Source organism: Modestobacter versicolor, from assembly GCF_041028285.1.
GTDB classification, from domain to species: domain Bacteria; phylum Actinomycetota; class Actinomycetes; order Mycobacteriales; family Geodermatophilaceae; genus Modestobacter; species Modestobacter versicolor_A.
Genome location: NZ_JABGDB010000004.1, coordinates 171,963 through 285,817 on the forward strand (window position 1 = coordinate 171,963; position 113,855 = coordinate 285,817).

The 113,855-nt window shown below is 75.9% G+C and carries 110 protein-coding genes and 3 tRNA genes (2 of these 113 cut by a window edge); 49 read left to right on the plus strand and 64 right to left on the minus strand.

Features of this window, described 5'->3' with window-relative positions:
• Window positions 1-907 carry the 5' portion of a diaminopimelate decarboxylase gene (gene lysA, locus HL054_RS15235; RefSeq protein ID WP_369139859.1) on the minus strand. Its footprint begins 587 nt before the window's first position, so 907 of the gene's 1,494 nt are visible here — the first part of the coding sequence; the start codon lies at window positions 905-907; the stop codon falls past the left edge of the window.
• Complete coding sequence (gene argS / locus HL054_RS15240; RefSeq protein WP_369139860.1) at window positions 904-2,565, minus strand: arginine--tRNA ligase; 1,662 nt, start codon at window positions 2,563-2,565, stop codon at window positions 904-906. The genes lysA and argS overlap by 4 nt, the downstream gene beginning before the upstream one ends.
• 206 nt (window positions 2,566-2,771) lie before the next feature.
• Here argS and HL054_RS15245 point away from each other — a divergent pair, with 206 nt between their 5' ends.
• From HL054_RS15245 to HL054_RS15255, 3 genes are all read left to right on the plus strand, one after another.
• Complete coding sequence (locus HL054_RS15245) at window positions 2,772-3,638, plus strand: DUF3105 domain-containing protein (protein ID WP_369139861.1); 867 nt, start codon at window positions 2,772-2,774, stop codon at window positions 3,636-3,638.
• Window positions 3,635-4,351, plus strand: coding sequence for a DUF305 domain-containing protein (locus HL054_RS15250; protein WP_369139862.1), 717 nt, complete (start codon window positions 3,635-3,637; stop codon window positions 4,349-4,351). The genes HL054_RS15245 and HL054_RS15250 overlap by 4 nt, the downstream gene beginning before the upstream one ends.
• A gap of 90 nt (window positions 4,352-4,441) precedes the next feature.
• Window positions 4,442-4,513: transfer RNA gene (locus HL054_RS15255), tRNA-Arg, on the plus strand.
• Window positions 4,514-4,578: 65 nt separating this feature from the next.
• On the opposite strand, the gene HL054_RS15260 is transcribed toward HL054_RS15255, so the two are convergent.
• Together HL054_RS15260 and HL054_RS15265 are read right to left on the minus strand one after the other, a co-directional pair.
• On the minus strand, window positions 4,579-6,216 hold the full coding sequence (locus HL054_RS15260) for an ABC-F family ATP-binding cassette domain-containing protein (protein ID WP_369139863.1): 1,638 nt from the start codon (window positions 6,214-6,216) through the stop codon (window positions 4,579-4,581).
• Between the two features lie 46 nt (window positions 6,217-6,262).
• On the minus strand, window positions 6,263-7,366 hold the full coding sequence (locus HL054_RS15265) for an adenylate/guanylate cyclase domain-containing protein (protein WP_369139864.1): 1,104 nt from the start codon (window positions 7,364-7,366) through the stop codon (window positions 6,263-6,265).
• A gap of 163 nt (window positions 7,367-7,529) precedes the next feature.
• On the opposite strand from HL054_RS15265, the gene HL054_RS15270 reads away from it, so the two are divergent.
• The 5 genes from HL054_RS15270 (at window position 7,530) to HL054_RS15290 (ending at window position 14,457) form a co-directional block, all read left to right on the plus strand.
• Complete coding sequence (locus HL054_RS15270) at window positions 7,530-8,510, plus strand: ABC transporter ATP-binding protein (protein WP_369140038.1); 981 nt, start codon at window positions 7,530-7,532, stop codon at window positions 8,508-8,510.
• Window positions 8,510-9,277, plus strand: coding sequence for an ABC transporter permease (locus HL054_RS15275; RefSeq protein WP_369139865.1), 768 nt, complete (start codon window positions 8,510-8,512; stop codon window positions 9,275-9,277). Before HL054_RS15270 ends, HL054_RS15275 begins: the two co-directional genes overlap by 1 nt.
• Before the next feature lie 144 nt (window positions 9,278-9,421).
• Window positions 9,422-13,336, plus strand: a complete 3,915-nt coding sequence (locus HL054_RS15280) for a multifunctional oxoglutarate decarboxylase/oxoglutarate dehydrogenase thiamine pyrophosphate-binding subunit/dihydrolipoyllysine-residue succinyltransferase subunit (RefSeq protein WP_369139866.1) — start codon at window positions 9,422-9,424, stop codon at window positions 13,334-13,336.
• A gap of 39 nt (window positions 13,337-13,375) precedes the next feature.
• A complete protein-coding gene (locus tag HL054_RS15285; protein ID WP_369139867.1) occupies window positions 13,376-13,558 on the plus strand; it encodes a DUF6104 family protein in 183 nt (60 codons plus the stop codon).
• 194 nt (window positions 13,559-13,752) lie between these two features.
• A complete protein-coding gene (locus tag HL054_RS15290) occupies window positions 13,753-14,457 on the plus strand; it encodes a metal-dependent hydrolase (RefSeq protein ID WP_369139868.1) in 705 nt (234 codons plus the stop codon).
• Between the two features lie 80 nt (window positions 14,458-14,537).
• On the opposite strand, the gene sodX is transcribed toward HL054_RS15290, so the two are convergent.
• Window positions 14,538-14,912 carry a nickel-type superoxide dismutase maturation protease gene (gene sodX / locus HL054_RS15295; RefSeq protein WP_369139869.1) on the minus strand — a complete coding sequence of 125 codons (375 nt, stop codon included), beginning with the start codon at window positions 14,910-14,912 and terminating at the stop codon, window positions 14,538-14,540.
• 50 nt (window positions 14,913-14,962) lie between these two features.
• Between sodX and sodN the strand changes: the two genes are divergently transcribed.
• From sodN to HL054_RS15325, 6 genes are all read left to right on the plus strand, one after another.
• Window positions 14,963-15,367 carry a superoxide dismutase, Ni gene (gene sodN / locus HL054_RS15300; protein WP_369139870.1) on the plus strand — a complete coding sequence of 135 codons (405 nt, stop codon included), beginning with the start codon at window positions 14,963-14,965 and terminating at the stop codon, window positions 15,365-15,367.
• 103 nt (window positions 15,368-15,470) lie between these two features.
• Entirely contained in the window at window positions 15,471-16,763 is a 1,293-nt protein-coding gene (locus HL054_RS15305; protein ID WP_369139871.1) for a PP2C family protein-serine/threonine phosphatase, read from the plus strand.
• Window positions 16,764-16,810: 47 nt separating this feature from the next.
• The gene (locus HL054_RS15310) at window positions 16,811-17,476 is read left to right on the plus strand and encodes a phosphatidylserine decarboxylase (protein WP_369139872.1); all 666 of its coding nucleotides are present in this window, start codon (window positions 16,811-16,813) and stop codon (window positions 17,474-17,476) included.
• An 11-nt stretch (window positions 17,477-17,487) separates the two neighbouring features.
• A complete protein-coding gene (gene pssA / locus HL054_RS15315) occupies window positions 17,488-18,285 on the plus strand; it encodes a CDP-diacylglycerol--serine O-phosphatidyltransferase (protein WP_369139873.1) in 798 nt (265 codons plus the stop codon).
• Window positions 18,282-18,761 carry a GNAT family N-acetyltransferase gene (locus tag HL054_RS15320; RefSeq protein WP_369139874.1) on the plus strand — a complete coding sequence of 160 codons (480 nt, stop codon included), beginning with the start codon at window positions 18,282-18,284 and terminating at the stop codon, window positions 18,759-18,761. Before pssA ends, HL054_RS15320 begins: the two co-directional genes overlap by 4 nt.
• Window positions 18,762-18,833: 72 nt before the next feature.
• Window positions 18,834-19,616 (plus strand): HAD-IIA family hydrolase, encoded by a 783-nt coding sequence (locus tag HL054_RS15325; protein ID WP_369139875.1) that lies wholly within the window; start codon window positions 18,834-18,836, stop codon window positions 19,614-19,616.
• Window positions 19,617-19,677: 61 nt separating this feature from the next.
• Here the strand turns inward: HL054_RS15325 and HL054_RS15330 are convergent, their stop codons facing one another.
• Window positions 19,678-20,184 (minus strand): hypothetical protein, encoded by a 507-nt coding sequence (locus HL054_RS15330; protein WP_369139876.1) that lies wholly within the window; start codon window positions 20,182-20,184, stop codon window positions 19,678-19,680.
• Window positions 20,185-20,241: 57 nt separating this feature from the next.
• On the opposite strand from HL054_RS15330, the gene HL054_RS15335 reads away from it, so the two are divergent.
• The gene (locus HL054_RS15335; RefSeq protein WP_369139877.1) at window positions 20,242-21,231 is read left to right on the plus strand and encodes a diacylglycerol/lipid kinase family protein; all 990 of its coding nucleotides are present in this window, start codon (window positions 20,242-20,244) and stop codon (window positions 21,229-21,231) included.
• 354 nt (window positions 21,232-21,585) lie between these two features.
• Window positions 21,586-21,837 (plus strand): WhiB family transcriptional regulator, encoded by a 252-nt coding sequence (locus HL054_RS15340; protein WP_014742526.1) that lies wholly within the window; start codon window positions 21,586-21,588, stop codon window positions 21,835-21,837.
• Between the two features lie 102 nt (window positions 21,838-21,939).
• Here HL054_RS15340 and HL054_RS15345 read toward each other — a convergent pair whose 3' ends face one another.
• A complete protein-coding gene (locus tag HL054_RS15345) occupies window positions 21,940-23,421 on the minus strand; it encodes a sensor histidine kinase (RefSeq protein WP_369139878.1) in 1,482 nt (493 codons plus the stop codon).
• 86 nt (window positions 23,422-23,507) lie between these two features.
• On the opposite strand from HL054_RS15345, the gene HL054_RS15350 reads away from it, so the two are divergent.
• The gene (locus tag HL054_RS15350) at window positions 23,508-24,005 is read left to right on the plus strand and encodes a GNAT family N-acetyltransferase (protein ID WP_369139879.1); all 498 of its coding nucleotides are present in this window, start codon (window positions 23,508-23,510) and stop codon (window positions 24,003-24,005) included.
• Between the two features lie 58 nt (window positions 24,006-24,063).
• Here the strand turns inward: HL054_RS15350 and HL054_RS15355 are convergent, their stop codons facing one another.
• Together HL054_RS15355 and HL054_RS15360 are read right to left on the minus strand one after the other, a co-directional pair.
• Window positions 24,064-24,288 (minus strand): biotin/lipoyl-binding carrier protein, encoded by a 225-nt coding sequence (locus HL054_RS15355; protein ID WP_369139880.1) that lies wholly within the window; start codon window positions 24,286-24,288, stop codon window positions 24,064-24,066.
• Between the two features lie 90 nt (window positions 24,289-24,378).
• Window positions 24,379-25,431, minus strand: a complete 1,053-nt coding sequence (locus HL054_RS15360) for a biotin carboxylase N-terminal domain-containing protein (RefSeq protein WP_369139881.1) — start codon at window positions 25,429-25,431, stop codon at window positions 24,379-24,381.
• Between the two features lie 212 nt (window positions 25,432-25,643).
• Between HL054_RS15360 and HL054_RS22340 the strand changes: the two genes are divergently transcribed.
• Window positions 25,644-25,718: a 50S ribosomal protein bL37 gene (locus tag HL054_RS22340; RefSeq protein ID WP_014742531.1), complete on the plus strand. Its 75-nt coding sequence runs from the start codon at window positions 25,644-25,646 to the stop codon at window positions 25,716-25,718.
• Window positions 25,719-25,790: 72 nt separating this feature from the next.
• Here the strand turns inward: HL054_RS22340 and rsrA are convergent, their stop codons facing one another.
• Complete coding sequence (gene rsrA, locus HL054_RS15365) at window positions 25,791-26,141, minus strand: mycothiol system anti-sigma-R factor (protein ID WP_369139882.1); 351 nt, start codon at window positions 26,139-26,141, stop codon at window positions 25,791-25,793.
• Window positions 26,138-26,833, minus strand: a complete 696-nt coding sequence (locus HL054_RS15370) for a sigma-70 family RNA polymerase sigma factor (RefSeq protein WP_369139883.1) — start codon at window positions 26,831-26,833, stop codon at window positions 26,138-26,140. The genes rsrA and HL054_RS15370 overlap by 4 nt, the downstream gene beginning before the upstream one ends.
• Window positions 26,834-27,080: 247 nt before the next feature.
• On the opposite strand from HL054_RS15370, the gene ybaK reads away from it, so the two are divergent.
• A complete protein-coding gene (ybaK, locus tag HL054_RS15375) occupies window positions 27,081-27,557 on the plus strand; it encodes a Cys-tRNA(Pro) deacylase (protein WP_369139884.1) in 477 nt (158 codons plus the stop codon).
• A 33-nt stretch (window positions 27,558-27,590) separates the two neighbouring features.
• Here ybaK and HL054_RS15380 read toward each other — a convergent pair whose 3' ends face one another.
• Together HL054_RS15380 and HL054_RS15385 are read right to left on the minus strand one after the other, a co-directional pair.
• Window positions 27,591-29,102, minus strand: coding sequence for a fused MFS/spermidine synthase (locus tag HL054_RS15380; RefSeq protein ID WP_369139885.1), 1,512 nt, complete (start codon window positions 29,100-29,102; stop codon window positions 27,591-27,593).
• 2 nt (window positions 29,103-29,104) lie between these two features.
• Window positions 29,105-29,851 (minus strand): SOS response-associated peptidase, encoded by a 747-nt coding sequence (locus HL054_RS15385; RefSeq protein ID WP_369139886.1) that lies wholly within the window; start codon window positions 29,849-29,851, stop codon window positions 29,105-29,107.
• A 200-nt stretch (window positions 29,852-30,051) separates the two neighbouring features.
• Between HL054_RS15385 and HL054_RS15390 the strand changes: the two genes are divergently transcribed.
• From HL054_RS15390 to rsgA, 4 genes are all read left to right on the plus strand, one after another.
• Complete coding sequence (locus tag HL054_RS15390; RefSeq protein ID WP_369139887.1) at window positions 30,052-31,518, plus strand: NAD-dependent succinate-semialdehyde dehydrogenase; 1,467 nt, start codon at window positions 30,052-30,054, stop codon at window positions 31,516-31,518.
• 297 nt (window positions 31,519-31,815) lie between these two features.
• Entirely contained in the window at window positions 31,816-32,271 is a 456-nt protein-coding gene (locus HL054_RS15395) for a YdeI/OmpD-associated family protein (protein WP_369139888.1), read from the plus strand.
• Window positions 32,268-33,557, plus strand: a complete 1,290-nt coding sequence (aroA, locus tag HL054_RS15400) for a 3-phosphoshikimate 1-carboxyvinyltransferase (RefSeq protein ID WP_369139889.1) — start codon at window positions 32,268-32,270, stop codon at window positions 33,555-33,557. Before HL054_RS15395 ends, aroA begins: the two co-directional genes overlap by 4 nt.
• Complete coding sequence (gene rsgA, locus HL054_RS15405) at window positions 33,554-34,570, plus strand: ribosome small subunit-dependent GTPase A (protein WP_369139890.1); 1,017 nt, start codon at window positions 33,554-33,556, stop codon at window positions 34,568-34,570. Before aroA ends, rsgA begins: the two co-directional genes overlap by 4 nt.
• A gap of 60 nt (window positions 34,571-34,630) precedes the next feature.
• Here the strand turns inward: rsgA and HL054_RS15410 are convergent, their stop codons facing one another.
• Complete coding sequence (locus HL054_RS15410) at window positions 34,631-35,167, minus strand: DUF2087 domain-containing protein (RefSeq protein WP_369139891.1); 537 nt, start codon at window positions 35,165-35,167, stop codon at window positions 34,631-34,633.
• A gap of 61 nt (window positions 35,168-35,228) precedes the next feature.
• Here HL054_RS15410 and HL054_RS15415 point away from each other — a divergent pair, with 61 nt between their 5' ends.
• On the plus strand, window positions 35,229-35,411 hold the full coding sequence (locus HL054_RS15415; RefSeq protein ID WP_369139892.1) for a DUF2795 domain-containing protein: 183 nt from the start codon (window positions 35,229-35,231) through the stop codon (window positions 35,409-35,411).
• A gap of 32 nt (window positions 35,412-35,443) precedes the next feature.
• Window positions 35,444-36,262, plus strand: a complete 819-nt coding sequence (gene hisN / locus HL054_RS15420; RefSeq protein WP_369139893.1) for a histidinol-phosphatase — start codon at window positions 35,444-35,446, stop codon at window positions 36,260-36,262.
• Window positions 36,263-36,272: 10 nt separating this feature from the next.
• Here hisN and HL054_RS15425 read toward each other — a convergent pair whose 3' ends face one another.
• The 5 genes from HL054_RS15425 to HL054_RS15445 form a co-directional block, all read right to left on the minus strand.
• A complete protein-coding gene (locus HL054_RS15425; protein WP_369139894.1) occupies window positions 36,273-36,485 on the minus strand; it encodes a hypothetical protein in 213 nt (70 codons plus the stop codon).
• A 98-nt stretch (window positions 36,486-36,583) separates the two neighbouring features.
• Window positions 36,584-37,972, minus strand: coding sequence for an FGGY family carbohydrate kinase (locus HL054_RS15430; protein ID WP_369139895.1), 1,389 nt, complete (start codon window positions 37,970-37,972; stop codon window positions 36,584-36,586).
• Entirely contained in the window at window positions 37,969-38,454 is a 486-nt protein-coding gene (locus tag HL054_RS15435; protein WP_369139896.1) for an XdhC family protein, read from the minus strand. Before HL054_RS15435 ends, HL054_RS15430 begins: the two co-directional genes overlap by 4 nt.
• Window positions 38,451-39,452, minus strand: coding sequence for an aldo/keto reductase (locus HL054_RS15440; protein WP_369139897.1), 1,002 nt, complete (start codon window positions 39,450-39,452; stop codon window positions 38,451-38,453). The genes HL054_RS15435 and HL054_RS15440 overlap by 4 nt, the downstream gene beginning before the upstream one ends.
• Window positions 39,453-39,498: 46 nt before the next feature.
• Window positions 39,499-40,200: a GAF and ANTAR domain-containing protein gene (locus HL054_RS15445; protein ID WP_369139898.1), complete on the minus strand. Its 702-nt coding sequence runs from the start codon at window positions 40,198-40,200 to the stop codon at window positions 39,499-39,501.
• A 143-nt stretch (window positions 40,201-40,343) separates the two neighbouring features.
• On the opposite strand from HL054_RS15445, the gene HL054_RS15450 reads away from it, so the two are divergent.
• The 3 genes from HL054_RS15450 to HL054_RS15460 all read left to right on the plus strand — a co-directional run bounded on the left by HL054_RS15450 (window position 40,344) and on the right by HL054_RS15460 (window position 44,194).
• On the plus strand, window positions 40,344-41,564 hold the full coding sequence (locus tag HL054_RS15450) for a GNAT family N-acetyltransferase (RefSeq protein ID WP_369139899.1): 1,221 nt from the start codon (window positions 40,344-40,346) through the stop codon (window positions 41,562-41,564).
• Window positions 41,565-41,657: 93 nt separating this feature from the next.
• The gene (locus tag HL054_RS15455; RefSeq protein WP_369139900.1) at window positions 41,658-43,055 is read left to right on the plus strand and encodes a cystathionine beta-synthase; all 1,398 of its coding nucleotides are present in this window, start codon (window positions 41,658-41,660) and stop codon (window positions 43,053-43,055) included.
• Window positions 43,052-44,194, plus strand: coding sequence for a cystathionine gamma-synthase (locus tag HL054_RS15460; RefSeq protein WP_369139901.1), 1,143 nt, complete (start codon window positions 43,052-43,054; stop codon window positions 44,192-44,194). Before HL054_RS15455 ends, HL054_RS15460 begins: the two co-directional genes overlap by 4 nt.
• Window positions 44,195-44,259: 65 nt before the next feature.
• Here the strand turns inward: HL054_RS15460 and map are convergent, their stop codons facing one another.
• On the minus strand, window positions 44,260-45,033 hold the full coding sequence (gene map / locus HL054_RS15465; protein ID WP_369139902.1) for a type I methionyl aminopeptidase: 774 nt from the start codon (window positions 45,031-45,033) through the stop codon (window positions 44,260-44,262).
• Between the two features lie 48 nt (window positions 45,034-45,081).
• On the opposite strand from map, the gene HL054_RS15470 reads away from it, so the two are divergent.
• Both HL054_RS15470 and HL054_RS15475 read left to right on the plus strand, forming a co-directional pair.
• The gene (locus tag HL054_RS15470; RefSeq protein ID WP_369139903.1) at window positions 45,082-45,351 is read left to right on the plus strand and encodes a helix-turn-helix domain-containing protein; all 270 of its coding nucleotides are present in this window, start codon (window positions 45,082-45,084) and stop codon (window positions 45,349-45,351) included.
• Between the two features lie 4 nt (window positions 45,352-45,355).
• On the plus strand, window positions 45,356-46,225 hold the full coding sequence (locus tag HL054_RS15475; RefSeq protein WP_369139904.1) for a glycosyltransferase family 2 protein: 870 nt from the start codon (window positions 45,356-45,358) through the stop codon (window positions 46,223-46,225).
• 6 nt (window positions 46,226-46,231) lie between these two features.
• Here the strand turns inward: HL054_RS15475 and HL054_RS15480 are convergent, their stop codons facing one another.
• The 10 genes from HL054_RS15480 to HL054_RS15525 form a co-directional block, all read right to left on the minus strand.
• The gene (locus HL054_RS15480; protein ID WP_369139905.1) at window positions 46,232-47,122 is read right to left on the minus strand and encodes a polysaccharide pyruvyl transferase family protein; all 891 of its coding nucleotides are present in this window, start codon (window positions 47,120-47,122) and stop codon (window positions 46,232-46,234) included.
• A gap of 44 nt (window positions 47,123-47,166) precedes the next feature.
• Window positions 47,167-47,454, minus strand: a complete 288-nt coding sequence (locus HL054_RS15485) for a GNAT family N-acetyltransferase (protein WP_369139906.1) — start codon at window positions 47,452-47,454, stop codon at window positions 47,167-47,169.
• A gap of 35 nt (window positions 47,455-47,489) precedes the next feature.
• Window positions 47,490-48,653: a galactokinase gene (gene galK / locus HL054_RS15490; RefSeq protein ID WP_369139907.1), complete on the minus strand. Its 1,164-nt coding sequence runs from the start codon at window positions 48,651-48,653 to the stop codon at window positions 47,490-47,492.
• Complete coding sequence (galT, locus tag HL054_RS15495; protein WP_369139908.1) at window positions 48,650-49,792, minus strand: galactose-1-phosphate uridylyltransferase; 1,143 nt, start codon at window positions 49,790-49,792, stop codon at window positions 48,650-48,652. The genes galK and galT overlap by 4 nt, the downstream gene beginning before the upstream one ends.
• A 98-nt stretch (window positions 49,793-49,890) precedes the next feature.
• Window positions 49,891-49,967: transfer RNA gene (locus tag HL054_RS15500), tRNA-Met, on the minus strand.
• A gap of 14 nt (window positions 49,968-49,981) precedes the next feature.
• A complete protein-coding gene (locus tag HL054_RS15505; protein ID WP_369139909.1) occupies window positions 49,982-50,554 on the minus strand; it encodes an arsinothricin resistance N-acetyltransferase ArsN1 family B in 573 nt (190 codons plus the stop codon).
• Between the two features lie 5 nt (window positions 50,555-50,559).
• Window positions 50,560-52,692 (minus strand): DEAD/DEAH box helicase, encoded by a 2,133-nt coding sequence (locus HL054_RS15510; RefSeq protein WP_369139910.1) that lies wholly within the window; start codon window positions 52,690-52,692, stop codon window positions 50,560-50,562.
• Window positions 52,693-52,934: 242 nt separating this feature from the next.
• Window positions 52,935-53,011, minus strand: a tRNA-Met gene (locus HL054_RS15515).
• Window positions 53,012-53,088: 77 nt separating this feature from the next.
• Window positions 53,089-56,055 carry a UPF0182 family membrane protein gene (locus tag HL054_RS15520; RefSeq protein WP_369140039.1) on the minus strand — a complete coding sequence of 989 codons (2,967 nt, stop codon included), beginning with the start codon at window positions 56,053-56,055 and terminating at the stop codon, window positions 53,089-53,091.
• 199 nt (window positions 56,056-56,254) lie between these two features.
• The gene (locus HL054_RS15525; protein WP_369139911.1) at window positions 56,255-57,277 is read right to left on the minus strand and encodes a YlbL family protein; all 1,023 of its coding nucleotides are present in this window, start codon (window positions 57,275-57,277) and stop codon (window positions 56,255-56,257) included.
• Window positions 57,278-57,497: 220 nt separating this feature from the next.
• On the opposite strand from HL054_RS15525, the gene HL054_RS15530 reads away from it, so the two are divergent.
• Window positions 57,498-58,943, plus strand: a complete 1,446-nt coding sequence (locus tag HL054_RS15530) for a zinc-dependent metalloprotease (protein WP_369139912.1) — start codon at window positions 57,498-57,500, stop codon at window positions 58,941-58,943.
• 135 nt (window positions 58,944-59,078) lie between these two features.
• Here the strand turns inward: HL054_RS15530 and HL054_RS15535 are convergent, their stop codons facing one another.
• The gene (locus HL054_RS15535) at window positions 59,079-59,705 is read right to left on the minus strand and encodes a M48 metallopeptidase family protein (protein ID WP_369139913.1); all 627 of its coding nucleotides are present in this window, start codon (window positions 59,703-59,705) and stop codon (window positions 59,079-59,081) included.
• Window positions 59,706-60,063: 358 nt separating this feature from the next.
• Between HL054_RS15535 and HL054_RS15540 the strand changes: the two genes are divergently transcribed.
• Window positions 60,064-61,152, plus strand: coding sequence for a ThiF family adenylyltransferase (locus tag HL054_RS15540; RefSeq protein ID WP_369139914.1), 1,089 nt, complete (start codon window positions 60,064-60,066; stop codon window positions 61,150-61,152).
• Window positions 61,145-62,473, plus strand: coding sequence for an ABC1 kinase family protein (locus HL054_RS15545; RefSeq protein ID WP_369139915.1), 1,329 nt, complete (start codon window positions 61,145-61,147; stop codon window positions 62,471-62,473). The genes HL054_RS15540 and HL054_RS15545 overlap by 8 nt, the downstream gene beginning before the upstream one ends.
• 113 nt (window positions 62,474-62,586) lie before the next feature.
• On the opposite strand, the gene HL054_RS15550 is transcribed toward HL054_RS15545, so the two are convergent.
• The 4 genes from HL054_RS15550 to HL054_RS15565 all read right to left on the minus strand — a co-directional run bounded on the left by HL054_RS15550 (window position 62,587) and on the right by HL054_RS15565 (window position 65,935).
• Window positions 62,587-62,751, minus strand: coding sequence for a hypothetical protein (locus HL054_RS15550; protein WP_369139916.1), 165 nt, complete (start codon window positions 62,749-62,751; stop codon window positions 62,587-62,589).
• 121 nt (window positions 62,752-62,872) lie between these two features.
• The gene (locus HL054_RS15555) at window positions 62,873-63,220 is read right to left on the minus strand and encodes a WhiB family transcriptional regulator (RefSeq protein WP_440347947.1); all 348 of its coding nucleotides are present in this window, start codon (window positions 63,218-63,220) and stop codon (window positions 62,873-62,875) included.
• Window positions 63,221-63,376: 156 nt separating this feature from the next.
• Entirely contained in the window at window positions 63,377-63,661 is a 285-nt protein-coding gene (locus HL054_RS15560; RefSeq protein WP_369139917.1) for a hypothetical protein, read from the minus strand.
• A 258-nt stretch (window positions 63,662-63,919) separates the two neighbouring features.
• Complete coding sequence (locus HL054_RS15565) at window positions 63,920-65,935, minus strand: ATP-dependent DNA helicase UvrD2 (RefSeq protein WP_369140041.1); 2,016 nt, start codon at window positions 65,933-65,935, stop codon at window positions 63,920-63,922.
• Window positions 65,936-66,082: 147 nt separating this feature from the next.
• On the opposite strand from HL054_RS15565, the gene HL054_RS15570 reads away from it, so the two are divergent.
• The 3 genes from HL054_RS15570 to HL054_RS15580 all read left to right on the plus strand — a co-directional run bounded on the left by HL054_RS15570 (window position 66,083) and on the right by HL054_RS15580 (window position 67,883).
• The gene (locus tag HL054_RS15570; protein WP_369139918.1) at window positions 66,083-66,346 is read left to right on the plus strand and encodes a mycoredoxin; all 264 of its coding nucleotides are present in this window, start codon (window positions 66,083-66,085) and stop codon (window positions 66,344-66,346) included.
• Between the two features lie 95 nt (window positions 66,347-66,441).
• Window positions 66,442-67,218: an ANTAR domain-containing protein gene (locus HL054_RS15575; RefSeq protein ID WP_369139919.1), complete on the plus strand. Its 777-nt coding sequence runs from the start codon at window positions 66,442-66,444 to the stop codon at window positions 67,216-67,218.
• 62 nt (window positions 67,219-67,280) lie between these two features.
• Window positions 67,281-67,883, plus strand: coding sequence for a uridine kinase (locus tag HL054_RS15580; RefSeq protein ID WP_369139920.1), 603 nt, complete (start codon window positions 67,281-67,283; stop codon window positions 67,881-67,883).
• On the opposite strand, the gene nudC is transcribed toward HL054_RS15580, so the two are convergent.
• The 6 genes from nudC to HL054_RS15610 form a co-directional block, all read right to left on the minus strand.
• A complete protein-coding gene (gene nudC / locus HL054_RS15585; RefSeq protein WP_369139921.1) occupies window positions 67,876-68,841 on the minus strand; it encodes an NAD(+) diphosphatase in 966 nt (321 codons plus the stop codon). The genes HL054_RS15580 and nudC overlap by 8 nt on opposite strands.
• Window positions 68,838-70,208, minus strand: a complete 1,371-nt coding sequence (locus tag HL054_RS15590) for a M16 family metallopeptidase (protein ID WP_369139922.1) — start codon at window positions 70,206-70,208, stop codon at window positions 68,838-68,840. Before HL054_RS15590 ends, nudC begins: the two co-directional genes overlap by 4 nt.
• Window positions 70,205-71,518, minus strand: a complete 1,314-nt coding sequence (locus HL054_RS15595) for a M16 family metallopeptidase (protein WP_369139923.1) — start codon at window positions 71,516-71,518, stop codon at window positions 70,205-70,207. Before HL054_RS15595 ends, HL054_RS15590 begins: the two co-directional genes overlap by 4 nt.
• Before the next feature lie 69 nt (window positions 71,519-71,587).
• Entirely contained in the window at window positions 71,588-72,496 is a 909-nt protein-coding gene (locus tag HL054_RS15600) for a DUF2510 domain-containing protein (protein WP_369139924.1), read from the minus strand.
• 19 nt (window positions 72,497-72,515) lie between these two features.
• A complete protein-coding gene (locus HL054_RS15605; RefSeq protein ID WP_369139925.1) occupies window positions 72,516-74,249 on the minus strand; it encodes a serine/threonine-protein kinase in 1,734 nt (577 codons plus the stop codon).
• A 29-nt stretch (window positions 74,250-74,278) separates the two neighbouring features.
• A complete protein-coding gene (locus HL054_RS15610) occupies window positions 74,279-75,700 on the minus strand; it encodes a M20/M25/M40 family metallo-hydrolase (protein ID WP_369139926.1) in 1,422 nt (473 codons plus the stop codon).
• A gap of 88 nt (window positions 75,701-75,788) precedes the next feature.
• Between HL054_RS15610 and HL054_RS15615 the strand changes: the two genes are divergently transcribed.
• Complete coding sequence (locus HL054_RS15615) at window positions 75,789-76,670, plus strand: alpha/beta fold hydrolase (RefSeq protein ID WP_369139927.1); 882 nt, start codon at window positions 75,789-75,791, stop codon at window positions 76,668-76,670.
• Here the strand turns inward: HL054_RS15615 and HL054_RS15620 are convergent.
• From HL054_RS15620 to HL054_RS15660, 9 genes are all read right to left on the minus strand, one after another.
• Window positions 76,555-77,151: a GNAT family N-acetyltransferase gene (locus HL054_RS15620; protein WP_369139928.1), complete on the minus strand. Its 597-nt coding sequence runs from the start codon at window positions 77,149-77,151 to the stop codon at window positions 76,555-76,557. The genes HL054_RS15615 and HL054_RS15620 overlap by 116 nt on opposite strands.
• The gene (locus tag HL054_RS15625) at window positions 77,148-80,468 is read right to left on the minus strand and encodes a UvrD-helicase domain-containing protein (RefSeq protein ID WP_369139929.1); all 3,321 of its coding nucleotides are present in this window, start codon (window positions 80,466-80,468) and stop codon (window positions 77,148-77,150) included. Before HL054_RS15625 ends, HL054_RS15620 begins: the two co-directional genes overlap by 4 nt.
• Window positions 80,465-83,737: an ATP-dependent helicase gene (locus HL054_RS15630; protein ID WP_369139930.1), complete on the minus strand. Its 3,273-nt coding sequence runs from the start codon at window positions 83,735-83,737 to the stop codon at window positions 80,465-80,467. Before HL054_RS15630 ends, HL054_RS15625 begins: the two co-directional genes overlap by 4 nt.
• A gap of 78 nt (window positions 83,738-83,815) precedes the next feature.
• Window positions 83,816-84,139 carry an MGMT family protein gene (locus tag HL054_RS15635; protein WP_369139931.1) on the minus strand — a complete coding sequence of 108 codons (324 nt, stop codon included), beginning with the start codon at window positions 84,137-84,139 and terminating at the stop codon, window positions 83,816-83,818.
• A 20-nt stretch (window positions 84,140-84,159) separates the two neighbouring features.
• Window positions 84,160-85,299, minus strand: coding sequence for a hypothetical protein (locus HL054_RS15640; protein ID WP_369139932.1), 1,140 nt, complete (start codon window positions 85,297-85,299; stop codon window positions 84,160-84,162).
• 94 nt (window positions 85,300-85,393) lie between these two features.
• Window positions 85,394-85,981, minus strand: a complete 588-nt coding sequence (locus HL054_RS15645) for a TIGR03086 family metal-binding protein (protein WP_369139933.1) — start codon at window positions 85,979-85,981, stop codon at window positions 85,394-85,396.
• A gap of 128 nt (window positions 85,982-86,109) precedes the next feature.
• Window positions 86,110-87,270: an adenylyltransferase/sulfurtransferase MoeZ gene (moeZ, locus tag HL054_RS15650; protein WP_369139934.1), complete on the minus strand. Its 1,161-nt coding sequence runs from the start codon at window positions 87,268-87,270 to the stop codon at window positions 86,110-86,112.
• A 128-nt stretch (window positions 87,271-87,398) separates the two neighbouring features.
• The gene (locus HL054_RS15655; protein WP_369139935.1) at window positions 87,399-88,391 is read right to left on the minus strand and encodes a DUF3152 domain-containing protein; all 993 of its coding nucleotides are present in this window, start codon (window positions 88,389-88,391) and stop codon (window positions 87,399-87,401) included.
• A gap of 58 nt (window positions 88,392-88,449) precedes the next feature.
• On the minus strand, window positions 88,450-89,475 hold the full coding sequence (locus tag HL054_RS15660; RefSeq protein ID WP_369139936.1) for an alpha/beta fold hydrolase: 1,026 nt from the start codon (window positions 89,473-89,475) through the stop codon (window positions 88,450-88,452).
• An 81-nt stretch (window positions 89,476-89,556) separates the two neighbouring features.
• On the opposite strand from HL054_RS15660, the gene HL054_RS15665 reads away from it, so the two are divergent.
• Together HL054_RS15665 and HL054_RS15670 are read left to right on the plus strand one after the other, a co-directional pair.
• On the plus strand, window positions 89,557-90,201 hold the full coding sequence (locus HL054_RS15665; RefSeq protein ID WP_369139937.1) for a TetR/AcrR family transcriptional regulator: 645 nt from the start codon (window positions 89,557-89,559) through the stop codon (window positions 90,199-90,201).
• Between the two features lie 122 nt (window positions 90,202-90,323).
• Window positions 90,324-90,554 carry a DUF3107 domain-containing protein gene (locus tag HL054_RS15670; RefSeq protein ID WP_369139938.1) on the plus strand — a complete coding sequence of 77 codons (231 nt, stop codon included), beginning with the start codon at window positions 90,324-90,326 and terminating at the stop codon, window positions 90,552-90,554.
• A 54-nt stretch (window positions 90,555-90,608) separates the two neighbouring features.
• Here HL054_RS15670 and HL054_RS15675 read toward each other — a convergent pair whose 3' ends face one another.
• Window positions 90,609-91,271 carry a ferritin-like fold-containing protein gene (locus HL054_RS15675; RefSeq protein WP_369139939.1) on the minus strand — a complete coding sequence of 221 codons (663 nt, stop codon included), beginning with the start codon at window positions 91,269-91,271 and terminating at the stop codon, window positions 90,609-90,611.
• A 435-nt stretch (window positions 91,272-91,706) separates the two neighbouring features.
• Between HL054_RS15675 and HL054_RS15680 the strand changes: the two genes are divergently transcribed.
• From HL054_RS15680 to HL054_RS15695, 4 genes are all read left to right on the plus strand, one after another.
• Window positions 91,707-93,395, plus strand: coding sequence for a DEAD/DEAH box helicase (locus HL054_RS15680; RefSeq protein ID WP_369139940.1), 1,689 nt, complete (start codon window positions 91,707-91,709; stop codon window positions 93,393-93,395).
• A 61-nt stretch (window positions 93,396-93,456) separates the two neighbouring features.
• Entirely contained in the window at window positions 93,457-94,611 is a 1,155-nt protein-coding gene (locus HL054_RS15685; protein WP_369139942.1) for an outer membrane protein assembly factor BamB family protein, read from the plus strand.
• Window positions 94,612-94,658: 47 nt separating this feature from the next.
• Window positions 94,659-95,591 carry an alpha/beta fold hydrolase gene (locus HL054_RS15690; RefSeq protein WP_369139943.1) on the plus strand — a complete coding sequence of 311 codons (933 nt, stop codon included), beginning with the start codon at window positions 94,659-94,661 and terminating at the stop codon, window positions 95,589-95,591.
• A complete protein-coding gene (locus HL054_RS15695) occupies window positions 95,588-96,460 on the plus strand; it encodes an oxygenase MpaB family protein (protein WP_369139944.1) in 873 nt (290 codons plus the stop codon). The genes HL054_RS15690 and HL054_RS15695 overlap by 4 nt, the downstream gene beginning before the upstream one ends.
• A gap of 15 nt (window positions 96,461-96,475) precedes the next feature.
• On the opposite strand, the gene HL054_RS15700 is transcribed toward HL054_RS15695, so the two are convergent.
• Window positions 96,476-97,354, minus strand: a complete 879-nt coding sequence (locus HL054_RS15700; RefSeq protein ID WP_369139945.1) for a LysR family transcriptional regulator ArgP — start codon at window positions 97,352-97,354, stop codon at window positions 96,476-96,478.
• 77 nt (window positions 97,355-97,431) lie between these two features.
• Here HL054_RS15700 and HL054_RS15705 point away from each other — a divergent pair, with 77 nt between their 5' ends.
• Window positions 97,432-98,058, plus strand: coding sequence for a LysE/ArgO family amino acid transporter (locus tag HL054_RS15705; protein ID WP_369139946.1), 627 nt, complete (start codon window positions 97,432-97,434; stop codon window positions 98,056-98,058).
• A gap of 176 nt (window positions 98,059-98,234) precedes the next feature.
• Entirely contained in the window at window positions 98,235-98,639 is a 405-nt protein-coding gene (locus tag HL054_RS15710; protein WP_369139947.1) for a hypothetical protein, read from the plus strand.
• Between the two features lie 3 nt (window positions 98,640-98,642).
• On the opposite strand, the gene HL054_RS15715 is transcribed toward HL054_RS15710, so the two are convergent.
• From HL054_RS15715 to HL054_RS15745, 7 genes are all read right to left on the minus strand, one after another.
• Window positions 98,643-99,623 carry an aldo/keto reductase gene (locus tag HL054_RS15715; RefSeq protein WP_369139948.1) on the minus strand — a complete coding sequence of 327 codons (981 nt, stop codon included), beginning with the start codon at window positions 99,621-99,623 and terminating at the stop codon, window positions 98,643-98,645.
• Complete coding sequence (locus HL054_RS15720) at window positions 99,601-100,047, minus strand: MerR family transcriptional regulator (RefSeq protein ID WP_369139949.1); 447 nt, start codon at window positions 100,045-100,047, stop codon at window positions 99,601-99,603. The genes HL054_RS15715 and HL054_RS15720 overlap by 23 nt, the downstream gene beginning before the upstream one ends.
• Window positions 100,048-100,097: 50 nt before the next feature.
• On the minus strand, window positions 100,098-100,949 hold the full coding sequence (locus tag HL054_RS15725; protein WP_369139950.1) for a RecB family exonuclease: 852 nt from the start codon (window positions 100,947-100,949) through the stop codon (window positions 100,098-100,100).
• 32 nt (window positions 100,950-100,981) lie between these two features.
• The gene (locus HL054_RS15730) at window positions 100,982-101,839 is read right to left on the minus strand and encodes a PHP domain-containing protein (RefSeq protein WP_369139951.1); all 858 of its coding nucleotides are present in this window, start codon (window positions 101,837-101,839) and stop codon (window positions 100,982-100,984) included.
• 63 nt (window positions 101,840-101,902) lie between these two features.
• A complete protein-coding gene (locus HL054_RS15735; protein WP_369139952.1) occupies window positions 101,903-102,619 on the minus strand; it encodes a PH domain-containing protein in 717 nt (238 codons plus the stop codon).
• Window positions 102,620-102,627: 8 nt separating this feature from the next.
• Window positions 102,628-102,783 carry a hypothetical protein gene (locus HL054_RS15740; protein ID WP_014742606.1) on the minus strand — a complete coding sequence of 52 codons (156 nt, stop codon included), beginning with the start codon at window positions 102,781-102,783 and terminating at the stop codon, window positions 102,628-102,630.
• Window positions 102,784-102,938: 155 nt separating this feature from the next.
• Window positions 102,939-103,562 (minus strand): DUF6758 family protein, encoded by a 624-nt coding sequence (locus HL054_RS15745; protein WP_369139953.1) that lies wholly within the window; start codon window positions 103,560-103,562, stop codon window positions 102,939-102,941.
• A 191-nt stretch (window positions 103,563-103,753) separates the two neighbouring features.
• Here HL054_RS15745 and HL054_RS15750 point away from each other — a divergent pair, with 191 nt between their 5' ends.
• The 3 genes from HL054_RS15750 (at window position 103,754) to HL054_RS15760 (ending at window position 105,752) form a co-directional block, all read left to right on the plus strand.
• Window positions 103,754-104,167, plus strand: a complete 414-nt coding sequence (locus HL054_RS15750; RefSeq protein ID WP_369139954.1) for an NUDIX domain-containing protein — start codon at window positions 103,754-103,756, stop codon at window positions 104,165-104,167.
• Between the two features lie 164 nt (window positions 104,168-104,331).
• Window positions 104,332-104,820, plus strand: coding sequence for a hypothetical protein (locus HL054_RS15755; RefSeq protein WP_369139955.1), 489 nt, complete (start codon window positions 104,332-104,334; stop codon window positions 104,818-104,820).
• Entirely contained in the window at window positions 104,817-105,752 is a 936-nt protein-coding gene (locus tag HL054_RS15760; RefSeq protein WP_369139956.1) for an MFS transporter permease, read from the plus strand. Before HL054_RS15755 ends, HL054_RS15760 begins: the two co-directional genes overlap by 4 nt.
• An 11-nt stretch (window positions 105,753-105,763) precedes the next feature.
• Here HL054_RS15760 and HL054_RS15765 read toward each other — a convergent pair whose 3' ends face one another.
• Complete coding sequence (locus tag HL054_RS15765) at window positions 105,764-106,057, minus strand: WXG100 family type VII secretion target (RefSeq protein WP_369139957.1); 294 nt, start codon at window positions 106,055-106,057, stop codon at window positions 105,764-105,766.
• Window positions 106,058-106,208: 151 nt separating this feature from the next.
• On the opposite strand from HL054_RS15765, the gene HL054_RS15770 reads away from it, so the two are divergent.
• Complete coding sequence (locus HL054_RS15770; protein ID WP_369139958.1) at window positions 106,209-110,378, plus strand: FtsK/SpoIIIE domain-containing protein; 4,170 nt, start codon at window positions 106,209-106,211, stop codon at window positions 110,376-110,378.
• A 32-nt stretch (window positions 110,379-110,410) separates the two neighbouring features.
• On the opposite strand, the gene HL054_RS15775 is transcribed toward HL054_RS15770, so the two are convergent.
• From HL054_RS15775 to HL054_RS15790, 4 genes are all read right to left on the minus strand, one after another.
• On the minus strand, window positions 110,411-110,932 hold the full coding sequence (locus tag HL054_RS15775) for a DUF6912 family protein (protein ID WP_369139959.1): 522 nt from the start codon (window positions 110,930-110,932) through the stop codon (window positions 110,411-110,413).
• A gap of 66 nt (window positions 110,933-110,998) precedes the next feature.
• Complete coding sequence (locus tag HL054_RS15780) at window positions 110,999-112,417, minus strand: WS/DGAT/MGAT family O-acyltransferase (RefSeq protein WP_369139960.1); 1,419 nt, start codon at window positions 112,415-112,417, stop codon at window positions 110,999-111,001.
• Window positions 112,418-112,483: 66 nt separating this feature from the next.
• Window positions 112,484-113,764, minus strand: a complete 1,281-nt coding sequence (locus HL054_RS15785; RefSeq protein WP_369139961.1) for an AAA family ATPase — start codon at window positions 113,762-113,764, stop codon at window positions 112,484-112,486.
• A protein-coding gene (locus tag HL054_RS15790; RefSeq protein WP_369139962.1) for an SAF domain-containing protein crosses the window boundary here: on the minus strand, window positions 113,764-113,855 show its 3' portion. Its footprint extends 694 nt past the window's final position; the window shows 92 of its 786 coding nt (coding positions 695-786); its start codon lies off the right edge, out of view; it ends in the stop codon at window positions 113,764-113,766. The genes HL054_RS15785 and HL054_RS15790 overlap by 1 nt, the downstream gene beginning before the upstream one ends.

Here is a 113,855-nt window from a genome sequence, read left to right on the forward strand (position 1 = left end):
CCACCGCCCGCAGCCGCACCGCGACCTCGGCGGGCGGCACCGGGTCGTCCTCGGCGAGGTAGGCGATGCCGAAGCCGCCACCGAGGTTCAGCTCGCCGAGCAGCTCGCCGGTGGCCTGGTGGACCTGGCCCATCAGGCCGACCACCCGGTGCGCGGCGGCCTCGAACCCGGCGGTGTCGAAGATCTGCGAGCCGATGTGGCTGTGCAGCCCCGCCAGGTGCAGTGCCGGCTCCCGGATCACCCGGACGGCGGCGGTCAGCGCGTCCCCGGTCGCCAGAGAGAAGCCGAACTTCTGGTCCTCGTGGGCGGTGGCGATGAACTCGTGGGTGTGCGCCTCGATGCCGACCGTCGACCGGATGAGCACCGGGACCGGCGCTCCCCCGGCGGCCACCCGGGCCTCGGCCAGCGACACCAGCCGGTCGATCTCGTCGAAGGAGTCCAGCACCACGTGGCCGATGCCGGCGTCCACCGCCAGCTGCAGCTCGACCAGGGACTTGTTGTTGCCGTGCAGCGCGATCCGCTCGGCGGGGAACCCGGCGGCCAGCGCGACGGCGAGCTCGTTGCCGCTGCAGGCGTCCAGGTGCAGGCCGTCCTCGGCGATCCAGCGCGCGACCTGGCCGCAGAGGAACGCCTTGGACGCGTAGTGCACGTCGGCGTCGGTGAAGGCGTCGGCGAAGTCGGCGGCGCGGCTGCGGAAGTCGGCCTCGTCCAGTACGAACAGCGGCGTGCCGTGCTCGCGGGCCAGGTCGGTGACCGGCCGGCCGGCCAACTGCAGCTCGCCGTCGACCCGGCGGGCCGACCGCGGCCAGACCTGCGGGTCCAGCGCGCCGAGGTCCTCCGGTGCGGGACCGGCGGCCGGTGCCGGGGAGATGTTCCCGTGCAGCGGCCCGGCGGGGTGCGCCCTCACATCCGCTCCGGGGCGCTGACGCCGAGCACGGCCAGGCCGTTGCGCAGGACGGTCGCGGTCGCCGCGCACAGCCACAGCCGGGCGGTGGTCACCGGGGAGGCCTCCTCGTCACCGCGGGGGAGCACCCGGCAGGAGTCGTAGAACCGGTGGTAGGTGCCGGCCAGCTCCTCCAGGTACCGCGCGACCCGGTGCGGGGCGCGCAGCTCGGCGGCCGCCGACACCACCTGCGGGAACTCGGCGATGGCCCGGAGCAGGTCGCTCTCCCGCTGGGTCTCCAGCACGGCGGTGTCCACGTCGCCGGCCTCGCCCAGCGGCAGCCCGAGGTCGGCCGCGCCGCGCAGCAGCGAGGAGATCCGGGCGTGGGCGTACTGGACGTAGAAGACCGGGTTGTCGTTGGTCTTCCGCGTCCAGGCGTCGAGGTCCAGGTCGATCTGCTGGTCGACCGAGGCCCGGGCGAGGGCGTACCGCGCCGCGTCGGCGCCGATCGCCTCGACCAGGTCCTCCAGGTTGACCACCGTGCCGGCCCGCTTGCTCATCCGCACCGGCTCGCCGTTGCGCACCAGGTTGACCAGCTGGCCGATCAGGATCTCCAGGTTCGACGCCGGGTCGTCGCCCATGGCCGCGACCAGCGCCTTGTACCGGCCGACGTAGCCGGTGTGGTCGGCGCCGAGCATGATCACGACCCGGTCGAAGCCGCGCTCGCGCTTGTCCAGGTAGTAGGCGCAGTCGGCGGCGAAGTAGGTCGGCTCGCCGTCGCTCTTGACCAGCACCCGGTCCTTGTCGTCGCCGAAGTCCGTCGTCCGCAGCCACACCGCGCCGTCGGTCTCGTACACGTGCCCCTGCTCGCGCAGCCGGGCGACGGCCTTGTCCAGCGCGCCGCTGTCGTGCAGCGTCTTCTCGGAGAAGTAGGTGTCGAAGACGACGCCGAACCCGGCGAGGCTGCGCTTGATCTCGGCGAACATCAGCTCGACGCCGCGCACCCGGAAGCGCTCCTGCTGGTCCTCGGCGGGCAGCTCCAGCAGCCCGGGCTCCGCCTCGACGACCGCCGTGGCGATCTCGCCGATGTAGTCGCCGGCGTAGCCGTCCTCGGGCACCGGGCGGCCGTTCGCGGCCGCCATCAGGCTCGCGGCGAACCGGTCGATCTGCGAGCCGGCGTCGTTGAAGTAGTACTCCCGGGACACCTCCGCGCCGCTGGCGGTGAGCAGCCGGCCCAGCGCGTCGCCGACGGCGGCCCACCGGGTGCCGCCGATGTGCACCGGGCCGGTCGGGTTGGCCGAGACGAACTCCAGGTTCAGCCGCTGGCCGGCCAGCAGGTCGGTGCGCCCGTACGCCTCCCCCGCGGTGACCGCGCGGACGGCGAGCTGGCCCAGCGCGTCCTTGGCCAGGGTGACGTTGAGGAAGCCCGGGCCCGCCACGTCGACGCCGGCGATGCCGTCGGTGGCCCGGAGCTCGCCGGCCAGCAGCTCGGCCACCTCGCGCGGCGGGCGGCCGGCCCCCTTGGCGAGCCGCAGGGCGACGTTCGTGGCGTAGTCGCCGTGCTCGGGGTTCTTCGGGCGGTCGATGACGACGTCGGCGGGGACGGCGACCGTGAGCGCGCCGCGGGCCACGACCGCCGCGACTGCGGACCGGACGACGTCGCTGAGCTGCTCGGGTGTCACCGCACGAGCGTACTGAGGGGTGCAGCTGTGATCTCCGCCTCGTCTGCCCGCCCCGGCCGTCCCCCCTGCCCCACCCGGTCCGGCGGACCGGGTCGAGGGCCGGGGCCGCACAGCTGCTCGACCTACACTCGCTGCCGCCGGCCAGGTGGCCGGCCCGGTCCGCCGGCGTTCGCGCCGCGGTCCCGGCAGCGCAGCGAGGAGCGGCAGTGGCCAAGGACCCCAAGCCCGAGAACGGCCGCGCGTCAGGCGGCACGTCCCGCGGGGGGACCGGCTCCAGCCGGGCGTCCGGGCAGCGGCCGGGCGGCGCGCAGGCCGGCAAGGGCGCATCGGCGGGCAAGGGCACGGCGGGCAAGGGCACGGCCGGCAAGGGCGCGCAGACCGGCCGGGGCCGGACCCGGCCGCCGGTGAACGTGGTCACCCAGCAGAAGCCGTGGGGCCTCATCGCCGCCGCGGTGGCGGTCGTGGTCTTCGCCGCCGCCGTCATCACCTACGCCGTCGTCCAGGTCAACCGGGCCAACGCGGACAAGATCACCTCGGCCGACCAGATCTCCGGCCTGCAGACCTTCGACTACGACGGTGGCGTGCACGTCTACGACACCGTCGCCTACACCGAGACCCCGCCGGTCGGCGGCGAGCACGACTACGAGTGGGCCGACTGCACCGGCACCGTCTACGACGTCGACATCCGGCACGAGAACGCGGTGCACAGCCTCGAGCACGGCGCCGTCTGGATCACCTACGACGCCGACGCGGTCAGCGACGAGGACCTGGGCACGCTGGAGGACCTGGTCGACGGCCGCAACGGCATGATGCTGTCCCCCTACGCCGGGCAGACCGCACCGATCAGCCTGCAGTCGTGGGGCCACCAGCTCACCGTCGACTCCGCCGCGGACGAGCGGGTCGAGCAGTTCGCCGACTTCATGGCCTTCAACGCCGACTTCACCCCCGAGCCCGGGGCCACCTGCGAGAACCCCGCGTTCATCACCGACCCGCTCGTCGTCGGCGACGCGACCCGGGCCGGCACCGGCAGCACCACGGCCACCGACGAGCCGGTCGACTCCGAGGCGCCGTGACCTCCGGCTCCCCCTCCGCCTCCCCGGACATCGACCCCGGCACCTCCCCGGCCCGGCCGCGGCGCTGGCTGACCGGCCTGCTCGCCACCGTCATCGCGCTCGGCCTGCTGGTGGCCGGTGGCGGGCTGGCGGTCGTCCTCGGCGTCGGGGGCGACGAGACCCCGGCGGCGGACTCGGTGGACGCCGGCTTCGCCCGGGACATGTCCAGGCACCACCTGCAGGCCGTCGAGATGGCCAACCTCGCGCTCACCCAGGGCTCGGACGACGAGCTGCGCCGGCTGGCCTTCGACATCTCCGCCACCCAGACCAACCAGGTGGGGCGGATGCAGGGCTGGCTGACCCTCTGGGGGCTGCCGCTGACCAGCAGCGACGTGATGGGCTGGATGGCCGGCGACGCGATGGCCGGCCACGACATGTCCCACGGCGGCCACCGCCCGCCCGCCGGCGGTGCGGTGATGCCCGGGATGGTGACCGAGGACGAGCTCGCGCAGCTGCGGTCGCTGACCGGGACGCCGTTCGACGTGCTGTTCCTGCAGCTGATGATCCGGCACCACCAGGGCGGGCTGGAGATGGCGCAGTACGGCGAGCAGCACTCCGCCGAGGCCGCGGTGCGCAGCCTGGCCCGGTCGATCGAGGTGTCGCAGAGCGCGGAGACCGCGACCATGGAGTCGATGCTGCAGGCCCGCGGCGGCACCCCGCTGCCGGCTCCCTGAGGCCCCCGCCGGAGCACCGGCCCCGGCTGGTAACGTGCTCTCCCGGCGCCAGGAAGTGCGGCGCCGGCACACGCAGGACCGCGATGACGAGCCCCCGTAGCTCAGGGGATAGAGCACTGCCCTCCGGAGGCAGGGGCGCAGGTTCGAATCCTGCCGGGGGCACCCACAGCCCAGGCTCACACCGCCCGCCCGGCCACCAGGCCCGGCGGGCGGCGTCGTCCGCGGGGTCAGCGCTCCCGGACCTGCCCGCCGGCCACCTCGAAGCGCCGGGTGGTGTGCACCGCCTCGAGCATCCGGCGGTCGTGGGTGACCAGCAGCAGCGTGCCGGGGTAGTCGGCCAGCGCCTGCTCCAGCTGCTCGATCGCCGGCAGGTCGAGGTGGTTGGTCGGCTCGTCGAGCACCAGCACGTTCACGCCGCGGGCCTGCAGCAGGGCCAGCGCCGCCCGGGTCCGCTCCCCCGGCGACAGCGTGCCGGCCGGCCGCAGCACGTGGTCGGCCCGCAGCCCGAACTTGGCCAGCAGCGTGCGCACCTCGGCGTCGGGCAGGTCGGGCACCTCCGCGCCGAACGCCGCGGCCAGCGGCTCGTCGCCGAGGAAGAGCCCGCGCACCTGGTCGACCTCGCCCAGCCGGACGCCGGAGCCCAGCGCCGCCGTCCCCTCGTCGACCGGCAGCCGGCCCAGCAGGGCGGCCAGCAGGGTGCTCTTGCCCGAGCCGTTCGCGCCGGTGATCGCCACCCGGTCGCCCCAGTCGACCTGCAGGTCGACCGGGCCGAGGGTGAACCCGCCCCGGCGGACGACCGCGCCCCGCAGCGTGGCCACGACCGCGCCGGACCGGGGCGCGGGGGCGATCTCCATCCGCAGCTCCCACTCCTTGCGCGGCTCCTCGACCACCTCCAGCCGCTCGATCCGCCGCTCGGTCTGCTTGGCCTTGGCCGCCTGCTTCTCCGCCGACGCCCGGTTGTGCGCCTTGATGTGCTTGTCGCCGTCCTTGGACTTCTTGATCGAGTCGCGGACGCCCTTGGCCATCCAGTTGCGCTGCATCCGGGCCCGCGCCTCCAGGCCTGCCTTCGTGTCGGCGAACTCGTCGAACTCCTCGCGGGCGTGCCGGCGGGCCACCTCCCGCTCGGCCAGGTAGGCCTCGTAGCCGCCGTCGTGCACCCGCACCAGCTGCTGGGGCAGGTCGAGCTCGACCACCCGGGTGACGGTGCGGGCGAGGAACTCGCGGTCGTGGCTGACCAGCACCACGCCGGTGCGCAGCCCGGTGACGAACCGCTCCAGCTGCTCCAGCCCGGCCAGGTCCAGGTCGTTGGTGGGCTCGTCGAGCAGCAGGACGTCGTAGCGGGACAGCAGCAGCGAGGCCAGCCCGACCCGCGCGGCCTGGCCACCGGAGAGCGCGACGGTCGGCGCGTCCAGCGCCACCCCCGGGGCGACGGAGGCGACGACCTCCTCGGCCCGCTCGGCCAGGTCGGCGCCGCCCAGGGCCAGCCAGCGCTCCAGTGCGTCGCCGTAGCGCTCGTCGGCGTCCGGGGCGCCCGCGGTGAGCTGCTCGAGGGCGTCGTCCATGGTCGCCTGGGCCGCGGTGACGCCGGTGCGGCGGGCCAGCGCGTCGAGCACGGTCTCCCCGGGACGCCGCTCGTGCTCCTGCGGCAGGTAGCCGACGGTGGCCGAGGGCGGGCTGAGCGCGATCTCGCCGGACTCGGCGGGCAGCACCCCGGCCAGGGTCTGCAGCAGGGTCGACTTGCCCGCCCCGTTCACCCCGACCAGCCCGACGACGTCGCCGGGGGCGACGACCAGGTCGAGGTCGGTGAACAGGACGCGGGCGCCGTGACCGGCGGCCAGACCACGGGCGAGCAGGGTGGCGGACACCCGACCATGGTGCCGACCGCGCCCGCCGCCGGGCGAGCGGGTTCCCTCAGCCGGCGGCGGGGGTGCCCGGGCCGGCGGACCAGCCCTGCTCGTCCGGCCCCTCGGCGAGCACGTCGTCGGTCAGCTCGTCGAGCAGCTCCTCGAACGCCGCGATCGCCGGGACGGCGTCGTCGTCCCGGCGGCGGCGGACCAGCCACGGCCGCAGCTGGTCGTACCCCCGCACCGAGACCCGGTTCAGCGGGCGCACCCGGTAGGCGGCCACCCCGCGCAGCTGCCGGGCGAGCTGCTGGTCGACCAGCACGGTGGAGGGCCGGGCCACCGACGTCAGCCGGCTGGCCAGGTTGACCACCGGCGAGTAGACGTCGCCGAGGCGGGTGAGGACCGTGCCGAAGGCGGCGCCCACCCGCAGCGGCGGGCGGTCCGCCGCCGTCCACTCCTCGGGCAGCCGCAGCGCGATCTCCACCGCGTCGACCGGCTCCGCGCAGGTGAACAGCACTCCGTCGCCCACGGTCTTGACCACCCGGCCGCGGTGCCGGGCGATGACGTCGGCGACCAGCCCCTCGAAGTCCTCCACCATCGCGCCGAGCTCGCGGCCGCCCATCCCCCGGGTGCGCGAGGTGTAGCCGACCAGGTCGGCGAAGCCCACGGCCAGCTCCCGGCGGTCGACGGCACCGGGGCCGGTGAGGAACAGCCGGCCGGCGTTGGCGGCCAGGTGCCGCCGCCAGACGTAGTCCTGCAGCTCGCGCATCAGCGGCAGCAGCTGCTCGGCGGTCGCGACGATGTCCGGCGCGTCCTCAGGGCTGTCCGCCTCGAGCAGCGCGGCCAGCATGTCGGTCTGCCAGTCGGCCAGCCGGGACAGCGACTGCCCCATCGCGCGGGCGATGGAGGCCTCCTCGTCGGCCTGGACGAAGCCGGAGTCGATCAGCGCCGACAGCCGGGACAGCGCCCGGACGTCGGCGTCGGTGAAGGCAGGTTCGCCGTCGGGGACGTCGGCGAACCCGAGCGCGCGCCACAGCCGCCGGGTGCGCTCGGCGGACACCCCGGCGAGCTCGGCGACCTGGGACCGCGTGTAGCGGCGCGGCCCGTCGAGCAGCAGCCGCTCCAGGGCGTCGCGCGGATCGGCACCGCCCGCGTCGCGGTGGGCGCTCACGGCGGCCGAACCTACCCAACGGGCCGCCCCGCGGGTGTGCGCGGGGTCACGTGCCGGTGCGCGGCGGGAGGCGCGCCCGACCGGCGACGTGCTGGCCGTCGAGGGGGCGGGTGCGCTTTGATCATCGCGACGCCGGGCCCGCCGGCCGACCGAGGAGGACGAGATCAGCAGCGGCACACGGACCGCCCAGGACCCCGTCCGGGTCGACGTCAGCGGCCTCACCAAGACCTTCGGCAGCGTCCGCGCCGTCGACGACCTCAGCTTCACCGTCGAACCCGGCCAGGTCACCGGCTTCCTCGGTCCCAACGGCGCAGGGAAGACCACGACGCTGCGGATGGCCCTCGGCCTGATCACCCCCGACCGCGGGACGACGACCTTCAACGGCGCCCCGTACGCCGCCCTCCCGGAGCCGATCCGGAACGTGGGCGCGGTGCTCGAGACGGCGTTCCACCCGGCCCGCAGCGGCCGCAACCACCTGCGCGTCTACTGCCGCGCGGCCGGCCTGCCGGTCTCCCGGGCCGACGAGGTGCTCGACCAGGTCGGCCTCGGCCCCGCCGGCGGCCGCAAGGCCGGCGGCTACTCCCTCGGTATGCGCCAGCGCCTGGGCCTGGCGACGGCGCTGCTCGGCGACCCCGGGGTGCTGGTCCTCGACGAGCCCGCCAACGGCCTGGACCCCGAGGGCATCCAGTGGCTGCGCGGCTTCCTGCGGCACCTGGCCCACGACCAGGGACGCACGGTGCTGGTCTCCAGCCACCTGCTGTCCGAGGTCGAGCAGACCGCCGACCGGGTGGTCATCGTCGGCGCCGGCCGGCTGGTCCGGCAGGGCTCGCTGGCCGAGCTGCGCTCGGGCACGGCCGGCAGCGTGCTGGTCCGCAGCCCGCAGGCGGCCGCGCTCGCCGACCTGCTGCGCACCCCCACGTCGACGGTCGCCGCGACCGACGACCACCCCGACGGGCTCACCGTCACCGGGCTGCCGGTCGAGGAGGTCGGCCGCCGCGCCTTCGCCGGCGGCATCGAGCTGCACGAGCTGCGCGCCCACACCAGCGGCCTGGAAGAGGTCTACTTCCGGCTCACCGCGGGCTCCGAGCAGTACGCCGCCGCCCCGGCGGGCACCCCCACCACGACCGGACAGGGAGCTTCCTGATGGGTGCCGTGCTCTCCCGGCTGGTCCGGGCCGAGTGGACCAAGCTGCTGACCACGCGGGTGTGGATCGGCCTGCTGCTGGGCTCCTGCGTGCTGGTCGGCGCCTTCGCCGCGCTGTTCACCGCCTTCGCCGGCAACGCCGACAGCGGGATCGCCCCGGTGGGCACCACCGCCTACGAGGAGCTGGCGCTGGCCGTCTCGGCCAACGCCACCATCCTGTTCATCGTCCTGGGCATCATCGGGACCACCCAGGAGTACCGGCACCGCACCGCGACGCCCACCTTCCTGGGCAGCCCGCACCGCGGCCGGGTCGTCGTCGCCAAGCTGGTGGCCTACGCCCTCGCCGCGATCCCGATGGCGCTGGTCGTGATCGCGGTCGACGTGCTGGTCGTGTCGGTCTACGCCGGCGCCAAGGGCGCCGCCCCCTCGCTGGCCGGGGACAACCTGCGGGTGCTCGGCGGGGCCTGGGCCGCGCTGGTCATCTACACGGTGATCGGCGTGGGGGTCGGGGCGCTGATGCGCAACCAGGTCGGCGCGATCGTCGGCTCGCTCGTCTACTTCTTCGTCGTCGAGGGGATCATCTCGAGCATCCCGGCGACCCAGGGCGCCTACAAGTGGCTGCCCGGCGGCGCCCTCGAGGCGATGACGGCGACCTTCAACCAGGCCGACCTGCTGAGCCCCTGGCAGGGCGGTCTGCTGCTGCTCGGCTACGGGCTGGCCGCCGCCGTGCTGGGCACGCTGTTCGCGGTGCGGCGCGACGTCGTCTGAGCTGCCGGCCACCGGCGCCGGGGTGAGCCGGGACACGCGCGTCGCCGGATGCGCTCCCGTGTCCGCCCGGTGGCCCCGGCGTAGCATCGGCACCCGGTCCAACGACGTCCACCGACGAAGAAGGCACTCGCCAACGTGTCAAGCGTGAGCTCATCCCAGCCCTCCCCTGCCCACTCCGCCAACCCGGTGGCGGGCTTCGGCACCAACGAGTGGCTGGTCGAGGAGATGTACCAGCAGTACCTGGCCGATCCGCGCAGCGTGGACCAGGCCTGGCACGACTTCTTCGCCGACTACCGCCCGGGCAGCCCGGTCTCCGACGGCCAGGACCGCAACGGCCCCGCCGCCGCGGCCCCGGCCACGGCACCCGCTGCGGCGCCGGCTCCTGCGCAGGCCCCGGCTCCCGCGCAGGCCCCGGCTCCCGCGCAGGCCCCGGCTCCCGCGCAGGCCCCGGCTCCGGCGAAGGCCCCGGCTGCGCAGGAGGCCGCGGCTGCAGCTGAGGCACCGGCTGCGGAGAAGGCGCCGGCCGCGACGACCGCGCCGACCAAGGCCGTGGAGAAGGCGCAGCCCGCCCCGACAGACGCCCGGTCCGAGGGCACCGTGGTCGGCCGTGCCGCCGACCGCGCCGACCAGCAGGTCGCGGCCAAGCCGGCCGCCCCGGCCGCCCGGCCCGCCGCGGCCGCCCCGGCCGCCGGCGACGCCCCGGCCGGTCCCAAGCGCACCCCGCTGCGCGGCGCGGCCGCCAGCGTCGTCAAGAACATGAACGCCTCGCTGACCGTCCCGACGGCCACCAGCGTGCGTGCGGTCCCGGCCAAGCTGCTGGTCGACAACCGGATCGTCATCAACAACCACCTGGCCCGCGCCCGCGGCGGGAAGGTCTCCTTCACGCACCTGATCGGCTACGCGCTGGTCCGCGCGCTCGACGACTTCCCGAACATGAACAGCGCGTTCGCCGAGGTCGACGGCAAGCCGACGCTGGTCAGCCCCGAGCACGTCAACTTCGGGCTGGCCATCGACCTGCCCAAGCCCGACGGCACCCGCTCGCTGGTCGTCGCCTCGATCAAGCAGGCCGAGGAGATGGACTTCGCCGCCTTCTGGGGCGCCTACGAGGACATCATCCGGCGGGCCCGCGCGGGCAAGCTGACGATGGACGACTTCACCGGCACCACGATCAGCCTCACCAACCCCGGCACCATCGGCACCAACCACTCGGTGCCGCGGCTGACCACCGGCCAGGGCACGATCGTCGGCGTCGGTGCGATGGACTACCCGGCCGAGTTCCAGGGGATGAGCCCCGAGGCGCTCGCCGAGATGGCCGTCTCGAAGATCATCACGCTGACCTCGACCTACGACCACCGGGTCATCCAGGGAGCCGAGTCCGGCGACTTCCTGCGCCGCATGCACCAGCTCCTGCTGGGCCAGGACGGCTTCTACGACGACGTCTTCCGTTCGCTGCGGGTGCCCTACGAGCCGGTCCGGTGGGTGGCCGACAAGCGGGTCACGCACGAGGGCCAGATCGACAAGGAAGCCCGGGTCATCGAGGTCATCGAGGCCTACCGGCGCAACGGCCACCTGATGGCCGACACCGACCCGCTGGAGTTCAAGGTCCGCACCCACCCCGACCTGGACATCGTCCAGCACGGGCTGACGCTGTGGGACCTGGACCGGCCCTTCCCGGTCGGCGGGTTCGCCGGCGAGAAGACGATGCCGCTGCGCGACATCCTCGGGGTGCTGCGCCAGTCCTACTGCCGCACGGTCGGCATCGAGTACATGCACATCACCGACCCCGAGGAGCGCACCTGGCTCCAGGAGCGGATCGAGGTCAAGCACGACCAGCCCACCCGGGAGAAGCAGAAGCGGGTGCTCGGCCGGCTCAACGCCGCCGAGGCGTTCGAGACCTTCCTGCAGACCAAGTACGTCGGGCAGAAGCGGTTCAGCCTCGAGGGCGGCGAGTCGGTCATCCCGCTGCTGGACGAGGTGCTGCTGGCCTCCACCGAGTACGGGCTGGAGGAGGTCGCGATCGGCATGGCGCACCGCGGCCGGCTCAACGTGCTGGCCAACGTGCTCGGCAAGAGCTACGCGAAGATCTTCGGTGAGTTCGAGGGCAACATCGACCCGGGCACCGTGCAGGGCTCCGGGGACGTGAAGTACCACCTCGGCGCCGAGGGCACCTTCGAGCACGACGGCCGCTCGATCGCGGTGTCGCTGGCCAGCAACCCCAGCCACCTCGAGACGGTGAACCCGGTGCTCGAGGGGATCGTCCGGGCCAAGCAGGACATGATCGACAAGGGCGAGGGCGGCTTCACCGTGCTGCCCCTGCTGCTGCACGGCGACTCGGCCTTCGCCGGCCAGGGCGTCGTCCAGGAGACGCTCAACCTCTCCCAGCTGCGCGGCTACCGCACCGGCGGCACCGTGCACGTGGTCATCAACAACCAGGTCGGCTTCACCACCAGCCCGGCCGCGGCCCGCTCGAGCCTGTACTCGACCGACGTCGCGCGGATGATCGGCGCCCCGGTCTTCCACGTGAACGGCGACGACCCCGAGGCCTGCGTGCGGGTGGCCAAGCTGGCGGTCGACTACCGGCAGGCGTTCAAGAAGGACGTCGTCATCGACCTGGTCTGCTACCGCCGCCGCGGGCACAACGAGGGCGACGACCCGTCGATGACCCAGCCGCTGATGTACGACATCATCGACCGCAAGCGCTCGGTCCGGAAGCTGTACACCGAGGCGCTCGTCGGCCGCGGGGACATCACGCTGGCCGACGCCGAGGAGGCGCTGAAGGACTACCGCGGGCAGCTCGAGCGGGCCTTCGCCGAGACCCACGACTCGCGGGACTCCTCCACGCCCGAGCCGGTCATGGACCCCCGGTCGCCGCAGCAGGCGACGGTGGACACCGCGATCAGCCGCGAGGTCCTCAAGACCATCGGCGACGCGCACGTCTCCTTCCCGCCGGACTTCACCCCGCACCCGAAGCTGCAGAAGATGCTGGAGCGCCGGGCGGCGATGGCCAGCGAGGGCGGCATCGACTGGGCGATGGGCGAGCTGCTCGCCTTCGGCTCGCTGCTCATGCAGGGCGTGCCGGTGCGGCTGGCCGGCCAGGACTCCCGGCGCGGCACGTTCGTGCAGCGCCACTCGGTGCTCATCGACCGGGAGAACGCCGCCGAGTTCACCCCGCTGGCGAACCTGACCCCCGACCAGGCGAAGTTCTTCGTCTACGACTCGCTGCTGAGCGAGTACGCCGCGCTCGGCTTCGAGTACGGCTACTCGGTGGCCAACCCCAGGGCACTGGTGCTGTGGGAGGCGCAGTTCGGCGACTTCGTCGACGGCGCGCAGATGGTCATCGACGAGTTCATCAGCTCCGGCGAGGCCAAGTGGGGCCAGCGCTCCGGCGTCGTCATGCTGCTGCCGCACGGGCTCGAGGGCCAGGGGCCGGACCACTCCAGCGGCCGGATCGAGCGCTTCCTGCAGCTGTCCGCCGAGAACAACATGACGGTGGCCAACTGCTCGACGCCGGCGAACTACTTCCACCTGCTCCGCCGCCAGGCGCTGTCGGACGTGCACCGGCCGCTGGTGGTCTTCACCCCGAAGTCGCTGCTCCGGGCCAAGGCCGCGGTCAGCCCGGTCGAGGACTTCACCGAGCAGCGGTTCCGCCCGGTGCTGCCCGACCCGGGCGTCGGCGGCGCCCAGCTGGACGGCGGCGCGGTGCGCCGGGTGCTGCTGTGCAGCGGCAAGATCAGCTACGAGCTGCTCGCCCAGCGGGAGAACAGCGGCGCCACGGACACCGCGGTGCTGCGGGTCGAGCAGCTGTACCCGCTGCCCGCCGAGGAGATCGTGGAGGCGCTGGAGCGCTACCCGAACGCCACGGACGTCGTGTGGGTGCAGGAGGAGCCGGCGAACATGGGCGCCGCCCAGTTCATGGCGGTCAACCTGCCCGAGGAGCTGCCCGCCGGGCGGACGCTGCGCCGGGTCTCGCGCAAGGCATCGGCGAGCCCGGCGGTCGGGTCGGCGAAGGTCCACGAGGTCGAGCAGCGCGAGCTGGTCGCCCGGGCCTTCCGCGACTGACGGCGGCCACCGTGGGCTCCACACCGTCCGGGGGCAGCCGTGTACTTCACTGACCGCGGCATCGAGGAGCTGGCCGGCCGGCGGGGCGAGGAGGAGGTCTCCCTCGCCTGGCTGGCCGACCAGCTGCAGGCCTTCGTCGACCAGAACCCGGAGTTCGAGGTGCCCGTCGAGCGGCTGGCCACCTGGCTGGCGCGCGGCGGCACCGACGACGATGTCGACTGAGGTCCTCCGGACCTCATCGCGGCCAGGAGCCGTGCCCCGGCTGCGCTGAGCCGTTGGGCGACGACGCGCGGAGGAGCCTGCGGCCCCGTCCCCGCGTCGCGCACCTCGCCGGGGCGGCTTCCGTCAGCAGGCGGATCGCGGTCGCGTTGGCGCGCCTACCTGGTGATCAGACGGACGCGCAGGACGCTGCGTACGTGCTCGGTCACTCGCATGCCCTGTCCGGACTGGCCGTCGGGGCCGCCACGCTGCCGTGGGCGCCGGTCACCGGCACCGTCGCCCAGGTCGCGTGGGTCTCGGCGGTCGGCGGCTTCGCCATGCTGCCGGACCTGGACCAGAGCGGCTCCACCATCTCCCGGATGTGGGGACCGCTGACCGACGTCCCGTCCGGGCTGGTGAACGCCGTCACCGGCGGCCACCGGTGGGGCACCCACGACGCCGTCCTGGGCCCGCTGGTCTTCGGCGTGCTCGCCACCGCGGCCGCCTGGAACCACTGGTCCAGCCTGCTGCTGCTGGCCCTCGCGATCGGGCTGGCGCTGCGCGCGCTGCACTTCGTGATCCCCGGGCGGGCGGAGAACACCGTCGTCGGCAACCTGCTGCTGTCCTGGGCCGGGGCCTGGCTGCTGCTGGCGCACAGCCCCAGCCCGGTGTGGCTCCCGTGGGCCGTCGCCGTCGGGGTGCTCACCCACATCGCCGGCGACTTCCTGACCAAGGAGGGGGTGCCCGTGCCGGTGTTCTGGCTCGTCCGCCGCAGCCGGCTGTCCCCCATCCACCTGCGCACCGGGGCGTTCGTGGAGAAGGCGGTGCTCGTGCCGCTGTTCGTCGTCGCCACCGTCGCGTTCCTGCTGGCGAACACCGGCGCCCGGCAGTTCGTCGACCCGCTCCTGCAGCAGCTGGGCTGAGCCCAGCCACGGCGGTGGCGACCCGGCGAACCGGTCGGTGGTGCTCCGCCGCACTGCGCTCATGGTCTGCGGGGTGGAGGTCAGCCGTCCCGCGCGGGCGGCCCGGGCAGCCGGTGTGGCGAGGGCCACAGCCGGGCCACCACCCGCCCGACGACGACCGCGGGGCCGAACGCCCGGCTGTCGTCGGTGACTCCCGGGTTGTCCCCCTCCACCCAGTGCCCGCCCTCGACGGCGCGCACCACCCGTTTGACGACGAGCAGCTCGGGACGGCGGGGGAACCGGGCCAGGACGACGTCGCCCGGTCGCACTGCGTCACCGGCCGCCACCCGGCGGACCAGCAGCCGGTCGCCGTGCCGCACCGACGGCGACATCGACGGACCGGCGACCCGGGCCAGCACCCACCGCGTGTCCAGCCGCCCCGGGTGTCCACCGTTGGACGTGTTGTCGCTGATCACCGCGAGTAGGGTCGCAGACGAACGTTCCCCACGAACCCGGAGGCACCCCCATGCGTCTGTTCCGCATGTTCTCCGCCGTGGAGGCCACCGCACACTGCGACCTCCCCTGCGGCGTCTACGACCCGGCCCAGGCCCGTATCGAGGCCGAGTCGGTCAAGGCCATCCAGGAGAAGTACCAGGGCAACGAGGACCCGGTCTTCCGGACCCGCGCCATCCTGATCAAGGAAGCCCGCGCCGACCTGGTCAAGCACCACCTGTGGGTGCTCTGGACCGACTACTTCAAGCCCCCCCACTTCGAGAAGTACCCGCAGCTGCACGAGCTGTTCAACAAGGCGACCAAGCAGGCCGGCGCCGCCGGCGGCAAGGGCAGCATGGACCCCGCCGAGGGCCAGAAGCTGCTCGACTACATCGCCGAGATCGACAAGATCTTCTGGGAGACCAAGGCCGCCGCCTGACGAAGGACCCCGTCCTCCTCACCCCTCGCAGGCTCGGGGCGAGCCTCGGGACGGGCCTGACTGCCGGGTCGCCCTCCGGGGCGGCCCGGCAGCGTGCTGTCATGTGCGCTCACCCGGCGACGTCGCGCCCACGCCCGACGTCGGCCAGAGGCTCGGCTCGGAGGACATCGTGATCGACGTCGGCCAACTGCTGGAGAAGGTCGAGACCGCCGCGCCGATCGACGCGGTGGAGGCGGTCGCCGCTGCCCTCGGCGAGATGCTCGAGGCCACCACGGTGACCTTGCTGATCGCGGACTTCACCGGCCGGGCCGTCGTCCGGCTGACCTCCGCCGAGCTCGTGGACGGCGCGCGAGGACGCGGGATCGAGCAAGCCGAGACGCTCCCGCTGGCCGGCACCGTGTACGACCAGGTGCTGCGGACGCAGGAGGCCGACGTCCGGGCGGACGGCGACGGCGCCGTGATGGTGGTGCCGGTGACCGACCGCGGCGACGCGATCGGCGTGATCGAGCTCGCCCTCCCGCGGTACCCCTCCGCCAAGGAGGTGGCCGACGTCCGCAGCGCCGCGCATGCGCTCGCCTACGTCGTCATCGCCGCCCGCCGGCACACCGACGTCTTCGAGTGGGGGCAACGCTCCGCCCCGTTCGCGTTGGCCGCGGAGATCCAGCGGCGGCTGCTGCCCGCGTCCTACACCTGCGAGGCCGGCCAGTTCACGCTGGCCGGCTGGTTGGAGCCGGCCAGCTCGGTGGGCGGGGACACCTTCGACTACAACCTGGACCGCGACCACCTGCAGCTGTCGATCACCGACGCCGTCGGCCACCAGGTCGATGCAGCCCTGCTGGCCACCCTGCTGGTCGGCAGTCTGCGCAACGGCCGCCGCGGCGGCATGGACCTCGCCGAGCAGGCCGCGTACGCCAACGACGCCCTCGACCAGCACGCGCCCTCCGGGCAGTTCGTCACCGGACAGCTGATGCGGGTCGACCTGCGCGCCGGTACCGCGGCGATCGTCAACGCCGGACACGTCCTCCCGCTGCGGCTCCGGAACGGCCGGGTGGAGGAGGTGCAGCTGCGCATCGAGCCGCCCTTCGGCGTCGTGCCCGGGAAGACCTTCGAGGTCCAGCCCTTCTCGCTGGAGCCAGGCGACCGGATCGTGTTCCTCACCGACGGCATGCAGGAACGCAACGCGGTCCGGCTCGACGTCGCCCGGGCCATGGCCGACACCGCGGACCTGCACCCACGGGAGGTCGTCCACGCCCTCGGCGCCGCGATCCTCGAGGAGACCGGCGGTGATCTCCGCGACGACGCCACGATGATCTGCCTGGACTGGTACGGCGGCCCACCGAGGGGGCGCACCACCGAGCAGGGCGCCGATCCCGGCCGCGCCTCGCCCCCGGCCTGAGCCGGATGTCGGGCTCTGCCCGCCGGTCCCGGTAACCTCGTCCTGCGATGCGCATCGACCGGGCCGGCTGGCCCTTCCTCGTCGTCCCGCTCGGCCCCGCCGCTGTCCTCGCGGCACTGGGGCGGGTGGGCGGCCCCCGCTGGGCACGCCTGGCGGCCTGGCCCTTCCTGGCCCTGTCCGCCTACATGGCGCTGTTCTTCCGCGACCCGCAGCGGCGCTGCGACGTCGTCCCGCCGTCGTCCGACGAGGTGCTCGCCCCCGCCGACGGCGTGGTGATGGTGGCCGGGGAGCCGCAGCCCGGGGTCGCCCCCGAGGGCGACTGGCAGCAGGTGAGCGTCTTCCTCTCCGTGGTCGACGTGCACGTCAACCGCGCGCCCTACCGCGGCCGGATCAGCGAGTACAGCTACCAGCCGGGCAGCTTCCTCGCCGCCTACCGCAAGGAGAGCGCGCACCGGAACGAGCGGAGCGAGCTGTGGGTCCGCGACGGCGACCGGACCGTGGTGTTCCGCCAGATCGTCGGTGTGCTCGCCCGGCGGATCGTGACCCGGGTGGGCGTCGGCGCCCAGGTGGCCACCGGAGAGCGCATCGGCCTGATGAAGTTCGGCTCGCGGATGGACGTCTTCGTCCCCCGCGGGTGCACCGTCACCGTCGCGCAGGGGCAGCGGGTGCGGGGCGGCGAGACCGTCATCGCCCGCTGGTCCGCACCGCACTGAGGGGTCGGCGGATGCCGGGCAGGCGCACGACCACCGTGGAGTTCGTCCGGGGATCGGTCCGGGGCGGACGGCGGCGGGCGCGCTCGTGGCTGCCCAGCCTCTTCACGCTCGCCAACATGATGTGCGGGTTCGCCGCGATCCTGGTGGCCTTCCGCGGCCGGTACGAGCTGGCCTGCCTGCTCATCGCCCTGTCGGTCGTCTTCGACATCGCCGACGGCGCGGTCGCCCGGCTGGTCGGCGCGGTCTCCCCCTTCGGCCTGCAGTTCGACTCGCTGGCCGACCTGGTCTCCTTCGGCCTCGCGCCGGCCCTGCTGGTGTTTGCGCTGTTCTCCGACGGCCGGGACTCCCTCGACGCGCTGGGCTGGATCGCCTGCTTCCTGTGGCTGGCGTGCGCGGCGATCCGGCTGGCCCGGTTCAACACCACGATCGACCCGACCGCCGACAAGCGGTACTTCACCGGGCTGCCGAGCCCGGGGGCCGCCGGGGTGGTGCTGGCCAGCGTCTTCGCCTTCGCCGACCTGATGCAGGGCCGCGACCGGCTGTGGATGCTGCTGGTCGTCGTCGTCCCGGGGCTGCTGATGGTCAGCAACGTCCGGTACCGCTCGTTCCGCTCGCTGGTCAGCCCGAAGAGCGGCAAGCCCTACGGTCTGGTCGGCACGGTGCTGCTGGTCCTCGCCGGCCTGCTCACCGTGCCGGAGGTGACCTGCTGCGTGGTGGCCTACAGCTACCTGGTCTCGCCGCTGGTCATCCCGCTGCTGACCCCGCTGGCGCGGCTGGTCCCGGCGCGGGTCAAGGAGGTGCTGTCGTGACCGTGCGGCGGGTGCGCCCGGACGACGTCCCGACGGTGCTGGGCCTGGTGCGCGAGCTGGCCGCCTACGAGCAGGCCGAGCACGAGGCGCAGATGACGGCGGAGCAGCTGCACGGCGCGCTGTTCGGCCCGACGCCGTCGGTGTTCGGCCACGTCGCGCTGGCCGGGGACGAGATCGCGGGCTTCGCGCTGTGGTTCCTCACCTTCTCGACCTGGCGCGGCACGCACGGCATCCACCTGGAGGACCTCTTCGTCTCCCCCGACCACCGCGGCACGGGCCTGGGCCGGGAGCTGCTGCGCACCCTCGCGCAGGAGTGCACCGACCGGGGCTTCGCCCGGCTGGAGTGGTCGGTGCTGGACTGGAACACCCCGTCGATCGACTTCTACAGAGCCGCCGGCGCGGTGCCGATGGACGGGTGGACGGTCTTCCGGCTGTCCGACGACGCCCTGACCCGGTTCGCCGCCGACCGGCGCTGACCCGAGCACCCTGACCCGAGCACCCTGACCCGAACACCCACCTGAGCACCTGACATCGAGGAGACCGACGGCGTGAGCACCGAGCGCGGCGAGTCGCAGTGCTGGCTGACCGACATGGACGGCGTACTGGTGCACGAGGGCAACGCCCTGCCCGGGGCCGCGGACTTCCTGGCCCGGCTGGTGCAGCGCGAGCGCCGGTTCCTGGTGCTCACCAACAACTCGATCTTCACGCCGCGGGACCTCGCTGCGCGGCTCGCGCGCAGCGGCCTCGACGTGCCCGAGGCCGCCATCTGGACCTCGGCCCTGGCGACGGCGGACTTCCTCGCCTCGCAGCTGCCGGGCGGCTCGGCCTACGTCATCGGCGAGGCCGGCCTGACGACCGCCCTGCACGAGGCGGGCTACACGCTCACCGACACCGACCCGGACTACGTCGTCCTCGGGGAGACCCGCAACTACTCGTTCGAGGCGATCACCCGGGCCATCCGGCTGGTCGGCGCGGGCGCGCGGTTCATCGCCACCAACCCCGACGTCACCGGGCCCTCCCCCGAGGGCCCGCTGCCGGCCACCGGCTCGGTCGCCGCCCTGATCACCAAGGCGACCGGGGCCGAGCCCTACTTCGTCGGCAAGCCCAACCCGATGATGTTCCGCAGCGCGATGAACCGGATCGAGGCGCACTCGGAGTCGACCACCATGATCGGCGACCGGATGGACACCGACGTCGTCGCCGGGATCGAGGCGGGCCTGGACACCATCCTGGTGCTCACCGGCTCGACCCGCGCCGAGGACGTCAGCCGCTTCCCGTTCCGCCCGAGCCGGGTGCTCCCCTCGATCGCCGAGGTCATCGACCTGATCTGACGGCCCCCGTGCAGGGACCCGCCGCGAGCTCGCGAGTGGTGGGGGGCACGGGGGTCCTTCCTCAGCGGTCGAAGAACGCCAGCCGGGCCTCGGGCGTGGCCAGCAGGTAGATCTCCAGTGCGGCGGCCACCAGCAACGGGACGCCGAGCAACGGCCGGTCCGCCTGGGTGACCAGCGACCACCCGAGCACGGCCAGCAGCACCTGCAGCACGATGACCGGTCCGCGGACCCAGCCCGACACCCGCCACAGCCCGATCGCGGCGGCGGTCAGCAGCGCCGCGGCCAGCCCGACGTAGACCACCTCGGCCAGCGCCCGGCCGACGCTGTCCGGCGAGCTGGTGAGCGTCAGGAACAGCAGCACGAGCGCCAGCCCGGTGAGCGCGGCCGCCTCGACCGCGACCACCAGGGCGGCCCGGCGCACGGCCGGCGGCGCCGCCTCCCGGGCGCGCACGGGCCGGGGCGCGGGAGGCTCGGCCGCGCCGCCGAGCAGCCCCTCGGCCCGGGGGCGGCGTCGTGCGGGGACGCCTTCGCCGTTGCCGTCGCCGTTGCTGGGGAGCTGACCTGCCACGGCGCCGAATCTACGCCGGGAGCCGAGCCGAGATCGGCGCTCGCTAGGTTGGCGGCCATGCGTGCGCTGCTCGTGGCGAACCCGGCGGCGACCACCACCACCCGGAAGGTCCGCGACGTCCTCGTCCGGGCGCTGTCCAGCGAGCTGGAGGTCGACCTCGCCGAGACCACCCACCGCGGCCACGCGCGGGAGCTGGCGGCGGGGGCGGCCGCCGACGGCGTCGACGTCCTGGTCACCCTGGGCGGCGACGGCACGGTGAACGAGGCGGCCAACGGGCTGCTCACCGCCGGCCCGGGCCCGCGGGTGCCGACCCTGGCCATCGTCCCCGGCGGCTCGACCAACGTCTTCTCCCGCGCCCTGGGCCACTCCCGGGACCCGGTGGAGGCGACCGGCGAGATCCTCGACTCGATCCGGGCCGGCCGCACCCGGCTGGTGCCGCTGGGCACCGCCTCGGCGCGGATCGGCCCCGGCACCACCGACAGCACCGGCACCGACGGCACCGCCGAGGGCTGGACGACGCCGCGCTGGTTCGTGTTCGCCGCCGGGATGGGCTTCGACGCCGACGTCATCTCGCGGGTGGAGGCGCAGCGGGCGCGCGGACGCCGCTCGACCGGCGGGCTCTACGTCCGGGCCGGGGTGAACGCCTTCGTGCTGGGCCGGGACCGCCGGCGCCCGCCGATGACGCTGGAGCTGCCGGGCGAGCCGCCGGTCGACGGGCTGTTCCTGGCCCTGGTGTCCAACGTCAGCCCGTGGACCTACCTCGGCGCGCGACCCGTCCAGCCCAGCCCCGAGGCCTCGCTGGACGCCGGGCTGGACGTCTTCGCGATGGGCCGGGTCGGCGTCGTCCGGATGCTGCACCACGTGCGCCAGACGATGGCCGACCGACCGGACGCGCGGGGCCGCGGCGTGCACCGCTGGCACGACCTGGCCGGGCTCACGCTGACCTCGACCCGGCCCCAGGGGTGGCAGCTGGACGGCGAGTTCCTGGGCACCACGACCGGGCTGCGGGTCCACTCGGTGCCGGACGCGCTGCGGGTCGTCGTCTGACGAGCAGCCGCCCCCCGGTGCGGTGAGACGACTGTCTCGTGTGTGACCATGGACCGCCCCGGGACGGGACGTCGGGCGCGCTGGGGTGTTGCCAGCGGACGGCCGATCTGATCCGACGAGTGGCGGGGCACGCGCACGCGTGGTGAGCTTCCTCACGAGCCCTCCGGAACGCCGCGACTCTGCTTGACAGTGCGGCGACTCGTGAAAGCATCACAAGCAAGCAACCTGCCGGTAACAAGGCGGGCGATCGCCGCGACACGTGCTGTTCACCGAGCACGTCGACCTGCGGGGGCGGTCCACGGACCGGCGATCACAGCCGACCGCACCACTCACGACCACGAGGAGTACACCGCCATGGACTGGCGCCACCGCGCGCTCTGCCGGGACGAAGACCCAGAGCTCTTCTTCCCGATCGGGACGACAGGCCCTGCGGTCGTGCAGATCGAGCAGGCCAAGGCCGTGTGCCGTCGCTGCCCGGTCATGCAGTCGTGCCTGGAGTGGGCTCTCAGCTCCGGGCAGGACTCCGGCGTCTGGGGCGGCCTGTCCGAGGACGAGCGGCGCGCTCTCAAGCGCCGCACCGCCCGCACCCGGGTCCGCACCGCCTGATCAAGGACCCCGCTGCCCCCCACGCTTCGCACGCTCAGCGCGGGACCCTGCAGCGGGGCCGACAGCGAAGGCCGCCTCGTCCCGAGGCGGCCTTCGCTGTTCTCAGCGTCGGGGGCGGCCGGCGCCGGGGAGGGTGAGGACGGCCTCGGTGCCCTGGCCGCCGCCGGACGGGGGGCCCATCTGCAGCGCACCGTGCAGCTCGCTGGTCACCAGCGTGCGCACGATCTGCAGCCCCAGTCCGGTGCTCGCGGCCGGGTCGAAGTCCGCCGGCAGACCGCGGCCGTCGTCGCGCACCCGGACCACCAGGTCGTCGCCGTCCCGCTCCGCCCCGAGCACGATCGTGCCCGGCTCGCCGTCGGGGAACGCGTGCATGGCCGCGTTCTGCAGCAGTTCGGTCACCGCCATGACCAGCGGCGTCGCCACCGCCGCGGGCAGCTCGCCGAAGGCGCCGTCGCGGGTGAACCGGGCCGGGCGGCCGACCGCGGTCACGTCGCCCAGCATGGGCAGCACCTGGTCGAGCACGTCGTCGACCTCGACGACGTCCTCCCGGCTGCCGGCCAGCGTCTCGTGCACGACCGCGATCGACGCCACCCGGCGGACCGACTCCTCCAGCGCGGCCCGCGCCGCCGGCTCGGTCATCCGGCGGGCCTGCAGCCGGAGCAGCGCCGCGACCGTCTGCAGGTTGTTCTTCACCCGGTGGTGGATCTCCCGGATGGTGGCGTCCTTGGTCATCAGCGCGCGGTCCCGGCGCCGGACGTCGGTCACGTCCCGGACCAGCACCAGCGCGCCCTCCTCGCCCCCGGGGGCCTGCAGCGGCAGCGCGCGCACCAGCATCGTGGCGGCGTCGTTCTCCACGTCCATCGGCTCGGGGAACCGGCCGGCGACCGCGGCGTCGATGCTGGCCGCCACCGCCTCGCCGGCCACCCCGTCGGCGGAGACGCCCCGGGTCACCTCGGCCAGCGCGGAACCGACCACGTCGCCGACCACGCCCATCCGGCGGTAGGCCGACAGCGCGTTGGGGCTGGCGTAGACCGCGCGGCCGGCCGCGTCCAGCCGGACCAGGCCGTCGCCGACCCGCGGGCTCATCTCGGCGTCCTCGAGCATCCTGGGCGGGAACGTGCCGGCGGCGACCATCAGCGACAGGTCCGCGGCGATGTCGAGGTAGGTGAGCTCCAGCGTCGACGGCGAGCGGGTCGCGGCCAGGTTGGTGTCCTTGGCCAGCACGGCCACGACGGTGCCGTCGTGCCGGACCGGCAGGACCTCGCGGCGGCGCGGGGCGGCGCCGGACCAGTCCGGCTCCCCGTCGGTGATCGGCCGCTCCTCCCGGAGGGCCCGGAACAGCGGCTCGGCGGCCTCGCCGGTGGCCTCGGTGCCGATCAGGTCGCCGGGCTGGCTGGTCGGCGCGGTCAGCGGGCGCACCTGCGCTACGCACCACCAGGCGCCGCTCTGCAGCGGCACCCACAGCGTGAGGTCGGCGAAGGCGAGGTCGGCCAGCAGCTGCCAGTCGGCCACCAGGCGCCGCGCGTGGTCGACCTGCGACGGACTCGCCGAGCCCCGGGTGAGACGTTCCGAGAGGCTGCTCATCGTCCCCGGAGCCTAAGGCCTGCCCGGCGGCCCACCCGGGCCTGCTCGGGCGGAGCGGGGCCGGGAGCCGTCACTACGCTGCCCGGGTGACCTCGTGCGCGCTGCGGATCGGGCCGGCCGGGCCGGCGGACTTCGACCGGATCGCCGAGCTGACCGTCGGCGTCTACACCGACGAGGACCTGGTCTCCCCCGGCTACGTGCCGCAGCTGGCCGACGTGGCCGGCCGTGCCGACCGCGCGCAGCTGCTCGTCGCCCGGGACGCCACCGGCCGGGTCGTCGGCAGCGTGGCGCTGGTGCTGTCCGGCGACTTCGGCGAGGTGCTGCGCTCGGCGGACGAGGCGGGGTTCCGGATGCTGGCCGTGGACGTCGCCGCCCGCGGCCGAGGCGTCGGCGAGGCGCTGGTGCGCGACTGCCTGGTCCGGGCCCGGGCCGCCGGCAAGCAGCGGGTGGTGCTCTCCACCGGCGACCGGATGACCGCGGCGCACCGGCTCTACGAGCGGCTGGGCTTCACCCGGCTGCCGGAGCGCGACTGGTCACCGGTGCCCGGCGTCGACCTGCGGGTCTACTCGCTCGACCTCTGCTGAAGCACCCCGCTGCCCCCCACCACCCGCAAGCTCGCGGCGGGCCCCTGCAGCGGGGCCGTCAGGACGCGACGACGGTGGCGATGAGGTCGCCCTCCTGGAGCACCTCGCCCTCCACCACGTGCAGCTCGCCGATGGTGCCGGCGCGCTCGGTGAGCACCGGGATCTCCATCTTCATCGACTCGAGGATCACCAGCGTGTCGCCCGCGGCGACCGCGGCACCGGGCGCCACCAGGACCTTCCACACGCTGGAGACCATCTCGGCGTGGATCTCCTCGACGGCCACCGGTGTCCCCTGTCTGTCGGCTGACCGCCGGAGCCGGCGGTCGGGTCATGATCGCACGCAGTGCCGGGCAGCTCGCATCCCCGCGGTCGCTCAGCTGCCGCCGGGCACCAGCGTCCCGGCGATCCGGCCCAGCACGCCGCACACCACGCTGCCGTCGTGCGGCACGCCGGTCTCCGGCAGGCCGGTGAGCACCTCGGTGGCGGCGCTGGCCGCCCGGGCCGTGCTGGGGGCGCCGGCGCTGACCGTGGCCAGCAGCGCGTCGTACCAGCCGTCCAGCCGGTCACCGGGGTCGTAGCCGCTCACGGCGACCACCTCCGCGCCCAGCAGCGGCCGCCGGCCGCTGCGGGCGGGCACGTCGGGCAGCCGGCCGGTCACCCGCCCGGCGGTGCCGGGGGGCAGCGTGGAGCGCAGCTGCACCGCCACCGCGGCCCGCGGGGTGGGCGGGGTGGCCGGCAGCTCGGCCGGCTGGCCGGAGACGCTGCGCAGGGTCAGCTCGACGGCGTCCACGCTGTGCGCGCGCTCGAGCACCGCCATGTCCAGCGAGAACCCGGCGGAGACCTCGGCGAGCTCGCCGTCCGGGTCGATGCCCACCGTGACCAGCCCCCGCCAGCCCAGCTCGGGGAGCCGGCGGGCGGCGGGCGGCAGCGGCCCCAGCCCGGCCGGCGGGGTCCACGAGACGCGCGGGGTGCCACCGGCGCGGTCGCGCAGCACCGGGGTGACGTGGTGCAGGCCCTCTTCGGTCACCCAGGCCAGGAACCCGCGTTCGCTGGCCGGCTCGACGCCGTCCCCGCCGAGGCGCTCGAGCACGTCCGCGTCCGGGCCCACCCAGAGCAGGCCCGCCTCGACCACCTCGGCGGCCAGCTGGGCGTTGCCGGCCAGCGCCGGCGGCACGGGCAGCACGGCGCTGACCCGGGTGCGGCGGGCGGCCTCGACGATCCGGCGGACGTCCAGGTAGGACTCGGTGGCCGCGGCCGGGCCGAGCAGCACCGACTCGTCGGCCATCCGGACGTGCCGGGCGTCGCGCTCGGACTCCGAGCACACCGCCACCGACTTCACGCCCAGCCGGGCGCACGCCCGGATCACCGCACAGGCCATCGGCCCACGTCCGGCCACCAGCACGCTCTCCACGGCCGTCTGGACCACGTCTCCCCCCGCCCCGGCTGTCGCCGGTCTCGTGCCCGCTGACCCGCGGGAGGCGCCCGCCGGCGTCGTGCACCACCGCACGTACCCGCGCCCGCCCGTGAGACGCTTACCAGGTCAGCTTGGCCGGTGCGCGGGTGCTCCGCATCCTCCACCGGTCCCGATCAGCAGCCGGGTGCGACCCCGGCGGAACCGAGCAGGAGAGGAGGGCAGCGATGTCCAAGCGTGGACGCAAGCGGCGCGCCCGCAAGAAGAGCGGCGCCAACCACGGCAAGCGGCCGAACGCCTGAGGGAGGACCCCCTTGCCCCCCACCGCTCGCAAGCCCGCGGTGGGACCCTGCAAGGGGGCCATCAGGGCCCCTTCAGGCGGTGGGGCGCTCTCCGGGCAGCTCGCTGACCGTCTCGACGCTGGTCCGCTCGACCCACACCTGGGTGCCGTCCTCCTCGAAGGACACGCTGGTCAGCTGGACCTTGATCCGCTCGCGCAGGCCGACCGGCGTGGGGTCACCGCCGCAGCGGCGCCGCACCAGCGCCTTGAACTCCTGCTCGATCCCGAACTGCCGCAGGCACGGCGAGCAGTCCTCGAGGTGCTCGGCGATGACGGCCCGCCGGGCGTCGTCCGTCTCGTGGTCGAGGAACTCGAACACGTGCGAGAGGACGTCGTCGCACGAGCTGATCTCGTCGCCGTGCACCTCGTGAGCGTCGTCGCTCATGAGTGCGCCTCCTCAGCGGTCCCGGCGCGGACGAAGCCGCGCTCGCGGGCGTAGTCGGCCAGCAGCTTCTGCAGACCGCGGCGACCGCGGTGCAGGCGTGACATCACCGTGCCGATGGGCGTGCCCATGATCTCGGCGATCTCCTTGTAGGCGAAGCCCTCGACGTCGGCCAGGTACACCGCGAGCCGGAAGTCCTCCGGCAGCTGCTGCAGGGCCTCCTTGATGTCGGAGTCCGGCAGGTGGTCCAGCGCCTCGATCTCCGCCGAGCGCAGCCCGCTGGAGGTGTGCTCCTCCGCCGCGTAGAGCTGCCAGTCCTGCACCTGCTCGGTGGGGTACTGCTGCGGCTGGCGCTGCTTCTTGCGGTAGCTGTTGATGTAGGTGTTCGTCAGGATCCGGTACAGCCAGGCCTTGAGGTTGGTGCCCTCGGCGAACTGGTGGAACGCGGAGTAGGCCTTGACGAACGTCTCCTGGACGAGGTCCTCGGCGTCGGCGGGGTTGCGGGTCATCCGCAGCGCCGCCGGGTAGAGCTGGTCCAGGTAGGGCAGGGCGTCCCGCTCGAAGCGCGCGTCGCGCTCGGCGCGGCTCTCGGCCTCGGCGGCCCGGCTGCCGTCGGCGCGCGCCTCCGGGGTCTCCTCGGGCGCCGGCACGGCCGTCGCCTCGGCGGGGATGTCGACCACGGGCTCCTCGGGCACCGACCGTCCTCTCTGCGGAGCCCGGGAACGGGGCACCACGACAGTCGATCCTAGCCGGGTGCGGTCCGGCCGGCCGGGGGGACGGTTGCTGGGCGCGGAGCCGCGCGCGGTGCGCGCCGGGGCGCTCGGGACTGTGCTGCTCACACCCCCGTCAACCGCACCCCCCGGGGTCCTGTTCCCCGTGCCGGCAACGCCGTCGCAAGAACCGGTCCGGCGGGCCGGCCGCGGTCTCCTAGGCTGCTGCCCCGTGGCAGCGACCCCGGCGGTGCGGACCCTGGACCAGGCGCGGACGGCGTACTCCCTGCACGAGTACGACCCCGCGGACGGCGGGGACGGGCACGGGTACGGCGAGGTCGCCGTCGCCGCGCTGGGCGCCGACCCGGCCCAGGTGTTCAAGACCCTCGTCGCGCGGGTCGACGGCGCGCTGACCGTGGCCGTCGTCCCGGTGGCCGGGCAGCTGGACCTCAAGGCGCTGGCCGCCGCGGTCGGCGGCCGCAAGGCGGCGATGGCGGACCCGGCCGACGCCGAGCGCAGCAGCGGCTACGTGCGGGGCGGGATCAGCCCGCTGGGCCAGCGCAAGGCGCTGCCGACCGTGGTCGACGAGAGCGCACTGGGCTTCGGCACCGTGATGGTCAGCGCCGGCCGGCGCGGCCTGCAGGTCGAGCTGGCGCCGGCCGACCTGGTCCGGCTCACCCGCGCCCGGACCGCCGACATCGCCCGCTGAGCTCCCGCTGCACCGCCGGCCCGCCGGCTCCGCTCAGCCGTACGGGGTCAGCAGCTGGTCGACCGGCGCGAAGTCGTCGGTGAGCACCTCGGCGTCGCCCACGAAGGCGCGCAGCTCCGCGCCTCCGGCCACCTGCCAGGCGAGGTCCTGGCCGGCCAGCGCCGCCTCGAGGTCGGCGACCGGCAGCGGCCGGTGGGAGGCGACGGCGATGACGTTCCCGCCGTCCTCGCCGGCCAGCACCGGCGCCCGGGCCAGCAGCAGCACCTCGGGGAAGACGTCCTGGAGGGTGGCGAGCTCGGCGCGGACGAAGTCCAGCGGCGGGTGGTCGATGAGGTTCACCGCGTAGACGCCGTCGTCGGTCAGGGCGTCGTCGACCAGCCGCAGCGCCTCGACGGTGGTCAGCTGCCAGGGCACCGACAGCCCGCCGAACGCGTCGCCGACCACGAGGTCCCGCTGCCCGGCCGGCTCGTCCTGCAGGCCGACCCGGGCGTCGCCGACCCGGACCTCGAGGTCCGCGGAGGTCTGCAGACCCAGTTCCTCGCCGTCGATGTCGACCACACCCTGGTCGACCTCGAGCACCCGACCGACCGTGCCCGGCCGGACCTCGGCCAGGTAGCGCGGCAGGGTCAGCCCGCCGCCGCCCAGGTGCAGCGCCGACAGCGGCTCGCCCGCCGGTGCCAGCACCTCGGTGACGGCGGCGACCGCCCGGACGTACTCGAACTCCAGCCGGGTCGGGTCGGCGAGGTCGACGTAGGAGTGCCGCAGGGTGTCGAGCACGAGCACCCGGCCGGTGTCGCCGTCGGCCTCGACCCGGGCGCAGTGGTAGGCGGTCTCGCGCTCGCAGGGCGTCGGCGCGACCGCGGCGAGCACCGGGGTGGCCAGGGCGAGCACGAGCAGCCCGACGGGCAGCCGGCCGGCGACGCCGGGGGCGCGGCGGCGCAGGAGCACGAACAGCACCAGGCCGGCCAGCACGACGACGATCCCGGTGGCGACCAGGATGACGCTGCCCGGCAGCACGGCGACCAGCACGAAGCCGGTGGCGAAGGTCGCGACGATCCCGCCGAGGGTGCCGATGCCGGACAGCCGGCCGACCACCGAGCCGGTCTCGGACAGGCTGCCCAGCTGCAGCGCGACGACCATCGGCGGCACCGCCGACAGCAGCGCCGCCGGCACGACGACGGCGACGGCGGCCAGCAGCAGGACGTTGCCCGAGGCGGCCCCGGTGAGCAGCGACCCGGCGAAGCGGACCAGCGGCAGCACCGCCACCACCAGGGCGCCGCCGGCGACGAGCAGCGGGGCGATCAGCCGCCGCGGGTCGGTGCGGTCGGCCGCCGCTCCCCCGGCCCAGGCACCGATGGCGATCGCGGCGAGCGCGAAGCCGATGACGGCGGTGCTGGTCTGCAGGGTGATCCCGACGTAGGGCGCGATCAGCCGCAGCCCGACGACCTCGAGCACCAGGACGGACCCGGAGGCCAGGAAGGTGACACCGGCGGCGACCCAGTTCGGCAGGGCGCGCGAGGCGGGGACCGCGGCGGTGTCGGCCACGCTCAGAACAGCGCCGGCTGGTCGGCCGGGGCGCTGACGGACTCCTGGCGGGCGGTGAGCTGCGGGCCGTTGTTGGCCACGTTGCCCACGGCGGCGCCGACCGGCCGGATCTCCAGCCGCTCGACGACCTCGGGCGGGGTGGGCTCGGCGAGCCCGGCGACGTCCTCCTGGGCCGGGTCGAGCCAGTCGGTCCAGCGGTCGCGGGGCAGGACGAGCGGCATGCGGGGGTGGACCTCCATCAGTGCGCCGACGGCCGGGGCGGTGACGACGGTGCAGGTGTAGAGCCGGTCGTCGCCGCGGCCCCACACCTCCCAGAGCCCGGCGAAGGCCAGCCCGGAGCCGTCCTCCGGCGTCACGTAGTACGGCTGCTTGCCCGGTGCGTCGTGCTTGGGCGCCCACTCGTACCAGCCGTCGGCGGGGACCAGGCAGCGGCGGGTGGCGGCCGCGGTGCGGAAGGCCGGCTTCTCGGTCAGCGACTCGACCCGGGCGTTGAGCATCCGGTTGCCGATCGAGGCGTCCTTGGCCCAGGACGGCACCAGCCCCCACCGGACCGCCCGCAGCTCACGGTGCCCGCCGCCGGTCAGCGCGCCCTCGGCGTCCCGCTCCTTCTTGTGCCGGACGACGTACACGTCCTTGGTCGGCGCGACGTTGTAGTCGGCCGGCAGCGGCGGCTGGCCCTCGGCGGCCACCGCCTCGAACTCGAGCACCAGGTCCTCCGGACGGCGGCTGGCGGCATAGCGACCACACACGGCGATCTCCTCCCGGACGGACGACGGGTCGAGCTTAGAAGGGCGGTGCGGCCGCCGTTGTGCGCTCATGGCTGCCTCAGCGCCGGGGAGGCAGCAGTTCGCGCACAACGGCGGCGCGGGCGCTGCCCGGGCTGCGGACCGGGTGTGGGCAGGGGTATGACGGGGAGGACCGGAACACGAGCGACGGAGGGCACGACGACGTGACGACCACCCAGGCTCCCCCACCCGAGCAGCCGAAGACCGCGAGCGACACCGGCGAGCGCCGCTACGCGACGGTCAACCCCTACACCGGGCAGACCGAGCAGGAGTTCCCCTTCCTGGAGACCAGCGAGGTCGACGGCGTCGTCGAGCGCGCGCACGAGGCGTTCCTCGACTGGCGCCGGCGGACCGTCGAGGAGCGCGCCGCGGTGGTGAAGCAGGCCGCCGCGCTGATGCGGGAGCGGCAGGACGAGTTCGCCGCGCTGATCACCAAGGAGATGGGCAAGCGCATCCAGGAGGCGGCCGGCGAGGTGCAGCTGGCCGCCGCGATCCTGGACTACTACGGCGACAACGGCCCGCGGTTCCTGGAGCCGAGGCCGATCGACGTCATGGCCGGCGAGGCGGTCGTGGTGAACGAGCCGACCGGCGTCCTGCTGGCCATCGAGCCGTGGAACTACCCGCTCTACCAGGTGGTGCGGGTGGCCGGGCCGAACCTGACGCTGGGCAACACCATCCTGCTCAAGCACGCGGAGAACAACCCGCAGTGCGCGCTCGCGCTGGAGCGGCTGTTCCGTGACGCCGGCGCCCCCGAGGGGGTCTACACGAACCTCTTCCTGCGGATCGCCGACGTCGAGCAGGTCATCGCGCACCGGGCCGTGCAGGGCGTGACGCTCACCGGCAGCGAGCGGGCCGGCAGCAGCGTCGCCACCCTCGCCGGCAAGCACCTCAAGAAGTCGGTGCTCGAGCTCGGCGGCAGCGACCCGTTCATCGTGCTCGACGCCCCCGACGTGGGGCGCACCGTCAAGGCCGCGACCATGGCCCGGATGGCCAACACCGGCCAGGCCTGCATCGCCGCCAAGCGGATCATCGTGCTGGACGACGTCTACGACGAGGTCGTGGACGGCCTGCAGCAGGCCTTCGCCGGCTTCAGCCCGGGCGACCCGGCCGACCCCGCGACGACGCTGGGCCCGCTGTCGACCGAGCGGGCGGCGCAGGACCTGGCCGCGCAGATCCAGGACGCCGTCGACAAGGGCGCGACCGTGCTGGCCGGCGGGGGCCGTCCCGAGCACGACGGCGCCTTCGTCGAGGCGACCCTGCTGGCCGACGTCACCCCGGAGATGCGCGCCTACCACGAGGAGCTGTTCGGGCCGGCGGCCGTCGTCTACCGGGCCAAGGACGCCGACGAGGCCGTGGCGCTCGCCAACGACAGCGACTTCGGGCTCTCCGCGGCCGTCTACAGCGGCGACACCGACCGGGCCCGCGAGGTCGCCGACCGGCTGGAGTCCGGGATGGTGTGGATCAACCAGCCGTCCGGCTCCTCCCCCGAGCTGCCGTTCGGCGGGGTGAAGCGGTCGGGCTACGGTCGCGAGCTCTCCGAGCTGGGCATGTTCGAGTTCGCCAACCGCCGGCTGGTGCGCACGATGCCGGCGAAGAAGCAGGCGGCACCGGCCCAGCACACCGGAGGCTGACGCCCCGGTGAGCATCGCAGGGAGCGCCAGCGACCGAGGAGCGGAGCCGGGGCGGAAGCCGACCCACGGCCCGGAGGCTGACGCCCCGGTGAGCATCGCAGGGAGCGCCAGCGACCGAGGAGCGGAGCCGGGGCGGAAGCCGACCCACGGCCCGGAGGCTGACGCCCCGGTGAGCATCGCAGGGAGCGCCAGCGACCGAGGAGCGGAGCCGGGGCGGGAGCCGACCCCACGGCCCGGAGGCTGACGCAGCGGCTCCGGGCGCTGTGCGGCAGCGCCCGGGGCTGCCATCCTCCGTCCATGAGGTTCGCCACGACCGTCGAGCTGGGCGGTAAGACCGCCACCGGCATGGAGGTCCCCCCGGAGGTCGTCGAGGCGCTGGGCGCGGGGCGCAAGCCCGCCGTCCGGGTGACCGTCGGCGGCCACACCTACCGCAGCACCGTCGCGACGATGGGCGGCCGCTTCCTGCTGCCGCTGAGCGCGGAGAACCGCGCCGCCGCCGGGGTCGCGGCCGGCGACCCGGTGGAGGTCGACGTCGAGCTGGACGACGCCCCGCGGGTGGTCGAGGTCCCGGCCGACCTGGCTGCTGCGCTGGACGCCGACCCCGCCGCCCGCGCCCGCTTCGACGCACTCTCCTACAGCGCGCAGCGCCGGCACGTGCTCGCGGTCGAGGGCGCGAAGGCCGAGGCGACCCGGCAGCGGCGGGTCGCCGCCGCCGTCACGGCACTGGCCGAGGAGGCCGGCAGGGCAGGATGAGCGCCATGGTCGAGGTCTGGCAGGCGCCGTTCTCCCGCACGCCGGTGGACGCCGTCGTCGCCCTGCCCGGCTCCAAGTCGCTCACCGCACGCGCCCTGGTCCTCGCCGCGCTCGCCGACGGCCCGAGCCGGCTGGTGCGGCCGCTGCGCGCCCGGGACACCGACCTGATGGCCGCGGGGCTGCGCGCCCTGGGCGTGCAGGTCGCCGAGGACGGCGCGGACTGGCTGGTGACCCCTGGCGAGCTGCGCGGGCCCGCGGACGTCGACGCCGGGCTGGCCGGCACGGTGCTGCGCTTCCTGCCGCCGGTCGCCGCGCTGGCCACCGGGCCGGTGCGGCTGGACGGCGACCCGCGGCTGCGCGACCGGCCGAACGCCGGCCTGATCGCCGGGCTGCGCGCCGCCGGGGTGGCGGTCGACGACGACGGCCGGGGCCGCGCGCCGTTCACCGTGCACGGCACCGGGTCGGTCCGCGGCGGCGCCGTGACCGTCGACGCCAGCGAGTCCAGCCAGGTCGTCTCCGGGCTGCTGCTGGCCGCCGCCCGCTTCGACGAGGGGCTGGACCTGGCGCTGACCGGCGGCGTCCCGTCGATGCCGCACGTGGAGATGACCGTGCGCACGCTGACCGAGCACGGCGGCACCGTCACCACGACCGACCGCGGCTGGCGGGTGGCCCCCGGCCCGATCACCGCCCTGGACCGGGTGCTCGAGCCCGACCTCTCCAACGCCGCCCCGTTCCTCGCCGCGGCGCTGGTGACCGGCGGCCGGGTGACCGTCCGCGACTGGCCGGCCGACACCACCCAGCCCGGCGCCCAGCTGGACCGGCTGCTGGCCGCCATGGGCGCCGGCGTCGAGCGGACCGCCGACGGCCTGCAGGTGACCGGCGGCGACCGGATCGCACCGCTGGACGCCGACCTCGGCGACGTCGGTGAGCTGACCCCGGTGCTCGCCGCGCTGTGCGCCCTGGCCGACGGCCCGTCCCGGCTGACCGGGATCGCCCACCTGCGCGGCCACGAGACCGACCGGCTGCAGGCGCTCGACGAGGTGCTCACCGCGGTCGGTGCGACGGTGCAGCAGCTCCCCGACGGCCTGGTGGTCACCCCCGGGCCGGGCCGCCCGGCGCGGCTGGACTCCTACGCCGACCACCGGATGGTGCACGCCGCGGCCCTGCTCGGGCTGGCGATCGAGGGCGTCGAGGTCAGCGACCCGGGCGCGGTGTCCAAGACGCTGCCGGACTTCCGCGAACGGTGGGCGGGGTTGCTCGGCGCGCCCGCGGGGGTGGCCCGGTGAGCCGCCGGATGGACAGCCGCTCGGACGAGGACGACGTCCGGGTCCGGGCCTCGCGGCACGGGTCGCGCCCCCGCACCCGCACCCGTCCGGCGCACGAGGAGGCCGTCCCCGGGCTGGTGATCGCCGTCGACCGCGGCCGGATGACGGTGCGCGTCGAGGGGCCGGACGGCGCCCCGGTCGAGGTCACCACGATGCGCGCCCGGGAGCTGGGCAAGCACGGCGTGGTGGTCGGCGACCGGGTGCGGGTGGTCGGCGACACCTCCGGCCGGACCGACAGCCTGGCCCGGATCGTCACCATCGCCGACCGGGTCACCTCGCTGCGCCGCACCGCCGACGACACCGACCCCACCGAGCGGATCGTGGTGGCCAACGCCGACCAGCTCGTGGTGGTCACCTCGATCGCCGACCCCGAGCCGGCGCTCGGCTTCCTCGACCGGTGCCTGGTCGCGGCCTACTCCGGCGGGCTGTCGCCGCTGCTGGTGCTCACCAAGTCCGACCTGGCCAGCCCGCAGCCGCTGCTGGACCGGTACGCCGGCCTGGACGTCGACGCGGTGCCGATGTCCCGCGAGGCGCCGCTCGACGAGCTGGTGGACCGGCTGCGCGACCGGATGAGCGTGCTCGTCGGGCAGTCCGGCGTGGGCAAGTCGACGCTGTTCAACCGGCTGATCCCCGGCGCCTTCCGGGCGACCGGCGACGTGAGCAAGATCGGCAAGGGCCGGCACACGTCGTCCTCGGCGGTGCTGCTGGACCTGCCCGGCGGCGGCACCCTGATCGACACCCCGGGGATCCGCTCCTTCGGGCTCGCGCACGTGACCGCGTCCGACGTGCTCGCCGCCTTCGACGACCTGGCCGAGGCCGCCGCCGACTGCCCGCCCGGCTGCGGGCACGGCGCCGAGGACCCGGGGTGCGCCCTGGACGCCTGGGCCGCCGCGGGCCCGCCGGCCCGCCTGGAGCGGCTGGGCAGCTTCCGCCGGCTCGTCGCCGCGGTCGGCCAGCTCGGCCCCGGGCACTGAAGAAGGACCCCCTCTCCCCCCACCACTCGCACGCTCGTGGCGGGCCCCTGAGAGGGGGCCTCAGACCTCCACGTAGCCGCCGGACCGCCAGTAGACGCCCGCGGCCCGGCTCAGCAGCCCCTCGTCGACCAGGTACCGGCGCAGCGCGGCGACGTCGGGGTGCCAGGCCGCCAGCAGCGCGTTCACCTCGCGCTCCGGGTAGCGCACGCCGGGCTCGAAGACGTGCACCAGGTGCTCGAGCACCACCCGCCGCTTGGCGTGCTGCGCCGGGATCGAGACCAGCCGGCCCCCGCGCAGGAACGTGCGCAGCACGGTGTCCTCGGCCGGGTCGTCCGACATCCGCTCGACCGGCGGCGCCTGCGCGGCGGCCGCGCGCGCGGCCTCCCCGAAGCGCTCGGTGTGCAGCACCAGGGCGTGACCGTCGCGGTGCACCAGCCCGGCGCGGGCCAGCCGCCGGGCGGCCAGGGCGACGTCCTTGAGGGACAGCCCGGTGGCCTCGGCGACCTCCTCGATCGTGCCGGCGTCCAGGGCGAGCGCGGCCACCACCTTCAACCGCACCGGGTCGGCGAGCAGCCCGGCGATCGTCCCCGCCTCCATGCCCCGACGGTATCTGCGCCCGAGTGGGTCGGCGCGGGCCCCTCGGGGTGGGGCGGGGTGCATGGTGAGCCCGATCGACGTCCAGGAGGCCCTCGGCGGCATCGACCACCCGGCGACGAAGGAGGACGTCGTCGAGCACGCGCAGGACAACGGCGGTCCGGACGACGTGGTGCAGGCCCTGCGGGGCATCGAGGACCGCGAGTACGAGGGTCCCAGCGGCGTCAGCGCAGCCGTCTTCGACTGAGCGGCCGGGCCCGGCCGCTAGGTTCCTGACCCATGACGTCGGCGCAGCGGGGCTACAACGAGGACATGCGCCTGGCACACGTGCTGGCCGACCAGGCCGACGCGATCAGCCTGGACCGGTTCCGGGCGCAGGACCTGCAGGTGGACACCAAGCCCGACCTCACCCCGGTGACCGACGCCGACCGCGCGGTCGAGGAGCAGCTGCGCAGCACGCTGGCCCGGGCCCGCACCCGGGACGCCGTCATCGGCGAGGAGTTCGGCAGCACCGGTCGGGGCGACCGGAAGTGGGTGGTCGACCCGATCGACGGGACGAAGAACTTCGTCCGCGGCGTCCCGGTGTGGGCCACGCTGATCGCGCTGCTCGACGGTGACCTGCCGGTGGTCGGGCTGGTGTCCGCTCCGGCGCTCAACCGGCGCTGGTGGGCCGCGGCCGGCACCGGCGCCTGGACCGGCCGGCGGCTGGAGAACGCCACGCGGTGCACGGTCTCCGGGGTGTCCGGCCTGGCCGACGCCAGCCTGTCCTACTCCAGCCTCTCCGGGTGGGAGGAGCGCGGACTGCTCGACGGCTTCCTCGCCCTCACCCGGACGGTCTGGCGGACCCGCGCCTACGGCGACTTCTGGAGCTACATGATGGTCGCCGAGGGCGCGGTCGACGTGGCCTGCGAGCCCGAGGTGTCGCTGTGGGACCTGGCCGCCCTCGACGTCATCGTGCGGGAGGCCGGCGGCACGTTCACCGACCTCACCGGCACCCCCGGCCCCGCGGGCGGCAGCGCGGTGGCGACCAACGGCGTGCTGCACCCGCACGTGCTGACGGCGCTCGACCCGGGTGCGGGTCGAGCGCCGTCGGCCTGAGCGCAGCGGGTCAGCGGAGGCCGCCGGCACCCCCCGTGCCGGTGCCCGTCGTGGGGCCCTCCCCGCCGCGGCCGCCCTGGATGCGGCGGCGCACGTCGTCGATCTTCGCCCGGTTCTTCGGGTCCTTGGCCAGCTGCTGGGCCTTGTCCGTCGCCTGACGGATGACCTGCTTGCCCTTTGGGCTGTTCGCGAACTGCACGACCTTGTTGAACAGCGACGCCATGACGCGTCCACCCCCTCGCCGGTTGCGGGGAGCCCGACCGGGCTCCGCTCGTCCGCTCAACGGTGACAGCAGCCAGGTCGTTCCGCGCGGCGAGCCGGTCAGCCGACGGCGGCCGCCCACCGCTCCCGGACGCCGGCGGCCGCCCCGGACCCGTCCGGCGCCACGACCGGGTCGCCCGCCCGGACCGGCGTGACCGCCCACCCCACCCCGCGGGCGGCGAGCACGGCGGCGCCGACGGCCGAGGCGCTGCGGACCTGCACGTGCTGCACCGGCCGGCCCAGGACGTCGGCGAGCAGCTGCTGCACCCCGGCGTCCCGCGCCCCTCCCCCGGTGAGCACCACCTGCCCGTCCCCGGCCGGGCCGAGCAGGTCCAGCGCCGCCGCGACCGCGCAGACCACGCCCTCCAGCGCGGCGCGGGCGAGGTCGGCGCGGGTCGTGTCGGCCGACAGCCCGGTCCAGCCGCCCCGGGCGTCCGGGCCGGCCACGCCGCCGCGCTCGCCGGTGAGGAACGGGCTGAACACCACCCCGCCGGCGCCGGGCGGCGACTCCGCGAGGCTGCCGGCCAGCCCGGCCCAGTCCAGCCCCAGCACACCGGCGACCCACGACCACGCGGTGCCGGCGTTCTGCAGGGCGGCCATGGCGTACCACCCGTCGCCGGTGTCGGCGTAGCAGTGGACGACGGGGTCGGCGGCCGCGGCCGGGCGCACCCCGGGGCGCAGCAGCTGGGCACCGGACCCCAGGTTGACCTGCACCCCGGTCCCGGTGCCGGCCGCGAGCAGTGCCAGCGGGGTGTCCGCCCCGCCCACGACCACGGGCACCGGGCCGCCGGGCAGCTCCGCCGTCCCGGCCACCGCGTGCCCGGGCAGCACCGTGGGCAGCAGCGCCGGGTCGAGGCCAGCGGCCGCGGTCGCCGGCCCCGACCAGCGGTCCGCCGGCACGTCCCACAGCAGGGTGGCCGAGGCGTCGCTGCGGTCGGTCACCGCCGGGTCGGTGCCCGGCAGCAGGGTGGCCCGGACGGCGTCCTTGGGCAGCAGCACCGCCGCCGCCCGGTCCAGCAGGTCCGGCCGGTGGGTGACCAGCCAGGCCGCCAGCGGGCCGGTCATCCCGGCGGCGAGCGGGTTGGCCAGGGCGGCCCGGTCCGGCCCGGGCAGCTGCCGCCAGCGGTCCAGCTCCGCCGTCGCGCGCCGGTCCGGCCACAGCAGCGCCGGGCCCAGCGCTGAGCCGGCGGCATCGACCAGCACCGCACCGTGCATCTGCCCGGAGAGGCCCAGCGCCGCGACCGGCCGGCCGGCCAGCTGCCCGGTGAGCGCGGCGAGGGCGTCGTCCAGCGCCCGCCGCCAGACCGCCACCTCGGTCTGCGCCCACCCGGGCCGCGGCCGGTCGACCGGGTACCCCGCCTCGGCCTCGGCGACGACCGTCCCGCCGGCGTCCAGCGCGACCGCCTTCAGCCCGCTGGTGCCCAGGTCGGCGCCGAGGACGACGGTCACTGCGGGAAGAACCCGCCGGTCCGGCCGTTGCGGTCGGCCAGCAGCCCGGCCAGCGTCGAGACCGCGATCTCCGGGCCGGTGCGCGAGCCGATGTCCAGCCCGATCGGCCGGTGCACGCGGGCGACGTCGGCCGGGGCCACCCCGAGCGCTGCCAGCGCGGCGACGTGCGGCCCCTCGACCCGCGGGTTGCCCACCACGCCGATCCACCGCACCGGGCGCGCCAGCGCGTCGCGCAGGTGCTCCCCGAGGTCGTCGCGGTGGTGGTCGGTGACCACCACGTCGGCGGCGGCCAGCTCCGGGTCGCCGTCCAGGTCGGCCATCGCCGCGACGGCCTGGCCTGCCCAGGACGCCGCGCCGCGCAGCTCCGGGTCGGGCTCGACCAGCACGGTCCGGTAGCCCAGCTGGGCGCCGATCCCGGCCAGCGCCTCGGCGACGCCCCCGGCGTAGACCGCGACCAGCACCCGCGGCGCGGGACCGCTCACGACCGCGCCGGGCTGTCGCCGTAGGAGTAGCCGGCGTCGGCGTACCGGCTGCCCGCGGCGACCCCCGGTGGGGCGATGTCGGCGAGCCGCCCGAGGTCCTCGGCGCTGAGCTGCACCGCGGCGGCACCCACGTTCTCCTCGAGGTAGCTGCGCCGTTTGGTGCCCGGGATCGGGACGACGTCCTCGCCCTGGGCCAGCACCCAGGCCAGCGCGAGCTGCCCGGCGGTCACGCCCTTCTCGCCGGCCATCGCCCGCACCGCCTCGACCAGCCGCAGGTTGGCGGTGAACGCCTCGCCGGTGAAGCGGGGGTGGGTGCGGCGCCAGTCGTCCTCGGCGAAGTCGGCCGGGCTGGTGATCGCGCCGGCCAGGAACCCGCGGCCCAGCGGGCTGAACGGGACGATGCCGATGCCGTGCTCGCGGGCGACGGCCAGCACCTCCGCCTCCAGGTCGCGGGTCCACAGCGACCACTCGCTCTGCAGCGCGGCGATCGGGTGCACCGCCACGGCCCGCCGGATCGACCCGGCGCTGGCCTCCGAGAGACCCAGGTACCGGACCTTGCCCTGCTGCACCAGCTCGGCCATCGCGCCCACGGTGTCCTCGATCGGCACCGCCGGGTCGACCCGGTGCTGGTAGTACAGGTCGATCACGTCCACCCGCAGCCGCCGCAGGCTGGCCTCCACCCGGGCCCGGACGTTCTCCGGCCGGCCGTCGATGGTCATCCCGCCGCGGTCGTCGTGGGTGAGCGAGAACTTGGTCGCCAGCTGCACCTCGTCGCGCCGACCGGCGATCGCCTCGCCGACGAGCTCCTCGTTGTGGCCGTCGCCGTAGACGTCGGAGGTGTCGAGGAACGTGACGCCGAGGTCGAGCGCCCGGTGCACCGTCGCGATCGACTCGGCGCGGTCGGCGGCGCCGTACATCTGGCTCATGCCCATGCAGCCCAGGCCGAGGGCGGAGACCTGCAGGCCACCCAGGCTGCGGCGGGGGACGGTCGTCGTCATGACCTGATCCTGTCCCGGTCCGGGACCGGCACGCCAGCCCGGCGGCTCAGCTGCCGCGCAGCAGCCCGGTGGCGGTGAGCTCCTCGGCGACGTCCCGCAGCTTGACGTTGCTGCGCTGCGAGGCGTGGGTGAGCAGGGTGAACGCCTGCTCGGCGGTCACCTTGAACCGCTCCATCAGGATGCCCTTGGCCTGCTCGATGACCGAGCGCGACTCCATCGCCTTGCGCATGTTGGTGACGTCGTCGGTGGCCCGGGCCGCGGCCTCGGCGTTGCCGACGGCGATCGCGACGAAGGCCGCCACCTCCTCGCCGAGCCGGACGTCGGTCTCGCCGAAGGCGCCCGGGTGCCGGGCGTAGTTGTTCAGCGCGCCGATGGTGGCGCCCTGGAAGGGCAGCGGCACCGACAGCGAGCTGCCCACGCCCAGGCCCGCGGCGTGCCGGGCGTAGTCGGGCCACCGCTCCTCGGTGCGCATGTCCCCGATCACGAACACCTCGCCGGAACGGCCGGCGTCCAGGCAGGGGCCGTACCCCCGCTGGTACTGCAGCTCGTCGGCGTCCATCGCGATCTGCCCGTCGAAGGCGGCGGTGAAGGCGCGCTCGTCGCGGATGAGGGTGATCGAGGTGGCCTCAGCGCCGGGGATCGCCCGGCGGGAGATCTGGACGATCTCGGTCAGCACGTCAGGCAGCTCCCGGCCCACGAGCACGACCCGGGCCAGCTCGGCGTGCAGCGCGCCCAGGCTCTCGGTCATGGTCTCGGGGTCCCTTCCCAGTCGGCGGTCCGGCCGTTGGTTCGACCGCGCCCTCCGGGTGCAGACCCGGCCGGCAGAGCGTATACGGCGTAAATCGGCGAACTCGGTTGCCCGGCACCGACCTGGCCGAGGAGGGTCCGGGCGTGACCACGACGGGAGACGGGCGGCCGCTGCCGGGTGGCCTGCTGCTGCGCACCTGCCGACCGGCCGACCTGGAGCAGGTCGGCGCCCTGCTGGCGGCGCGGGGAGACCCGCCGGACGCCGAGGACCAGCGGCTGGTGGTCGAGGACCCGGACACCGGCTTCGCGGCCAGCGCCGTCGTGGTGGACGGCGACCGGGTGGTGTCCACGGTCACCCTGCTGGCCGAGACGGTGCGGGTCGAGGACGTCCTCGTCCCCGCCGGCCAGGTCGAGCTGGTCGCCACCGACCCCGGGTACGAGGGCCGCGGGCTGGTCCGCGCGCTGATGGGGTGGGCGCACGAGCGGTCCGCGGCGCGCGGCGACCTGCTGCAGGTGATGATCGGGATCCCGTACTTCTACCGGCTCTTCGGCTACGAGTACGCCGTCGACATCCCGGCCGCCCGGCCCGTGGCCGACCTCCCGCCACCCGCCCCGGGGCTCCGCCGCGCCACCCCGGCCGACCTGCCGGCGCTGGCCCGGCTGCAGGACGCGGCCCAGACCGGCGCCGACGTCGCGATGCCGCACCCGGCGGCGCGGCTGCGCTGGCTGGTGGCCCACCGGGCGACGACGACCTGGGTGCTGGACCGGGACGCCGACGTCGTCGGCTCGGTGCGCGTGCCCGAGCCGGACGACGACCTGCTGGCCGCCGAGCCGGCCGCGGTCGACGCCGCGGCGGCCCGGGCGCTGCTGGCCGGGGTCGCCGACCTCGCGGCGGGCCGGCCGGTGCGGGTGACCGACCGGCCGGCGAGCCTGCCCGGCGCGGTGTGGGCCGGCCGGCTGGGGCCCGGCAGCGACCTCGCCGAGCAGTACTACGTGCGCGTGCCGGACGCCGGCGCCCTGCTCGAGGCGCTGCGGCCGGTGCTGTCCCGCCGGTTCGCCGCCGCCGGCGTGGACCGGGGCGGACGGGACGTCGTCGTCTCCACCTACGGCGCCAGCTGGTCGCTGCCGGTGACCGGCGACGGGCTCGGCCCGGTGCGCGCCGGTGGCCGGCAGCAGGCGCCGGGCGCGGTCGGCGGTGCCGGCGTGGCCCCGGACCAGCTGGGCGCGCTGCTGCTGGGGCCGCACGGGATGCACGGGCTGGCCCGGCGCCGTCCCGACGTGTACCCCGGCCGCGACCCGGAGCTCTACGAGGCGGTGTTCCCGCCGATGACCGCGGACCTGCTCACCTACTACCTGCCGTACTGACCCGGGGGCGTGCCGGGGTGCCGGTCTGATGGGATGACCCCACCACCGGCGCGCGCGGAACCGCCGCCGGTCCCGACGTCCGCAGGAGACCCCGTGCAGTACGCCGAGTCCGTCATCGAGCTCATCGGCAACACCCCGCTGGTGCGGCTCAACTCCGTCACCGCCCACCTCGGCCCGGACGCGCCGCTGGTGCTGGCCAAGGTGGAGTACGTCAACCCGGGCGGCTCGGTGAAGGACCGGATCGCGCTGCGGATGGTCGAGGCCGCCGAGGCCGCGGGCGACCTGCGGCCCGGCGGCACGATCATCGAGCCGACCAGCGGCAACACCGGCATCGGCCTGGCGATCGTGGCCCAGACCCGCGGCTACAAGTGCGTCTTCGTCTGCCCCGACAAGGTGGGCCAGGAGAAGATCAACGTGCTGCGCGCCTACGGCGCCGAGGTGCACGTGTGCCCCACCGCCGTCGACCCGGCCGACCCGCGCTCGTACTACTCGGTCTCCGACCGGCTGGCCCGGGAGACCGTCGGCGGCTGGAAGGCCGACCAGTACTCCAACCCGAACAACCCGCGCTCGCACTACGAGACGACCGGCCCGGAGATCTGGGCGCAGACCGAGGGGCGGGTCACCCACTTCGTCACCGGTGCCGGCACCGGCGGGACGATCTCCGGCGTCGGCCGCTACCTCAAGGAGGCCAGCGGCGGCCGGGTGCAGGTCATCGGCGCCGACCCCGAGGGCTCGGTCTACTCCGGCGGCACCGGACGGCCCTACCTCGTCGAGGGCGTCGGCGAGGACTTCTGGCCCGAGGCCTACGACCGCACCGTGGCCGACGAGATCGTCGCGGTCTCCGACGGCGACTCGTTCGCGATGACCCGGCGGCTGGCCCGCGAGGAGGGGCTGCTGGTCGGCGGCTCCTGCGGGATGGCGGTCGTCGCCGCGCTGCGGGTGGCCGAGCGGCTGGGCAGGGACGACGTCCTGGTGGTGCTGCTGCCCGACGGCGGCCGCGGGTACCTGAACAAGATCTTCAACGACGAGTGGATGGCCGACTACGGCTTCCTGGACGCCGGGGGCGGTGAGACCGTCGGCGAGCTGCTGGACGCGAAGTCCGGGTCGACGCCCACGCTGGTGCACACCCACCCGAACGAGACCGTGCGCGACGCGATCGACATCCTGCGCGAGTACGGCGTCAGCCAGCTGCCGGTGGTCCGCGCCGAGCCGCCGGTGACCGCCGGCGAGGTGGTCGGCTCGGTGGCCGAGAAGACGCTGCTGGACGCGCTGTTCGCCGGCCGGGCGACGCTCGCCGACCCGGTCGAGCGGCACATGTCGGCGCCGCTGCCGATCATCGGCTCCGGGGAGCCGGTGTCGGCCGCGGTGAGCGCGCTGGGCGACGCCGACGCACTGCTGGTGCACGTCGACGGCAAGCCGGCCGGCGTGGTCACCCGGCAGGACGTGCTCGGCCACCTCGTCGGCCTGCCCGCCTCTACCGTGCAGTCATGACGGGTTTCAACACACGGGCCATCCACGCCGGGCAGGAGCCGGACCCGGCCACCGGCGCGGTCATCCCGCCGCTGCACCTGAGCACCACCTACAAGCAGGACGGCGTCGGCGGGCTGCGCGGCGGCTACGAGTACAGCCGCAGCGCCAACCCCACCCGGGACACCCTGCAGACGGCGCTGGCCGCCCTCGAGCAGGGCACCCGGGGGCTCGCCTTCGCCTCCGGCCTGGCCGCCGAGGACACCCTGCTGCGCACCGTCTGCCGGCCGGGCGACTCGATCGTCCTCGGCGGTGACGCCTACGGCGGCACCTACCGGCTGATCTCCAAGGTGCTCGAGCCGTGGGGCGTCACGCACCAGCCGGTGGACCTCAACGACCTGGACGCCGTCCGCGCCGCCGTCGCCCCGGCGGCCACCCGGGTGGTCTGGTGCGAGACCCCCAGCAACCCGCTGCTCAACGTCTCCGACATCGCCGCGCTGGCCGAGATCGCGCACGCCGCCGGCACGCTGCTGGTCGTCGACAACACCTTCGCCAGCCCCTACCTCCAGCAGCCGCTGACCCTGGGCGCGGACGTCGTCGTCCACTCGACGACGAAGTACCTGGGCGGGCACTCCGACGTCGTCGGCGGCGCGCTGGTGGTGGCCGACGACGAGCTCGGCGAGCGGCTGGCCTACCACCAGAACGCGATGGGCGCGGTCGCCGGCCCGTTCGACGCGTGGCTGGTGCTGCGCAGCCTGAAGACCCTCGGCGTCCGGATGGACCGGCACACCGCCAACGCCACCCGGATCGCGGAGTGGCTGCTGGAGCACCCGGCGGTCTCCGCCGTGCTCTACCCGGGGCTGCCGCAGCACCGCAACCACGACGTAGCGGCCCGGCAGATGTCCGGCTTCGGCGGGATGGTGTCGTTCCGGCTGCGCGGGGGCGAGGAGGCGGCGCTGCGGGTCTGCGAGCGGACGACGGTGTTCACCCTGGCCGAGTCGCTGGGCGGGGTGGAGTCGCTGGTCGAGCACCCGCACCGGATGACGCACGCCAGCGCCGCCGGCTCACCGCTGGAGGTGCCGGCCGACCTGGTGCGCCTGTCGGTGGGCATCGAGGACGTCGACGACCTGCTGGCCGACCTCGACCAGGCCCTGTCCGGGTAAGGACCCCCGGCCCCCTCGCAGGGGCCCACTGCGAGCGTGCGAGTGGTGGGGGGCGAGGGGGTCCTTCAGCAGCGGGGGGCGGTGAGGATGCGGGGGCCGTCGTCGGTGACGGCGACCGTGTGCTCGACGTGCGCCGCCCGGCTGCCGTCGGCGCTGCGCAGCGTCCAGCCGTCGGCGTCCACCCGGTAGTCGTCGCTGCCGCCGGCCAGGAACCACGGCTCGATGGCGATGACCAGCCCGGCCCGCAGCTTCACGCCCCGCCCGGCGCGCCCCTCGTTCGGCACGTGCGGGTCGGCGTGCATCGTGCGCCCGACCCCGTGGCCGCCCTGGTCGGTGTTGATGCCGCACCCACCGGCCCGCCCGACGGCGCTGATCGCGGCGGAGATGTCACCCACCCGGTTCCCCGGCACCGCGGCGGCGATCCCGGCCGCCAGCGCCCGCTGCGTGGTGTCGACCAGCGCCAGGTCCGCCGGCCGCGGGGTGCCCACCGGGAAGGTGACCGCCGAGTCCCCGACCCACCCGTCCAGCGTCGCGCCGGCGTCCACGCTCAGCAGGTCGCCGTCCTCGAGCGGCTGCACGGTCGGGATGCCGTGCAGCGCCACGTCGTTGACCGACAGGCACACCACGCCGGGGAACGGCGGGGTGGTGCTCACCGGCGCGTAGCCCAGGAACGGCGAGGTGGCGCCGGCCGCGGCCAGCACGTCGCGGGCGACCGCGTCGAGCTCGGTGAGCCGGACACCGGGCGCCGCGGCAGCCCGCACGGCGGCCAGCATGTCGGCGACCACCGCGCCCGCCGCCCGCATCGCGTCGATCTCGCCGGGGGTGCGCAGTTCGATCATCGGTCCTCGTCCTTCCGGTATGACTATCCCGGTATTAGTATCACGGCCATGGTCCGACCGCCGCTGACCCCTGCCGAGCGCGACCGTGGCCGCCGGCTGGGCGCGCTGCTGCGCTCCGCACGCGCCGACCGCTCCCCCGCCGAGGTCGCCGCCGCGTCCGGGGTCAGCCTCGAGGCGCTGCGCAAGATCGAGTCCGGCCGGGTGCCCACCCCGGCGTTCTTCACCGTCACCGCGCTGGCCCGCACCCTCGACCTGCCGCTCGACGCGCTGGCCCGCGCCCTGGACGACGCGCCGGCGGGCACCGCCCTCTCCGCCTGACGCAGTGACCGGACCCCGCGTCACCGTCGTCGTCGCCACCCGGGACCGGCGGGCGTCGCTGGTGCGGACCCTGGACCGGCTGGCCGGCGGCCCGCCGGTGCTCGTGGTCGACAACGCCTCCACCGACGGCACCGCCACCGCCGTCCGGGCCGCTCACCCCGGCGTCGGGGTGGTCGAGTTGCCGGCCAACACCGGCGCGGTGGCCCGCACCCACGGCGTCTGGCTGGCCGGCACGCCCTACGTGGCCTTCGCCGACGACGACTCCTGGTGGGAGCCCGGCGCGCTGGACCGGGCCGCCGACCTGCTCGACGCGCACCCCGGGGTCGCGGTCGTGGTCGGCCGGGTGCGGCTGGCCGCCGACGGCCGCGACGACGCGGTCACCCGCAAGCACCGGGCCGCGGTGCTCGGCCGCTCCCCCGCCGGCCCCGACGTGCTGAGCTTCCCCGCCTTCGCCGCCGTCGGCCGCCGGGACGCGCACCTGGCCGTCGGCGGCTTCTCCCCGCTGCTGTTCTTCGGTGGCGAGGAGCACCTGCTGGCCCTCGACCTCGCGGCCGCGGGCTGGCAGCTGGTCTTCGCCGACGACGTGGTCGCCTGGCACGACCCGGCCGGACCGGACCGGCCGACGCCGGCTCGGTGGGCGCTGCAGACCCGCAACGACGTGCTCGTCGACTGGCTGCGCCTGCCGCTGCCCGTGGCGCTCGGCTCGACCGGGCGGCTGGCGCGGCGGGCCGTGCGGGACCCGGCCGCCCGGCGGGCGCTGGCCGGCCTGCTCCGCCGGCTCCCGGCCGCGCTCCGCCTGCGCCGGCCGGTCCCGGCCGCGCTGGAGCGCCGGTTCGCCCGAGCCCAGCGGCCCGCGGCCCAGCCGACCGGCTGACGCCGCTCAGCGCTCCGGGCGGCCGTCCCCGAGCTGCTCGACGAACCACGCGCGGGCCGCCGCGTTGCCGGCCGCACCCCGGCGGCGCGCCTCGGCCAGCTCCCCGGTCAGCGTGCCGGACAGCGCGTGCTCCAGCGCGGCGTCCAGGGTGGCCGGGTCGACCTCGCCGGCCTGCAGCACCACCGGCCAGCCCAGCGCGGCCGCCTGTGCGCTCACCTTGGCCCCACCGGCGACGGCGTCGCAGGCGATCACCGGGACGTCGTGGGCGAGGCCGAGGACCAGCGCGTGCAGCCGCATGCTGACCACGACGTCCGCGCGCCGGACCAGCGCCTCGACCTGCGAGGGGAAGCGCTCGTAGGGCTTGTCGAACAGGTCCATGTCCAGCTCGAACCACGGCATGCCGCGGGTCTTCAGCCAACCCTCGATCGTGGCGCGCACCCGGTCGGCCTGGCTGCGGGTGCCGTACTCCTCCTGCGCCGGGGCGAAGGCCACCGCGACCACCGGGACGTCCGGCGTCGTGGTGCCGATCGCGAGGTCCGGGCGGGCGGTGCCGGTGCTGACGTCGTCGCGCTCCCACACGCGGTGGAACAGCGGCCGGGCGTCGTCCGGGACGACCGACACGTTCACCGCCCAGCGCTGGGCGTGGTCGAACGCCGCGGTCAGCTCGCGCAGCAGCGGCATGTCCATCAGCGGGCCGCTGACGAAGACCAGGTGGGTGTAGCCGCTCGCGTCCAGGTCGCGCCAGTGCGGTCCGCGGCCCAGGTAGGGCGCCCAGGCGACGTCGTGGTCGATGCCGAGCTCGCGGAGCCAGCCGACGACGGCGTCGGCCCCCAGCTCGTCGCCGACGGTGGCGATCACCTCGTCGAAGCTGAACCAACCGGTGACCAGGACGCGCATGCCCCCAGCTTCCCAGGCGGCGCGGTGCGCCCTCCCCCGCGGGGTCAGGCCTCGGCGACGACCAGGTCGCGGTACTCGGGGTGCCGCTCGATCCAGCCCCGGACGAACGGGCACATCGGGACGACGGTGCCGCCGGCGCTCCGCACGTCGTCCAGCGCGGCCCGGACCAGCCTGCCGCCCAGGCCGGAGTGCCCCGCCGAGCTGTCCACCTCGGTGTGGGTGAACACCACCTGGGTGCCGCGGCGGCGGTACGCGGCCAGGCCCAGGCGGCGGTCGCCGTCCCGGATCTCGTAGCGGCTGTGCTCGGGCACGTCGACGACGGTCGGCTCCATGCCCCCGCGAACGGCCGGACCGGCCGCGCTGTTCCTCAGGACAGCCGGCGGGCGGCCGGTCCGGAGGTGACGGTGAGGATGCCGGGCTCGGTCAGCGACCGGTCCAGGCAGGCCGCGACGACCGCCGCGCCGACCGCCGCGGCGTCCGACGACCGGATCAGCGCGATGGCCGAGCCGCCGAAGCCGCCACCGACCATCCGGGCGCCCAGCGCACCGGCCTCCCGGGCGGCCTCGACGACCACGTCGAGCTCGACCGCCGACACCTCGTAGTCGTCGCGCAGCGAGGCGTGCGAGCCGTCGAGCAGCGGGCCGATCTCGGCGACCCGGCCGGCGCGGACCAGCTCGACGACGGCGTCCACCCGCTGGTTCTCGGTGACCACGTGCCGGGTGCGGGCCCGCAGCCGCGGGTCGGTGAGGCGCTCGACGTCGGCGGGGGTGGCGTCGCTGAGCCACTCCAGGCCGAGCTCGCGGGCGGCCGCGTCGCAGTCGGCGCGGCGCTTGGCGTACTGGCCGTCCGCGAGGGTGTGCTTGACCCGGGTGTCGATGACCATCAGCTCCAGGCCGGCCTCGGCCAGCCCCAGGTGCACCGGCTCGGTGCGGAAGTCGCGGGTGTGGACCAGCAGTGCCGAGCCCTCCTCGGCCAGCAGGGCGACGGTCTGGTCCATCCCGCCGGTGCCGGCGCCCACGACCTCGTTCTCCGCCCGGATCGCGGCCTGGATGAGCAGGTGCCGCAGGTCCCGGTCGTCGGTCCGGCCGGCGAGCTCGGCGGCGGCGATCGCCACCGCCGCCTCCAGCGAGGCCGAGCTGGACAGCCCGGCGCCCAGCGGCACGTCGCTGCTGACGGCGAGGTCGAGGCCGGGCACGTCCACGCCGGCCTGCTGGACCGCCCACAGGGTGCCCGCCGCGTACGCCGCCCAGCCCGACACCTGGCCCGGGCCGAGGTCGGCGAGCGTGCCCTCGAACGACGGCGCGTCCGGGTCGGTGCTGGCCAGCCGCACGACGCCGTCGTCCCGCCGGCGCACGGCCGCCGCCGTCACCCGGGTCAGCGCCATCGGCAGGCAGCGGCCGCCGTTGTAGTCGACGTGCTCGCCGATCAGGTTGACCCGGCCGGGCGCGGCCCACACGCCGTCCGGCTCGGCGTCCCAGGCCTTCAGCAGCTCCGCGACGGCCAGCTCCGCCTGCTCCTGCGCGCCGCTCACGACGCCACCTCCCGCAGCCGGTCGGCGATCCGCTCCGGCGTCGTGTCGTTGATCCAGGCGCCCATGCCCGACTCCGAGCCGGCCAGGTACTTCAGCTTGCCCGGCGCCCGCAGCAGGGAGAACAGCTGCAGGTGCAGCCGGCCCAGCTCGCGGTCGGCGCCGGTCGGCGCCTGGTGCCAGCCGGAGATGTAGGGCACCCGGTCGACGCCGGGGTGGAAGCGGCCCACCCGGCGCAGCAGCTCCTGGTAGACGACCGCCAGCTCGGCGCGCTCGGCGTCGTCCAGCGCGGCCAGGTCCGGGACGTCGCGGTGCGGGGCCAGGTGCACCTCGACCGGCCACCGTGCGGCGCGGGGCACGTAGGCGGTGAAGTGCTCGCCGCGCAGCACCACCCGGGTGCCCTCGGCGCGCTCGGCGGCCAGCACGTCCGCGAGCAGGTGGCCGCCGGTCGCCGCGCGGTGCCGGCGGGCCTGCTCGAGCAGCTGCTGGGAACGCGGCGGGACGACGGGGTAGGCGTAGACCTGCCCGTGCGGGTGGCTCAGCGTCACCCCGATCTCCTGGCCGCTGTTCTCGAACACGAAGACCTCGGCGACCCGCGGGTCGGCGGAGTGCGCGGCGGTGCGGTGCGCCCACGCCTCGACGATCGTCCGCATCCGGCTGGCCGGGAGGTCGACGACGGCCGCGTCGTGGTCGCTGGAGAACACCACGACGTCGCAGTGCCCGTAGGCCGGCTGGTCGGGCGGGCCGAACGGCGGGGGCACCGCGTCCGCGGCCGGGCCGGCGGTCAGCGGGGCGAAGCTCGGGAACCGGTTGGCGAAGGCGACGACGTCGTAGCTGCTGTCCGGGACCTCGGTGGGCCGGGCCGGGTCGGTCGTCGGGTCCAGCGGGCAGTCGGCGGCGCTGGGCAGGAACGTCCGGTTCATCCGGTGCCCGGCGATGGTCACCCACTCGCCGGTGAGGACGTCGAAGCGCACCTCGCCGGCGTGAGGCGGCTCGGGCAGCGGGCGGGTGTCGGGCGCACCGTGGACCGGCCCGTCGGTGGCCACGTCGTCGAAGTAGAACATCGGCCGGCCGTCGGCCATGGCCCGCTCGGTGACCTGACCGGGCCACCGCCGGTCGCCGGTCGGGGGTACCGCGTCCATGTCCGTCGTCCTCCACGCTGTGTCGCCGGTTCGCAGACCGAGTCTGCACACACGGACGGAGGGCCCGGTCACCGTGGTCGGTGACCGGGCCCTCCGGTTGGTAGCGGGGACAGGATTTGAACCTGTGACCTCTGGGTTATGAGCCCAGCGAGCTACCGAGCTGCTCCACCCCGCGTCGCACGGAGAACGTTACCGCAGCCCCTCCGGCGGTCGTGCAGGGGCCCCGGGTGACCACGCTGCGGGCTCCGCGGGCTCGGCCGGCGGCTCGCGGAGCGGGAGCTGCCACCAGCCCACGTCGTGCCAGCGACCGGCCTTGAACCCGGCCGCGCGGTAGACGCCGACCGGGGTGAAGCCCAGCGCGGTGTGCAGCCCGACGCTCGCCGGGTTGGGCAGCGCGATCCCGGCGAAGGCGGTGACGTGGCCGAGGTCGCGCAGCTCGGGCAGCAGCCGCTCGTACAGCGCCCGGCCGGTGCCCGCGCCGCGCTCCCCCGCGGCCAGGTACACCGAGCAGTCGACCGACCACCGGTAGGCCGCCCGGGTGCGGTGCTGCCCCCCGTAGGCGTAGCCCACCACCGCGCCGTCCCGGCAGGCCACGAACCACGGCAGCCGCGGCTGCGCGGTCATCCGGCGGGCCATCTCGTCGGCGTCGGGTGGGACGGTCTCGAAGGACGCCACCGAGCCGGTGACCCAGGGCCGGTAGACGTCGGCGACGGCGGCGGCGTCGCCGACGTCGGCCGGGCGGATGTCGGCGGGGACGGGCACCGGGATCAGGCCGACAGCGCCTCGGTCAGCAGCCCGACCAGCGCCTCGAGCTGGACGTCGGCCGAGGACGAGACCTCCTCGTCGGAACCGTCCAGCGCCCGGGCGGCCAGCCCCGCCTTGCTGTCGATGAGCTCGGCGATCCGGGCGTCGATCGTCTGCGCGGCGATGATCCGCCACGCGGTGACCGGCTCGGTCTGCCCGATCCGGTGGCTGCGGTCGATCGCCTGGGTCTGCTCCGCGTCGGTCCACGACAGCTCGGCCAGCACGACGTTGGAGGCGACCTGCAGGTTCAGCCCGACCCCGGCCGCGCTCAGCGAGCAGACGGCCACCGCGACCTCGGGGTCGTTGACGAAGGCGTCGACGTTGCGCTGCCGGGCGGTGGAGGTCTGGTCGCCGCGGATCGAGGAGAACCGGATCCCCTGCCGGGTGAAGGTCTCCTCGGCGGCGTCCATCACGTCGACGTGCTTGGCGAAGAAGACGACCTTGCCCGCGCTGCGCGCCAGCTGGCCGGCGTAGTCGGCGGCCAGCGTCGCCTTCGCCTGGCCGATCTTCCGCATCATGCTGAAGACGTTCTCGCCGGTGCTCGCCTCGGCGGCGTCCTTCTGCTCCCAGCGGGCCACCCGGCGGACGAGCTCGGTGTCGATGCCGTCGACGACCGCGCCGGACCGGCGGTTGGCCAGCGCGGTCTCGTACCGCGACACCATCCGGCGGGCGAGGTCCCGCTCGGCTGCCCGGATCGACCGGCCGGCCGCCCCGTCGAGCTCGACCGGGAGGTCGGCGATCCGCCGGGCCGGGATGTCGGCGGCCACGTCGACCTTGCGGCGGCGGACGATGCCCAGGTCGATGACGCACCGGCGGGCGGCCGGGTAGAAGCCCGGGTCGGCCGGGGTCAGCCCGGTCTCGTCGAGCGCGGTCATCAGCTCGGCCAGCGGCTTGGTCTCGTCGATCCAGCCGAGGAACTGCCAGATGGCCCGGAAGTCCTCGATGTCGTTGATCAGCGGGGTGCCGGTGAGGGCCATCAGCAGCGGGCGCACGGTGCGGGTGCGGATCCGCTCGGACAGCTCCAGCACGTGCTGCGAGCGCTGCGAGGTGCGGTTCTTGATGAAGTGGGCCTCGTCGACGACCATCCCGCGGAAGCCGAAGTCACCGAGCCAGCCGACGTGCCGGTCGAGCACCTCGTAGTTGACGACGACGATGTCGGCGAACCCGTCGATGGTCTCGCCGTTGCCGTGGATGACCGTCGCCGGCCGGTGCGGGGTCCACAGCCCGGCCTCGCGGGCCCAGTTGGTCTTGACCACGTTCGGGACGACGACCAGCAGCGGGTACGCGTTCGCCGCCTCGGCGGCCAGCAGCGCCTGCGCCGTCTTGCCCAGGCCCGGCTCGTCGGCGAGCAGGAAGGTCCGGTGGCCGGCCGCGGCCGAGGCGACCAGCTGCGCCTGGTGCGGCATCAGGGCCACCCCGCTGGGCACGTGCCGGGTCGTCGGTGCCGGGAGGGGCATGCACGCCGGCTCGCCGCTGCCGGCCCGCTCGAAGGAGCGCAGCAGCGGGCCGAGCAGCTCCCAGCCGGCCAGGCGGCGCGGGCGCGGCGCGCTGGCCGGGGCGGCCGAGAAGTCGGGGGCCAGGAAGGGGTTGGCCAGCTGCCGCGAGACGACCGACTGCGGCACGACCCGCTCCGGGGCCGGCGCCGCCGCCACCGGCTGGGCGGGCGCCACCTCCTCGATGCCGACCGCCCGGAGCATGTCCTGCTTGAGCGACCGGGCCGCCGAGGAGACCACGGCGTCGTCGGCCAGCAGCGCCAGCAGCGCGGGGTCGCGGACGGCGGTCTTGGCCAGGATGGTCGCGATCCCGTCCAGCCGCTTGAGCTGCTCGGTGCGGTGTGTCTCGCTGGTGGTCACGTCGGCCCGGACCCGGGCGTGCTCCTCGCGGAGCATCAGGGCCACGACCTGGAACTTGGTGCGCGCCGAGGGGGTGACCGGGCCGCGCTGGGCGGCCGCCTCGACCTCCCGCACGGTGCGGGCGAGCACCGCGATGGTGTCGCCGCGGTCCTTGCCGCCGCCGCCACCACCGTTGCCGCCCCGGCGCTTGTCCCGCGGGGCGGTGCGTCGAGCGCCCGCCTGGGGCTGACCTCGTCGGGCCACGTGCTCCTCCTTCGGGCGCGGCACGGGTGCCGCGGCTGGTGCCGCACACGGTCCTGCGGTCGTGCGGCCGGCAGGCCGGCCCCGCTCGTCCCGCGACCCGGCCTGGGCGGCGGAGAGCTGCCAGGCACGACGTCCCGGGGCCGGAGGCCCGCCGCCCGCACGGTCCGCGACCCGGACGGTGCCGGTGCGATGGTCGTACGAACGGGAACGGCCCCCACAGTGACTGTGGGGGCCGTTCCTGGTGGTAGCGGGGGCAGGATTTGAACCTGCGACCTCTGGGTTATGAGCCCAGCGAGCTACCGAGCTGCTCCACCCCGCGTCGGTAGGACCACCATACCCCACCGCGGCAGAGTGCCGTCGAGGGGTCGGTCACGCACCCGTGACCGACCCCTCGGCTCACCCGGTCGGGCTCGCCGCCGCGCCCTGGCCGTTGGCGGCCTGGTAGGCGTTCACCGCGTCCTGGAGCGCGGCCTGTGCCCGGCCGATCCCCTCGAAGTCGCCGGCGCGCTGGGCCTCGGCGAGGTCGTCGATCGCGGTCTGGATGGCCGCTGCGGCCGCATCCCGGGCCGCGGGGTCGACCGCGCCTCCCCCGGTGTCGGCCGGGGGCGCGGTGGTCGGCGCGCTCCCGTCGGTGGGCGCGGGTTCGGTCGGCGCCGCAGCACCGTCGTCGATGCCGTCGCTGTCGGCCGCGGCCTCCCCGGCCCCGGCGCCGAACACCTGGTCCAGCGCCTCGGACAGGGTGTTGGCGTACCCGATCCGGTCGGCGTAGTTGACCAGCACCTTCTGCAGCAGCGGGAAGGCGTTCTCCCCCGTGCCCTCCACGTACAGCGGCTCGACGTAGAGCAGGCCGGCGTTGCCGATCGGCAGGGTCAGCAGGTTGCCGAACACCGCCCGCGAGTTCTCGCTGTTGAACAACGTCAGGTCCGGCCGGACCTGGTTGTTGGTCGTGAACGAGTTCTGCACCTGGCGCGGCCCCCGGTACGGGGTGTTGCCGGGCAGCCGGAGCACCTGGATCTCCCCGTAGGTGTCCGGGTCCGAGGACGCGGAGATGAACGCGGAGAGGTTGTCCCGCTCGAAGGCGTTGAGGGCGCTGGTCAGCTGGAAGCTGGCCTCCTCGTCGTCCGGCCGCTGCGCCAGGATGTAGTACGGCGGCTGCGCGTCGGAGCTGGTGCCCGACTGCGTCGGGTCCGCCGACACCTGCCACCGGTCGTTCTGGTTGTAGAAGTCGATCGGGTCGGACACGTGGTACCGGGTCAGCACGTCGCGCTGGAGCTTGAAGAGGTCCTCCGGGTAGCGGACGTGGCTGATCAGCTCCTCGCTCATCTCGCTGCGCGGCTCGACCGTGCCGGGGAACGCCTTCATGTACGTCGCCAGGACCGGGTCCTCCTCGTCCCAGGCGTACAGCCGCACCGTGCCGTCGTAGGCGTCGACGGTGGCCTTGACCGAGTTGCGGATGTAGTTGAACTGCTGGTCGGGCAGGGCCGTGGTGCCGGTGCCGGTGAGGGCGTCGGTCGCGGCCTCACCGAGCGACTGCTGCTCGGAGTACGGGTAGGCGTCGGAGGTGGTGTAGCCGTCCAGCAGCCACTGCACCCGGCCGTCGATCACCGCGGGGTAGGGGTCGCCGTCCACGGTGAGGAACGGGGCGGCCTTCTCCACCCGGTCCAGCGGGTCGCGGACGTAGAGCACCTTCGACTGGTCGTTGACCGCGCCGGAGAGCAGGAAGTTCCGCTCCCGGTAGTAGATCGCGTAGGTCAGCTGCCGGAAGAAGCTGCCGATCGAGACGCCGCCCTCACCGTCGTAGGTGGAGTTGATCTGCCCCTCGTCCGAACCGCCCTCGGGCCGGTCGAACTCGCGCGGCTCGTCGCCACCGACGACGGAGTACACGTCGGTGCCGCCGTTGTTCAGCAGCTCGCCGTAGTAGATGCCGGCCTGCTCGACCTCGATGTCGCCGCGGGTCGGCAGGTCGCCGGTGGTGAAGTTCGGCTCGCCGCCCTCCTGCCCGGCGACGACCTGGTTGGCCGGTGCGGCGACGAAGCCGTTGCCGTGGGTGTAGACGGTGTGCCGGTTGATCCAGCTGCCCTGGTTCTCGCTCAGCCCGGAGCTGTTGAGCTCGCGCACCGCCACGACGTAGTCGGAGGTGACGCCGTCGACGGTGTACCGGTCGATGTCGAGCTTCTCCGGGAAGCCGTAGACGTTGCGGATCTGCTGGCGGGCGGTGAACGTCGCGGTGAGGACGTTGGGGTCGAGCAGCCGCGCGTTGGGGATCGTCTGGGTGTCGTTGCGCAGCGCGGCCAGCGCGGCGTCGGCGTCGGCGCCCTCGGTCTGGTCCTGGGCGTAGTTCACGTACTCGATGTCGGAGAGCCCGTAGGCGTCCAGCGTCGAGCCGATCGCCCGCTCGGTGTAGACCTGCTCCTTCTGGTCGGCCGAGGGCCGGACCACGAACTGCTGCATGATCGCCGGGAAGGCCACGCCGATCACCAGGCTGGAGAACAGCAGCAGCACCAGCGCGGCGGCCGGCAGCACGGTGTTGCGGAAGAAGATGTTGGCGAAGAACGCGATCGCGCAGATCGCCGCCACGAAGACCAGGATGTTCTTGGCCGGCAGCAGCGCGTTGACGTCGGTGTACGAGGCACCGGTGAAGAAGTCGCCCCGGTTGGAGTAGACGAGGCTGTACCGGTCCAGCCAGTAGGCGACCGCCTTGAGCGCGACGAACACGCCCAGCAGCACCGACAGCTGCACCCGCGCCGCGCCGGTGAGCTTCTGGCCCGGGGTCTGCAGCCGCACCCCGCCGAAGACGTAGTGGGTGAGCAGCGACCCGATCAGCGCCAGCAGCACGATCGCGAAGCCGAAGCCCAGCACCAGCCGGTAGAAGGGGTAGTCGAAGACGAAGAAGGAGATGTCGCGGCCGAACTGCGGGTCGGTCTGCCCGAAGTCGGTGGAGTTGCGGAAGGTCAGCCAGGTCTGCCAGCTGCTCTGCGCGGTGAAGCCGGCGAACAGGCCGAGCACGACGCCGATGGCGGTGATGACCGCCTTGCGCCGCGGCTCGAGGGACTGGCGGTAGCGCTCGAGGTTCTGCTGCTCCAGCGACATCGGCCGGAAGGTGGGCCGGAAGCGGTAGGCCAGGTACACGGCCAGGGCGACGAGCCCGCCGGTGGCCACGCCGGCCACGGCGAACAGCAGCGCGCGGGTCTGCAGCTCGGTCCAGAAGACCTCGGTGTAGTTGGTCTCGTCGAACCAGAGGTAGTCGACGTAGACGTTGGTGAGGGTGCCGATGACGGTGAAGAGCACCAGCAGCACGGCGACGACGCCGATGACCAGCTTGGCGCGCCGCGACAGCGTCGGTACCGGCACGGGGGGCCGCATGGCCACGGTCGGTCTCCTGTCTTTCCTTCGACCTGCGAGGTGGCGGGTACGACGACCCTGCCACGGGAACACGACCGGGAGAGCCCCGGACACCCCCGGAGACGGGAGGGCCGGAGCACGGTCCGCTCCCTCAACTGTCCACGGCGGCGGCAGGTTCCCGGCTGCGCCACAAGCAGACCACGGTCTCCTGGCAGGCAGGTCAGCAGGAGGCGGGGGTCCGTCCGGCACGCAGGTCGGCCAGCGCGGTCAGCGCGTCGTCGAGGGTGGCGACCCGCGCCGTCGGCAGCCCGGGCTGCAGGTTCTGCAGCGCCTCGGTGCAGTTGTCCGCGGGCACCAGGAAGAGCTCGGCGCCGATCTCCCGGGCCGCGACCATCTTCAGCGGGATGCCGCCGATCGGGCCCACCTCGCCGGCGGCGTCGATGGTCCCGGTGCCGGCGACCACGGCGCCCTCGGTGAGGTCGGTGTCGCCGACCAGGTCGATGATCCCGAGGGTCAGCATCAGTCCCGCCGACGGGCCGCCGACGTCGTCCACCTCGATGTCGACGTCGAAGGGCGCGTACGGCGTCTGGAGGACCAGCACCCCGAGGGCTGAGCCCCCGCCCTGCGGTGCGGCCCCGGTGGTGACCGTGCCGGCGCCGGGCTCGCCCAGCCGGGTGTAGGTGACCGGGACCGTCGTCCCGGCCGGGACGGCGGCGAGCGCCGCGGTGAGCGCGTCCTGGTCCGGCGTCGGGACGCCGCCGACCGACTCGATCGCGTCGCCGGCCGCCAGCTGGCCCTCGGACGGCGAGTCGTCGGTGAGGTCCTGGACGACGACCTTCTCCGGGTACCCGAGCTCGGCCAGCGCCGCCCCGCGGGCCGACTGCTCGGAGGTGAGGAAGGCCTGCCGGTTCTGCTGCTGGGTCTCCTCCACCGACTGCCCGGACGGGTAGACCTGCTCGCGCGGGACGACGGTGACCTCGCTGTCGAACCAGCCCTGCACCGCCCCGACCAGGGTGAGCGGCCGCTGCGGGATGCCCACGGTGGTGAGGTTCAGGTTGCCCGAGGTGTCGTTGGGCTCGCGGCCGGTGACCGAGATGATCGGGGTGCCGTCGATGTCGCCGAGGGTGTTGTAGGTGGGGCCGGGCACCTGCGCGACGTAGGGCACCGGCAGCAGCGCACCGAGCACGCCGAACAGCAGCAGCAGCACCGTCCCGGTGACCAGGACGGTGGTCCGACGACTCACGACTCCTCCTCGCGGGGCCGGCCGCCCGCGACCGGCCGCCCGGCGTCGGCGGCTCGAGGTCGGCGGCGGGTGGCCGAGACGGGCGCACCCGTCGAACGGCGAGCGTAGGTGACCGACCTGGCCGGGCCGTGGCAGCCGGTTCGCCGAGGGCGTACCCGTCGCACCCCGGTCGGCCGCTCAGCGGGCGGTCCCGGCGGTCCGGCGCGTCTACGGTGGGCCCATGAGCGATCTTCCCTTCGGCTTCGGGATGCCCGACCGCGACCCCGAGAAGCGGGACGAGCCCGGGCAGGGCGGCGGCCCGGCCAGCAACGGCCCGGCCGGCAACGACCCGTTCGGCTTCGGCGCGCTGTTCGGCCAGATGGGCGGGGCGGGGCCCGGGGGCGGCGACCCGGCGGAGCTGCTGGGCAAGATGCCGCTGTTCGCCGAGCTGCAGAAGCTGATGAGCTGGTCGGGCGGGCCGGTCAACTGGGACCTCGCCCGGCAGGGCGCGATCAGCCAACTCGCCCCCGGCCACCAGCCGACGTCGGGCGCCGAGCAGGCCGCGGTCTCCGAGGCGCTCCGGCTGGCCGACCTGTGGCTGGACCAGGTGACCGACCTGCCCTCCGGCATCGACCGCGGGCTGGCCTGGTCGCGGGTCGACTGGGTCGAGAAGACCCTGCCGGCCTGGACGGCGCTGATCGACCCGCTCGCCGAGCGCGTGGTCGCCGCGATGACCAGCGCGCTGCCGGCCGAGGCCGCCCAGATGGCCGGCCCGCTGGCCGGGATCATGGGCCAGATGGGCGGCGTCATGTTCGGCGCCCAGGTCGGCCAGGCGCTGGGGAAGCTGGCCGACGAGGTCACCACCAGCACCGACGTCGGCCTGCCGCTGGGCCCCACGGGTGCCGGCGTGCTGGTGCCGCAGAACGTCACCGCCTTCGGCGCGGGCCTGGACCGCCCCGAGGACGAGGTCCGGCTCTTCCTGGCGCTGCGGGAGGCCGCCCACCAGCGGCTGTACGCGCACGTCCCGTGGCTGCGCCAGCAGCTCACCGACGCCGTGCACGCCTACGCCCGGGGCATCCACGTCGACCGCGAGGCGATCCAGCGCGGTCTCGACGAGGCGATGAGCGGCATGGAGGGCGGCCTGGACCCCAACGACCCGGAGAGCATCCAGCGGCTGCTGGGCAGCGGCGTCCTGGAGCCGGAGGAGACCCCCGAGCAGCAGATGGCGCTGCGCCGGCTGGAGACCCTGCTCGCCCTGGTGGAGGGCTGGGTGGACAGCGTCGTGTCCGCGGCCGCCGGGGAGCGGCTGCCCGGCCACGACGCGCTGGCCGAGACGATGCGCCGCCGCCGTGCCTCCGGCGGCCCGGCCGAGCAGACCTTCGCCACGCTCGTGGGCCTGGAGCTCCGCCCGCGCCGGCTGCGCGACGCGAGCACGGTGTGGGGCGCGATGGCCCAGCAGCACGGCGCCGCGGAGCGCGACCGGCTCTGGTCGCACCCGGACCTGCTGCCGACCTCCGACGACCTGGACGAGCCGCTGGACTTCGTCACCCGCCAGGGCGCGCCCGACGCGTTCGGCGAGCTGACCGACGGCCTCGACTCCTCTGGCGATGCCGCCGGGACCGACCCCGCGGACAGCGGGTCCCCCGAGGACGGCACCGACGGTCGGGGGCAGACGCCCCCGGCCTGACGGTCCCCCGCTGCCAGGGCAGCGAGCACGACCCCGCTGCAGGGGCCCGCCGCGCGCGGTGGGGGCAGCGGGTACGGCCCCGCTGCAGGGGCCCGCCGCGAGCGGAGCGAGGGGTGGGGGCAGCGGGGTCCTTGATCAGTCGAGCGTGCCGGGCTCCAGCTCGTCGTCGTCGTCAGCCGGGGCGAGGTCGCCTCGGCCGTGCTCGACGCCCTCCAGGAAGCCGAGCGCCCGCTCCGCCCGCGGGTAGGCGTGCACCAGCGACCAGAAGTGCGCGTCGTGGCTCGGCTCCAGCAGGTGGGCCAGCTCGTGCACCAGCACGTAGTCGACGACGAACTCGGGCATGCCGCGCAGCCGGCCGGAGAGCCGGATGGTGCGGTCGGCCGGGGTGCAGGAGCCCCAGCGGCGGTTCTGGTTGTCCACCCACCGGACGCTGGCCGGCACCGCACGGCCGTCGAGGTGGGCGGCGGAGAGCTGCTCGGCGCGGGCCATCAGGTCGTCGTCCGAGGCGAGGGTGCGCCGGCGGCGCTCCTCGCGGACCTGGAGCTTGGCGACCATCTGGTCGACCCAGCGGCGCTCCTCCGCGGCGGTGAACGCAGCCGGGATGAGCACGACGGTGCGGCCGTGCTCGCGGTAGGCGGTCACGGTGCGGCGGCGCCGGGCGCTCCGCCGGACCTCGATCTCACCGGCGCCACCGGTGACCGGGTGCCCGGTGGGGACGGCGGTCGACGCGGCCGGCGTCCGGCGGTCAGGTCGCAGTTCCACGCACGCACCGTAACCGGCCGGACCGGTTGCGCCCAGGCTGAGGACCCCCGGACGGGCGCAGGTCACACGGACAGTGGACATCCGCCCCGGCGACGTCCCCCGAACGGTGGAACCGGCCCGCCGGTCCACAGGCCCGCGACCACGTCCGTGCAGGTGAGGGGGGTGAACGCGGCTCGCCGGCGGCGTTGCCCACCGGCCGTCCCCGGGTGGTGCACAGCGACACCCCGAGCGGTCCCCACCGTGTCCACAGCGCCGTCCACAGGCTGTGGGGCGCCGCGACCGGCGGCTCGGCCCGCACCGGCCCACCGCCTGTGGACGACGGCCGCCCGGCCCGCCGCGCGCTGGCACCCTCCCGACGGTGACCGAGAGCCCGCACCCGCTGCTGCCCGCCGCCACGCCCGTGCTCCGGCTCGACCCCGGGGTGCTGCAGGTGGGCGGGGTCGACGGCCGGGCGGGCCTGCGGGTCTCCCCCGCCGGCGCCGAGGTCGCCGCCCTGCTGCACGGCCTGGACGGCCGGCGCAGCCAGCGGGCGGTGCGCAGCGACGCGGTCGCCGGCGGCCTCCCGGCCGAGGTCGTCGACGACCTGCTGGGCGGGCTCCGCGGGGCGGGGCTGCTGCACGACCTGGCCGCCGCCGACCTGCTGGCCACCGCGCCCGGTCCGGCCGCGGCGGCCCGGGCGGCGGCGGAGCTGCCGGCCGCCGTGCCCGACCCGGCCGCCGCCGGGCGGTGGCGGGCCCGCCGGCAGAGCGCCGTCGTCGTCGAGGGGGCGAACCGGGTGGGCACCCCGCTCGCCGCGGTGCTGGCGGCCAGCGGGGTGGGCCGGGTGCACGTCCGCGACCGGGGGCCCACCCGGGCCGGCGACGCGATCGTGGGCGGCGCGACCGCTGCTGACGAGGGCCGTCCGCGCGGGCTCGCGGCCGCCGACGCCGTCCGGCGGGCCAGCCCGCTGACCGACCTGCGGCCGCTGCCGGCCGGGCAGCCACCGGACCTCGTGGTGCTGTGCCGGCCGTGGGCCGCCGTCGACCCGCTGTCCGCGGCGTGGCAGCGGGCGGGCACGCCGCACCTGGTCGCGACCGTCCGCGAGGAGACCGGTGTCGTCGGCCCGCTGGTGCTGCCCGGTGACAGCAGCTGCCTGCGCTGCGCGGAGGCCTGGCGCCGGGACGACGACCCGGCCTGGCCGCGGCTGGCCGCCCAGCTGACGGCGGCCGACCCGGCGCCCAGCGGGGCGACCACGACCTGCCTCCTCACCGCGCTGACCGCGGCCGTCCAGGTGCTCGCCCACCTCGACGGCGACGAGGCCCCGGTGACCGTCGGCGCCACCCTGGAACTGCGGCCGCCGGCCTTCCTGCCGAGGCTCCGGCGGTGGCCGGTGCACCCCGGGTGCGGCTGCTCCGGGGCTGCCCGGCGCGCCGCCGACCGGAACAGGGGACACTGGCCTGGTGAGTGACACCGGACGGGACATCCCTCGGGGGGCGGTGTCCCGGACGGCACGGCTGGCGGCCCTCCCGCTGGGCGCCGCAGGGCGCGCCACGCTGGGCATCGGCAAGAAGCTGTCCGGCCGGCCGGCCGAGGAGGTCGACGCCGAACTGCAGCAGCGCACCGCCGAGCAGCTGTTCGCCGTCCTCGGCCAGCTCAAGGGCGGGGCGATGAAGCTGGGGCAGCAGCTGTCCATCTTCGAGGCCGCCGTGCCCGAGGAGGTCGCCGGCCCCTACCGCGAGGCGCTGGTCAAGCTGCAGGAGGCCGCGCCGCCGATGCCGGTGCGCACCGTGCACTCCGTGCTGGCCCAGCAGCTGGGCGGCCGCTGGCGCGAGCGCTTCCGCGACTTCGACGACACCCCGGCGGCGGCGGCCAGCATCGGCCAGGTGCACCGGGCGACCTGGCGGGACGGCCGGGACGTCGCGGTCAAGATCCAGTACCCCGGCGCCGGCACCGCGCTGATGGCCGACCTCAACCAGCTGGCCCGCTTCGCCCGGCTGTTCGCCACGCTGTTCCCCGGCATGGAGGTCAAGCCGCTCATCGCCGAGCTCAAGGCCCGGGCCGAGGAGGAGCTGGACTACGGCCTGGAGGCCGACGCCCAGCGCGGGTTCGCGACCGCCTACGCCGACGACGACCAGATCGTCGTCCCGCGGGTGGTGGCCAGCGCGCCCAAGGTGATCGTCTCGGAGTGGCTCGAGGGCACCCCGCTGTCCCGGATCATCGCCGACGGCAGCAAGGCGCAGCGCGACCGCGCCGGCTACCTCATGGCCGAGCTGCACTTCTCCGGTCCGCAGCGCGCGGGGCTGCTGCACGCCGACCCGCACCCGGGCAACTACCGGCTGCTCCCCGACGGCCGGCTCGGCGTCATCGACTTCGGCGCCACGGCGCGGCTCCCCGACGGGCACCCCGAGCCGATCGGCCGGCTGGTCCGCTGGGCGCTCGAGGGCCGGGCCGAGGACGTCCTGGCCGACCTGCGCGTCGAGGGCTTCGTCCGCCCGACGGTCGAGGTCGACGCCCAGGGCGTGCTGGACTTCCTGCTGCCCTTCCTGGCGCCGGTGTCCGCGCCGTCGTTCCAGTTCACCCGGGTCTGGATGCAGGAGCAGGCCGGCCGGATCGGCGACCCGCGCAGCGAGGCCAGCCGGCTGGGCCGCCAGCTCAACCTGCCGCCGGCCTACCTGCTGATCCACCGGGTGACGATCGGGTCGATCGGCGTGCTCTGCCAGCTGGACGCCGAGGCGCCGTACCGCGGCGTCTGCGAGCGGTGGCTGCCGGGTTTCGCCGAGCCGGCCTGACCGACGACGTCAGCGGCAGTCCGTCCCGACCGGGGCGCGGCGGCTCACCGGTCGGGACGGACCCAGCGGTCCCGTCGGCTGCCGGGACGGCAGGACGACGTCGGGCACCTCCGTCACCAGACGGCGGAGTTGGCCCGCGCGGCGCGCTGTGACGCCCGGGCCGCCCGGCGGTTCCAGCGCCGCGCGCTGGCCAGCCGGCGGGCCCGGGAGGCCTCGTCGGCCTCGGCCATCCGCTGCGCCATGTGGCTGCGGGCCAGGTCCTGGTCGATCAGGTACATGTCGTGTCCTCGGGGTGGGAGGGCACCGCCGAGCGGTGCCGGGTGGACGTGCAACGGGTGGTGGGGCGGCCCGCGCCGGGCCGCCGTACTGCGGCAGGCCGGGGCCCCCGGTGGTGGTCGCTCACGCCGCCACCACCGGGCGCACCTTCGGCGGCCGGCCACGCGGCCGCTTGCGGGCGATGACGACCCCGCGGTCGAAGATCTCCCCGCCCCAGACGCCCCAGGGCTCGGCCCGGTCGAGGGCACCGGCCAGGCACGCGGCCCGGGCGGGGCACTCCGCGCAGAGGGCCTTCGCCTGCTCGAGCAGGGCGGGGCTCTCGGCGAACCACAGGTCGGGGTCCTGGACCCGGCAGGGCAGTGCCCGCCGGTTCCCGGCCGGGCGGGCACCCGCCGGCCCGTCGGTGGACACGTGCGTGCGGTCGAGCCCGAGCCGGTGATGGGACGGCGCTGGGTCGATCGTGGTCTGCACGGCCGCTCCTCCTCTTCCTTCGTCTCTGCGGCCGGCCGGCGGTGGACCCGCCGACCGGTGGTCGGTGCGGGTCCGCGGCGTCAGGGTCGGAGAAACACTGAGGCCGCGGTACCCGGTGTCCGGGTGCCGCGGCCTCGAGGAGGACCAGCCGAGCTGCTAGCTCGGTGGGTCTTCCGGGGGCAGGTCACCCGGGGTGCTGCTGGTGTGCTCGGTGGGGGCGCCGGCGACGGCGAACTCCCGCCGGTCGGCGATCGGGGCGTACGGACGGGTGGCGTCGGTGGACGCGAGGGCGCGCAGCCGGACCCCGGCGACGGGCAGACCGGTGGCGTTCCACAGGGCGGCCGTGCCCGGCATCCGGACGTCCTGGACGGCCGAGCACAGGCCGACGGCCGGCGGGGTCACGGTGCCTGCGCCGGTGTCGATGACGTCGTTGCTGATCACGGGGCCCCTCCTTCCGGGGTCCGGGTCCGGCCTGTCGGCCGGTCCCGCTGCGCTCTGGTGCTCGTGCGGTGGCGTGCTGCAGTGCTGGGTCGTGCGGGCGGTGCTGGTGCGTCCTGGGTCACCCCCAGGTGCTGCAGCGAAGGCTAGGGGACCCCGCCCGAGGGGGTCAATCGAATTAACCGAGAATCCCCGGGAACGTGCATCGCCGCAGGTCCACCGCCCACCGGGGGTCGGCGGGACGGTCCGGCGGCGGGGCCGTCAGCCGGTGATCGCGGCCAGCACCTCGGCGCCGTAGAGGTCCAGCTTCCGCGCGCCGACACCGGGCAGCGCCGAGAGCTCGCGCACCGTCGTCGGCCGGGTCTCCGCGATCGCCTGGAGGGTCGCGTCGGTGAACACCACGTAGGCCGGCACCGACGCCTCCTGCGCGGCGCTGCTCCGCCAGGCGCGCAGCTTCTCGAACAGCTCCCCGGCCTCCCCCTCCAGCACGACCTTCGGGCGCTTGGCCGGGCGGCGGGGGGCGGCGGCGGTGTCCGGCGCGAGCCCGTCGAGGAAGCGGCTGCGCGGCCGGGACCGCCGTCCGCCGGGGTTGCGGGCCAGCGACCAGGACAGGGTCAGCTGCTCGCGGGCCCGGGTGACCGCGACGTAGAGCAGCCGACGCTCCTCCTCCACCGCCTCCGGGCGCGATTGCGACTGGGCGATCGGCAGGACGCCGTCGACCAGCCCGACGACGAAGACGGCGTCCCACTCCAGGCCCTTGGCGGCGTGCATCGAGGCCAGCGTGACCCCCTGCACGGTGGGCGCGTGCTGGGCGTTGGCCCGCTCGGCCAGGTGGGCGACGAAGCCGGCCAGGTCGAGCGTGGGCTGCTCAGCCACCAGGTCGACGGCCAGGTCGACCAGCGCGGACAGCGACTGCCAGCGGTCGCGGGCGGTGCCGCCGGGCGGGGGCCGGTGCTCGGCCCAGCCGGTGGAGGCCAGCACGTCGCGGACGGTGGGCACGAGCGCGCCGGGGTCGTTGCCGCCGGCCGCGGCGCCGCGCAGCAGCAGCACCGCCTCCCGGATCTCCGGTCGCTCGAAGAAGCGCTCGCCGCCCTTGAGGACGTAGGGCACCCCGACGTCGGCCAGCGCGGACTCGTAGACCTGGGACTGCGCGTTGATGCGGAACAGCACGGCGATCTCGCTGGCCGGCAGGCCGGAGTCGATGAGCGCCCGGCAGGCGGCGGCGACCGCGGCGGCCTCGGCCGGCTCGTCGGGGTGCTCGACGAACCGGGGGGCCGGCCCCTCCGCGCGCTGGCCCAGCAGCCGCAGCCCGGGCAGTCCCTTGCGCGGCGGCGCCTGCCCGATCAGCCGGTTCGCCAGCCCGACGACCTGCGGCGTCGAGCGGTAGTCGCGCTCGAGCTTGACCACCTCGGCGTCGCCGTAGCGGTCGGCGAAGCCCAGCAGGTACTCCGGGTCGGCGCCGGTGAAGGAGTAGATCGTCTGGTTCGGGTCGCCGACGACGCACACCTCGGCGCGACCGCCCAGCCAGGCGTCGAGCAGCCGCTGCTGCAGCGGGTTGACGTCCTGGTACTCGTCGACGACGAAGTGCTTGTACTGCGCCCGCACCTCGCGGGCGACGTCGCGGTGCTCCTCGATGGCGTACGCGGTCACCAGCAGCAGGTCCTCGAAGTCGAGCGACCCGTCGCGGGACTTCGCCTCCTCGTAGCTGCGGTAGACCGCGGCCACGGCGGCCGGGTCGAACGGCGTCTCGCGGGCGGCGGCCACCGCCCGCGCGGGGTAGTCCTCCGGGGTGGCCAGCGTCGTCTTGGCCCACTCGATCTCACCGGCCAGGTCGCGCAGGCTGGCCCGGTCGGTGGTGAGCCGGTTGCGCGTCGCGGCGCCGGCCACCACCCGCAGCTTGTTCTCGATCAGCTCCGGCATCGGCCCGCCGAGCACTCGGGGGGCGAAGTAGCGCAGCTGGCGCATGGCGGCGGCGTGGAAGGTGCGCGCCTGCACCCCGCCGACCCCGAGCGCGGACAGCCGCCCGCGCAGCTCGCCGGCCGCCCGGGCGGTGAAGGTCACCGCGAGCACCTGCTCGGGCACGTACTCGCCCAGGTGCACCCCGTACGCGATCCGGTGGGTGATGGTGCGGGTCTTGCCGGTGCCGGCGCCGGCGAGGATGCACACCGGCCCGCGGACCGCCTCCGCGGCGGCGCGCTGCTGCTCGTCCAGCCCGGCGAGCACGGCCTCCGCGCCCGCCGTCCCCCCGACCGCCTGCACCTGCTCGACCCCCGGCATCCCCACGTGAGCAGTCTCCCAGCCGCCACCGACAGCCGGGGGAAGCATCCCCAGGAACGCGGCGTTGACTCCCGCGCGGACCCTGGACGTGTCGGCTCCCCTCCCCGGGTGGCCCGGCCGGGGGCCGATGAAGGAGGATCCACCTCGATGAGCGCTCCGACGGCAGCAGTCACGATGTACACCACCGACTGGTGTGGCTACTGCATGCGGCTGAAGAAGGTCATGCAGCGCGAGGGCATCGACTTCGCCGAGGTCAACATCGAGGCCGACGAGGGCGCCGCCGACCTGGTGATGAAGGCCAACGGCGGCAACCGCACGGTGCCCACGCTCGTCTTCGCCGACGGCAGCGCGCTGACCAACCCGAGCATCGACCAGGTGAAGGCCCAGCTCGCGCAGCTCCCCGGCGCGTGATCCCGGGCCCGCGGCCTCCCGAGGGCGATGATCGTCCCCCGGGGAGCTGCGGCGACTCTCCCTGCGACCTGCCCGCGGCACCGAGGGAGGGTGCGATGAACCCGACGGTCCCGCCGTCGCCGTCGTCCCCGGCGCTGGGCGCAGCACCGGCCGCGGTCCCAGCTCTCGTGCCGGCCCCGCCCTCCGTCCCGACGCCGGCCCTGCTGCCCGACGACGTCCTGCGCACCGCCGGCGGGCAGCCCGCGGTGCTGGTGGTCCGCACCGGCCGCGGTTGGACCGTGCTGTGCGCCGACCCGGGCACGGGCTGGGCGGCCGCGTCCGCCGAGGACCTCGAGGGCCCGGGGGTGGAGGGCGTCGAGGCGCTCCCCCTCGTCGAGGCGATGTCGCTGGCCGACCTGGTGGCCGCCGAGCTCGGCGCGAACCCGGAGCCCGGCCGCGACGCCCGGCGCGCCGCCCGCACCACGCCGGCCCCGGACGCCGGGGAGCTCGACCCCCGCGACCAGGAGATCGTCGCGCTGCGCCGCACCGTCGGGCAGCTGGAGCACGCCCTCGCGGCGCGGGTGTCCATCGAGCGGGCCATCGGGGTGCTCGCCGAACGGCACGGCACCACGCCCCGGGAGGCCTTCGAGGAGCTCCGCCGCCGCGCCCGGTCGCAGGGGCGCCCGGCCCAGGAGCTGGCCGTCGAGGTGCTCGAGGAACTGCCCGCCCGCGACGACGCCCCCGGTCCGCGCAGCACCCCCGCCGCCGCGCCGCCGGTGCCGCCGGTGCTGCCGGCCCCCGGACCGCGCCCCGCGGCCAACGGCACCGCCCGGCGGGTGCACCGCAGCCCGCGGCACGCCGACGGCGGCAGCCTGCCCGGGGCCCCCCGCTGACCTCGCCCCTCCCGCTCTCCCCCGCCGCCCTCGCCGACCGGCTGGCCGACCTGCTGGCCGCTGTGCCGCCGGAGGCCGGCGCCGCCGCGCTGCGGGTCGCCGTCGACGGGCCCGACCTGCCGGGTGCCGAGGGGCTCACCGGGCCGCAGCCGCTCGCCGAGGCGGTGGCCGCGCGGCTGCCGAGCCTCAGCCGGCCGGCCGTCGTCGTCCCGGCCGAGGGCTTCTACCGGCCGGCGTCCCTGCGGCTGGAGCACGGCCGCACCGACCCCGACGCCCGGTACAGCGACTGGCTCGACGCCGGCGCGCTGGCCCGCGAGGTGCTGGACCGCTGCGGGCCGCGCGGCACCGGGGAGTACCTGCCGGCCCTGTGGGACCTGGAGCGGGACCGCGCCGCCCGCCTCGGCTACCGGCCCGCACCGGCGGGCGGGGTGCTGCTGGTGTCCGGCCCGCTGCTGCAGGGGCTGGGGCTGGGCTTCGACGTCGTCGTCCACCTGCGGGTCGGCCCGGCGGCCCGACGCCGCCGCGTCCCGGCCGACCGGGCGTGGGAGCTGCCCGCCTTCGACCGCTACGACGACGAGGTGGACCCCACCGCCCTGGCCGACGCCGTGGTGCTCGCCGACCACCCCGACCGTCCCGCGCTGGTGCTCGCAGGGCGCTTCAGCTGAACTCGCCGGCCACCCAGCGGTCGATGATGTGCCGCGCGATCGACACCGACGGCGGGAGCGCCTGCGGGCCGGTGCCCGAGCGCAGCTCGTCGCGGCTGAACCAGCGGGCCTCCTCGATCTCGTCGTGGTCGATGCGCAGCTCGAGGTCGGTGGCGCGGGCGACGTAGCCGAGCATCAGCGACTGCGGGAACGGCCAGGGCTGGCTGGACACGTACCGGACGTCGGTGACGTCGATCCCGACCTCCTCGGCGACCTCGCGGACCACCGCGGCCTCGGCGGACTCCCCGGGCTCGACGAACCCGGCGAGGATCGAGAACCGGCCGGGCGGCCACACCGCCTGGCGGCCCAGCACGCAGCGGTCACCGCCGTCGTGGACCAGCATGATCACCGCCGGGTCGGTGCGCGGGAAGACCTCCCGGCCGCTCTCCGGGTCGCGCTGCACCCAGCCGGCCTTCTCGATGGTGGTGGGCGCCCCGGTGAGCGGGGAGAAGCGGTTGCGCTCGTGCCACTCCACGATGCCGATCGCCTGGGACAGCAGCCCGGCGTCCAGGTCGCCCAGCTCGGCGCCGACCTCGCGGAGCCCGGCCCAGGAGTCGACCGGCCGACCGCCGACGGTCAGCGAGCGGGGTGCCCGCACCGCCGCGTAGGGCACGCCGTCGGCCTCGCCGAGGTAGATGGCGCCCTCGGGCAGCGCGGGCTGCTCGTCGTACAGCAGCGCGGGACCCGACGGCCCCTCCTGCACCGGGACGGCGCGGGCGTCGTCGACCCGGAGCACCCGGACCGGCCGCCCCTGCGCCGGGTCGGGCAGCGCCCGGGCCAGGTGACCGCGGTCGTGGGCGGTGCGGGAGAGCAGCGGGACGTCGGTGACCGCGCCGGCCTGCCGGTCCTCGGGCCACCCGGCGCGGTCGGGCGGCGGCGGGTTGTCGGCCGGGGTGCTGCCGCCGGGCGGGACGCTCACTGCTCGTCGACCGCCGGCGCGGAGACCTCGACCGGGCCGAGGGCGCGCAGCTGGTCGGCGGCCTCGCCGGCGTCGCCGACGACCACCGCGGTCAGCCCGGCCGGCGACAGCCACCGCCGGGACGCCTCGGTGACCTCGTCGATGCCCACCGTGGCCAGCGCCCGCTGGTGGTCGGCCAGCCACTCGGCCGACAGCCCGGCGCCGAACAGCGCCGACAGCGTGCTGGCCAGGCCGGCGTGGGTCGCCGTCCCGAGCGCCAGGGTGCCCAGCAGGTACCGGCGGGCGGACTCGAGCTCGGCCTCGGACACCGGGGTCAGCGCCATCCGGCCCAGCTCGTACCAGGTCTCCAGCAGCGCCGGCCCGGTGACGGCGGTGGCGACGTCGGCGTCCACGGTGAACGACGAGCCCGCCATCAGGTGCTCGACCCCGCTGCGCGGGCTGTAGGTGTAGCCGCGCCGCTCGCGGATGTTCTCCACCAGCCGGGAGGAGAAGTAGCCGCCGAAGACCATGCTGGCCAGCCGGACGGCGGGCAGCTGCGGGTCGGTGCGGCCCGGCGCGGGCCCGCCGAGGCGGACGTTGGACTGCACGGCACCGGGGCGGTGGACCAGCTGCAGCGGGCCGGGGCCGACCTCGGGCACGGGACCGGCGGCGACCGCCCGGCCCTCCGCCACCCAGCCGGCCAGCGCGGTGCCGACGGCGTCGGCCGCGGCGGCCGGGTCGACCTCGCCGACCAGGACCAGCGTGCTGCCCGCGGGGAGCACCCGGTCGCGGTGCAGCCGGCGCAGCGCGGCGGGCGTGACCGAGGCGACCAGGTCGGCCGAGGGCAGCTGCTGGGCGTAGGGGTGGTCGCCGTAGCGGCGGGCGGCCAGGGCGCTGCGGGCGATGACGCCGGGCTGCGACCGGGCGATGCGGATCCGCTCGACCACCCGGGCGCGCTCGGCGTCCACCGGGCGGGACGGGTAGGTCGCCGCGGTGAGCAGCTCGGCGAGCACCCCGAGCACCGGCGCGAGCCCGTCGGGCAGCATCGTGGTGGAGAACAGCATCCGGTCGGCGTCGGCGGACACCGACAGCTCCCCGCCGTGCGCCTGCAGCAGCTGCGCGATCTCCAGCTGGTCGTGCCGCGCGGTGCCGAGCAGGACGGCGCCGGTGAGCACGCTGGTGCGCGCGGCGTGGGTGGCCGCCTGGCGGGGTGCGGAGGCGGCGAAGGGCACCCGCAGGCGCAGCTCGACCAGCGGCACCCCCGGGCGGGGCACGACGACCAGCCGCAGCCCGTTGGGCAGCGTCGTCTCGTGCACCTCGGGGACCGGCGTGGGCCGCGGCTCGCCCAGCGGCGGGACCAGGGACAGGTCGAGGACGGGCGCACTCATCGGGACTGGCCTCCGGTCGCGCGCAGTTCCAGGATCGCGGCGGTGTCCGGCGAGAGCCCGCGGGCCGCTGCCTGCACCTGGTCGGGGGTCACGGCGGCCAGCCGGGCGGCCAGCTCGCCGGCGAGCTCGGCCCGGCCGTGGACGAGCTCGGCGGAGGCGAACCCCAGCGTGCGGCCGAGCACGGAGTCGGCCTGCTGCAGCAGCTGCGCCTCGGTGCGCGCGGTCACCCGGGCCAGCTCGTCGGCGGGGACGCCGTCGGTGGCGACCTTCTCGACCTCCTCGTGCACCGCCGCCAGCACCCGGTCCACCGGGACGTCGGCGGGGTGGTGCACCTGGCTGACCAGCAGGGTGGCGTCGCGGACGTCGAACGGGTCGCCGAACAGCCCGAGGTAGCTGCTCTGCGCGACGGCCAGCTGGTCGGTGTGCAGCAGCCGCCGCTCCAGCCGGGAGGCGTCGCCCTCGCTGAGCAGCTCGGCGAGCAGCACGGTGCCCAGGTAGGTGTCCAGGTCACCGACCGGGTCGGGCACCCGCCAGCCGATGGCCACCGCCGGGGCCGGCGCGAGGGCGTCCTCGACGACGCCGCGGCGCACCGTGGTCGGCGAGGGCTCCCCCACCACGGGGGCGGGCGGCGCGGGGCGGGCGGCCACCGGGTCGAACCAGCGGCGGACCAGCGTCTCGGTCTCGGCGACGTCCAGGTCGCCGCCGATGCAGAGCACCGCGTTGCTCGGCGCGTAGTAGCGGTGGAAGAAGTCCAGCGCGTCGTCGACCGTGGAGGACTCGAGGTCGACGAAGGAGCCGTAGCCGTCGTGGGTGTTGGCGAAGCTCTCGAACGCGATCTCGGGCAGCTGCAACCAGGGGAAGGCGCCGTAGGGCCGGTTGAGCACGTTGACCCGGATCTCCTCCTTCACCACGTCGATCTGGTTGCGGAGGTTCTCCTCGGTGATCGCCGGGGCGGCCATCCGGTCGGCCTCGAGGAAGACCGCCCGCTCCAGCGCCTCGGAGGGCAGCGCCTGGAAGTAGTTCGTGTAGTCCTGGTGGGTCGACCCGTTGAAGGTGCCGCCCGCGGCCTGCACCAGCCGGGCGTGCTCCATCTTCGGCACGTGGGCCGAGCCCTGGAACATCATGTGCTCGAACAGGTGCGCGAACCCGGTGCGACCCGGCGGTTCCGACCGCATGCCGACGTCGTAGAAGACGCTCACGGCGACGACAGGGACACTCCGGTCCGGCGCGAGCACGACCCGCAGCCCGTTGTCGAGCGTGAACCGCTCCACCGGGTGCCGCAGGGTCAGGTCGGCCCCAGCTGCTGTCACGTTCCCGACCCTAACCGCGCCCGCCGACACGCCGGTGGCCGGTTCCCCCGCGAGGGTGGCCGACGTGCGTCACAGCACGTCGACGTCGCCCAGCACCCGGTCGATGACGCCGTAGAGCTCGGCGTGCGTGTTGGGGATGGACAGGTACAGCAGCGCGGGCTCCGGCCGGCCGACGTCGATCAGCAGCAGCGCCGCCCGCTCGCCGGACGCCTCGTACCCGGCGACGTCCCAGCGCAGGTCGAACTCGTAGAGCCAGGCCGACGCCCCGTCCACGGTGACCGCCTCGTCGCGGCGGACCTCCAGCTCGTTGGGCCCCGGGTAGTACAGCTGGCGCACCGACCCGGCCACCGCGGTGACCGTCGGCTGCAGCGTGCCGGTGCCCGCGTAGCCGTACTCGGGCACCAGCGGCCCGGAGGTGCACTGGGCGATGAAGACGTCGAAGCCGCCCGGCAGGTCCTCCTGGGTGACGAAGTACTGCCCGGCGGTCTCGGTGGTCTCGTCCTGGAACGGGCGGTCCCACTCCAGCCAGCCGTCGCCCAGGAACGGGTAGGAGATGCCGGCGGCCTCGTCGATGATCCGCACCGTGCCCGGCGGGAAGGTGTTGCCCGGGCGGCTCGTCGGGGCGGCCACCGGGGCCGGGTCGTCCCGGTCCGGCTCCCCGCCGGACAGCGCCACCCCGACGAGCACGAGCAGCAGGACGACGGCCGCCGCTCCCAGCCCCAGCAGCAGCGGACGGCGGGACCGCAGCGGGCGGGCGCGCGGCGCGTCGGGGGTGCCCCAGGACTCCCACGCCGGCGGGGGCCCACCGGCGCCCGGCGGCGGCTCGAACGGCCGGCCGACGTCGACGCCCGGGCCGGCGGGGGTGGTGACGTCGGACCAGCTGAGGCCGTTCCACCAGCGCACCGTGCCGGGGGCGCCGTCCGGGTCGGGGTACCACCCGGGGGCCGGCGCCCGCTGCCCGCTGCCGACGTCGCTCACCCGGCCAGCCTAGGGCCGGTCAGTACCCGCGGTCGGCGGTGGCGGCCCACCACGACCGGAGGTCGGACAGCCCGGGCTCGCCGCCGCCGCGCAGCTCCACCACCGAGCGGCTGCCGACGTCGGGCCAGGTCCAGCTGAGCACCGCGTCGCCGTCGTCGTCGACCCAGCACGCCAGCCGGCCGACCTCCACCTCGTCGCCGTCCGGGTCGAGGTCGGTCACCGCGACCCAGCCCTGCCCGTCGTCGCCGGACCCGCAGCCGTAGACGTCGTCCAGCGGCGCCAGGTCCTGCGCGGAGACGTCCGCGGCGAAGGCGTCGCCCGCCCCGGTCCCGGCCGCGACGGCGTACCTGCCGCTGGTGGGCCCCTCGCCGTCCTGGGTCGGGCCGCAGCGCAGCTCCCGCAGCACGTCACCGGCCGGGTCCGCGGTGTCGCAGCTGCCGGCGTCGACGTCGCTGGGCAGCGTGAAGGCCAGCAGCCGGCCCGCCGCGTCCCGGACCTGGTCACCGGCGCGGTCGGCCCGGCGGTCGGTGACCAGGAGCAGCACGCCGAGGGCGATGACTACCAGCACCGGGACGGCGGCGACCGCGAGGAGCGAGCCGACGCCGTACCGGGGCCCCGGGCGGTCCCCCGCCGGGTCGGCCGGGACGCCTGCGGGCGGTCCGGCGGCGACCGGGGCGGACCAGCCCGCGGCCGGGACCGCGGCACCGCCGGCCACCGGGCCGACCGTCGCCGGTGCACCGACCGCGGTGGGCGCGGAGGGCACCAGCGCCCGCGGCCGGGTGACCGACCGCCCGTCGCCGTCGCCGGGCGGGAGCGGCCCCTGCACGGTCGGCACCGCGTCGGGGTGCTCGACCGGGCGGGGCACCTCGACGCCGTCCGCGGCCAGGGCGGCACGCGCCGCGGCGGCCAGCGCCCCGGCGGAGCCCCAGCGCTGCTCGCGGTCCTTGGCCAGCCCGCGGAGCACCACGTCGTCCAGCTGCCGGGGAAGGCCCGCGCGCAGCGACGAGGGCGCGGCGGGCGGCTCGTACAGGTGGGCGTGCATGAGGCCGGCGGGATCCGGGGCGGCGAAGGGCCGCTGCCCGGTGAGCAGCTCGAACAGCACGCAGGCCAGCGAGTAGACGTCGGCCCGGCCGTCCGGGGGCGGTCCGCCGAACCGCTCGGGGGCCATGTACTCGGTGCTGCCGACCGCGAGGCCGGTGCCGGTCAGCGGCGGTCCGGCGCCCGGGTCGGCCGTCCGGGCGATGCCGAAGTCGACCAGGTAGGCGAAGTCCTCCCCGGCGGCCGCGTCGGCCAGGTCGACGCCGTCCCCGCGACCGACCAGCAGCACGTTGGAGGGCTTGACGTCCCGGTGCACCAGGCCGTCGGCGTGCGCGGCGTCCAGGGCGCGGGCCACCTGGCCGACCAGGTCGACCGCCCGGGCCGGGTCCAGCGGGCCGGACCGGCCGAGCAGGGACGCCAGGTCCTCGCCCTCGACCAGCCGCATGTCCAGGAAGAGCCGGCCGTCGATCTCGCCGAAGCGGTGGATGGGGATGACGTGCGGCTCGTGCAGCCGCGCGGCGATCCGCGCCTCGCGCCGGAACCGCTCGCGGTAGCCCTCGTCCTGCGCCCACTGCGGGTGCAGCACCTTGAGGGCGACGTCCCGCTCGTGCGCGGCGTCGTGGGCGCGGAGCACCCGGCCCATCCCGCCGGTGCCCAGCACCCCCAGCACGCGGTAGTCGCCGAACTGCTCCCCCGCCGGCTCCGTGTCGTCCACTCCCACCGCCTGCTCGCCGTCCGCCGGGTTCAGCGTGCCGGGAAGGGCACGGCGGCCAGGTCCCGCCACAGGTGGGCGGTCGCCTCGGCGCAGCGGTACAGCATCGGCAGCAGCACCCGCTCGTCCGGCGAGTGGATCCGGTCGGTGGGCAGGCCCGCGCCGAGGAACAGCAGCGGGGCACCCAGGACGTCGGCCAGGTCCGCCTCGGGGCCGCTCCCGCCCTCGCGGGTGAAGAGCACCCGGTCCGGCGTGGTGTCGAAGGCCCGGGCGATCGAGCCGAGCAGGACGTCCATCGCCGGGTGGTCGAGGTCGCTGGCGCACGGCGAGACGCCGCCGGCCGGCACGTGCACGTCGGCCTCGATGCCCTCGGGGAGGTGCGCCGCCACCCAGGCCCGCACCTGGTCGCCGAGGTCGGCGGGGACCTGGTCGGCGACCAGGCGGAAGGTGATCTTGGCGTGCGCCTCGGCGGGCACGATCGTCTTGTGGCCCGGGCCGCTGTAGCCGCCCCACATGCCGTTGACCTCGGCGGTCGGCCGGGCACCGACCCGCTCCAGGGTGCTGTAGCCGGTCTCGCCGGTGGCGACCCGGGAGGCGGCCGGGCCGGCCAGCCACGCCGCCTCGTCGAAGGGGACCCGGCCCATCAGGTCGCGCTCGCGGTCGGTCAGCGGGCGCACCCGGTCGTAGAAGCCGGGCAGCGTCACCCGGCCCTCGGCGTCGTGCAGGCCGGCCAGCAGCGTGGCCAGGGCGTGCAGCGGGTTGGGCACCGCGCCGCCGAAGGAGCCCGAGTGCAGGTCGACCGCCGGGCCGCGCAGGGTGATCTCGGCGTCGGCCAGGCCGCGCATCGCCGTCACGACGCTGGGGGTGTCCGGGGCGGCCATGCCGGTGTCGCTGACCACGACGACGTCGCAGCGCAGCCGGTCGGCCTGCGCGGTGAGCAGGTCGGCGAAGTGCGGTGAGCCGGACTCCTCCTCGCCCTCGACCAGCAGCTTCACCGTGACCGCCGGGGTGTCCCGGCCGGTGGCGGCCAGGTGCGCGCGGATCGCGAGCAGGTGGAAGGCGATGTTGCCCTTGTCGTCGCAGGCGCCGCGGGCGTGCAGCTCCGGGCCGTCAGGGCCCTCGACCAGCGTCGGCTCGAAGGCCGGGTGCGTCCACAGTTCCGGCGGGTCGACCGGCTGCACGTCGTGGTGGCCGTAGACCAGCGCCGTCGGGGCGCCCGCGTCGGCCGACGGCCACTCGGCGAACACCGCGGGGGCGCCGGGGGTCGGCCAGACCTCCACGGTCGGGAAGCCGACGCGGCGCAGCGCCGCGGCCAGCCACTCGGCGCTGGCCGCGACGTCGTCGGCGTGCGCCGGGTCGGCGGAGATCGACGGGATCCGGAGCCAGGCGTCCAGGTCGGCGTGCAGGTCGTCGAGGTGGGCGTGGACGAAGTCGCGTTCGGCGCTGCTGCTCACGCCCGGGACGGTAGCCGAGGCGCGCCCGGGGCCCCGGCGCGTCCGGCGGTGCCGGGACGTCCCGCCGGGCGCGGGCTAGGTTGCCTGCATGGCCGTGGGGATGCTGCAGGTGGACGTCGGCGACCTGACGTTCGACGTCCGGACCGACGGCCCGGTGGACGGGCCGCCGGTGCTGCTGCTGCACGGGTTCCCGGAGACCTCGCTGAGCTGGTCGGCGGTGACCCCGCTGCTCGCCGGGGCCGGGCTGCGCACCTACGCCCCCGACCAGCTTGGCTACTCCCCCGGCGCCCGGCCCGACGAGGTCGACGCCTACGCGCTGGCCAACCTGGTGCAGGTGACCGCGGACCTGATGACCGCGCTCGACGTCCCGGTCGCCGACGTGGTCGGGCACGACTGGGGCGCCAACGTGGCGTGGGGGCTGGCCGGCTGGCACCCCGACCGGGTGCGCACGCTGACCGCGGTGTCGGTCCCGCACCCGACCGCCTACACGATGGCCTTCCGAGCCGACCCCGAGCAGAAGGAGCGGTCGGCCTACATCAAGCTGTTCTGGCAGGCCGGCAAGGCCGAGGAGGTGCTGCTCGAGGACGGCGCGCGGCGGCTGCGCCGGATGCTCGAGGCGCCGGGGGTGCCGGCCGAGGCGGTCGACGTCTACGTCGAGCAGCTGTCCGCGCCGGGCGCGCTCACCGCGGCGCTGAACTGGTACCGGGCGATGAGCTCGTCGACGCCGGTCGACCCGGTGGACGTGCCGACGACGTACGTGTGGAGCGACCAGGACGTCGCCGTCGGTCGGACCGCCGCCGAGGCGTGCGCCGACCAGGTGACCGGCGACTACCGGTTCGTCGAGCTGCCGGGCGTCACCCACTGGGTGCCGGAGCAGGCGCCGGAGGAGCTCGCCCGGGCGGTGCTGGACCGGATCGCCCGCGGCCCGCTGCTGCACCCGGCCGCCGGGATGCACGCCCCGCCGAGCTGACACCCCTCCGCCGGGGCGGGCTGCTCAGCCCAGGTCGAGCTTCATGCCGACGTGGCCGGCCCGGAAGCCGAGCGACTCGTAGAACCGGTGGGCGTCGGGCCCGGGTCACGTCGGTGGTCAGCTGCACGAGGACGCAGCCCCGGGCCCGCGCCTGCTCGACCGCCCAGCCGACGAGCTCCCGGCCCAGGCCGCTCCCCCGGTGCGACGACGCGACCCGCACCGCCTCCAGCTGCGCCCGCTCGCCACCGCGCCGGACCAGGTGCGGCAGGAAGGTCAGCTGCACGGTCGCGACCACCGCGCCCTCGGACTCCACCACCACCAGCCGGGTGCGCGGGTCGGCGCTGATCGCCGCGAACGCGCGCAGGTACCCGGCGGCCAGCGGCTCGCCGGGGTCCTCGCGGGTGGCTCCCAGCTCGTCGTCGGCGTAGAGCGCGACGATCGCCGGCAGGTCGCGCTCCTCGGCGTCCCGGACGGCGATCACCGGCCGGTCCCGGTGACCAGGGCGAGCAGGCCGGCCTCGTCGAGCAGGTCGACCGGGCGGAGGGTGACCCCGGCGGCGACGTGGTGGAACCCGGCGCTGACCCGCTCCACCGGCACGCCGCTCAGCCGCGACCAGCCGAGCCGGTAGGCCGCCAGCTGGACCGCGGCGGCGGTGAGCTCGGCGGCCCCGGGCACCGGTCCGGTCTTCCAGTCGATGACCTCGTAGCCGCCGTCGGGGGTGGAGTAGACGGCGTCGATCCGCCCGCGCAGGGTCAGCGGGCCCAGCGGTGTCTCGAACGGCGCCTCGACGTCCACCGGCTGCCGGTCGGCCCACTCGCCGGCGAGGAACGCCTGCTGCAGCGCGGCCAGCGCCTCGTCCGGTGCCGCGGCGGCGTCGCCGCTGCCGGGCAGCTCGTCGAGGTCGATCAGCCGCGAGGTGCCGAAGCGCTCCTCCAGCCAGGCGTGGAAGGCGGTGCCGCGCCGGGCCAGCGGCGCTGGTGCCGCGGGCATCGGCCGCCGCAGCCGGCGGGCCAGCTCGTCGGGGTCGCGGCGCAGCGCCACCAGCGCCGAGACCGACAGGTGCGCGGGCAGCGGCACCTCGACGACGCCGCGCGCGTGCTCGGCGCGCTCGCGGAGCAGCAGGTCGGCGTCGCGGAGCCAGTCGGCGACCAGCGGGTCGTCCTCGGCACCCAGCGCCCGCTCGGTCAGCGGGTGCGGCTCGGTGGCGGCGACCAGCTCGGCGGCGGCGCTCAGCGCCCGGCGGCGGCCGGACGACAGCGGGTCGGTCGGCCAGCTGCCCACCGGCCACTCGGCCAGCGCCGGGTTCTCCGCGTCGTCCGGGGGCGGGTCGGCCCAGGCGTCGACCACCCCGCCGCCGCCCTCGCAGGCCTCCTTCACGGCGAGCAGCAGGGACGACGGCCCGCACACGGTCTTGCCGTCGCGCCACCAGCTGCCCGAGCACAGCAGCAGGTGCCGGGCCCGGGTGACGGCGACGTAGCCGAGCCGGACCTCCTCGGCCAGGCCGAACTCCTTCCACTCCGCGACGTAGTCCTCCAGCGCGTCCCGGACCGCGGCCTGGTCGCCGGAGCCGGGCACCGGCAGGTGCAGCCGGGGCAGCTCGGCCCGGTCGGTGGCGCGCAGGTCGACGGGGACCGCGCCCGGGTCGCGGATCCAGGAGTCCGAGGCGTCGCCCTTCGCCGGGAACTGGCCCACGGTCATCCCCGGCACGGCGACGACGTCCCACTCCAGCCCCTTGGCGGAGTGCCCGGTGAGCAGCTGCACCGCCTCGGGGTTGACCGCGACCTCGCCCGGCTCCAGGCCCCGCTCGCGGACCTCGGCGTCGGCGAGGTAGCCGAGGAACGCCGGCAGGGACGGCAGCTCGGCCAGCTCGGAGAACTCGGCGGCCACCTCGTGCAGCGCGTCGAGGTGGGCGCGCGCCCCGCCGGGGGTCACGTCGGGGTGGCTGGCCAGCTCGGTCTCCAGGCCCAGGGTGCGCACGACCTCGTCGACGAGGTCCGGCAGCGGCTCGCCGAGCCGCGCGCGGAGCGCGGACAGCTCGTTGGCCAGCCGGCGCAGCCGGCGGTGCCCCGCGCCGGAGTACGCCTCCGGCCGGCCGAGGTCGTCGAGGGCCTCGATGATGCTGCCCCGCTCCCGCGGCGGCGCCGGGGCGGCCGAGGCGGCGCCGGTGTCGGGGGTGGGGGTGGTGTCGGTGGCCCGCTCGCGGACCAGCGCCCGGGACCGGGACTCCAGCGCGGCGAGGTCCCGCGGCCCGATCCGCCACCGCGCCCCGGTGAGCAGCCGGCCCAGCGCGTCCCCGGCGGCCGGGTCGACCAGCACCCGCAGGGTGGCGACGACGTCGGAGACCTCGGGGACGTCCAGCAGGCCGCCGAGGCCGACGACCTCCACCGGCAGGCCGCGGGCCCGGAGCGCCGCGGCGATGCCGGGCAGCTGCGCGCGCCGGCGGGCCAGCACCGCGACGGTCGGCCGGTGCGGGGTCGTGCGGCCCCACTCGGCGGCCAGCCGGTCGGCCAGGGCCTCGGTCTCCTCGTCGACGGTCGTGTACAGCCCGACGTGCACCGCTCCCTGCCCGGCGACCGGCGAGGGGGTGAGGTCGGGCAGCGGCACCGCGGGCTCGGGCAGCATCGCCGACACGGCGTTGGCGATGCCGAGCACCGCCCGGTCGTTGCGCCAGCTGGTGGACAGCGTCAGCCGTTCGGCCGGCCGGCCGGGCGTGCCCGGGAAGGTCCGGTCGAAGCGCTCGATGGTGCCGGCCGAGGCGCCGCGCCAGCCGTAGATGGACTGCCGCGGGTCGCCGACGGCGAGCACCGGGTGCCCGCCGGGGCCGCCGAACAACGCCTCGAGCATGCGCAGCTGACCGACGCTGGTGTCCTGGTACTCGTCGAGCAGCACCACCCGCCACCGGGCCCGTTCCCGGCGCCCCACCTCGGCGGAGGTGACCGCGACCCGCGCGGCGAAGGCGACCTGGTCGGCGTAGTCGATCGCCCCGGCCGCCCGCTTGCGGGCCTCGAAGGCCTCCACCATCGGCAGCAGCGCCACCCGGGCGCGCTGCCGGACGAGCACCTTGAGCACCTCGGCGTAGGGGCCCTTCTTCTTGCCGGCGTCGGCGTAGCCGCGCAGCTGGGACTCGAAGCGCGCCGTCCACGCGCGCAGCGCGGCCGGGGTGACGTCGTGCTCGCCGAGCTCGGCGGCGAGCTGCAGGACGTCCTCGGTGGTGGTGACCAGGCCCAGCGCGACGTCGCTCATGTCGCCGGTGTGGCCGGCGACCGCGGTGGCCGCCTGCCCCCAGCACATCGCCGGGCCGAGCACCCCGGAGCCGGGCTCCACGCCGATCCGGAGCCCGTGCTCGGCGACGATGCTGGCCGCGTACCCGTGGTAGGTGGCGACGGTGGGCGCGGCGGCGGCCAGCCGTTCGCGCAGCACCGGGTCGGTGTCCGGGTGGGCCGCCAGGGCGCCCAGCCGCAGCCGCACCCGGGCGTTGAGCTCGCTGGCGGCCTTGCGGGTGAAGGTGAGCCCCAGCACCGCCTCGGGGGCGACGAGCTGGTTGGCGACCAGCCAGGCGACCCGGGCGGCCATCGTCTCGGTCTTGCCCGAGCCGGCGCCGGCGACGACCACCAGCGGCCGGTCGACCGCCGCCGACACCACCCCGGCCTGCTCCTCGGACGGGGCGTGGCCCAGGCCGCACCGCTCCGCGACCTCGGCCGGGCTCAGCAGCCGCGGCAGCTCGGGGGCGACGACCGGGACCAGGCCGGGCAGGTCGAAGCTCAGTTGTTCGTCGGAGGCGGAGGCCCGCGGCGTCACCGGGTCACCTGCCGGCCGGACTCCTGCATCGGGCAGCTCTTCCGGAACGAGCAGCGGTCGCAGTCGGTGTCGGTCCGGGCGGCGAACGCGGCCCCGCCCATGCCCTCCCCGACGGCGGCGATCAGCTCACCTGCCCACGTCTCCCGCGGGTCGACGTCCGGGGGCAGGGGCTGCTGGGTGTGCTCCTTGGCCGCCTTCTGCGCGCCGCCGACCTGGAGCAGCGCGGCGCCGCCGGTCGCCCGGCCGTGGTCGGCGAAGGCGCCCTCGGTGACCGCGAGCTGGTAGGCGGCGAGCTGCCCGTGCTCCTCGACGGTGCGCGGCGCGGTCCTGCCGGTCTTGAGGTCGACGACCACCAGCCGGCCCTGCCCGTCTCGCTCGAGCCGGTCGACCTGCCCCCGGAGCCGGGCCCGGCCGACGACGACGTCGAAGTCCTCCTCCGCGGCGACCAGCTCGCGGTCGGCCCGGGCGTGCCAGGCCAGGAACTTGGTGAGCATCTCCTGCGCGCGGTCGCGCTGGCGCTGGTCGAACCAGCCGGGCCCCAGGTCCAGCCCGTCCAGCTCGGCGTCGAGCACCGCCGGGGCGTCGGCCGGGGCGAGCCCCTCGGCCACCTGCTGGGCGACGTCGTGCACCGCGGACCCCACCGTGCGGGTGGCCTCCGGGGCGGCCTCGGCCCCGACCGCGCCGAGCACCCAGCGCAGCGGGCAGCGCTGGAAGGTGTCGATGGCCGACGGGCGGACCGGCACGACCTCGGCCGGGTCGACCAGCGGTGCGTCGTCGGACAGCGGGGCCAGCCCCCACCAGCCGGCCGGGTCGGCCCCGGGCACCCGCTCGGCGGCCAGCCGGCGGAGCACGGCCGCGGCGCTGGACCGGCGGGCGGCCGGCGTGTGCGGGTCGGTGAGGTGCCGGCGGAGCTCGGCCACCAGCGCGGGCAGCGTGAGCTGGCGGGGCAGCGGGGTGTGCGGCCGGACGCCGTCGCCCTCGGCCGGCGGAGCGGCCACCAGGTCGAGGAAGCGGGAGGCGGTGGCTCCGGCATCGCCGCCCTCCAGCGCGCCGTCGACCGCGGTGACCAGCAGCCGCCGGCGGGCGCGGGTGCAGGCGACGTAGAAGAGCCGGCGCTCCTCGGCGAGCGCCAGGGTGCGCCGGTCCAGGGTCGCCGGGTCGGTGCCCCCGGCGGCGTCCACCAGGTCCTCGGCGCCCAGCAGGCTGGCCCGGCTGCGCAGGTCCGGCCAGACCCCCTCCTGCACCCCGGCGACGCAGACCAGGTCCCACTCCAGGCCCTTCGCCGCGTGCGCGGTGAGCAGCCGGACGGTCTCCCCGGCCGGTGCCCGCGCAGCGCCGCTGTCGCCGGGCAGGCTCTGCGCGCCGAGGTGGTCGACGAAGGCCGCGACGGTGGCGTGCGGCAGCCGGTCGACGAAGCCGGCGGCGGCGTCGAACAACGAGACGACCGCGTCGAGGTCGCGGTCGGCGACCGCACCGGTGGGCCCGCCGGCCGCGCTGGCCCGCGCCCACCTCGTGGACAGCCCGCTGGCCTGCCACATCGCCCACAGCACGTCTTCGGCGCTGCCGTCGGTGGCCAGCGCCAGCCGGCCGGCGGACAGCACCCGGGCCACCCGGGCGGCGGGCCGGGCCAGGTGCTCGGGCAGGGCGTCGAGCAGCGTCGCGTCGGCGAGCACGGTGGCCAGCGGGGCCCCCCGGACGGCGGGGTCCTCCCCGCGCTGGGCCATCGCCCGGCGGACCGCCCGCCGCAGCCGGCGCAGGTCGAGCACGGTCGCGCCGCCGAGCGGGGAGGCCAGCAGCGCCTCGGCCGCCGGCTCGTCCAGCCCTGCCTCGGTCTCCGCCGCGGCGGGGTCGGGCAGGACCTCGCCGGAGTCGATCCCGGCCTGCGCGGCGGCGGTGCGGTGCGGCGGCAGCAGCGCACCGAGCGCGGCCAGCAGCGGCTGCACGGCGGGCTGGCCGGCCAGCGCGACGTCGTCCGCGGACACCGCGACCGGCACCCCGGCCTGGGTGAGGGCGCGGCGCACCGGCCCCAGCCCGGACGTCGCCGAGCGCACCACCACCGCCATCTGCGACCACGGCACCCCCTCGAGGAGGTGCGCCCGGCGCATCGTGTCGGCGACGAAGGCGGCCTCCATCGACGGCGAGTCGAAGACGTGCACCTCGGCCGATCCCGGGTCGACGCCCTCCCCCGGCACGAGCCGGCGGTGCTCCCACGGGCCCGGGAGCCCCTCGGCCACCCGCCGGCTGACGGTCAGCAGCTCGGTGCCGGAGCGGCGGCAGACGCCCAGCGACAGCCGGTCGGCGGGCCGGCCGTCGCGGTGCCGGAAGCGGGTGGGGAACTCGACGATGCCGCGCGGCTCGGCGCCGCGGAAGGCGTAGATCGCCTGGTCCGGGTCGCCCACGACGACCAGGTCGCCACCGCCGCCGGCCAGCAGCTCGACCAGCTCCACCTGGGCCGGGTCGGTGTCCTGGTACTCGTCGACGAACAGCCAGCCGGCCCGCTCCCGCTCGCCCAGCAGCAGCTCGTGGTCGGCCCGCAGCTCGTCGATCGCGGTGCGCACCAGCTCGGCCGGGTCGTAGCCGCTGGCGCCGCCGCGGGCGACCGTCGCGAACCAGGAGACGTCCTGGTACTGGCGGAGGAAGTCGGCGGCCGCGACCCAGTGCGGCAGGTCCCGCTCCCGGCCCCAGGCGGCGAGCCGGCGCGCGTCGATGCCCCGTTCGGTGGCCCGCAGCAGCAGGTCGCGCAGCTCGTCGCGGAACCCCGGCATCGCCAGCGCGTCGGCGAGCTCGTCGGGCCAGCGGACGACGCCCTCCTCGTCGGCGTCGCCGCGCAGCAGCTCGGCCACGACGGCGTCCTGCTCGGCCGAGGTGAGCAGCCGCGGCGCGGGCTCCCCGCGCAGCACGGCGGCCCGGCGCAGCACGCCGAACGCGTAGGAGTGGAAGGTGCGGGCCACCGGCTCCCTGATGGTGCGCCCCACGCGGGCGGTGATCCGGGTCCGCAGCTCGGCGGCGGCCTTGCGGCTGAAGGTGAGCACCAGCAGCCGCTCGGGGTCCCACCCGGCCTCGATCCGGGACGCCACCGCCTCCACGATCGTGGTGGTCTTGCCGGTGCCCGGGCCGGCCAGCACCAGCAGCGGCCCGGCGCGGTGGTCGACCACGGCCTGCTGCGTCGGGTCCAGCCGCGGCCGGACGAACGGCGTGACCTCCGGCTGGACGAGCCGGTACACCGGTGCCTGCTGGGCCGCCGCCGCGACCGCCGTCTCCCCCCGCACCCGTCGATGACACCACGCCGGTACGACAGTCCCGCGATCCCGTCCCGGACCGCGCACGGCGGCGCGGACGGGGCGTGGTCAGCAGTCCTCGTCGGGCCAGCCGACCGCGCGGAGGTCGACCCGCGCTCCCTGCAGCGGCACGCCCTCGCCCGCCAGCAGCTCCAGCTGCCGCACCCGGACCGGTTCGGCGGCGGTGCCGTCCGCTCGGACGACCCGGTACCAGGGCACCGCGGCCCCACCGCCGCCGGACAGCGCGCGGGCGACCCGCCGGGGTCCCACCCCGACGAGCCGCCCGATCGCGCCGTAGGTGCTCACCCGGCCCGGCGGGATGGCCTCGACCGCGTCGAGGACCGCCTCGTCGACGTCCTCCGCGGTCCGGTCCGCCGGGCCGGGTGGGTGCACCTCGGGGTCCTCCCCTGCGCTCAGCCCTGGTACTCGCTGTTGGCCGAGGTCCACCACTCGTACAGCGTGCTGACGTCGGCCTGCGTGGTGCCCGGGGCCCGGATCAGGCCCTCGGTCAGGAACTCGTCGTCGGTCCAGGCCACCACCACGTAGCCGCCGTCGAGGACCTGGCAGGCGACCTGCCCACCCGGCGTCCCGTCGGAGTAGGTCCACGGGCCGTACCCGGTCGACGTCGAGCAGTCGGTCTCGCCGGTGAACTCGACGAGCGCCTCGGTGGTGACGTCGTTGAGGAACACCGCGTCGAGGGTTGCGACGTCCGGGTACAGGTAGAAGGTCGCGTCGGACGGGCCGGGCTGGGTCTGCGCGGCACCGCAGCTGGCGGCGGCGATGTCGCCGTCCCCGGCGAGCTCCTCCGGGGTGCAGTCGACGAAGTCGGCCGGCAGCTGGGCGAGGAAGCCCGCCGGGTCGGCGCCGGCGGTGGTCGGCGCCGAGGAGAAGCCGCCGGTCGACGAGCTGGAGGTGCTCGGGGCAGGGGCGGACGTCGTCGGGGACGACGACGTGGTGGTGGTCCCGGAGACGTCCGCGCGGTTGTCGTCGTCGTCGCCACCGGCCAGGAAGACGGCCAGGACGATGCCGGCCACGACGAGCACGGTCGCCGCGACGGCCGTGATGATCATGGTGCGCTTCTTGTCACCACCGTCCCCGCCCGCGGCGCTCGACCCGCCGGGCCCGCCCCAGCCGGGACCACCCGGACCGGCCGGCCCACCGGGTCCGCCGGGACCGCCCGGGTGGGGCTGCTGGCCGGGCACGCCGAAGCCGCCGACCCGGGTCGGCTGGTCGCCGTAGTTCGGGGGCGGCGGCGCACCCCAGGCACCCTGGCCGGGAGGCGGGCCGGCCGGCGCGCCGTAGGCCGGGCCGGGCTGCGCCGGCTGGCCCCAGCCCTGGGCGGGCTGCTGGTTCGGCGGCCCCGCGGGGGGCTGGCCCCAGCCGGGCTGCGGGGACTGGCCGGGCGGCGGCGGGCCCCACCCCTGACCGGGCTGCTGCGGCCGGCCGGGCTGCTGGCCGGGCTGCTGGCCCCAGCCGCCCGGGGACGGCTGGTCGCCCGAGGGGGGCCGGCCGTCCGGCGCGTGCGGGGGCTGCCCCTGGGGTGGCTGGCTCATCGTGCGACCTCCGAGTTGTGCTGCGACGGCACGGAGCCTAGGGGTGCCGACCGGCTTGAGGGCCGACTGTCACCCCACCGGGGTGTCCCGTGCGTCAGGCCCGGCGGCCGAACCGCGCGAGCAGCCGGGTCTGCAGGTCCGACCCGGGCGGGACCTCGACCGGGGCGGCGATCACGCCGGGCACGCCGTCGTCCCCGAGGCGCTCCTCGGCGTAGCGGAAGGCGGCCGCCACCAGCTCGGCGTCCAGCTCGGTGACGCCGCCGACGGCGCGGGCGAGGTCCCAGGCGTGCACGGTGAGGTCGGCGGTCATCTCGACCAGGTAGTCGGTGGCCGGGGTCGGACCGCCGGACAGGTGGACGGTCCGCTCCAGCGCCCCGGGCCCGGCCCAGGAGGTCAGCGCCTCGTCGGCGGCGGTCTCCCAGGCGCTCAGCGGGTCACCGCCGAGCAGCTCCTCGGTGCCGGTGGGGACCCGGCCGGCGATCGCCCCGGGCTCCTCGCCGCCCAGCAGCGGGGGCACCCAGAGCTGTTCGCTGGTCAGGTGGGCGACGATGTCCGCGACGCTCCACCCGGGCAGCGCCTCGGCGTCCCACGCGCCGGGGTCGACGGCGTCGACCCGGTCGGTGAACTGCGCCTGCGCCCGCTGGAAGAGCATCAGGAGGTCGGTGGGCGACGGCGCTGGCATGGCCCCAGTAGAACAAGACCGGGCCCCGGGACGCCGATCGGCGTCCCGGGGCCCAGGTGACGTGCTGGAACGGCCTCGTCTCAGGGCCCCGCGGCACGCGGAGCGTGTCGTGGGGGGAGACGAGGTCCTCAGTACGTGGGGAGCGCCTTGTCGATGCGGGTCGCCCAGGCGGTGACGCCGCCCTGCACGTGCACCGCGTCCTTGAAGCCGGCGTTCTTGACCGCCGCGAGCGCCTCGGCGGACCGGACACCGGTCTTGCAGTGGAGCACGATCGGCCGGTCGTTCGGCAGCTGGGACAGCGCGCGGCCGGAGAGGATCTCGTCCTTGGGGATCAGCTTCGCGCCCGGGATCGAGACGATCTCGTACTCGTTGGGCTCGCGGACGTCGATCAGCTCGAAGTCCTTGCCGGCGTCCATCATGTCCTTGAGCTCGTCGACGGTGATCGTCGAGCCCGCGGCGGCCTCCTGGGCCTCCTCGGACACGACGCCGCAGAACGCCTCGTAGTCGATGAGGCCGGTGATCGGCTCACCCTCGGGGTCCTTGCGCACCTTGATCTCGCGGAAGGTCATCTCGAGGGCGTCGTAGACCATCAGCCGGCCCAGCAGGGTCTCGCCGATGCCGGTGATCAGCTTGACCGCCTCGGTCGCCTGGATGGCGCCGACGGTCGCGCAGAGCACGCCGAGCACACCGCCCTCGGCGCAGGAGGGGACCATGCCGGGCGGCGGCGGGACCGGGTAGAGGTCGCGGTAGTTGGGCCCGTGCTCGTCCCAGAAGACCGACACCTGGCCGTCGAAGCGGTAGATCGAGCCCCACACGTAGGGCTTGCCCAGCAGCACGCAGGCGTCGTTGACCAGGTACCGGGTGGCGAAGTTGTCCGTGCCGTCGACGATCAGGTCGTAGTCGGCGAAGATCTCCAGCACGTTCTCGCTGTCCAGCCGGGTCTCGTGCAGCCGGACGTCGACGAGGGGGTTGATCTCCTTGATCGAGTCCCGGGCGCTCTCGGCCTTGGAGCGACCCACGTCGGACTGGCCGTGGATGATCTGGCGCTGCAGGTTGGACTCGTCGACGGTGTCGAACTCGACGATGCCGAGGGTGCCGACCCCGGCCGCGGCCAGGTACATCAGCACCGGCGAGCCCAGGCCACCGGCGCCGACGGCGAGCACCTTGGCGTTCTTGAGCCGCTTCTGCCCGTCCATCCCGACGTCGGGGATGATCAGGTGGCGGCTGTAGCGGCGGACCTCGTCGATCGACAGGTCGTCGGCGGGCTCCACCAGGGGTGGCAACGACACGGGTGCTCCTTCGCGGCTGCGGATGGGCGTGACGGCTGCGGAGCCGTCGTCCTGCACTGCGCAACAGCCTGACACGCTGCGGTGATTCCCCTCGCCCCCACATCGTCCCGCCCAGCGGGAACGTGCTGCTAGGGGTGGGGCCAGGCGTTCTTGGCGCAGCCCTGCAGGCCGAGGGTCTGCTGCTGCATCACCGGCGCGAGCTGGCCGGGGCCGGGGCAGTCCTGGTGGCCGTTGCCGAGGGCGTGACCGACCTCGTGGTTGACGACGTAGAGCCGGTAGGTGGCGATGTCGCCGTCGTAGTCGGGCACCGCGGTCTCCCAGCGGGCCAGGTTGACCACCGCGCGCTCGCCGTACCGGCAGGAGGTGTAGCCGCCGGTGCCCACGCCGGGGCAGTACGTCTCCATGCTGCCGGGGCTGACCAGGCTGACCCGGAAGTCGTAGTCGCCGGCAGCGCTCTCGGCCGCGCCCACGCGCTGGAAGGACATCTGCCCGCCGGCGCCCCACGAGCGCGGGTCGCCGAGGGTGCCCTCGACGGCGGCGGCGAACTGGGCGCCGTCGACGCCGATGCCGTCCTCGACCTCGACGACGAAGCGCTGCAGCGGGCCGCTGCCGTACACCGTCGAGCTGCCGTCGACGACGCTCAGCGTGCCGGCGCCCTGCTCGACGTAGGTCGCGGCCGCGGGCGGGGCCGGGGTCTCGGCGGGGGCGCCCTCGCCCTCGGCCGGCGCCGTGCCAGGCGCCGGCGCGGTGGGCTGCGCCGTCACCAGCGGGCTGCCGACGGCCGCGGCGGACCCGCGCCCGGACGCTCCGTCGCTGCCGGCCGTGACGAGGTCGACCAGGGTGACCAGGGTCGCGATGGTCAGCAGCGGGATCGCGTAGGCGCGCCAGCCGTGCCGCCGGACGAAGCGGCGCCACCGGCCGCCGCGCAGCGGGGCGGCGCGCCGGAGCGGGACGGGCTCGCGCCGGGCGACCAGCGGCCCGGACGGCGCCCGGGGGTCCGGGTCCGACCACGGTGGGGCCGGGGGCGAGGACACGGCGGCCGGGCGGTGCGCCCTCGGCCGGACGTCGGCGAGGTCGGTCCGCCGGGGCCCGCCCTCGACGCGGGTCCGGGAACCTGTCACGCGCACGAGGCTCTCACGCACGGGCGCCGAACGGGTCGAGCCGCGTCGGACCGGCCCGTCACGCCTGCGCGGCGGGGACGGCCGCCGGCGCCGCGGCGTCCTCGGCGAGGGCCAGCACCGCCCGCGCCGTGGGCTCCGGCGCCTCCAGCATCGCCAGGTGGCCGATGCCCTCCTGGACCTGCAGCCGGGAGTCGGGGAGGACGGCGGCCAGCCGGGGTGCCAGCGCCGGGTCGACCAGCTTGTCCCGGTCGCCCCAGACCACCAGCGACGGCACCTTCACCGACCGGGCCATCCGCCAGGCGTTCGCCCGCCCGACCCGCAGGTAGGAGGTCATCAGCCCGCGCAGGCTGCGGGTCAGCGCCTGACCGGCCCAGGGCTGCTCGTCGCGCCGGCGCATCTCGGCGACGGCCTCCTCGACCCGCTCCCGCGGCACCCGGCGGGGGTCGCCGAAGCACATCTGCAGCAGCCCGCGCACCCGCTGCTCGGGCGTGGCACCGGCCAGCCGGCGCTCGGCCAGCGCGGGCACGCCCGGCAGCATCACCAGGGCGATCGCCCGGTCGAAGGCCGCCGGCACCCGGTAGACCGGCATCGCGGCGGAGATCAGGGTGAGGGTGGCGACGAGGTCCGGCCGGCGCGCGGCCACCCAGACGCTCACCAGGCCGCCGAGGGAGTTGCCGACCAGGTGCACCGGCGCCCCCTGACCGGGGCCGGGCCGGGCGACGACCCACTCCAGGACGTCGACGACCGCCTGGACGTGCCGGTGGATCGAGTAGCTCGGCGGCGGCGCCGACTCCCCGAAGCCGGGCAGGTCCAGGGCCCAGCCGTCGAACCGGACGGCGAGCAGCGCCGCGAGGTCGGTCCAGTTCGTCGAGGCACCGCCCAGGCCGTGCACGTACAGCGCCCGCTCGCGGGGGGCGTCGTCCACGGGGCCGGCGTGCACGCCCTCGGCGGTCAGCGGCCCGCGCCACGGGGTGTGCCGGACGAAGACCTCGCCGCCGGTCACCGGCACCATCGACCCGGGCCACGGCGGGATGAGCGCTCCGGGCCGGGGAAGGGGTGTCTCGGACAGCCGGGCGTCGCTCACCTACCCGACGGTAGAACACCGCTCGCCGGCCCGGGGCGACACGGTGCCGTCCGGAATGCCCCCGGCTACGATCGTCGGGCCATGCAGCCCAGCCGACCCGTCCCCGTGCCGCCGGCCACCCGTCGCACCTCACGCCTGCCGCGGAGCGCCCGCCGGGTGCAGCTGCTGCGCGCGGCGCAGGACGTCTTCGTCGCGCAGGGCTTCCACGCCGCCGCGATGGACGACATCGCCGACCGGGCCGGGGTGAGCAAGCCGGTCCTGTACCAGCACTTCCCGGGCAAGCGGGAGCTGTACCTGGCGCTGCTCGAGCAGCAGGTCGACGAGCTCAGCGAGCGGGTCCGCGAGGCGATGGCGGGCACCGACGACAACCGGTTGCGGGTGGACGGCGCGGTCGGCGCCTACTTCGACTTCGTCGGCGCCGACGGCGAGGCGTTCCGGCTGGTCTTCGAGTCCGACCTGCGCAACGACCCGGACGTGCGGCGGCTGGCCGACCGGGGCGCGCGGGCCTGCATCGAGGCCATCGCCGAGGTGATCGCCGCCGACACCGGCGCGGACCCCGAGCGGGCGCTGCTGCTGGCGTCCGGGCTCACCGGGCTGTGCGAGACCAGCGCCCGGTGGTGGCTGGCCCGGCAGGGCTCGGTGTCCCGCGACGAGGCCGTGTCCCTGCTCTCCGCGCTCGCCTGGCGCGGCATCTCCGGGTTCCCGCGGCGCGACGACGCCGACTGACCTCCCCGCACTGCAGCACCGCCGTCCAGCGTTCGCTGACGGCGCACCGGCTCGGCCGGTCCTCCACGCGGCGCTGGACTAGCGTGGTCGACCAGCAGCCAGACCTGAGGAGGCATCTCCACGTGGAAGTCAAGATCGGTGTCCAACACTCGCCCCGTGAGCTGGTCATCGACAGCCCCAAGACCCCGGACGAGATCGCGGCTGAGGTCTCCAAGGCCATGACCGGGGCCAAGGACGGCCTGCTCACGCTCGTCGACGAGCGCGGCCGCCGCATCGTCGTCCCGACCGACCGGATCGCCTACGTCGAGATCGCCGAGGCCGACTCCCGCCGGGTGGGCTTCATCGCCGGCTGAACGACCGCACGTCCGGGAGGGGCGCTCCCGCACCGCGGGGGCGCCCCTCCTGCGTCACGGGTTGAGCCCGAGGGCCCGCATCCGGGCGGAGTGGGCGCTGGTGATCCGGCCGAGCAGCTGGCCCACCCCGGCCAGGTCGCCGGTGCCGCTGACGATCAGCTCGGCGAGCTCGTCGTGCTCGGCGATGACCGCCTGCGACTGGGTGAGCGCCTCGCCGACGAGCCGGCGCGCCCAGAGCGCCAGCCGGCCGGCGATCTTCGGGTCGCTGACGATCGCGGCGCGCACCTCGCGCAGGGCGAAGTCGGCGTGCCCGGTGTCGGCCAGCACCTCCTCGACCAGCGCCCGGTCCGGCTGCGGCAGGAAGGCCGCGACCTCCCGGTAGAAGTCGGCGGCGAGCCCGTCGCCGACGTAGGCCTTGACCAGGCCCTCCAGCCAGGTGCTCGCCCGGGTGCCGTCGTGGAAGGCGTCGAGGGCGGCGACGAACGGGGTCATCGCCGTGCCGGCGTCGACCCCGAGCTCCTGCAGCCGGGCGGTGATCCGGTCGTGGTGGGCGATCTCCGCGGCCGCCATCCGGGACAGCGCGGCGCGCCCGTCCAGCGTGGGGGCCAGCCGGGCGTCCTCGGCGAGCCGGTCGAACGCGGTGAGCTCGGCGTAGGCCAGCACCCCCAGCAGGTCGATGACGGCCCGGGGTGCGGCGTCCTCGTCGACGGCGGTCACGTGCCCCTCCTCCTGGCGCACCGGGCAGCTCGCCGCCGCGGATGGCCGTGTCCGGCCGTGGTGCACGGCCGGACGCCGAGGCTAACGGGCTGGTCAGGCTAGGATGGAATGGGCGGTCCGCCAGGTCCGTTCACTGCAAGGCAATCCCCTGTGCGCTGATGACCGCTGGATCTCCTCCTCGAGACCGGCCCACCGAGGGCCGTCTCCCGGGCAGTCTGCACCCGACGCCCGGTCTGCTGGCCGCGTCGGCGCTTGGATCGAACATCCCGGAACCGACCCCGGGACCGGCGGACGACGACGGGAAACGCCCGGGCCACGAGGCCCGCGCACCGACGGCGCGGCCCGGTCCCCCACCAGACCGAGGCGAGAGCACTGACCTCCACCGAGAACACCCCCGTCGACACCACCCCGGCCGCTCCCGAGCTGGAGCACGCCGTGACCGGCGCGCCCGCCCCCGAGGAGCTCGAGCAGCAGGTCGAGGAGCTCGGCGGCGCACCCGTCGCCCCCGACAGCCCGCTGTTCAGCGACTTCGACGTGCACCCCGACGTCATCGCCGCGCTGGCCGAGGTCGGGATCACCCGCACCTTCGCCATCCAGGAGCTGACCCTCCCCCTGGCCCTGGCCGGCCACGACCTCATCGGCCAGGCCCGCACCGGCACCGGCAAGACCCTCGGCTTCGGCGTGCCGATGCTGCAGCGCGTCGTCCCGCCGGCCGAGGGGGGCGACGGCGTCCCGCAGGCGCTGGTCGTCGTCCCGACCCGTGAGCTGTGCGTGCAGGTCTCCCGCGACCTGGCCGCCGCCGGTGCCCGCCGCGGCATCCGCGTGCAGGCCATCTACGGCGGCCGCGCGTTCGAGCCGCAGGTCGCCGCGCTGCAGGCCGGCGTGGAGATCGTCGTCGGCACGCCCGGCCGGTTGCTCGACCTGGCCCAGCGGGGCGACCTGATCCTGGGCAAGGTCAAGGTGCTCGTCCTGGACGAGGCCGACGAGATGCTGGACCTGGGCTTCCTCCCGGACATCGAGCGGATCCTGGCGATGGTCCCGGACAAGCGGCAGACGATGCTGTTCTCCGCGACGATGCCCGGCCCGATCGTCACGCTGTCGCGGTCGTTCATGACCCAGCCCACGCACATCCGGGCGCACGGCAACGACGAGGGCTCGACGGTCCCGCAGACGACGCAGTTCATCTACCGCGCGCACAACCTGGACAAGCCCGAGCTGCTGTCCCGGGTGCTGCAGTCCCGCGACCGCGGCCTGGTGATGGTCTTCTGCCGCACCAAGCGCACGGCGCAGAAGGTGGCCGACGACCTGGTCGAGCGCGGGTTCGCCGCGGCCGCCGTGCACGGCGACCTCGGCCAGGGCGCCCGTGAGCAGGCGCTGCGCGCGTTCCGCGCCGGCAAGGTCGACGTCCTGGTGGCCACCGACGTCGCCGCCCGCGGCATCGACGTCACCGGCGTCAGCCACGTCGTGAACTACCAGTGCCCCGAGGACGAGAAGACCTACGTGCACCGGATCGGCCGCACCGGCCGGGCCGGCAGCACCGGCGTCGCGGTCACCCTGGTCGACTGGGACGACATCCCCCGCTGGCAGCTGATCAACAAGGCGCTGGACCTCGACTTCGCCGACCCGCCGGAGACCTACTCGACCTCGCCGTGGGTCTACTCCGACCTCGACGTGCCGACGACGGCGACCGGCCGGCTCCCCCGCTCGCAGCGGACCCGCGAGGGGCTGGGTGCGGAGACCCTCGAGGACCTCGGCGAGACCGGCAAGCGGCAGCGCACCGGTGCCGGCCCCGGCGGCGGCCGCCCGACCGGCGGCGACCGCTCCGGTCCGGGTCGCGACAGCGGCCGGGGTCCCCGCGACGCCGCCCCCGCCGAGGACGAGACGCCGTCCGCCGGCCCGCGCAAGAGCCGGCCGCGGCAGCGCACCCGCGGGAACGGCGCCGCGGCGGCCGGTGCCGCCGCCGCGTTCGACGGGGCCGCGTTCGACGGGGCCGCGCCGGAGGGCGCGGGGGCCCCGGTCCCGGCTGCCTCGGCCGAGCCCACCGGCGACGCGCGGCCGCGGCGCCGGCGTCGTCGCGGCGGCCGCGGCGGCAACGCCGGCGGCGGCCCCGAGTCCGCCGCCTGACGAAGGACCACCTCCTCCCCCCACTCGCACGCTCGCGGCGGGCCCTGGAGGTGGCCGTCCCATGAAGCTCAGGACCTGGGTCTGGACGGCGGTCACCCTCGTGGTGGCCGCCGTCGCCGTGCTGCTGTGGCGCACCTCGGACGTCGCGGCCACCTCCAGCACGACCGCCGCGGCGGCCGCCGTCCCCGACGGCTCGCCCGCCGCGGAGATCGCCGCCGCCTGGTCGGCCAGCACCGGCCCGGCGTCGCCACGGCGGGTGGTGGAGGGCGGCCGGGTGCTGGTCACCGACGAGCACGGGCTGGCGCTGCTCGACGCCGGCACCGGCGAGGAGGCCTGGCACTACCGCCGCGCCAACGCGACGCTCTGCGACGCCACCGCGGTCAACGGCGTGGTCGTCGCCGTCTTCCGCACGACCAGCCGGTGCAACGAGATGGTGGCCTTCACCGCGTCGACCGGCGTGCGCGACTGGTACCGCAGCGTCCGGTTCCGCACCGACGTCGACCTGGCCAGCACCGACCGGATCCTGCTGGCCAGCAGCCCGACCGGGGTGGTGACCATCGACCCGACCGGCAACAACACCCGCTGGCGGCACGCCCCGGCGGACGGCTGCCGGCTGGTCGGCTCCGACGTCGGCAGCTCCGGCGTCGTCGTGCTGCAGCGCTGCACGGGGTCCGACGCCCTCCGGGTCGAGCTGCTCGACGGCTTCAGCGGCGACCCGGTCTGGACCCGCGACGTCGACACCGCCGGCGCCACCGCCCGGCTGGCCGGCGTCGACCGGCTGGTGGACGTCGTGGTCGGCGACCGGGTGCAGGTGCTCTCCCCCGCCGACGGCGCGCTGCTCACCGAGCTGGAGCTGCCCGGCCTGGCGGACGGCCAGGACGTGCGCACCGAGCCGCTGCACCAGGCCGGGGTGGGCGACGCTGCGCTGCTCTGGGTGCGCGGCACCGTCTACGCCCTCGACCAGACCACCGGCCTGGTGCGCTGGTCGGTCCCGGCGCTCGGCCTGCCGTCGGCGGGCAGCGACCGGACCGGCCGCACCGGCGCCCCCGCCGTCACCTCGCCCGAGGACGGCGCCTTCGTGGTGCGCTCGCTGGCCGACGGCACCGAGCTCGACCGCTCGAGCACGCCGGACGCCGTCCCGGCCGGCGGGCGCATGTCGGTGCTGGGTCCGGTGGTCGTCTACGCGACCGCCGACGAGGTCACCGGCCTCTCCTGACCGCCGATCGGCGGCACACGACCGATCGGCAGGGCACACTCGGTGACATGGTCCTGCCTGGTGGCTCCGAGCACACCGCCCCCGACGACCTCCGCCAGCTCGCGGCGCACGACGCCGCCCCGGTGACCTTCCCCGGCCTGGCCGGCCCCCTGGCCGCGCTGGACACCGGCGCCGCCGGGACCGGGACGGTGCTGCTGGTCGCGGGCTACACCGGCAGCAAGGAGGACTTCGCCCCGCTGCTGAGCCCCCTCGCGGACGCCGGGCTGCGGGCGGTCGCCATCGACCAGCGCGGCCAGTTCGAGTCACCCGGCCCCGACGACCCCGCGCGGTACTCGGTCGCCGAGCTGGCCGCCGACGTCGTCGCCGTCGCCCGCCGGCTGCGCGACCGGTCGGCCGGGCCGCTGCACCTGCTCGGCCACAGCTTCGGCGGGCTGGTCGGCCGCGCCGCCGTGCTGGCCGAGCCGGCGCTGTTCGACACGCTCACCCTGCTGGGCAGCGGCCCGGCGTCCCTCACCGGCCCCCGGGCCGAGCTGCTCGACCACCTGTCGCCGCTGCTGGACGCCGGTGGGGTGCAGCTGGTCAACGACACCCTCGAGCAGCTGGCCATGACCGACCCGCGGGCGCAGGCCGTGCCGGCGCCGACGCAGGAGTTCCTCCGCCGCCGGTTCCTGGCCAACAGCGCCGCCGGGCTCCGCGGCATGGCCGACGCGATGCTCGGCGAGCCCGACCGGGTGGCCGAGCTCGCCGCCACCGGCGTCCCGGTGCTGGTCGCCCACGGCATCGCCGACGACGCCTGGAGCCCGGTCGCGCAGGCCGACATGGCCGAGCGGCTCGGCGCCCGGCACGAGGTGATCGGGCACGCGGTGCACTCCCCGGCGATCGAGAACCCCGGACGCACGCTGCAGGTGCTGCTGTCGTTCTGGGCCGACCCCACCGCAGCGGTGCCGGCCGGCGACGACCAGGCCGAGGCCGTCCGATGAGGCCGACCCCGTCGATCAAGGACTTCACCGCCGAGGAGGACCTGCTCGGCTTCTTCGGCCCGGACAGCGTCACCTGGCGCATCCACAGCGACCCGGCGTTCTCCGTCGGCGGGATCCGGGCGCTGCTGCTGCAGGCGCTGCACCCGATCGCCATGGACGGCGTGCACCAGTTCTCGGTCGGCTTCACCACCGACCCGTGGGCGCGGCTCACCCGCACCGCCGAGTACGTCGCGACGCTGAGCTACGGCACCCGCCGGGACGCGCTGCGGGTGGTGCGCCGGGTGCGCGGGCTGCACCGCGACAAGTCCGCCGTCGAGGAGACCACCGGCCGCCGGTACAACGTGGACGACGCCGACCTGCTGCTGTGGGTGCACAACTGCGAGGTCGACTCGCTGCTGTCCACCGCCCGCCGGGCCGGGGTGCCGCTCACCGACGCCGAGGCCGACCGCTACGTCGCCGAGCAGGTGACCGCGGCGGTGCTGATCGGCGCGGAGGAGTCCGAGGTGCCCCGCAGCGTCGCCGAGCTGGCGGCCTACTTCGACGGCGTCCGGTCCCGGCTGGCCGTCACCCCGGCCGCCCGCGCCGCCTCGCGGTTCGTCCTGCTGCCGCCGATGCCGGGCTGGGTGCAGCTGCTCACCCCGGCCCGGCCGGCGTGGAGCACGCTGGCCTCCCTCGGGGCCGCGACCCTGCCCCGGTGGGCCCGCCGGCTCTACGGCCTGCCCGGCTTCGGGCTCACCGACACGGCCGCGACGGCGGGGCTCAAGGCGTTCCGGCAGACGGCGCTGGCGGTGCCGGCCCGGGTGCGCGAGACGCCGATCGTCCGGGCGGCCCGGATCCGGGTCGCCGGCGCGGAGCGGCTCACCGCCTGAGGGAGGACCCCGAGGTCACTGGGGGACCCGTTGGTCCAGTGCCGTCCGCGCGGCGGCGAGGACGGCGGCGGCCACCCGGTCGAGCGACGGCGACCGGAGCCGCCACTGCTGCCAGTGCAGGACGACGTCCACCGCGCCGGCCGGGTCGAGCTCGACCAGCTCCCCGGCCGGCTCCTGCTGGCGGGGCAGCATCCCCCAGCCGAGGCCGAGCGTGACGGCGGTGAGGAAGTCGACCGACGCCGGCACGTGGTGCAGCGGCGGTGCGGCCGGGTCGACCCCCCGCGTGCGCAGGTAGCCGTGCTGCAGGTCGTCGCGCCGGTCGAAGACGACGACCGGGGCCCGGGACAGCGCCTCGGCCGTGACGCCGTCGGGGAACCACCGGGCGGCGAACGCCGGCGCTGCCACCGGCCGGTACCGCATGCCGCCCAGCCGGGTCACCGAGCAGCCGGGCACCGGGTCGGCGGCCGCGGTCACCGCGGCCATCACCCGGCCGTCGCGGAGCAGCGCCGCGGTGTGCTCCTGGTCCTCCCGGTACAGGTCGAACGCGAACTCCCCGGCCAGCGGCGCGAGCGCGGGCAGCACCCAGGTGGCCATCGAGTCGGCGTTCAGCGCGATCGGCAGGGTCACCGGCCCCGCGGGACCGGCGAGCTCCCGGGCGGTGTCGGCGGCCAGCAGGGCCACCTGCCGGGCGAGCCGCAGCACCGCCTGCCCCGACGCGGTCACCTGCACCGGCTTGCTCCGGACCAGGAGCACCCGGCCGGTGGCCGCCTCCAACGCCTTGAGCCGCTGGCTGATCGCGCTGGGCGTGACGTGCAGCGCGCGGGCGGCGCCGTCGAGGGTGCCGGCGGTGACCGTCGCGTCCAGTGCGAGCAGCTGGGCCAGGTCGAGGTCCATGCCGCCATTAGAGCCGCTTCAGCAGCTGAAGAAAAGACAGCTGGAGTCATGGGACTGAGCGACCTAGCGTCGGGTCCGTGCCTCCCGCCCTGCTCGCCGCCGCCGCCGGTCTCGGCCTCGGCCTCTCGCTGATCGTCGCCATCGGCGCACAGAACGCCTTCGTGCTGCGCCAGGGCCTCCGGGTCGAGCACGTCGCGGCGGTGGTGGCCGTCTGCGCCCTGTCCGACGCCGTGCTGATCGTGGCCGGGGTGGGGGGCGCCGGCGCCGTCGTCACCCGGGTGCCGGAGGCGGTGCAGGTGGTCTGCTTCGCCGGGGCGGGCTTCCTGCTGGTGTACGGGCTGATGGCCGCCCGCCGCGTGCTCCGGCCGTCGGCGCTGCTGCCCGGGTCCGGTGGCGCGCGGGCCGGCCTGGCCGCCACCGTCACCACGGCGCTGGCGCTGACCTGGCTGAACCCGCACGTCTACCTGGACACCGTGGTGCTGCTGGGGTCGCTGGCCAGCACCTACGACGGCGAGCGCTGGTGGTTCGCCGCCGGGGCGACGCTGGGCAGCGTGGTCTGGTTCGCCGGGCTCGGGTACGGCGCCCGGCTGCTGCGCCCGGTGTTCGCCCGGCCCACCGCCTGGCGCGTGCTGGACGCGGTGATCGCCGTCGTCATGGTGTCGCTCGCCGTCTCCCTCGCCGTCCGCGGTGCCACCGGCGGCTGACCCTTGCCGGGCAGCCGGACCGGCGGCAGACTCCCCGGCATGACTGCCGGGTCGGCCTCGCGCCGTGCACGGAACGGGTACCCGGCCGCCGGGTGACGCCGGGGCGGCCGCGCGGGCCGCCGGGCGGGACGAGCACTGCGTGTCCCCGTCCCCGACCCACCCCTGGAGTCCTCAGCGTGCCCATCGCCCTGCACCACATGATCGTCCCGGTCGCCGACCGGGACGCCGCCGTCGCCTGGTTCGTCGACCTGCTCGAGCTCCGCGCGCCCTGGGAGGACGGCTTCTTCTCCTCCGTCCAGCTCGACGACCACCTCGTGCTCAACTTCGCGGCCGCCCCGGTGCCCGAACCGCTGCACCTGGCCTTCCTCGTCGACGACGACCACTTCGACCGGGTCCGGACGCGCTTCGACGCCGACGGGACGCCGTACACCGCCGACCCGCCCGGACGGCGTCCCGGTGAGGTCGGCGAGGTCAACCCCGGCGGCAGCGGCCGGCGGCTGTACCTCCGCGGCCACGGCCACCTGCTGGAGGTGCTGACCGCGCGCTACACCGACGTCCCGGCCGCCTCCCGCGCCGGCTGAGGGTCAGCGGTCGGCGCCCTCGGGCACCGACAGGCCGTCCCGGCTGCCGGCGATCTCGTCGTCCGGCAGGGCGTCGGTCAACCGCTGCAGGTCCGCGGGCGTGAGGTGCACGTCCACGGCGCCGGCGTTCTCGGTCAGCCGGGCCCGGTGGCGGGTGCCGGGGATCGGCACCACGCCCTGGGCGACGAGCCAGCCGAGCGCGACCTGGGCGACGGTGGCGTCCTTCTCCGCCGCGATCGCCTCGACCCGCTCGACCAGCGCCCGGTTGGCGGCGAAGGCCGCGGGCTGGAAGCGCGGCAGGCCGCGCCGGGCGTCGTCGGGGGCCAGGTCGTCGAGGCTGCGGACGCCGCTGGACAGCACCCCGCGGCCCAGCGGGGAGAAGGCGACCAGGCCGATGCCGAGGGAGTCCATGGCCGCCTTCTCCCCGTTGCGCAGCACGTCGCGGGAGAACAGCGAGAACTCCGACTGGACGGCGGCCAGCGGGTGGACCGCGTGCGCCCGGCGGATGGTGGCCGCCGACGCCTCCGACAGGCCGATGTGCCGGACCTTGCCCGCGGTCACCAGCTCCGCCATCGCACCGACGGTCTCCTCGATGGGCACCGCCGGGTCGACGCGGTGCAGGTGGTAGAGGTCGATGACGTCGGTGCCGAGGTGCCGCAGCGACCGGTCGGCGGCCCGGCGGACGTACGCCGGGGTGCCGTTGCGCCCGTGCACCGTGCCGTCGTCGTCGGTCTCGGCCGACGCCTTGGTCGCCAGCGTCACCCGGTCCCGCCGGTCGCCGAGGGCGCGGGCGATGAGCTTCTCGTTCTCGAACGGCCCGTAGGCCTCGGCGGTGTCGATGAAGGTGACGCCGAGGTCGACCGCGTGCCGCAGGGTCGCGATCGACTCCGCCTCGTCGCTGGCGCCGTAGAACGCGCTCATCCCCATCGCGCCCAGTCCGATGGCCGACACGGTCAGCCCGTCACCCAGTCCGGTGGTCCGCACGGTGTCCCTCTCCGGCCGCCACTTCGCGGTAGGCGGCGATCTTGTCGTCGATGGCAGCGAGGTGCCGCCGGGTGCGGGCCAGCTGCTCGAGCACCCGCGCGCGGTGCCGTTCCAGCTCGACCAGCCGCTCGGCCTCGGTGCCCGGGCGCCGGCTCAGGTCGGCGATGACCTTCATGTCGGCGATGGGCATGCTGGTCTCCCGGAGCATCACCAGCCCGGCGAGCCAGGTGAGGTCGCGGGCGCGGTAGCGGCGGCGGCCGCCGGCGTTGCGCGGGGTGGGGTCGAGGAGCAGGCCCTCGCGCTCGTAGTAGCGCAGCGCCTCCACGCTCAGCCCGGTCACCTCGGCGGCCCGGCCGATGGGCAGGCCCTCCGGCGGGACGTCGACGGGGACGTCGGGGAGCAGCAGCGGGGGCACGTCGTCCATGCTGCGATCTGTAGCGCGCTACAGGTCAAGCCGTCCAGCGGTGTGCCCGCTCACTCGGCCGGGACGGTCTCCTCGGCGAGGAAGCTCCAGGTCTCCCGTGCGGGGACGGCGGCCTGCCCCGCCGGGCAGCTGGGCCGGAAGTCGCACCAGCTGCACTGCTGGCCGGTGACCGGCGGGAAGGCCGCGTCGGGGTCGGCGCCGGCGGCGAGGGCCTCGGTCGCCGTCTCGATGTCGGTGGCGATGTCCTCGGCTCGGCGGACGTGGTTGGCCAGCGACCGGTCGGTGTGCTCGAAGGACGCCACGGTCTTCGAGGGCAGGTGGTGCAGCTCGACCCGGCTGCAGGCTCGCCGCAGGGTGCGCCGGACGCCGAGCACGTAGATCGCCAGCGCCGGTGACCCCCGGGCCTCGTCCTCGGTGCTGGGCACCCGGCCGGTCTTGTAGTCCACGACGACCAGCTCGTCGCCGCGCTGGTCGATCCGGTCGATCCGGCCGGACAGCGCCAGCCGCCCGGTGGTCGCGCCGACGGTGCGCTCGGTGCCGACCGGTTCGTCGTCCGGGTCCAGGTCGGTGACGTAGTCGGTGAGCCAGCCGGCCGCCCGGGACCGCCAGCGCTCGGCCTGCTCGTCGTCCCGGAACCCGGTGCGCGACCAGCCGGCGTACAGCAGCTGCCGGGCGGCAGCCGCGGTCCGCTTCTCCCGGGACAGCTCCCACCACGACCGCAGCGCGGCGTGCACGGCGGCGCCGACGGTGTTGTGCGCCCACGGCGGACCCTTGGGCGGGGTGGGCCGGGTCAGGTAGGCGAACCGGTAGCGCCGCGGGCAGTCGGCGAAGGTGGCCAGCTTGCTCGGCGTCGCGGAGAACAGCCGCCGGGGCATGCCCGGCATCTCCAGCTGGTCGCCCACGCCCGCCACGGTAGCCGGGGCCACCGACGGTCTCAGCCGGTGACGACCGGGACGCCCGTGCCGGCGGCCAGCAGCTCCTCGAACTGGTCGGGCTCGGTGGTGCAGGCCGCGATCGGGGTGCGCTTGTTGCTGCCGTGGTAGTCGCTGGACCCGGTGCGCAGCAGCCCCAGCCCGGCGGCCAGCGCCCGCAGGTAGGCCCGCTGGTCGGCGGTGTGGTCGGGGTGGTCGACCTCCACGCCGAGCAGCCCGGCGGCGGCCATCTCGGCGATCGCGTCGTCCCCGACGACCCGGCCGCGGGAGGTGGCCAGGCCGTGGGCGAACACCGGCACGCCACCGGCGGCGCGGACCAACCGGATGCCGTCCAGGACGTCGGTGTCGGCCTTCGCCGCGTAGTACGGGCTGCGGTGGTGCAGCACGGTGGCGAACGCGGCGTCGACGGAGTCCACGACACCGGCGTCGACCAGCGCCCGGGCGATGTGCGGCCGGCCGACCACGCCGCCGTCGCTGCGCGCCACGATCTGCGCCCACTCGACCGGGTAGCCGTCGGCGGCCAGCGCGGTCACGATCCGCTCGCCGCGGGTCAGCCGCTCCTCGCGCAGCCGCACCCGTTCCTCGGCGAAGGCCGGGTGCAGCGGGTCGAAGAGGTAGGCGAGCAGGTGCACGCTGATCGGCGGTTCGCCGGCCGGGAAGTACCGGCAGGACAGCTCCATGCCCGGCACGATCGTCAGCCCGGCGGGCCGGGCGGCCGCCGCGGCGGCCCAGCCGGCGGTGGTGTCGTGGTCGGTCAGCGCGACGACGTCCAGCCCGGCCGCGGCCGCGGTGGCGACCAGCTCGGCGGGGCTGTCGGTCCCGTCGGAGACCGCGGAGTGGGTGTGCAGGTCGATGCGCACGGGGTCAGCCTGCCGTACCCGGGCGCCGGCCGGGACGGCGGTCCGAGGCGCTCGCGCCGGCGATCAGGGGGACGGCCGGGTGCGCGGGATCGGCGCCGTGTCGTGCCGCCGTCCCGATGGGAGCGGCGGGCGCGGCGCGTCCTGGGTGGGGGCGCGTCGGGTCGGCGGGTCCTGGGGCGGCGCGTCGTGGGTCGGTGCGTCCGGCACGTCCTCGCCCTGCCCGTCCAGCGAGCCGGTGCCGTCGTCCTCGCCGACCTGGTTGGTGGAGAAGTCGGTGCCGAACATCAGCTGGCTCAGCGTCTTGTAGAGGGTGTCGGCGTGCGGGACGTAGGTGATCTCGTCCAGGCCCTGCTGCTGGCCGGCGGACTCGAACCGGAACGTGCCGTAGCCGAGCAGCTGCCCCCAGAAGGTCTCCTTCCAGGTCAGGTCGGTGATCCGGCGCAGCGGCATCACCGCCACCGTCCGGATGATCACCCCGGAGGTCAGGAGCACCCGGCGGCGGGTGACCAGGAAGTGCCGCACCCACCACTCGCCGACGTGCAGCCCCAGGTAGCCCAGCGCGCCGAGGACGACGACCAGGCCCAGCGTCGTGCTCACCCGGTTGTCCGGGTCCAGCTGCAGCAGCCAGACCCCGACCACCAGCGCCGGGACGCCGCGCAGCGCCGGCCGCGCCAGGACGGCGGGGTGCCGGCGGGTCGCGATGACCGGCGGCTCGTCGGGCAGCAGGTACTTCGCGGCGTCCTTGCCCCAGCGGGGCGCGCGCTGCCGGGGGCCGGACACGGCCGGGCTCAGACCAGCGAGCCCACGAAGGTGGACAGCGACTGGGCCGCGTCACCCAGGGCCGCGCCGGCGCTGCGGACGATGCCGGCCGCGTCGTCGGGCCGCTGGATCACGTAGAAGACCACGAACGCGACGGCCAACCAGGTGAGCACCTTCTTCAGCACGGGTCGCGTTCCTCTCCTCGGGTGCGTCGCAGGACGGAGCACCGGGGTCGACGGCGCACGCGCCACCACGGCCGGGGAGGACCGCAGGCACATGCGTAACAGCTGTCCCACCGGCGGCACCAGCCGCCACGCCGACCGCCGCGGGATCGAGACCGTCAGCGCCCGGGCAGCAGCCGGTCGGTCGGCGGGCCCAGCGGCAGGTCGGGGTACACCCGGTCGCGCAGGTCCAGCAGCTCCAGGTCCTCGGCGAGCAGCCAGGCCGCCGAGGCCGGCCAGGTGACCAGCCACAGCCAGACGCCGTGCGCCTCCCCGACGTAGGCGGCCCGGTCGTCGCCGGTGGGCACCAGCCACAGCGGCGCGCGCTGGCCGGCGGCCTGGATCTCCGCCGTGGACGGCCCGGACACCAGCTCGCCGGGGTCGACGCCGGGCAGCCCCGCGTAGCCGCACCCCAGCCCGGTGCCGGGCTCCTCGGCGACGAGCACCAGGTCGGCGGAGCCGCCCAGCGGGGCCGGTCCGGCGCAGGCGACGACGATGGCCCGGGCGCCCGGCTCACCGCCCCACGCCAGCCCGGTGACCGCCCAGTCGCCCGGCATCGGGTCGGGCACCCAGGCCGGCACCCGCGCGTCGGCGCAGACGGCGGAGATCGCGTCGTGGGCGACCACGACGGTGTGGTGCAGCGGGGTGACCAGCGCGTGCCGGTGGCACCAGCCCTCGGCGGTGGACCCGGGCTTCACCACCAGCGTCTCGCCGCACCGAGGGCACACCGGGGAGACGCTCATGGCCGCTCACCGTCCTGTCCCGGGTGGGGTTCGTCAAGCTCCCGGACCGTACGGGTCGCACGGTGGGTGGGCCAGGTGGGCCAGGTGGCCCTGCTCCCGGCTCCGCTCCCGGCTCCGCTGCCGGGTGGGCCGGCGGCTGCGCTGCCGGTCGCGCCGACGGCCCGGCCGTCAGCCGACGTAGCCTCGGCGCCGTGGTCGGACCCGTGCCGGAGGTGCCGTGCGTCGGCGCGGTCGTGCACGACGCGGCCGGCCGGCTGCTGCTGGTCCGCCGGGGTCACGCGCCCAGCGCCGGCCTGTGGTCGGTGCCCGGCGGCCGGCTGGAGGCCGGTGAGTCCGAGGCCGAGGCCGTCGTCCGGGAGGTGGCCGAGGAGACCGGGCTCACCGTGCGCGCGGACCACGTGGTGGGCCGGGTGCGGGTCGACGGCGACGGTGTCGTCTTCACCGTCACCGACTGGGCGTGCACGCTGCTCGACCCCGCCGAACGGCCGGTGGCCGGCGACGACGCCGCGGACGTGACCTTCGTCGACGCCGGGGGGCTGGCCGCCCTGGAGATGGCCCCGGGCGTGGTGGCGGCGCTGTCCGGCTGGGGCGTGCTGCCGCGCTGAGGGCGCGAGGCACCCGTGCGGGCTCTCGCGCGGATCGGCTCGGGTCCCCGGGGCCGCCGACGCCGGCCGGGGTGCCCGGACAGCTCACCCCTCGCGGGACGGCAGCTGTCCGCCACGGAGCGACGATGACCCGTCTGGACGGGCGCCGATCCTACGATGGGACCGTGCCGCTGCAGTCCGCCCCCGACCTGCCGGCCGTGGCCGAGGTGGTCCGGCTCGGCCCGGCGGCCCGCCTGGTCCGGCTGGCCGCCACCGCCGTCGTGCTCGTGCTCGTCCTCGCCGGGACCGTGTGGGGCGACGACGACGCCTTCCCCTTCGGGCCGTTCCGGATGTACTCGACCCGCGCCGACCCGAACCAGCCGGTGGTGTCCACCCGGGTGGTGGGGCTGACCGCGGCCGGTGCGGAGGTGCGGCTCTCCGGCGGGCAGGTGGGGCTGCGCCGCGCGGAGTTCGAGGGACAGCTGCCGCGGATCGAGGCGGACCCGGCGCTGCTCGGCCTGCTCGCCGAGTCCTACGCCCGGGCCGACCCCGACGCCGAGGAGCTGGTGGAGGTGCAGGTGGTGCAGCGCCGTTTCGAGCTCGTCGACGGCCGGCCCACCGACGTCTTCACCGACCGGGTGGTCGTGGAGTACGACCTCGCGGAGGACGAGTGAGCACCGCCGCGCAGACCCCGCCCGCCGGCCCGGTGGAGACGCCCGAGACCTCGCCCGAGACCGCCGCGGCCGTCCCGGGGACCTCGGCCTGGTGGTTCCGGCCCGTGCCGCTGGCCCGGGTCGCGGTCTTCCGGGTCATCGCCTACCTGTTCATCCCGATCGACGTCTTCCTCACCACCTCGTGGGTCCGCGCGCACGCCGACGTGCCCACCGAGTGGTACGCCCCGCTGCTCGTCGGCCGGCTGCTCGACCTGCCCACGCCCACCCACACCGTGGTGCTGGTCGTGCAGTGGGCGCTGGTGGTCACCGCGGTGCTCGCCGCCACCGGCCGGGCCCCCCGGCTGCTGGGCACGGCCGTCTTCCTGCTCTACGCGGAGTGGATGGTCATCGCGATGAGCTACGGGAAGGTCGACCACGACCGGATCGCCTTCCTGGTGGCGCTGGCCGTGCTGCCCACCGTGGGGGTGGCCCGCTTCCGCGACCGCCGGTCGTCGGAGTCCGCGGGCTTCGCCATGGCCGCGGTGCTCGTGGCCGTGATGCTCACCTACTTCCTGGCCGCCTGGGCCAAGATCCGCTTCGGCGGCTGGGACTGGCCGACCGGCGCCACGCTCAGCCGCGCCATCGTCCGGCGCGGCACCGAGCTGTCCGAGTGGACGCTGGACGTGCCCTACCTGCTGCCGGCCGCGCAGTGGCTGATGATCGCCTTCGAGCTGGCCGCTCCGCTGGTCCTGCTGGTGCGCAGCAACCGGGCGCGGATCGGCCTGGTGGCGTTCCTGCTCGGCTTCCACGTGATGGTCTACGCCGGCGTCGGGATCATCTTCCTGCCGCACTGCGTCGCGATCCTGTCCATCCTGCCGTGGGAACGGCTGACCACTGCCCGGCGCCGGACGGCCCTCGACCCGGCCCCGGCGGCCACCCCGGCGAGCGGCTGAGCCGCTCCTGCTCAGAGCAGCGCCCCGATCCGGGCGGCCATCTCGGTCTCGTGCTGCTGGTAGGCCGAGGCGACGTTGGTCAGCAGCTGGCCCATGCCGGTGAGCGCCTCGCTCACCCCCTGGCTGGACAGCCGCCACTTCTCGTAGAGCTCGCTGAACCGGAGCGCGGCCTGGCTGTCGGTCCACCCCTCCAGCACCGAGGTGTTGATGCTGGTGGACAGCGTCGCGTGCCGGGTGGCCGTGTCGGCCGCCTCGGCCTGGCACTGCCCGGCCATCGTCTGCAGGGTGGCGATCTCGACTCGCATGGCTCCTCCTCGGTGCCGGGGACATCCCGGTCGGGCGGAACGGTAGGGCCGCGGGACCGGGTGGCGCCGCGGCTGTCCACAACCCGCGCCGTCGTCCACAGCTGCCGCTCCGGCGCCCCGCGGGACCGGTCCGGCGCGGCAGCATCGGCCCGTGCCCCCTCCTCCTCCCCGGCCGCCCGGCGCGGCCTCCGCCGTCCGCAGCTGGACGCTCCGGGCGCCCGAGGGCACCGTCGACGTCGAGGTGGCGGCCCCGGACGACGGCACGCTGGCCGACGTCCTGGGCGCTGTCGCCGGAGCCCTCGGGGTGCCGGTCGTCCGGCTCTGGGCCGGCTCGGTGGAGCTCCCGGCGCACACCCCGCTCGCGGTCCCGGAGCTGCGGAACGGGGCGGTCCTCGGGCTGGCCCGGCCCGGCCCGCGGGACACCGGCGGCGGGTCCTCGGGCGCGCTCGAGCTGCACGTCACCGGCGGTCCGGACGCCGGCCGGACCGTGCCGCTGACGCAGGGCGACGTGGTGCTCGGCCGGAGCACCGGCGCGGGCGTGCAGGTCGCCGACCCGGACGTGTCCCGCCGGCACGCGGTCGTCTCCGTCGCCGGCGGGCGGGTCACCGTCGCCGACCCCGGCTCCGCCAACGGCAGCGCGCTCACCGGTCCCGCCGGTCCGCCCGCCGCGCTGGGTCCCGGAGCGGACGACTGGCCGGTGGGCGCCGTCCTCCGGGTCGGCTCGACGAGCCTGCGGCTGACCGGTCCGCGGGGGGCGTCCCTGGAGCAGACGGCCGCCGCCGGAGGCCGGCACCTGGTCCGCCCGCTCCCCGGGACGCCGCGGGCGCCCCGGCCGGTGGCGGTGCGGTTCCCCGCCGAGCCGGCAGAGCCGGGCCGCCGCCGGCTGGGGTGGGCCGCCGTCGCGCTGCCCGCGGTCGGCGGCGTGCTGATGGCCTGGCTGCTGGCCACGCCGCTGTTCCTGTTCTTCGCCCTGCTCAGCCCGCTGGTCGCCGTGGCCGGCTGGTCGTCGGACCGGGTCACCGGCCGGCGCGCGCACCGCCGCGCCGTCGCCGACCACGACCTGGCCCGGGCCCTCGCCGATGCCGAGCTCGCGGACGCCGTGGCCGCCGACCAGGCCCAGCGCGACGAGGACCACCCCGACCTGGCCCGGCTGGCGGCGGCCGCCCGCCGGCGGTGCAGCCCGCTGTGGTCGCGCGCGGCGACGGACCCGGCCGGGCTCACGCTCCGGCTGGGCACCGGCCCCGGGCCGACGGGGGTCACGCGCGTCGAGGCCGACGGGACCCGCACCGCGGCGACCGCGGACGCCGTCCCGGTCTGCGTACCGCTGGGTGGCGGCGGGCTGGGGATCGTCGGGCCCCGCTCCCCCGCCCTGGGCGTCGTCCGGGCGCTGGTCTGCCAGCTGGCGGTGCTCGCCTCCCCGGCCGAGGTCGACCTGGTGCTGGTGTGCCCGCCGGAGCGGACGGCGTCCTGGGCGTGGCTCCGCTGGCTGCCGCACCTGCGCGCCGTGGTGCAGACCGGCACGGCGGCACCGGCGGAGCTGCTGGCACCGGGCCCGGCGACGCGCACCGTGGTGGTCCTGGACGGGCCGGTCGACGGGGCAATCGCCGAGGCGCTGGTCCGGGAGCGCGACCGGCTGCTCCGGCTGGACGTGGCCGGTTCCGAGGCGGGGCTCGCGCTGCCGGCACCGGCGCGCGTCGAGCTGACCGGCGAGACCGGGACCACCGCGCGGCTGCGGGTCCCCGGTGCCGACGACGACCGGCTGCTCACGGTGGACGCGGTGAGCGCCGGCACCGCCGCCGGCATCGCCCGGGACCTCGCGGGGCTCGCCGTCCCCCGCTCCTCCGGTGACCCGCCCGACGCCGCGCACCTGCTCGACCTGCCCACCGCGGGTCTCCGGCTGACCCCGGACGGCGAGGCCGTCGGCGGCTGGGACCGCAGCCGACGACGGCTGGTCGCGGCCCTGGGCGCGGACGCCCGCGGACCCGTCGTCGTCGACCTGGTGGCCGACGGACCGCACGCGCTGGTCGCCGGGACGACGGGGTCGGGCAAGTCGGAGCTGCTGCAGACCCTGGTCGCGGGCCTGGCGCTGCACCACCCGCCGGACCGGTGCAGCTTCCTGCTCGTCGACTACAAGGGCGGGGCGGCCTTCGGGGAGGCGGCCGCGCTGCCGCACACCGTCGGCGTGCTCACCGACCTGGACTCCCAGTCGACCGCCCGGGCGCTCCGCTCCCTGTCGGCCGAGCTGACCCGCCGGGAGCGGCTGCTCGCCGAGCACGGGGCCCGGGACCTGGCCGCGCTGCCCGAGGCCGTGCACGCGAGCCGGCTGGTGATCGTGGTCGACGAGTTCGCCACGCTGGCCGAGGAGCTGCCGGGGTTCGTCAGCGGCCTGGTCGGCATCGCCCAGCGCGGGCGGTCGCTCGGCGTGCACCTGGTGCTGGCGACGCAGCGGCCCGCCGGGGTGGTCAGCCCCGAGATCAGGGCCAACTGCTCGCTGCGCGTCTGCCTGCGCACCACCGACGAGGGCGACTCCCGCGACGTGCTGGGCGACACCGCGTCGGCACGGCTGTCCCCCGACCGGCCCGGCCGGGCCTACCTGCGCGTCGGCTCCGCGGTGCCCGTCCTCCTCCAGGTGGCGCGGGTGTCCGGCACCGCCGCCGCGGGCACCCCGGTCGTCACCGCCCGCCGGCACATCTGGCCGGAGGGAGCGCCGCTGCCGGCCGCGCCACCGGGTCCCGCCAGGGCGACCGACCTGCAGCGGCTGGCGGCTGCGCTGGACCGGCGTGCCCGGACGGCGGGGGCCCGGGCGGTGGACCGCCCGTGGCTGCCGCCGCTGCCCGACCTGCTGCCCGCCGGGTCGCTGGACGACCAGGTCCCCGGCCACCTCCCGACCCGGCTGCCGATCGGCCTGGTCGACCGGCCCGATGCCCAGGCGCAGGTGCCGCTGGAGCTCGACCTCGCCGATGGCGGTGGGTGGCTGGTGGTCGGCGGGCCGGGCAGCGGGCGGACGACGGCGCTGCGCACCGTGCTCACCCAGGCGGTCGGCCGGCTGCCCCCGAGCCGGCTGGACGTGCACGTCCTCGACCACGGTGGCGGCGCCCTGGCCCGCGAGGCGGCGGCGGTGCCGCACTGCGGCACGACCGTCGGCCGCGCGGACGCCCACCGCTGCGTCCGGCTGGTGCACCGGCTGGCCGAGGAGGTCGAACGGCGCCGGCAGGAGGGACCGGTCGACGACCGTCCGCTCCTGCTGGTCCTGGTCGACGGCTACGAGAGCCTGGTCGGGCAGCTGGAGGAGGCGGACCCGGCGACGGGCGGGGCGGACCTGCTGCGGCTGGTGCGCGACGGCGGGGCGGTCGGTGTCACCGTCGTGCTCACCGCCGAACGCGCCCTCCCGGGCAGCCGGGTGGCCGCCGCCGTCCGCACCCGGCTGGTGCTGCCGCTGCCCGACCGGGCCGACTACGCCGTCGCGGGCGTACTGCCCCGCTCCGTGCCCGGGCACCGCCCACCGGGGCGGGCACTGGTCGGTGAGGACGCCGCGGAGTGCCAGCTGGCCCTGCCCGCCCGCCCGGTCCGCCCGCTCCCCGACCCGCCTCGTGCCACCACCGGCGCTGCCGTCGGTCCGCCGCCGCTCCGGGTCGTGGCGCTGCCGGCGGACCCGCTGCTGCCGCTGACCGGGAGAGCGCCCGAGGCCGGAGCGCGGTCGCTCTGGCTGCCCCTGGGGCCGGGCGGTGACGACGGGCACGTCGTCGGTGTGGACCTCGGCCGGATCGGCGGGCTGCTCGTCGTCGGCCCGGCGGGCAGCGGCCGGTCGTCGGCGCTGGCCGCCTTCGCCCGGCACTGCGCGCACGCCGGCGCGGTGGTCCTCCGGCTCGGCGACGGCCCGGGGCGGTTGCCCGCGGGCTCCACCGCGTCCCCGGACGACGGACCCGCCGAGCTCGACCACCGGGACGTCGAGGCGCTGCGGGCGGAGCTGGCGCGGGACCGCGGTGGCCGGCTGGTGGTCGTGGTCGCCGACGACCTGACCACGCTCGCCGACGCGGCCGCCGACGCGCTGGCCACGGTGCCGGGGACCGGGGCACCCGCCCTGGTGCTGGCCTCCGGGACGGCGGCCGACCTGGCCGCGGCGTTCCGCGGTCCGGCGGTCGCGCTGCGCCGCAGCCGGACGGCGCTGCTGCTCCGCCCGGTCCCCGGGGACGCCGAGCTGCTCGGGCTGCGGACCCCGCGCACACCGCTGCCCGCCCGTCCTGGCTCCGGGTGGCTGGTCACCGCCGGCGACTCGGTGCGGGTCCAGGTCGCGCGGCACCGGCAGGACGGCCCGGGATGAGCGGGCCGTCGCCGCGCGGTGCGGCCGGCGGGTCAGAGCAGGTCGAGAGCGGGGCCGATCTCCTGGGTGGCGTACCAGGCCAGCTCGTGCCCCTCGGCCTGGTCGACCCGGAACTGGGCGTCCTCGCTGCCGAGGTCGGCCTCCAGCACGACGTTGACCGCGGCGCGCACGTCCGCCTCGGCCTCGGCGACGTCGATGTGCGCGCTGGCGACGTCGGCCAGCGCCACGTCCACCGTCGTGCGGGCCGCGCCGGCGTCGGCGGCGTCGTCCTCGATGGGGGTCACCGAGTCGTCCGGGACGTCCGCGGCCAGCACCACCCGCCGGCGCGCGGCCGACGGGTCGTTGTCGATCAGCCGGAGGCTGGCGCGGGCGGCGGCGATCAGGGCGGCGTACTCCAGCTCCTCGTCACCGTCGCTGAGCTCGTAGAAGCCCCGCAGCTGCGGCGTGACCGTGAAGACCGTCAGCGGTCCGGTCAGTCGGCCCTGGTCGAGCAACCGTTCCAGCACGGTCGTCGTGGCCGGCAGGTACACGCGCACCCGGTTCGCCTCCCTCACTCGTCGGACAGCGACCGTAACGTCCGCGGCCCGCGCTTCTTCCCTGCCGGCCGGGCGCGGGCACCCTCAGGAGGCGAGCTCGACCAGGTAGGCGACCTCCTGCTCGATCAGGTCGGCCAGCGCGTCGACGTCGCTCACGCTGTCCCGGTCGGCGTTGAGGCCGAAGTAGACCGTGCCGTCGTAGCTGGTGAGGCCGATGGCGAGCCCCTGGCCGCGCACCAGCGGCACCACGGGGAAGACCTCCACGACCCGGGCCCCGCCGGCGTACAGCGGCACCTGCGGACCGGGCACGTTGGTGACCACGAGGTTGAACAGCCGCCGGGACAGCCCGCTGGCGGCCCGGGCGCCGAGCGCGTGCAGCGTCGGGGGCGCGAACCCGGACAGCGCGCTGAGCGTGTCCGCGCCGACGGACTGGCTCCGCGGGGCGAGTCCGCGCATGGCGAAGCTGATCCTGGCCAGCCGCACCCGCGGGTTGGGCTCCCCCACCGGCAGGTCGACCAGGAAGGACCGCACCTCGTTGGCCGCCGCGTCGTCCTCTCCGCGCACCGAGACCGGCACCAGCGCCCGCACCGAGGTGCTCCCTACGACGGGCTCGCCCCGGGACAGCAGCCACTCGCGCAGCGCGCCGGTCATCGACGTGAGCAGGACGTCGTTGACCGTGCCGCCCAGCGCCTTCCGGACCACCCGCAGGTCCTCCAGCGACGCGCGGGCCACCGCCACCCGCCGCTGCCGGCCGATCGGGGCGTTGAGCGGGCTGACCGGCGCCGGCGACACCGCCGTGCGGGCGACCGCCGCGACCAGGCCACCGGCGACGCCGGCCCAGCGGGCGGCCGTGGCGCGCAGGTCACCGGCCGCGGTCCGCGCCGTGTCCAGCACCGCCGAGGGCCGCTGCAGGTAGTCCTCCAGCGCCTCCCAGACCAGCGCGGCCGACCCGGGCGGACGGCGCGGGCGCCACTCCTCGGGGGTCCCGGGCACCGGGCGGACCGTGTCCCGCTCCGGGTCGAGGATGACCTGCCCGATGTCGATCGCACCGAGCCCGTCGACCAGCGCCGGGTGGGTCTTGGTCACCACCGCCGTGCGGTCCCCGGCCAGCCCCTCGACCAGGTACATCTCCCACAGCGGGCGGTTGTGGTCCAGCGGTCGGGCGGTGAGCCGCGCGACCAGGTCGAGCAGCTGCTCCCCGGTGCCCGGCCGGGGCAGCGCCGAACGGCGCACGTGGTAGCTGATGTCGAAGTCCGGGTCGTCCACCCAGGCCGGGTTGGCCAGGTGCCCGGGGACCTCGACGACCCGCTGCCGGTAGCGGGGCACCAGCGGCAGGCGGCTGCGGACGAGCTCGATCAGCGCCTCGTGGTCCAGCCCCGCCCCGCCGGGGCAGGCGTCGAGCACGATGACCCCGCCGACGTGCATCGGCGTGCCCGGCTCCTCCAGGTACAGGAAGGAGGCGTCCAGCGCGGTGAGCCGTTCGACCACGGTGACCTCCCTCACTGACGGCTGCCCCACGCTACGACGGCCCGGCGCGGCGGCACACGCCGCCCCTCCCCGGCGTGGGCCTCAGCGGCGCCGGCGGCCCCGCGCGCCCGTGGGCACGGGCACCCCGCAGAGCTCGGCGGCCAGCGTCCGCAGCCCGGTGCGCAGCGGCGAGTGCGGTGCCGCCTCGGCGAGCGTGCGCCCACCGGCCAGCGCAGCGTCCGTCGCCCGGCGGTCCGCGGGGAGGAACGTCCGCACCCCGCGACCGGCGAAGCGCTCCAGCGCGTCGGCGATCTCCTGCCGGGCGTCGCCGGGCACCGGGCCGCGCCGCACCTGGTTGACCACCACGACCGGCTCCACGTCGGGCAGCACCTCGCGGAGCGCGGCGAGCGCCCGGACCGTGCGCTGCAGCGCCACCGGGTCCGCGCCGCTCACGCACAGCACCTCGTCGGCGGACTCCAGCACCGCCAGCGTCGCCCCGTTGCGCCGGGGCGCCGCCGTGTCGAAGGACAGCTCCTCGTCCTCCTCGACGCAGAACCCGCAGTCCACCACGGTCAGCGCCGCGAACCGGCGGGCCTCCTCGAGCACGGCAGCCATCGCCTGGGGCCGCAGCTCGGGCCAGCGGTCGGCCCGGGCCAGGCCGGTGAGCACGCGCAGGTGCGGCCCGACCGCCCACGCCAGCCGGGTCAGGGCGGGGAGGTCCAGCGTGCCGGCGGCGGCCTGCCGGGTTGCGGCGGCCACCCCCGGGGACTCGTCGAGCAGCCCCAGCACCTGGGCCACCACCCCGCCGTAGACGTCGGCGTCCACCAGGAGAGCGGACACCTCCAGGCGGGCCGCCTCGTCTGCGATCCCGACGGCCACCGTGGTGCGGCCGGGTGCGCCGGTGGGTCCCCACACCGCGACCACCCGTCCCGGGCCGGCCGGGCGGCCCGACGCCTCCGGGGGAAGCCCCAGCACCGGCAGTGCGGCGCGCGGGTCGGCGACGTCGTGCCCGGCCGGCGGGGCCCCGGACACCGCGTCCCGCAGCGCCCGCGCGATCTCCTCCGGGAGGGCGTCCGCCGGCAGCACCCGCAGCACACCCAGCTGGCGCAGCCGCGCTGCAGCGGCCGTGTCACCGGGCTCCACCAGCCCGACGACGGCGACCCCGGCCGCGGTCAGCCGGGCCACCGCGGCCGCGTCCAGCCGGCGCAGCTCGGCCGACAGCAACGCCGCCTGACCGGTGCCGGTACCGGCCGCGGCGAGCAGGTCGGCGACGTCCACGCACCGGCGCACCACGGTCACCCCGTGGTCCTCGCGGTCCAGCGCACCGACGAGCTCGGACTCCCACGCCGCACCGGTGACCGCGGTGAAGACCTGCAGCGCCATCAGCCGGTGGGTCCCGCCGGGACGACGCCGGCCGGTGCGCCGCCCACGGCCCCGCCCGCAGTCCCGCCCGCAGTCCCGCCCTCGTCGACGG

Coding starts and splice junctions, on each gene's coding strand:
- HL054_RS15425 (WP_369139894.1), bottom strand. CDS start 36,485: ATGGCGTCGCTGTTCAACAAGGTCGTGCAGTTCGCGAACAGCCCAAAG.
- HL054_RS15530 (WP_369139912.1), top strand. CDS start 57,498: ATGAGCGATCTTCCCTTCGGCTTCGGGATGCCCGACCGCGACCCCGAG.
- HL054_RS15785 (WP_369139961.1), bottom strand. CDS start 113,764: ATGGCGCTGCAGGTCTTCACCGCGGTCACCGGTGCGGCGTGGGAGTCC.
- HL054_RS15415 (WP_369139892.1), top strand. CDS start 35,229: ATGGTGAGCCCGATCGACGTCCAGGAGGCCCTCGGCGGCATCGACCAC.
- pssA (WP_369139873.1), top strand. CDS start 17,488: ATGCCGGGCAGGCGCACGACCACCGTGGAGTTCGTCCGGGGATCGGTC.
- HL054_RS15570 (WP_369139918.1), top strand. CDS start 66,083: ATGAGCGCTCCGACGGCAGCAGTCACGATGTACACCACCGACTGGTGT.
- HL054_RS15440 (WP_369139897.1), bottom strand. CDS start 39,452: ATGACGACGACCGTCCCCCGCCGCAGCCTGGGTGGCCTGCAGGTCTCC.
- HL054_RS15665 (WP_369139937.1), top strand. CDS start 89,557: ATGCAGCCCAGCCGACCCGTCCCCGTGCCGCCGGCCACCCGTCGCACC.
- HL054_RS15565 (WP_369140041.1), bottom strand. CDS start 65,935: ATGCCGGGGGTCGAGCAGGTGCAGGCGGTCGGGGGGACGGCGGGCGCG.
- HL054_RS15275 (WP_369139865.1), top strand. CDS start 8,510: ATGGGTGCCGTGCTCTCCCGGCTGGTCCGGGCCGAGTGGACCAAGCTG.
- HL054_RS15685 (WP_369139942.1), top strand. CDS start 93,457: ATGAAGCTCAGGACCTGGGTCTGGACGGCGGTCACCCTCGTGGTGGCC.
- HL054_RS15485 (WP_369139906.1), bottom strand. CDS start 47,454: ATGGAGCCGACCGTCGTCGACGTGCCCGAGCACAGCCGCTACGAGATC.
- HL054_RS15460 (WP_369139901.1), top strand. CDS start 43,052: ATGACGGGTTTCAACACACGGGCCATCCACGCCGGGCAGGAGCCGGAC.
- HL054_RS15310 (WP_369139872.1), top strand. CDS start 16,811: ATGCGCATCGACCGGGCCGGCTGGCCCTTCCTCGTCGTCCCGCTCGGC.
- HL054_RS15345 (WP_369139878.1), bottom strand. CDS start 23,421: ATGAGCAGCCTCTCGGAACGTCTCACCCGGGGCTCGGCGAGTCCGTCG.
- HL054_RS15520 (WP_369140039.1), bottom strand. CDS start 56,055: ATGCGGCCCCCCGTGCCGGTACCGACGCTGTCGCGGCGCGCCAAGCTG.
- HL054_RS15575 (WP_369139919.1), top strand. CDS start 66,442: ATGAACCCGACGGTCCCGCCGTCGCCGTCGTCCCCGGCGCTGGGCGCA.
- hisN (WP_369139893.1), top strand. CDS start 35,444: ATGACGTCGGCGCAGCGGGGCTACAACGAGGACATGCGCCTGGCACAC.
- aroA (WP_369139889.1), top strand. CDS start 32,268: ATGAGCGCCATGGTCGAGGTCTGGCAGGCGCCGTTCTCCCGCACGCCG.
- HL054_RS15395 (WP_369139888.1), top strand. CDS start 31,816: ATGAGGTTCGCCACGACCGTCGAGCTGGGCGGTAAGACCGCCACCGGC.
- HL054_RS15765 (WP_369139957.1), bottom strand. CDS start 106,057: ATGCGAGTCGAGATCGCCACCCTGCAGACGATGGCCGGGCAGTGCCAG.
- HL054_RS15720 (WP_369139949.1), bottom strand. CDS start 100,047: ATGGACGACGTGCCCCCGCTGCTGCTCCCCGACGTCCCCGTCGACGTC.
- HL054_RS15645 (WP_369139933.1), bottom strand. CDS start 85,981: ATGCCAGCGCCGTCGCCCACCGACCTCCTGATGCTCTTCCAGCGGGCG.
- HL054_RS15480 (WP_369139905.1), bottom strand. CDS start 47,122: ATGCGCGTCCTGGTCACCGGTTGGTTCAGCTTCGACGAGGTGATCGCC.
- HL054_RS15445 (WP_369139898.1), bottom strand. CDS start 40,200: ATGACCGAGAGCCTGGGCGCGCTGCACGCCGAGCTGGCCCGGGTCGTG.
- HL054_RS15700 (WP_369139945.1), bottom strand. CDS start 97,354: ATGGACCTCGACCTGGCCCAGCTGCTCGCACTGGACGCGACGGTCACC.
- HL054_RS15470 (WP_369139903.1), top strand. CDS start 45,082: ATGGTCCGACCGCCGCTGACCCCTGCCGAGCGCGACCGTGGCCGCCGG.
- HL054_RS15590 (WP_369139922.1), bottom strand. CDS start 70,208: ATGAGTGCGCCCGTCCTCGACCTGTCCCTGGTCCCGCCGCTGGGCGAG.
- rsrA (WP_369139882.1), bottom strand. CDS start 26,141: ATGAGCGACGACGCTCACGAGGTGCACGGCGACGAGATCAGCTCGTGC.
- HL054_RS15340 (WP_014742526.1), top strand. CDS start 21,586: ATGGACTGGCGCCACCGCGCGCTCTGCCGGGACGAAGACCCAGAGCTC.
- map (WP_369139902.1), bottom strand. CDS start 45,033: ATGATCGAACTGCGCACCCCCGGCGAGATCGACGCGATGCGGGCGGCG.
- HL054_RS15550 (WP_369139916.1), bottom strand. CDS start 62,751: ATGTACCTGATCGACCAGGACCTGGCCCGCAGCCACATGGCGCAGCGG.
- HL054_RS15615 (WP_369139927.1), top strand. CDS start 75,789: ATGGCCGTGGGGATGCTGCAGGTGGACGTCGGCGACCTGACGTTCGAC.
- HL054_RS15335 (WP_369139877.1), top strand. CDS start 20,242: ATGCGTGCGCTGCTCGTGGCGAACCCGGCGGCGACCACCACCACCCGG.
- HL054_RS15690 (WP_369139943.1), top strand. CDS start 94,659: ATGGTCCTGCCTGGTGGCTCCGAGCACACCGCCCCCGACGACCTCCGC.
- HL054_RS15410 (WP_369139891.1), bottom strand. CDS start 35,167: ATGGAGGCGGGGACGATCGCCGGGCTGCTCGCCGACCCGGTGCGGTTG.
- HL054_RS15745 (WP_369139953.1), bottom strand. CDS start 103,562: ATGAGCGTCTCCCCGGTGTGCCCTCGGTGCGGCGAGACGCTGGTGGTG.
- sodN (WP_369139870.1), top strand. CDS start 14,963: ATGCGTCTGTTCCGCATGTTCTCCGCCGTGGAGGCCACCGCACACTGC.
- HL054_RS15640 (WP_369139932.1), bottom strand. CDS start 85,299: ATGAGCCAGCCACCCCAGGGGCAGCCCCCGCACGCGCCGGACGGCCGG.
- HL054_RS15695 (WP_369139944.1), top strand. CDS start 95,588: ATGAGGCCGACCCCGTCGATCAAGGACTTCACCGCCGAGGAGGACCTG.
- galT (WP_369139908.1), bottom strand. CDS start 49,792: ATGGACGCGGTACCCCCGACCGGCGACCGGCGGTGGCCCGGTCAGGTC.